This window comes from Streptomyces sp. SA15, from assembly GCF_002291145.1.
GTDB lineage: Bacteria > Actinomycetota > Actinomycetes > Streptomycetales > Streptomycetaceae > Streptomyces.
Genome location: NZ_NTGE01000128.1, coordinates 1 through 113,341, shown reverse-complemented (window position 1 = coordinate 113,341; position 113,341 = coordinate 1). Strand labels below are relative to the sequence as shown.

Here is a 113,341-nt window from a genome sequence, read left to right as displayed (position 1 = left end):
GCGACGGCGCGTACGGGCGGCGGGGGCCTCAGTGGCCTCGGAAGCCACCGGGGCCTCAGCGGCCTCGGCAACAGGCGCGTCGGTGTCGGCGGTCGCGGGCACGACTGCCTCGCCGGCCTCAGCGGCAACAGGCGCAGCGGCGGGCGCGGAGACGCGACGCGTGGCACGCCGACGCGTACGAGGCGGCGCGGCGTCTTCGGATGCGGCGTCCTCCGATGCGGTCTCCGTCTCCGCGACAGCGGCAGGGGCAGGAGCAGGGGCAGCCGGGGCACTCACGGCCACGACGGTCTCAGCGGCCTCAGCCGCAACAGGCGTGGCGACAGGCGCAGACACCCGACGGGTCGCACGCCGACGCGTACGACCGGCGGGCGCGGCCTCAGTAGCGGCCGGGGCCTCTTCCGCCCCTTCCACCTCGGCGCTCTCGACAGCCTCATCAGCAGCGACAGTCTCCTGTGCCTCTACCGTCTCGGCACTCTCGATGCCCTCGGCAGCCTTGTCGTCCTCGTCTGTGACAGGTTCGGTGACAAGTACCTCGGGCTCCGCGGCCGCTACGGCAGTGGCGACGGTCTCCGCCGGGGTCTCGGAGGATCCGGTCGGCGGACCCGCCGGCCGGGAAGCGGCACGGCGCCGACGACGCGGCGGCAGGGTGTCGCTGGGTGTGTTCGGTTCGGAGCCCATGGCGGACTCTGTGGGTTCGGTCGGTTCGAGCATGCGGGCGTTTCTCCCGTCAGGCTCCCGGGCGCCGCACCTGGTCCGGCGATGGTGCCGGTGACGTCCGCGGCTCGCGCTGTGCGCGGTGCCGCCGTCCGGGGCGCGGGCGCCGCACGGGAGCTCTCTGTGTCCTGTCTCGCCGGTTCCGTACGCCGAATGCGTACGGCCTGGCGAAAGTCTTCTGGTAGGTGCGCTGCCCGACCCAGGTGGCTCCCGAGTCCCAGGGCGGCGCTTACGACGTCCGTCCCTACGCGGAACCTTCCGGCACCAGCGCCGTCGCGGCGGCAGCATGAGCGGCCGTCGAGAGGGCCGCCGCTGCCTCGCGGTCGGGCGCGAGCGGGTCGGTCACCGTGCCGGTCTCTTCATCGAACAGCCCCTGCGCCAGCCTGGTCACCGCTGCGGGGACCGGCGGCGCCAGGTCGGCCACGGCGCGGAGACCGGACAGGACGTCGTCGGGTCGTACGGCAGGCGTCACGTGCCGAACCACCAGCCGCAGTATCGCACAGGGCTGGTCGGTCGGCCTATCAGCCTGGAAACCATGTGTTTCAAGGTGCGAGACCGCCGAGCGGGCGTCGAAGGTCCGGACGCCGTTCTTCATCTTGCGCCGGACCTCGACGGACTCGGCGGCATTGAACACCGCGACCGCGCGCTCGGCCTCCGCCGGGTCCACGCCGTCGAGCCGAAGCTCCCACACGGAAGCCGTCAGCCGGTCGGCGAGCCCCGAGGTCCGGGCCTCGACCGCGTCGATGACGTCGAGCCCGGCGGGCAGCGACTCGTCGAGCAGCACCCTGAGCTTCTCCGGGTCGCGCGTCTCGGTGAGTGCGATCTCCAGGTACTCCGCCTCACTGCCCGTGCCGGTGGGTGCGGCATTGGCGTACGACACCTTCGGATGCGGCGTGAACCCCGCCGAGTACGCCATCGGCACCTCGGCACGGCGCAGCGCACGCTCGAAGGCGCGCTGGAAGTCACGGTGGCTGGTGAACCGGAGGCGGCCGCGCTTGGTGTAGCGCAGTCGGATGCGCTGCACCGCGGGTGCGGGCGGCGGGCCTTCGGGCTGTCGCTTGCCCAGTGTCGTTCAGTCCTTCGTGAGAGCGGTCGTACTGGTACCAAGAGTACGTGTGTCGCGGCCTGTGGGTTCCCGCCGCTCCACCGCCCCCGCCTGTCGCGGCTCCCCGAACACCATCCGCCGGAAGTCGGCGCGCGCCTGCCGTGCCGACTCGCGGGCGGAGGCCAGGGCCTGCCGGGTGGCCCGACCCACGCTGCGGGCGGCCTCGGCGGCGGGCCGCAGCACCGCGTCGCGTACGACATGCCCGACCGGCGTCAGCACGCTCCGGTACGCCCATCGCACCGGCTCCACGAAGATCCACCGGAAGAACGTCCCGAGGAACCGTCCGACGGCGAGCGAGATGTGCCCGGCGATCCGCCAGGCGTGCCCCAGCGCCTCCCCGATCTCCCGCCCGACGACGGCGAGCACGCGCCCGACGGGCACGAGGACCCAGCGCCACAGGGCGAGGGCGGGCAGGACGAGCAGGATCCGGGCGATCCAGTACAGGGCGATCCCGAACCCGGTGACGACCATGCTCAGGACCCACACCAGGCCCTTCGCGCACCAGGCGATCGCGTGCCCGACAGGCGTGAGGATCCACTCGTACACCCATACGGCGGGGACGACGACGAGATACCGCACCAGCCAGGCCACGACGGCGTAGATGCCGACCCCCAGAGCGGCGAGCCCCGCACCCAGCCCTCCGAGCACCCACATGAAGGCGTGCCCCACAGGCGTCAGCACGCGCGCGTAGACCCACGCCACTACGGCCCCGATCCCCCGCCCGCACCACGCCAGCGCCGCCCCGATCCCCCGCCCGCACCACGCGAGGGCGCGCCCGACGGGCGTCAGCACATACCGGTACAGCCAGACGGACGGCACGACGACGAGCACATGCCCGAGCCACGCGAGCGCCTTGCCGAAGGGCACGAGGCCATACCGCCACAGCCCCACGAGCGGCCAGACGAACAGCACCCGCCCGAGCCACACCAGCGTCCACGCCAGCCCCCGGCCCACCGGCCGCAGCACGGCATCGCTCAGGAACCGCCCCGCGACGACGAGCGCGTCCCACACTATCCGCACCGGCACGACCAGCACGAGCACCACGATCCGCACGGGCAGACGCACAGCCACCACAAGACACCCCTCGGGCCCCTGTTGCGCCTGGTCGTGCTGCTGCGTCGGCGTCGGCGATGGCGACGGCGACGGCGATGGCGACGGCGATGGCGATGGCGACGGCTTCTCCAGATCCATACCGGCGTAGACGCCTCAGCCGCCCGTCCGGATCCAGTAAGTACCGCGGTTTCCCGCCGCACTCGTCCTCAGGTCGCGCACGCCGCCAGCAGCCCCGCGATCAGCGCCGTACGCGAAGGCACATGCTCCAGCCGCACATGCTCGTGCCGGGCATGCGCCCCGTCCCCCACCCCGCCCAGGCCGTCGAGGACGGGCCGGCCGAGGGCGGCGACGAAGTTGCCGTCGCTCGCTCCGCCGACGGCGGTCTCCCGGGCCGTGAAGCCGAGGTCGGCGGCGATCGACTGCGCCTGTTTGAACAGGAGTGCGGAGGCGGGGTTGGGCACCATCGGGGGGCGGGCCCAGCCGCCGGTGACCGTTGCCGTCACCCGGGGGTCGGAGGGCCGCAGCGCGGCGAGGGCGGTGTCGATGCGGTCCGCCTCGGCGGGCACGGCGATCCGTACGTCGATGCCGCAACGGGCGCGCCCCGCCACGACGTTGCGTCCCGTACCGCCACTGATCACTCCGACGTTGACCGTGGTGCCCAGCTCCGGCGAGCCCAACACGACGATGCGCGTAACGAGTTCCGCAAGGGCGTGCACGGCGCTCGCGCCCCGCTCCGGTTCGAGACCGGCGTGCGCCTCCACCCCCTCCACCGTCAGCTCGAAGATGCCGCCGCCCTTGCGGGACGTCTTCAGCGCCCCCTCGGGTCCGGCCGCCGCCTCGCACACCAGCGTGGCCGCCGCGTCCTCGCTCAGCCGCTCGACGTGCGGCTGGGACACCGGGCTGCCGATCTCCTCGTCACCGTTGAGGAACAGCCGTACCGCCGGACGCGGCAGGTCCAGGTCGCGCAGCAGGCGCAGCGCCCACACGGCCTGCATCAGGCCGCACTTCATGTCGAACACGCCCGGCCCGCTCACCCGGCCGTCCTCGGCGACGCGGAACGGCCACTCCGCGAGGGTGCCGGCCGGCCACACCGTGTCGTAGTGGCACAGCACCAGCACCGTCGCGGGCGAGGTGCCGCGGTACAGCAGTTCCAGCATGTCGCCGTGCAGGCCGCCGTCGTGGCGCCGCGCCTCGTCGGGCGGGCCGAGCCGTTCGTACGCCCACGTTTCGAGGGCGGCGAGACCGGCGTTCAGCAACTCCTTGTCGTCGCTGGGTGTTTCGTGTTCGACCAGCATCCGCAGGTCGTCGGTCATCTCGGGCAGGGCGGTGCGGGCCAGGGACTCGATGCGGCGCAGGGACACGGGCGGTTCTCCTCCTACGTACGGCGGCGGTGGTGGCGGCGGCTGCGGCTGCGACTGCGACTGCGGCTGCGGCTGCTGCTGCTGCGGTCAGCGGACGGGCACTCCCGGCCCCAGCGGGATGCCCAACGCCCACCAGGCGTAGAACAGCAGCGTCCAGGTCACCAGCATGGCCAGGCAGAGCGGCAGGGTCAGGGACAGCAGCGTGCCGATGCCGGCCGAGCGGCGGTAGCGCTGGACGACGCCCAGGGTCATGACGAAATAGGCGCTCATCGGGGTCGCCGCGTTGGTGCACGAGTCGGCGATCCGGTAGACCGCCTGCGTCACCTCCGGCGAGATGTCGAGGAGCATGAACATCGGCACGAACACCGGGCCGACCAGGGCCCATTGGGCGGAACCGCTGGTGACCAGCAGGTTGATCACCGTGCACACGACCAGGACGCCGAGAAAGGCCACGGGCCCGGTGATACCGGCCGACTCGAGCAGGTCGGCGCCCCGGATCGCCATGACCTCGCCGACGCCGGTCCACTTGAAGTACGCCAGGAACTGGGAGATGGCGAAGAACAGCACCAGGATCGGCGCCATCTCGCGCAGCCCCTTCGCCATGTGGTCGGGGATGTCCCGGGCGGTGCGCACGGTGCCGACGACCCGCCCGTACACGGCGCCGACGATCAGGAACGCCACCGCCAGGACGACCGCGATGCCGGTGAGCACGGGCGACTGCACGATGCTTCCGCCATCCCCCCGCAGCGGCGATCCGGAGGGGATCATCGCCGCCACGATCAGTGCGGCGTAGACGAGCAGCGCGAGGCCCGCGCGACGCAGCCCGCGCCGCTCGTCGTCGCGCAGGGTCAGCTCGTCGACGGTCCCACCGTCTTCCTTTGCCTGGTCTGCCTCGCCAGCCTCGCCGGCGTCGCCGACCTCGCTCGCCTCGCCTGCCTCATCCTCCTCCGGCATCGCCGCCACCCGCCGCGCGATGACCTTCTCGGTGACGACGGTGACGACGACGGCCAGGACCACCGAGGAGCCGATGGAGAAGAAGTAGTTGGACAGCGGGGTGACCACGTAATCCGGGTCGATGGTCTGCGCGGCGGCGGTGGTGAGCCCGGAGAGCACCGCGTCGGTCGGGGTGACCAGGGGGCTCGCGTCGTACCCGGCGGACACCGACACGAACGCCACCACCGCGCCCAGCATGGGGCTGCGCCCCACCGCCTTGAACGCCATGGCGCCGAGCGGCACGAGCACCACGTAGGCGGCGTCGGAGGCGACGTGCGCGACCATCGCGGAGAAGGCCAGCGTGAACGTCAGCCACTTCGCCGGAACGCGCGCGACGGCGGCGCGCAGCATCGCCGGAAGCAGACCGGCCCGGTCGGCGACGGACACACCCAGCATGACGACGAGAATCGTGCCGAGCGGCGGGAACGTGGCGTAGTTGGTGACCGCGTCGTCGATCATCATCCGCAGCCCCTCGCCCGAGACGAGGCTGTGGACGGTCACGGTCTTGTCGGTGGCCGGGTTCAGCGCGGAGGCCCCGGCGGCGGACAGCGCCCAGCTGGCGAGGGCGAGGACGACGCTGAGCACGCCGAACAGCCAGAAGGGGTGGGGCAGTTTGTTGCCCATGCGCTCGATGCGCACGAGCACGGCGAGCAGTCCGGAGAGCGGCTTCGGAGGCGGATTCGGGGACGACTTCGGAGAACGGGGAGTGGTGGCGGTCACCTCCCCATTGACGACCAACGTGACGGCATCATGCAAGTAAAAAGCTGATGTCGCTTGTATCGTTCGCGTGAATCGCCTGCTTGACGGATTCATTCCATGAAATGTCTGGGGGTGTCTACGGTGGAGGTGGCAGAGATGTACGACACGAAGGCACTGGACGACGACGATCTCGACCTCGTCGCCGCGCTCCAGCACGCCCCACGGGCGCCACTGAGCCTGCTGGCGGAGGTGCTGGGCGTCTCGGCGAGCACCGCGGGACGCCGGCTGACCCGGCTGGAGTCCGACCGGCTGCTGCGGGTGATCGGCCAGCTCGACTGGTCGGTGTCCGGCGAGGGCCACCCCTGGCACGTCTGGGTGACCGCGGAGCCCGGCCGGGCCACGGAGGTGGCCCGACGCCTCGCCGACCTGCCCGAGACGAGCCACGTCGCCGTCACCGCGGGCCAGGCGGACGTCTACTGCTCGGTCCAGCCGGCCCGCCGCGCCCACACCACGGAACTGCTGGCCCGGACCATCCCCGCCACCCCCGGCGTACGCTCCGCCCGCTCCGAACTGGTCCTCTCCGCCACCACCAAGTCGGACTCCTGGCGCCTGCCCCGCCTGGACGCGGACCAGGTACGCCGCCTCACCCAACACGCGGCCCAGGACGAACCCACGTCCGGCCCACCCCGCCACGGCACCCTCACCGACGACGAACTCCGCACCCTCCGCCTGCTCGCCGCCGACGGCCGCATGACCGCCGCCCAGGTCTCCCGGGAACTCGGCGTCGCCCAGTCCACCGCTTACCGCACCACCCAGTCGCTCCTCCAACGCGGCCTGGTCCGCCCCCGGGTGGAGATCGAACCCGGCCTGCTCGGTTACACCTTGGAGGTCGCGATCACCCTCACTGTCTCCCCGAGCGCGATGGCCGAGGTGGCCCGTTCCCTCGCCCGCCACCCCTCCGCACGCTACGTAACGACCACCGCAGGCACGTCCTGCGTCGTCCACCACGGCGTCTTCCGCGACGAGGACGGCCTCGCCGAGTTCCTCACCCGGGACCTGGCCGAGCTGCCCGGGGTGACGTCCTTCGACGTCCTGGTCGTACTGGACGCGCTACGACGGCACTGGCTGGACCGCGAGGACGGCCGCCTGGCCGCGCACGGCAAGACCGACACCGCGAACGGAGACGCATGACGACACGGGACAAAGCCATAGCCCGGGCGACCGCCTATTACGACTCCGGTGCCTTCCTGACCGACCTGCGCCGCCGGGTCGCCTACCCGACGGTGAGCCAACCGCCCACCGACACGGCGGCACTGCGCGCATACCTGGTGGACGAACTCGCCCCGGCCGTAACCCGCCTCGGAGCAACCGCCCGGATCATCGACAACCCCGTCCCCGAGGCAGGCCCCCTCCTCCTCGCCCACCGCCACGAGGCCGACGGCCTCCCCACCGTCCTCGTCTACGGCCACGCGGACGTCGTCCCCGGCCAGGACGACCGCTGGCGCACGGGCCTCTCCCCCTGGCACCTGGTCGTCGAGGGAGACCGCCTCTACGGCCGTGGCACGGCAGACAACAAGGGCCAGCACACGGTCAACCTGGCAGCCCTGGAACAGGTCCTGGCTGTCCGCGACGGCACCCTCGGCTTCAACCTGAAACTCCTCATCGAGACCGGCGAGGAGTCCGGCTCCCCCGGCCTGCACGAGTTCTGCCGCCGCTTCAAGGACGACCTCACCGCCGACCTCCTCATCGCCTCCGACGGCCCCCGCCTCGCCGCCCAACGCCCCACCCTGTTCCTCGGCTCCCGCGGCGCAGCCAACCTCCGCCTCCGCGTCCCCCTGCGCGACGGCGCCCACCACTCGGGCAACTGGGGCGGCGCGCTGCGCAACCCGGCGACGGTACTGGCGGCCGCCCTGGCCACCATGGTCGACGCCCGGGGCCGCATCCTGGTCGAGGGCCTACGACCACCCGCGATCCCCGCCCCGGTCAGGGCAGCCCTCACCGATCTGACGGTAGGCGGCGGCGAGGCCGACCCCCAGGTCGACACGGACTGGGGCGAACCGAACCTCACCCCCGCCGAACGGGTCTTCGCCTGGAACACCCTGGAGATCCTCACCCTCTCCGCAGGAGACCCGGCCAAGCCGGTCGGCGCGATCCCGGGCACGGCCCACGCCGACATCCAACTCCGCTTCGTAGTAGGCACGGACTGGCACCAACTGGAACACACAATCCGCACCCACCTCGACGCCCACGCCCTCCCCATGGTCGAGGTCGAACTCCTCCAGACCGTCCCCGCGACCCGCCTCAACCCCGACTCCCCCTGGGTCCACTGGGCCACGACCTCCCTCCACCGCACCACAGGCAAACCCCCGGCCATCCTCCCCAACCTGGGCGGCACCCTCCCCAACGACGCCTTCGCGGACATCCTCGCCCTCCCCACGCTCTGGATCCCCCACTCCCACCCGTCCTGCCGCCAACATGCCCCCGATGAGCACCTGTTGGGGTCGGTGGCTCGGGAGGGGCTGGGGATCATGGCGGGGCTGTTCTGGGATCTGGGGGAGCGGCTTCCCGAGGGCTGCGGGACCTCACGTCGGTCGTGACAGCCCTACTTCTTCCGGGCCTTGGCCGCGTTGCCGGCCCTGGGAAGCCTTCCCCAGTGCGAAGCGGCACCAGACCGGGAAACAGCGGGGGCGTCGAGTCCTCATCCGTGACTCCGATGAAGAGCCATTTCCGATACATGCGCTTCACCGGCGAACACCACCAGTCGAGGTCGAGGACCCGGCGGCCACGGCGGCGGAGGACTGAGAAGGGGGTTCAGACGCGGGGCAGATGACGGCTCACGAGGTCCCGCAGCCGCTCCGCGTCCTGCGGAGAGCGCAGCCCGCGCTTGGGCAGCACCTCCACGAGCAGGATGTTCGGGTCGCGGCTCAGCAGCACCACGTGGTCGCGGGTCTCGCGGTAACCGCGGAAGACTGACCAGCGCTGTACGAGCGTCGCGTGCGCGGTCTCGGTCGCGATCCCCGTCTCGCTCACGGACATGTGGTACTCGCCCTGCCAGGAGACTGTGCGCAGCGCGTGGTGGGCCTGAAGGTGCGGGATCGACCAGATCACGGCGGCGCAGAAGACGCCGGTGAGGAACGACTGCGCGGAGCTTTCCGGTGCGGTCACCACCAGCACGGCGCCGACCGCGAACAACCCCGTGAAGCCCCACCGGACCAGGTGGAGGCGCCGACGGCGCTCACGCACCCGAACTCCCGTGATGAAGTCGGCGCGCGTCGGCCGGTAGACCAGCTCGACCGTGTCCTGTCTTCCGTCCCGCCCCACGTCCACGACCATGAAACGGGATCGTACTGCCCGTGCCGGCTGCCGTGGCCAGCTACGTCCGTCAACGCTGGATCTCGGCGTTCGTCAGCAGGAGGAGAGTCCGCAGGAGCGTGGTCATGCGGCCGGCACTACGCATGAACCCAGTGGCGACCGGGCCACCCTTCGCTTTCCAGGGCTGACGGGGTGGCCCGGTCTCGGTATGTGGTTGTGAAGCGCGGCACCATGCCCCGGGCCAGGGGAGCCCGGTCGTTCCTCGTGCAAGAGGCCGCGCCTCGTTGGCCGGAGGGGTCAGGCTCCGACCGGTTCCGAGCCGCCGCCCACTCCCGATCGCGTGGGAGTAACGGTAGGCAACGGCTCGGAGATCATTGGCGCGGTCTGTAACCGTCCAGGTCGAAGCGACACCAGACCGTCTTGCCTCCGCCCTCTTCTGGCGTCCACCACACCGCCGCCGCCATCCGCTGCGTGATCATCAGCCCACGACCGCTGTCCGGTAGAACCGCCTCAGTCAACTCCCCCACCAACTCCGGGCAGAGGGCGTCCCCCATGGGAAGAAGCGGGGGTGTCGAGTCTTCGTCCTTGACGCCGATGAAGAACCACTTGGGATGCAGCTTGAAAGTCACGTCGATGCGCCGACGGCCACCGGGACGGGCCCCAAGGCGATCCGGCACCACGTGGTTCACCACATTCCCCACCAGCTCCGAGACGGCCAGCCGGGCGTCATACACCACTTCACCCGTGACGACGCCACGCAGGAACGCCGACGTCGAGTCGCGTGCGATGCGTGCCGCGTCGCCGCACTCGGCGAAGAGCGTCAGCGCCATGAAGTGCCCGTTGGCGGACGGATCCGGCACTGCGAACCAGTGGGCGTACGCCTCCAACTCTTCCGCCACGTATTCGGCTTTCCCCGCATTCATAACGTCCCCTCCTGAGCCTCCGACAGCTCTCATGTCGTCGTTTGCTTCACGCAGGCCAGTACACGGCGCAGGGAGCGCGAACGGGAGCGTTCACCAGGGGGTTCACGTGAACACCCGCAAGCTTCTGAGGGTTCGCCAATGAACCCCCCGGTTGATACTGCATGTGACAGGATGAACACTCGCCGTCATTCTCGGGTTGGCAGGGGAGCATGAACCGAGAGCCGAACGCGCAGTTGATCGCCGTCATCGATGAGGCGAGGGTCTCGAACAAGGGCCTTGCGAAGCGGATGAGGGATCTCGCCGCCCAGCGTGGTGTGAGCCTTGGAACGACGCACGTCTCCGTACAGCGATGGCGTGACGGCTCAGGCATCCAGCCCCAGACTGCGGCGATCATGGCCGACGCCCTCAGCTCGAAGTTGGGCCGTCGCATCACACCGGGTGATCTCGGTTTCTTCGACCTCACTCAATCGACCACACCGGAACGAGTCGGCTACCCGAGCACCGTCCCGGACGTCCTGTCCATGCTGGACGGGCTCGCCCAGGAGCGCGCCGAGGCCTCGGTTACCGATCGTCTGGTCGTCGCCGACGCCGAGCTATGTGCCGCTGTTCTGTCATGGATGATCGCGCGGCCCGACGGTCTCGAGGCAGACAGGCCCGTTCAGCAACGCGTCGGCATGCGCGACGTGCGGGCAATCAGAGACGCGGCGGCCACGTTCATGCAGCTCGACTTCAAGTACGGCGGGGGCCACGGCCATCGAGCCCTACGACACTACTTCCGCCATGAGGTCCTGCCGCTGCTCAGCGCCAGCTACAGCGAGAAGGTGGGCACCGCGCTGTTCAGCGCCGCCGCCGAGGTCTCCCAATTGCTGGCGTGGACGGCATACGACGCCGGGAACCACCCACTGGCCCACCGCTACCTGACCGCTACGCTGCGGCTGTCCCAGGTCATCGACGACCGCATGTTCGGCTCTCGGATTCTCGGCAACCTCAGCCACCAGGCCAACTACCTGGGGAACCACGCCCAAGCCATCCAGCTAGCCCGCGCCGCCGTCGAGGGCGCCAATGGCCGGGCCACCCCGCGCGCCTTGTCGAACTACTTGGCCATGGAGGCCCGCGCCCTGTCCAACGCAGGGGACGGAATCGCGGCAGCCCGCGCGATGACGGAGGCAGAGCGCCACTTCGAACGCGCCGACACAGGCGAAGACCCGACATGGCTCAGCTACTTCGACGAAGCGGAACTGATGGGCGAACTCTGCCACTGCTTCCGCGACCTCAAGATGCGCCGAGAGGCCGTCGCGCAGGCACAGCGCGCCGTAGTCAGCACCGACCCGAAGTACGCCCGCACCCTGGGATTCTGCCGAATGGTGCTCGCCCAAAGCCAACTACTGAACGGCGAGTTGGAAGCCGCCGTCACTACCGCGAGCCTCGCAGTCGATGGCGGCGACTCCCTACAGTCCAACCGCTTCCAGCGCTACGTGACCGACTTCCAGAACGAGGTCAGCATGCACGCAGCGAACCCTTCCGTGGTCGCCTTCAACGAGAAGGTCCACGACGCGCTCACCCGCCTCGACGAGGACGACGAGTAGCAGCTACCACGGCCGCCAGTTCCGAGGCGCATCATCGTTCCGCAGACCCGCGATACGCCGGCGGTACTCGGCCGCGGTTTCCGCATCCTCCTGCACGTTCTGCATGAGCCACGTCGTCATGCAGAACTCTTGGATGCCTCGCAGCGTCTCGTAGCCAGGCCAGTCGTACAGGTCACGCCCGTAGGCGGCCACGAAGTCGGCGTACTGTTCGTCGGTCTGCCAACCAAGGCTGTGGTGCTCGACAGCCGTGACCATGAGATCCCACTCATGGTGGTCGTAGCAGAAGGCCTCAAAGTCGATCAGGATCACGCGCCCCTGAGCGTCCACCATGAGGTTCTGCACGTGGGCGTCCCCGTGCACCGGCCCCTTGGTCGTCTCGAACCTCAACTCGGCGTACCTGTCCTCTAGTTCGCGCCAACGTTTCCGCAGAAAGACCTTGTCGTCGTCCGGGATGACGGCCCGGTCGAGCCGTAGCTGTTGCTTGTCGAAAGGATTGAACGAGGGCAGTGCAAGCCCCTCCGGCAGGGTCAGCGAGTGCAGATCACGCAGGACCCCGCCCAGCTCCCCGTAGGTCGCCTTGCGATCCTTTTCGACAATCAGATGCCAGAAGGTCACGGGGTGGCCGTCGATCAAGAACGGCTGCTCCAAGTCCTCGATAATGCGAGCGGCCGGGAACCCTTCCTCCGCCAGCCACCGCGATACGGCCACCTCGGTGCGGGCTTTGGACAGCCACTCTTCCCCGCGCGCCACGCGCACGATCACTGGCACGGAGGCGAGCCGAAACAGCGCGTTCTCCCCGAGACGGATCAGCTCTGCGCCTCTGTCATCGAGCCCCGCAGCCCTGCACGCAGCAGCCATCACCCGCGCAGCCCTCGCCGAAGTGAACCCCTCTTGCGTTCGAGCAGCGTCAACCGCCATGCCCGTACCAGCTCCCCATAGTCGCGCGCGATCAACCGGCGCACGTCTACGGGTGACCAACCCGACGTGCACCGGACACGACTCAGACCGTACCCACCGATCCGTACCGACAGCGAGGGATCAACCAGCCTGAGCCGGAACCGCCGCCTACCGACAGCGTCCCTGCGACGATGATCTGACTACATGGCGCGGGCTCAGCCGCAAGAGACAGGGGGCTACGGTGCAAGCACTGGAAACTATTTACGCCTACTGCGTACTTCTGGGCACCGTATTCGCCACCTATTTCATCATCCTAGATCTATGCTTTCTTGCGTTTCAGCGGCGCGGTTCGTCAAGAATATTTCGACGCAGACCAGGGAGGATCCTAAGCAAACTCCCCCGGATGAAACGGAAGGCCAAAGAAAGGCTGACCACTAAAGTCGATGCCGCCAAAAGCACACTGGAGAGAAATCAGGCCGTTGGGCAGCCTTCATGGAATCAAACTCAGGAAGCTGCACAGAGAGCATGGATCTCCACCAAAGCTCGCACACTATCCATTTCACCATTCCTGCCGTCAGTACTCTACTGCACCATTTCCGCTTTCCTAATATTTCTCCCCCGCTCGACGCTGCGACAGTTTGCAGTTGCCGTGATTGCCGCATATACGCAAATGATCTTAGTGGTACTACTGGACCAGATAGACAACATCGCCGCCAAGCGAAGCTTCGCCGTCGACTTTCTATATGCGAGCACGATCGAAGTACTTGCCGCAGCCAGGACTCACAGTGTGGCCCATACACCAGACTCAACTGCGAAGCTCATTGCAACGGTTGAAGATCTCGGAGACTGCATGCATCGATACGCGAGGCACGCATTTCCTGCCGCCCGCAGCACCGTTCGAAGTCGGCTGATAACTCAAGCGGCGGCGTCCCGCGAAACCCTATATGCGCGCCTCAACCTAGTCCTCACATCGCGCGAGAAGATTCCTGAGCTAACAAGCTTCGTCGCAACGGTCATTAATTCCATACAGCAACAAGAGCCGCTAAGCCTGCCACACGATGAGCTATTCACCGACCCCGTCACCGAGCCATCCGAATCAATTTGGCGACTGATTCTCGGTCACCTGATTTCGCTTATTTGTGGTGTTGGAATTTTGTTGGGGATCCAGATATCTGGCATCGGGTCAGAGTATGCAGTGATATTGGCGCCGATATTGCTGGCCTTGGTTGCGGCACCAAAAATTTGGCTACACAAGGGCGGCCCAGCAACAAGGCGAGCCGATCAAGAGGTTGAGAGCCATTCCACCGCTGAATCGATCACCAGCGAATGAACGCTTGAGAGGGCTATATAGCAACGCTTGCAGTTCCGGGCCGTCGCCACCCGGTTCGACAAGCTGGCCGCTCGCTACCGTGCCGGCGTGCTGATCGCGTCGCTGGCGCTGTGGCTGCGGGACACCACGGCCTGAGCCGACGGCCGAGCCCGCTACTTGACCAGGTGGAAGTCCGGATGCCGCAGCCAGGCGGCCAGGAACTCCACATCACCGACATACCGAAACCAGCGGCCACCGCCGCCCGTGTCGTAGGAGACCTCTGCGACCATCCCTGGCAGAGATGCCACCAGTGCCCTCGCCTCGGCGAGATCCGCCTCGTCGCGCGTCTGATCGCGCGGGGTAGGGTAGCCCAGGACGCCATCGAAATCGACCAGCGCGCCGAGACGGCGGGCCACAGCGAGGGCCAGGTGGCCTAGGAGCAGATGGTTCTCCCGCCCCGAGCAGCCGGCGCCGAGGACCAGCCCCTGCACCGGGGGCATCGAGAAGGCCCAGTAGTCCTCGTCCTCCGCCGGTATGCACTCGTCCTCCGACAGGAAGAAGCCGCCGGCGCCGACCGGATCAAAGTTCTGCAGCCCCAAGGGCGAAGCATCCCGCACCCAGAAGGCCAGATCGCCGTCGGCCTCGATCGGCTCGCAGAAGGTCTCCAACCACGGGGCCACTCCCGTCAGGATGTCCTCGAAGCCGCAAGGCTCGAAGAGCCATAGCCCAACTGCTGGTCCCGACATGGTGCCTCCAGAAACGCGTGGCCCGGCGCCACATGCGACCCGGTTCTACCAGGTCCTGGAGGCACACGTGATCGTTTATGAGACACGGCCTAGCCCGCGCGGACAGCCGACGGTCCTGAGCACCAAGCGCGCCCAGGACCGCAGCCACCTCGTCCTCACCGGCCTCCGCCAAGGCTTCAGCGATGCGCCTCAACGACTCGCTCACGTCAACCGGCATTTCAGCTGGTCGGAGCGGACTTCTTGACCGTCAGCGGCAGCAACTTCTTCCCCGTAGGCCCGACCTGAATGGTGGTGTCCATGGCAGGACACACCCCACAATCAAAGCAAGGCGTCCACCGGCAGTCCTCAACCTCCGTCTCGTCAAGGGCGTCCTGCCAGTCCTCCCACAGCCAGTCCTTGTCCAACCCCGAATCCAGGTGGTCCCACGGCAGGACCTCCTCGTACGTCCGCTCGCGCGTCGTGTACCAGTCGACGTCCACGCCAAAGGAGGCCAGGGCCTTGTCCGCGCAGGCCATCCACCGGTCGTACGAGAAGTGCTCGCGCCAGCCGTCGAAGCGGCCGCCGTCCTCGTAGACGGCACGGATGACGGCGCCCATCCGCCTGTCGCCCCGTGACAGCAGGCCCTCGACGATGCCCGGCTTGCCGTCGTGGTAGCGGAAGCCGATCGAGCGGCCGTACTTCTTGTCGCCGCGGATCTTGTCGCGGAGCTTTTCGAGGCGGGCGTCCGTTTCCTCCGCCGACAGCTGCGGGGCCCACTGGAACGGGGTGTGGGGCTTGGGGACGAAGCCGCCGATCGAGACCGTGCAGCGGATGTCGTTCGAGCCGGAGACCTCCCGGCCTTTCTGGATCACGCGCGTCGCCATGTCCGCGATCTGGAGGACGTCCTCGTCCGTCTCCGTCGGCAGGCCGCACATGAAGTACAGCTTCACCTGGCGCCAGCCGTTGCCGTACGCCGTCGCCACCGTCCGGATCAGGTCCTCTTCCGAGACCATCTTGTTGATGACCTTGCGCAGGCGCTCCGAGCCGCCCTCGGGCGCGAAGGTGAGGCCGGAGCGGCGGCCGTTGCGGGTCAGCTCGTTCGCCAGGTCGACGTTGAACGCGTCCACCCGCGTCGACGGCAGCGACAGGCCGATCTTGTCGTCCTCGTAGCGGTCCGCCAGGCCCTTCGCGATGTCACCGATCTCCGAGTGGTCCGCCGACGACAGCGACAGCAGGCCGACCTCCTCGAAGCCCGTCGCGTTCAGGCCCTTCTCCACCATGTCGCCGATGCCCGTGATGGAGCGTTCACGGACCGGGCGCGTGATCATGCCCGCCTGGCAGAAGCGGCAGCCGCGCGTGCAGCCTCGGAAGATCTCCACCGACATGCGCTCGTGGACCGTCTCGGCCAGCGGGACCAGGGGCTGCTTGGGGTACGGCCACTCGTCCAGGTCCATCACCGTGTGCTTGGACACGCGCCACGGGACGCCCGACTTGTTGGGGACCACGCGGGCGATACGGCCGTCGGGCAGGTACTCGACGTCGTAGAAGGCCGGGATGTACACCCCGCCCGTCTTCGCCAGGCGGAAGAGGACCTCCTCGCGGCCGCCCGGGCAGCCCTCCGCCTTCCACTCGCGGATGATCCGCGTCATGTCGAGCACGGCCTGCTCGCCGTCGCCGATGATCGCCGCGTCGATGAAGTCCGCGATCGGCTCGGGGTTGAAGGCCGCGTGGCCGCCGGCCAGCACGATCGGGTCGTCCAGCCCACGGTCCTTCGACTCCAGCGGGATGCCCGCCAGGTCCAGCGCCGTCAGCATGTTCGTGTAGCCGAGCTCCGTCGAGAACGACAGGCCCAGCACGTCGAAGGCCTTCACCGGCCGGTGGCTGTCCACCGTGAACTGCGGGACGCCGTGCTCCCGCATCAGCGCCTCCAGGTCCGGCCAGACGCTGTAGGTGCGCTCGGCGAGGACGCCCTCCTGCTCGTTCAGGACCTCGTAGAGGATCATGACGCCCTGGTTGGGCAGGCCGACCTCGTAGGCGTCCGGGTACATCAGCGCCCAGCGGACGTCGCACGACTCCCACGGTTTGACCGTGGAGTTGAGCTCTCCGCCGACGTACTGGATCGGCTTCTGCACGTGCGGGAGCAGAGCTTCGAGCTGCGGGAACACCGACGCAGCGACTTCGGCAGGCATCTCGCGAACCTTCGTGAGGTGGACTGAACGGACAGGGGTGACCATCTAGCGTAACGCGGCTGCGGACCTCCCCCCGTCCGCCCCTCAGACCTCCATCCCGCCCTTGATCGAGCCCCACGCCTCCGGCAGCGCCCCCTCCACCAGCTCCGCCCGCCGCTCCTCGTGCCCGTACAGCACCCCGTACGTGAAGGCGCTCTCCCCGGCCGCATGCGCCTGACCTGCGAGGTCGCGCAGGGCCTCGCGGGTCATCACGCTGTCCTGGTGGTCGCCGAGCAGGCCTTGCAGGGACTTCATCGACCTGACGAGATCGGCGGCGGGCTCCCCGAGGGCCCCGGTCGCGGCCTCCGCCGCGTACCGGGTCCGCTTGGCTTTCTTGCGTGCCTCGTGCAGCGCCAGGTCGCGGTCCTGGCTGGGCGGCAGTTCCACCGCCTGTTCGACGAGGACGGCCAGGGCCGCGAAGTCGCCCCGTACGGCCTTGCCGATCACCTTCGTCGGCTTCCCGCCGGCCGCCTCCAGCAGCGGCGGCTCGTCGACCAGCCCGTCCAACGCCGCCAGCAGCTCCAGATACCTCTTTCCGTCCAGTACGGCGATCAGGCGCCGGCGCGATCCTCCGCGCCGGGCATGCGACCAGGTGCGCAGCCGAGTGCGGACCGGGCCGGACAGGAGGGTGCGGGGCAGTTCGTCGAGGGCGGCGGTCAGGCGGTCGGTGAGCACCTCCTGGTCGCGGTCCACGCCCAGCTCCCCCGCGAGCCACTTCAGCTCCTCGCCGATCGGATCGGTGACGGCCCGGTCGAGGACCTTCCGGTACGAGCGGAAGGCGCTGCGCATCCGGCGGGTGGCGACGCGCATGCGGTGCACGGAGTCGTAGACGTCACGCCGTACGGCGGGGTCGAGCTCGACGATGGCGTCCCGCTGGGCGCGGATGTACGCGAGGACGTGGTCGCCGGCGGTCACGGGAGCCTGCGCAACCGGCGCCTGCGCGACCGGCGCCTTCTTCTTCCGCCGCTTCTTCTTCGGTGCCGTCTCCTCCAGCGCCCGCGCCAGCTTCGACGCCGACGCGGACGGCCGTACCCCCGCCTTACGGAACCGTTTCTCCACCTTGTCGAGGAAGGCCGGGTCGCCTCCGTCGGCCAACTCCACCTCGATCTCGGTCCACTGGGCCGAGCCGCCCTCCCCGTTCAGCCGCTCCGCCTGTACGGCGTCCACGCTGACCTCGGCGAGCAGCCGGCCCTCCGCGTCCACCAGGTCGCGCACATCGCGGTCGGAGCGGAGCCGGACCACGGGCGCCAGTTCGGCATCCCGGACGCGGGAGCGGACCAGGCCGGCCAGGGTGCGCGGCACCGTGTCGGAGAGGGGTGCCTGGATCTCGTCCCGTACGCCCGGGGCCACGGGGAACTTCAGATGCCAGCCGGCGTCCGATCCGCCGGTGCGGCGGCGCAGGGTGATCGAGGACGCGGCGAGGCGTTCGTCCGCGGTGTCGTAGTAGGTGGCGTCCAGATGCGCGACACCCTTGTCGACCACGGTCGCGACCCCGGCGACGCCGGTCAGGTCGGGCAGTCCGCTCTCGTCGGACTCGTACTTCCGCTCGATCTCACGCTTCGTGTCCGCCATGACCTGAATCTAGTGGGAGTCGCGGCGGGATGGCAGGGGCAACTGCGCATGAATCCCAGGGAAACCGGGAGGCAACCAAGGGAGGCAACCAGAAGTACCACTACGCCGACATGGGCCGCTGCACCCGGATCGACTGCAACAACCCCACCGCCACCCACACCGCGAACATCGAGGACCCGCCGTACGACACGAACGGCAGCGGAAGCCCCGTGACCGGCATGATGCCCAGCGTCATGCCGATGTTCTCGAAGGTCTGGAAGGCGAACCACGCCACGATCCCGGCGGCGACGATCGTGCCGTACAGCTCGGTCGTCTCGCGGGCGATGCGGCAGGCGCGCCACAGCACCACGCCCAGGAGAAGGATGATCAGGCCCGCGCCGACGAAGCCCAGCTCCTCCCCGGCGACGGTGAACACGAAGTCCGTCTGCTGTTCCGGGACGAACTGGCCGGTCGTCTGCGAGCCGTTGAACAGCCCGGCCCCGGTCAGTCCGCCCGAGCCGATCGCGATGCGCGCCTGGTTGGTGTTGTAGCCGACGCCCGCGGGGTCGAGGCTGGGGTTGGCGAAGGCCGCGAAGCGGGCGATCTGGTAGTCGTCCAGGATGTGCAGCTGCCACCCGGCGATCGCGCCGAGCGCGCCGGCGCCCAGCAGCCCGAACACCCAGCGGTTGGACGCGCCGGAGGCGAGCAGCACGCCCAGCACGATGATGACCATGACCATGACCGACCCGAGGTCGGGCATGAGCATCACGATCAGCATGGGGACGACGGCAAGTCCCAGCGCCTGCATGACCGTTCGGTGGTCGGGGTGCGGCCTGTCGCCCGCGTCGACCCGGGCCGCGAGCAGCATCGCCATGCCCAGGATGATCGTGACCTTCACGAACTCCGAGGGCTGGAGCGAGAAGCCGCCACCGATCTGGATCCACGAGTGGGCGCCGTTGACGGTGGAGCCGAGCGGGGTGAGCACCAGCAGGATCAGGAAGAGCGAGATGCCATACAGGATCGGTACGGCCGTGCGCAGGGTGCGGTGGCCGAGCCAGACCGTGCCGATCATCAGGGCGAACCCGATACCGGTGTTCAGGATGTGCCGGACCAGGAAGTAGTACGGATCGCCCTGGTTGAGCTCGGTGCGGTTGCGGGTCGCGGAGAAGACGAGCAGCGAGCCGATCCCGGAGAGCGCCAGCGCGGCCAGCATTATCGGCCAGTCCAGCCGGCGGGCGAGCGAGTCGCGGGCGAACAGGCGGGACCAGCCCGCGGGTCGGGGTCCGTATCCGGGGACCTGGAAGCTGTTGACTCCGGTCATGTGAGCATCCTCCGGCTACCCCTCTTGTGCGGCCGTCGCCGTGTGTTCCGGTTCCCGGTCGCGGGCGTCGACACGGTCGCCGCCTGCTGCTGTCCGTCCTGTTCGGCCGTGCCCTTCTGGCTGGCCCGCTGGTCCTTCGCCGGGTCCTTGGGCACCTTCGGGCTCTTGATCGTGCCGTCCGTCTGGACCTTCGGCAGGGCCGTCTCCGGGGTCGGCAGCAGCGCGTTCTTCGGGTCGATCGCGCCGTCGTCGGACACGCCGTACAGCGCGTCGTAGATGTTGCGCACCGCGGGACCCGAGGCACCGGAACCCGTACCACCCTGCGAGATCGTCATCACGACCGTGTAGTCCTTGGTGTACGTGGCGAACCACGACGTCGTCTGCTTGCCGTAGACCTCCGCGGTACCGGTCTTGGCGTGCATCGGGATCTTGTCCTGCGGCCAGCCGACCTGTGCGAACCGCCAGGCGGCGGTACCGCGGGTGGCCACCCCGGCGAGGGCGTCGTCCATCTCGGCCAGCGTCTGCCTGCTTATGGGCAGCTTGCCGTGCGCCTTGGGCTTGATCTCGGTGACGTTCTTGCCGTCGTTGCTGATGACCGCTTTGCCGACGGAGGGGTCGTAGAGGGTGCCGCCATTGGAGATGGCCCCGTAGATGGTGGCCATCTGGATGGGGGTGACGAGGGTGTCGCCCTGGCCGATGGAGTAGTTGACGGAGTCACCGGCGCGCATCCGGTTGCCTTCGAGGCAGTTCTCGTAGGCGATGCGCTCGGCGTAGCTGCCGTCCTTCTTGCCTGTCTTGCACCAGGCGTCCTTGTTGGCCTTCCAGTAGTCCAGCTTCCACTTGCGGTCGGGGATGCGGCCGGTGACCTCGTTGGGCAGGTCGATGCCGGTCTCGGCGCCGAGGCCGAACTGGTGGGCGGTCTTGTAGAACCAGTCGTTCGCGTTCTTCTTCGGCTTGGTGCCGCCGTCCCGCTTCCACTCCTCGTGGGAGAGCCGGTAGAAGACGGTGTCGCAGGAGACCTCCAGGGCGCGGCCGAGGCTGATCGGGCCGTACCCCTTGGACTCGAAGTTCTTGAAGACCTGGCCGCCGATCGAGTAGGAGCTGGAGCATTCGTAGGGGCCGTCGAAGGAGTAGCCCGCGTTGACCGCGGCGGCCGTCGGGACCACCTTGAAGATGGAGCCGGGTGCCGACTGGCCCTGGATCGCGCGGTTCAGCAGCGGGTAGTTGGAGTCCTTGCCGGTGAGCTTGGCGTAGTCCTTGGCGGAGATGCCGCCGACCCAGGCGTTCGGGTCGTACGCCGGGTTGGACGCCATGGCGACGACGCGGCCGGTCTTGGCCTCCATCACCACGACCGCGCCGGAGTCGGCCTTGTAGTTGGTGCCGGTGTTCCGGTCCATCTGCTTGCGGGCTTCCTTCATGGCCTCGTTCAGCTCGTACTCGGCGACGCGCTGCACGCGCGCGTCGATGCTGGTGACGAGGGTGGAGCCGGGCTGGGCGGGGTCGGCCTCGGCCTGGCCGATGACGCGGCCGAGGTTGTCGACCTCGTAGCGGGTGACGCCGGCCTTGCCGCGCAGCTCCTTGTCGTACTGGCGTTCAAGGCCGGAGCGGCCGACCTGGTCGGAGCGCAGGTAGGGCGAGTCGGTGTCCTGCGCCTTGGTGATCTCCTCGTCGGTGACCGGCGAGAGATAGCCGAGGACCTGGGCGGTGTTGGCCTCAGCGGGGCTCGGGTAGCGGCGCACGGCCTGGGGCTCGGCGGTGATGCCGGGGAAGTCCTCGGCGCGCTCGCGGATCTGCAGGGCCTGCTTGGGGGTGGCCTCGTCGGTGATGGGGATGGGCTGGTACGGCGAGCCGTTCCAACAGGGCTGCGGCGTCTTGGCGTCGCACAGCCGGACCTTCTCCTGGACCTCCTTGGGCGTCATGCCCAGCACGTCGGCCAGTTTGGCGAGGACGGCCTTGCCGTCGTCCTTCATCTTCAGCAGGTCGGTGCGGGAGGCGGAGACGACGAGGCGGGTCTCGTTGTCGGCGAGGGGCACTCCGCGCGCGTCCAGGATCGAGCCGCGTACTGCGGGCTGCACGACCTGCTGGACGTGGTTGCCGGAGGCCTGCTTGGCGTACTCGTCGCCCTCGCGGATCTGGAGGTACCACAGGCGCCCGCCGAGGGTGCCGAGCAGGGAGAGGACGAGGATCTGGATGACGATGAGCCGGATCTGGACCCGTGGGGTCCGGCCGGTCTCGGGGATGTTGGTCACTGCGGCTGCCTCCCCCTCTCAGTGCGTGTATGTGTCGTGCGTATGTGTCATATGTGTATGTGTCATATACGACGAAGCTGTGAGGCCTTGATGCCGTACGACGGCCAATTCCCCCGCTCTCACAGCCGCTTGACCCCCTTGATGCGGCCGGCGCGGGCCGTGCGGGCCCGGGCGGCCTTCACCTTCAGCCCGCCGAGGCCGCCTCTCTGGCCGCCGATCCGCAGGCCTGTGCCGCCGGAGAGCCAGCCCGAGGAGATGTCGGGCTTCTTCGCCGAGGAGGCGCTCTCGGCGAGTGGGTCGTTCTCCGCGCGCCGGGCCAGGGCCATGATCCCGGGGACGACGAACGGGGCGAGCAGCAGGTCGTACAGCGCGGCCGTGAACAGCAGGCTGGGCAGGCCGACATGGCGGGCGGCGGTGTCGCCGACGAGGGCGCCGACACCGGCGTACAGCAGGGTGGAGCCGATGGCGGTGGCGACCACGACGAGCATGGGGCCGGTAGCGGACTTCAGGCGCCCGTTCTCCGGTTTGATCAGGCCGGCGGCGTAGCCGATGACGCTGAGCACGAGGGCGTAGCGGCCGGCCGCGTGGTCGGCGGGCGGGGCGAGGTCGGCCAGCAGACCGGCGCCGAAGCCGACGAGGGCGCCGCCTACATGGCCGTAGACCATGGCGAGGCCGAGGACGGTGAGCAGCAGCAGGTCGGGGACGGCGCCGGGGAGGTGGAGGCGGGCGAGGACGCTCACCTGGAGGACCAGGGCGACGACGACCAGGGAGGTGGACAGCAGGATCCGGTTGACGCGCATGGGCTACAGCTCCTACTGCTCTTGCTCTGGCGGGATCTGGCCGTCGACCGGCATCTCGGCGGACGGGGTCACGGTCACCGTCACGGTCGGGGTGGGGGTCGGCCTGGGCTTGTCGGGCAGCACCGTGTCGCGCGGGTCCTGCTTCGGGGCCTCGACGACGACACCGACGACGTCCAGCTTGGTGAAGCTGACGTACGGCGTGACGTAGAGGGTGCGGGTGAGGTCGCCGCCGGAGGGGTCGACGCGGGAGACCACGCCGACGGGCACGCCGGGCACGAAGGGCTTGTCGGCCTGCGAGCCGAAGGTGACGAGGCGGTCGCCCTTGTTGATCTCGGCCTTGCCGTTGAGGAGTTCGACGCGCAGCGGGCGGTCGCCCTGCCCGGAGGCGAAGCCGAGTTCGTCGCTTGCCTCCATACGGGTGCCGACGGTGAAGTCGGGATCGTTGGCGAGCAGGACGGTGGCGATGTTGGGGCCGACGGTCGTCACGCGCCCGACGAGCCCGTCCCCGTTGAGGACGGTCATGTCGCGTTTGATGCCGTCGTTGGCGCCGACGTCGATGGTGACGGTCCAGGAGAAGCCCTGGGCCGCTCCTATCGCGATGACCTCGGCGCCCTTGATGCCGTACTGGCCTCTGCCCGAGATCTTCAGCATCTTGTCGAGCTGGGCGAGGCGGGAGCGGTTGCGGTCGTCGCTGCCCAGCTTCGCCTCGAGGGCCGCGTTCTCCTTCTCCAGCTCCGCGAGCCGGTCGTGGCGTTCGCCGGAGTCACGGATGGCGGATACGGCGTTGCCGACCGGGTCGACCGCGGCCGACATCCCGTCCTCGATCGGGCCGAAGACGGTGGCCGCGGCCTGGCGGGCACCGTCGACCGGTGAGTCCTCCCCGCCGCGGATGTCCACCGTGATCAGCGCGAACGCGACGGCGACCAGCAGCACCAGGAGCAGCCGGCTCTCTCGTGTGTCCCTCACGTGCGGCGGCCGTGCCCTTTCCTCGTAGGAGCTTCTTTTGTAGGAGCTTGTGTTGCGGGTTTTGTAGGACCTTGTGTTGCGGGAGCTTATTTCTCCATATCAACGATCCGCCGTACGAGAGGGGATCATCTCGTACGGCGGAATCGAAGAGTTACGTCATCTGCGCGGCTGGGCGTCCAGTACCTGCTGGAGCGCCTCGAACTCCTCGACGCACTTTCCGGAGCCGAGCGCCACGCTGTCCAGCGGGTCCTCGGCGATGTGGATCGGCATACCGGTCTCGCGGCGCAGCCGCTCGTCGAGGCCGCGCAGCAGCGCTCCGCCGCCGGTCAGAACGATTCCCCGGTCCATGATGTCGCCGGACAGCTCGGGCGGACACTTGTCGAGGGTGGTCTTGACGGCGTCGACGATGGCGTTGACGGGTTCCTCGATCGCCTTGCGGACTTCGGCGGCCGAGATGACGACGGTCTTGGGCAGCCCGGAGACGAGGTCCCGGCCGCGGATTTCGGTGTGCTCGTCAGCGTCGAGGTCGTACGCCGAACCGATCGTGATCTTGATCTGTTCGGCCGTCCGCTCACCCAGCAGGAGGGAGTACTCCTTCTTGATGTGCTGGATGATCGCGTTGTCCAGTTCGTCGCCCGCGACGCGGATGGACTGGGCGGTGACGATGCCGCCGAGGGAGATGACCGCGACCTCCGTGGTGCCGCCGCCGATGTCCACCACCATGTTGCCCGTGGCCTCGTGGACCGGCAGGCCGGAGCCGATGGCCGCGGCCATCGGCTCCTCGATGATGTGCACCTGACGGGCGCCGGCCTGGGACGACGCCTCGATGACGGCGCGGCGCTCGACGCCCGTGATGCCGGAGGGCACACAGACGACGACCCGCGGACGAGCCAGATACCGCCGCTTGTGGATCTTCAGGATGAAGTAGCGGAGCATCCGCTCGGTGATCTCGAAGTCGGCGATCACGCCGTCCTTCAGCGGACGTACGGCAACGATGTTGCCGGGCGTGCGCCCGATCATCTTCTTGGCTTCGGCGCCGACCGCGAGAATGCCACCGGTGTTGGTGTTGATCGCGACGACGGACGGCTCGTTGAGTACGATCCCGCGACCCCTGACGTACACCAGCGTGTTGGCGGTCCCGAGGTCGACAGCCATGTCACGGCCGATGAACGACATTGAGTTCCCCATCAGGATTCGTCTGGCCTTCCTGGGAGCTTTTGAGGGCATTTCAGGTCGGCGAAGTGGGTGCGGTGACGTGAAGGCTTCCATCGTAGACGCGCCTGCACGAACACTGCGCGAGGGTCTTCGCCATTGTCAGCATGTGATGTACCGCCTCGCTTGTGGAGACGTGCCATCGGGGGCACTCGTTCCCCCGATCGGCACGCATATGCCGAGGGACGGCCGACAACGTTCGGCCGTCCCTGGTCAGACGGAGGAGCGGTTTGACACCGCGTCAGAAAAATTCCCGAAACGCCCGTGGAACCAGGGCAGGCCGGCGGTCGCTCATAGTGCAAGGACCTCTAGGGGGTGTTTTGAAAGTCCTGTGCGGTGCCCGCGGTGTTCGGTGCGTGCCCTCGGCGTGCCGGACGAAGGCCCTCGTAGCGGAGCTACTTGGGTCTTTGGCCGGTGCGGCGAGGGTGCGTGCCGGGCGCCGTGGGTGCTGTGCGGGACTTTCAAAACACCCCCTAAGCGCGGCCGGGGAAGAAGATCTTCACCTCGCGCTCGGCGGACTCCTCGGAGTCGGAGGCGTGAATCAGGTTCTCGCGGACGATCACGCCGTAGTCACCGCGGATGGAGCCGGGCGCGGCGGCGATCGGGTCGGTGGGACCGGCGAGCGCGCGCACGCCCTCGATGACCCGCTCCCCCTCGACGATCAGCGCGACGACCGGGCCGGAGGCCATGAACTCGACCAGCGGCTCGTAGAAGGGCTTGCCCTTGTGCTCGCCGTAGTGCTGCTCCAGGGTCTCCTGGTCCAGGGTGCGCAGCTCCAGCGCGGTGATCTGCCAGCCGGCCTTGCGCTCGATACGGCTGATGATCTCGCCGGTCAGGCCACGACGGACGGCGTCGGGCTTGAGGAGGACGAGGGTGCGCTGGCTCACGACGGGCTCCTTGTGATCAAAGGGTGTGCGGGGTGATGAGGTTACCGGGCGTGTCCGGGCCCCTGTTACACAGCGTCAGACGTCAGAGGGAGTCACGCGGGATCGGGCGTCGAGGAGGCCGAGGACTCGGCCTGCGCCGCGAACCTCGCCTTCGCCTCGTCGATCTTCCGTCCGTAGTGCACCGACGCCCACCACAGGGCCGCGAAGACCGCCCCCAGGAAGAACATCGACGGGACGATGAGGCCTGAGGCGACCAGGGCGGCCTGGAGGGCCCAGCCGAGGGCGATGCCGCCGGGGCGGGTCACCATGCCGCACAGCAGCAGGCACAGGAACATGGCGATGCCGCTGACCGTCCACACCGTCGACATGGACAGGTCGGGGTCCTTCATCGCGACCAGCCCGGCGAACCCGATGATGAAGAACTCGCCGATCAGCGTCGAAGCACAGAGCGTACGCATGTCGAGTCTCAGCCCTTCCCCAGCAGCAGCCGGGCCTCGCCGACGGTGATGACGGAACCGGTGACCAGCACACCGCCGCCCGCGAACTCGCCTTCCTCCTCGGCCAGCGTGATCGCCTCCTCCAGGGCGTCCGGCAGCCGCGGCTCGACCTGCACGCGCTCCTCGCCGAACACCTCGACGGCGATGGCGGCGAGCTCGTCGGCGTCCATGGCGCGGTGACTGGAGTTCTGGGTGACGACGATCTCGGCGAAGATCGGCTCGAAGGCTTCGAGGAGTCCACGGACGTTCTTGTCCCCGCTGGCCCCGACCACGCCGATCAGCCGGCTGAAGTCGAAGGCCTCCCCGATGGCGTCGGCGGTGGCGCGGGCGCCGGCCGGGTTGTGGGCGGCGTCCAGGACGACGGTCGGGGACCGCCGTACGACTTCCAGCCGCCCCGGCGAGGACACGGCGGCGAAGGCCTTGCGGACGGTGTCGATGTCGAGCCGCTCGGGCCGCTGGGAGCCGACGCCGAAGAAGGCCTCTACGGCGGCGAGGGCGACGGCGGCGTTGTGCGCCTGGTAGGCGCCGTGCAGCGGGAGATACACCTCGCCGTACTCCCCGCCGAGCCCGCGCAGGGTGAGCAGCTGCCCGCCGACGGCGACCTGCCGGGCCACGACCCCGAACTCGAGCCCCTCCCGGGCCACGGTGGCGTCGACCTCCACGGCCTTCTTCAGCAGCACCTGGGCCGCGTCGACCGGCTGTTGGGCCAGGATGACGGTGGCGTCCTGCTTGATGATCCCGGCCTTCTCGGAGGCGATGGCGGCGGGGTTGTCGCCGAGCCGGTCGGTGTGGTCGAGGTCGATGGGGGTGACGACGGCGACGTCCCCGTCGATGACGTTGGTCGCGTCCCAGGAGCCCCCCATGCCGACCTCGACGACGGCGACGTCGACGGGCGCGTCGGCGAAGGCGGCGTACGCCATCCCCGTGAGCACCTCGAAGAAGGACAGCCGGTACTCCTGCTGGGCGTCGACCATCTCGACGTACGGCTCGATGTCCTGGTACGTCTCGACGAACCGCTCGGCGGAGATCGGCGCGCCGTCGAGGCTGATGCGCTCGGTGATCGACTGGACGTGCGGGGAGGTGTACCGGCCGGTGCGCAGCTCGAAGGCGCCGAGCAGGGCCTCGATCATCCGGGCGGTGGAGGTCTTGCCGTTCGTGCCCGTGATGTGGATGGAGGGGTACGACCGCTGCGGGTCCCCCAGCACGTCCATCAGCGCGGCGATACGGCTGACCGACGGCTCCAGCTTGGTCTCACCCCAGCGGGTGGCGAGTTCCGCCTCGACCTCCCGCAGCGCCTTGTCGACCTCGGGGTCCGCCGGGCGCCCGGGGACATCGGCCTGCGGCGGACCGCCCTGCGTGCGCAGGGTACGGCTGCCGGCCTCGATCACCGCGAGGTCGGGATCGCGGTCGGTCTCGGCCGCGATGATCTCCTCGAAGGAGTCGAGAGCGTCGGGCTGCTGACTGTCGTCGTGCGGGGGCTGCTCACTCACGAGGCCAGTCTACGGAGGGCGGGGGGTCGGCTGCGGCTCGGTGGGGGTCACGCTCCCTGGGGCGCCGCCCCCAGACCCCCGGGCCTATGCCCACCCACCACCCGACTCGGTCGGCCGAGAAGTGGCCCACGCGGCTGCGGGCAGCCGTCCCGCGTAGCCGCCGTAGCTGCGGGCAGTCGTGCCGCTAGGGCGGCTCCCGACCCACAGAGAGCGGCACCCCGTAGCGCCGGGCTGCGCCCACCCACCCCCGACCAGCACCGGCGCCCGGTGCCAAACAGCCCCGGGCGCCTTCACCACCGTACGAACGCTACGCAGCCGGCAACCGATCCAGCTGCGCTTCGATCCGAGCGATGTCCTCGCCCGCCTTCGCCAACCGCGTCCGAATCTTCTCCACCACATGATCCGGAGCCTTCGCCAGAAACGCCTCGTTCCCCAGCTTCGCGTTCGCCTGCGCCTTCTCCTTCTCCGCAGCGGCAAGGTCCTTGGCCAGCCGCTTCCGCTCCGCAGCGACGTCGATGACGCCCGAGAGGTCCAGCGCGACCTCGACCCCGGCCACCGGCAGAGTCGCCGTCGCAGCGAAGGACTCCCCCTCCGGCTGCAGCCGCAGCAGCTGCCGGATCGCAGCCTCGTGCGGGGCAAGCGCCGTACCGTCGAGAGACAGCCGCGCCGGAACCCGCTGCCCCGGCTGCAGCCCCTGATCCGCACGGAACCGGCGAACCTCCGTGATCACGGACTGGAGCGTCTCGATCTCCCTCTCGGCGCCCGCGTCCCGGAACCCGCTGTCCGACGGCCACTCCGCGATGACGAGCGACTCGCCACCCGTCAGCGTCGTCCACAGCGTCTCCGTGACGAACGGGACCACCGGATGCAGCAGCCGCAGCGTGACATCCAGGACTTCACCGAGGACCCGCTTGCTGACCTCCGCGGCCGAACCGCCGGCGGCGAACGTCGTCTTCGACAGCTCGACGTACCAGTCGAACACCTCGTCCCACGCGAAGTGGAACAGCGCGTCGGAGAGCTTCGCGAACTGGTAGTCCTCGTAGAACGCGTCGACCTCGGCGACAACGGAGTTGAGCCGGGACAGGATCCACCGATCGGTCGCCGACATCGCCGACGGCTCCGGCAGCGGCCCCTGAACCGTCGCGCCGTTCATCAGCGCGAAGCGCGTCGCGTTCCAGATCTTGTTGGCGAAGTTGCGGGAACCCTGGACCCAGTCCTCGCCGATCGGGACGTCGACACCGGGGTTCGCGCCACGGGCCAGCGTGAACCTCAGCGCATCCGACCCGTACTTGTCCATCCAGTCCAGCGGGTTGACCGCGTTGCCGAAGGACTTCGACATCTTCTTGCCGAACTGGTCGCGGACCATGCCGTGCAGGGCGATGGTGTGGAACGGCGGCGTGCCGTCCATCGCGTAAAGACCGAACATCATCATCCGGGCGACCCAGAAGAACAGGATGTCGTAACCGGTGACCAGGACGGAGTTCGGGTAGAACTTCGCGAGCGACTCGGTCTGTTCGGGCCAGCCGAGCGTCGAGAACGGCCACAGGCCGGAGGAGAACCAGGTGTCGAGGACGTCCGTGTCCTGACGCCAGCCCTGACCGCTCGGCGGCTCCTCGTCGGGTCCGACGCAGACGACCTCGCCCTCCGGGCCGTACCAGACCGGAATGCGGTGCCCCCACCACAACTGCCGTGAAATACACCAGTCGTGGAGGTTGTCGACCCAGTCGAAGTACCGCTTCTCCATCTCCTGCGGGTGGATCTTGACGCGCCCGTCCCGGACGGCGTCACCGGCCGCCTTGGCCAGCGGTCCGACCTTGACCCACCACTGCATGGACAGCCGCGGCTCGATCGTGGTCTTGCACCGCGAGCAGTGGCCGACGCTGTGGACGTACGGCCGCTTCTCCGCGACGATCCGCCCCTCGGCGCGCAGCGCGGCGACGATGGCCGAGCGGGCCTCCAGCCGGTCAAGGCCCTGGAAGGGGCCGTGGGCGGTGATCACGGCGTGCTCGTCCATGATCGTGATGGCTGGCAGGTCGTGCCGCTGGCCGATCTCGAAGTCGTTCGGGTCGTGGGCCGGGGTGACCTTGACGGCGCCCGTGCCGAACTCGGGGTCGACGTGCTCGTCGGCGACGACGGGGATGGAGCGGTCGGTCAGCGGCAGCCTGATCAGCTTGCCGATCAGGTGCTTGTACCGCTCGTCCTCGGGGTGAACGGCGACGGCCGTGTCACCGAGCATGGTCTCGGCACGGGTCGTGGCGACGACGATCGTCTCGTCCCCCTCGCCGTACTTCATGGAGACAAGCTCGCCGTCGTCGTCCTGGTACTCGACCTCGATGTCGGAGATGGCCGTCAGACAGCGCGGGCACCAGTTGATGATGCGCTCGGCGCGGTAGATCAGCTCTTCGTCGTAGAGCCGCTTGAAGATGGTCTGGACGGCCTGGGACAGCCCCTCGTCCATCGTGAAGCGCTCACGCGACCACGCGACGCCGTCGCCGAGGCGCCGCATCTGACCGCTGATCTGGCCGCCCGACTCGGCCTTCCACTGCCAGACACGCTCGACGAACGCCTCACGGCCGAGGTCGTGCCGGGACTTGCCCTCCTTGCCCAGCTCCCGCTCGACGACGTTCTGCGTGGCGATGCCGGCGTGGTCCATGCCGGGCTGCCACAGCGTCTCGTAGCCCTGCATCCGCTTGCGGCGGGTAAGGGCATCGATGAGCGTGTGCTCGAAGGCGTGCCCGAGGTGGAGCGAGCCGGTGACGTTCGGGGGCGGGATGACAATCGTGTACGGCGGCTTGTCGCTCTTCGCGTCCGCCTCGAAGTAACCCCGCTCCACCCAGCGCTCGTACAGCGGCCCCTCTACGTCGGCCGGCGCGTACTGGGTCGGCAGTTCGGTGTCGGGCGCTGGTGGCTGCTGCTGAGCGTTCTCGGTCACGGGCTCAGTTTAGGGGTGTCACCGGGCAGTCCCGAAACGCGTTTGTTCTGTAACGGACGGCCCCCCAACACCCTGTGTGCACAGGGGCTGCGCCAGGATGTCAGGAACACATAAGCATCTGGAGGGGAACCCAGAGATGAGCTACAACCAGCCGGGCCCGTACGGCGGGCAGCCTCAGCAGCCTGGACCGTACGGTCAGCAGCCGGGCCCCTACGGCCAGCCGCCGCAGGCTCCGCCCGCCCAGCCCGGCTACGGCTACCCCCAGCAAGCTCCCCCGGCCCCGCCGCAGCCCGGCTACGGCTACCCGCAGCAGCCCCCGCAGGGCGGCGTCCCGCCGCAGCAGCCGCCGTACGGTCAGCAGGCCCCGTACGGTCAGCAGCCGCCCTACGGCCAGGCGCCGTACGGCGTGCCGCAGCCGCCGGCCGCAGGGGGCGGCAAGAAGAAGACGGGCATCATCATCGGCGCCGTCGCCGTCGTGGCCGCGATAGGTGTGGGGGCGTACTTCGTGATCGGCGCCGGCGGGGGCGGCCTGGAGGACGACGGGGCGCACACGCTGTCGACACCGGCGAAGGCGCTCGGCGAGTACTACCGGGCCACCGAGGACGGCGCGAGCGTCGGTGACGATTCGGCCGCTGAGCTGGAGAAGAGCGGCGTCAAGAACGGCAAGAGCGTGTTCGGCTTCTACTCGACCATCGAGGGCTACGACCCCAGCGACCCGAGCACCGCGCCCAGCCCGGCCGAGGCAGCGACGTCCAAGAGCATCTCGTTCGTGGGCATCCACGGTGAGATCGCCGACCCGGAGAAGGCCCTGGACATCCTCTTCGCCAATGTCAAGAAGTCCACCGAGGAGGACTCCTCCGACAGCGGCAGCGGCGGCCAGGCCGAGTTCGTCGGCGAGCCCGAGGCGGTCGACCTCGACGGCGCGCTCATGAAGTGCCAGGCGGCCAAGGGCACGGACCAGAGGACCAAGCAGGAGAAGACCGACTGGTTCTGCGCGTGGGCCGACTACAGCACCTTGGCGATGGTGTCGCCGGGTGACGCGACGAAGGGCGTCACCAAGGACGTGGCCGCGGACATCACCACGAAGTTCCGCAAGGAGGCCCGCGTCAAGGCCTGACGCCGGACACTCAACGCCGAAGGGGCCCCGGTCGGTTGACCGGGGCCCCTTCGCTCACGCCTGTGACTGCCTACGCCGTCTTCTGCTCCCCCGGCCCCCGCCCCCGCGCCTCCCGCGGAATCAGCGTCGGGTTCACGTTCGAATGGACGACGTCCGCCGTGATGACGACGCGGGCCACGTCCTTGCGGGAGGGGACCTCGTACATCACGGACATGAGGACTTCCTCCATGATGGCGCGCAGGCCGCGCGCGCCGGTCTGGCGGAGGATGGCCTGGTCGGCGATGGCCTCCAGGGCCTCGCGCTCGAAGTCCAGCTCCACGCCGTCGAGTTCGAAGAGGCGCTGGTACTGCTTGACGAGCGCGTTGCGCGGCTCGACCAGGATCTGGAGGAGGGCCTCGCGGTCGAGGTTGTGGACCGAAGTGATGACGGGCAGGCGGCCGATGAACTCGGGGATCATGCCGAACTTGACCAGGTCCTCGGGCATGACGTCCTCGAACTGGTCCTTGGCCTCCAGCTCCCGCTTGGAGCGGATCGTCGCGCCGAAGCCGATGCCCTTCGCGCCTGCCCGGGACTCGATGATCTTCTCCAGGCCCGCGAAGGCACCGCCCACGATGAACAGAACGTTCGTCGTGTCGATCTGGATGAACTCCTGGTGGGGGTGTTTGCGCCCACCCTGCGGCGGCACCGAGGCGGTGGTGCCTTCCAGGATCTTCAGCAGGGCCTGCTGCACGCCCTCGCCGCTCACATCGCGTGTGATCGAGGGGTTTTCGCTCTTACGGGCGACCTTGTCGATCTCGTCGATGTAGATGATCCCGGTTTCGGCCTTCTTGACGTCGTAGTCCGCCGCCTGGATCAGCTTCAGCAGGATGTTCTCGACGTCCTCGCCGACGTAGCCCGCCTCCGTCAGCGCCGTCGCGTCGGCGATGGCGAACGGGACGTTGAGCATCCGGGCGAGGGTCTGCGCGAGGAGGGTCTTGCCGGAGCCCGTGGGGCCCAGCAGGAGGATGTTGGACTTCGCCAACTCGATGGCGTCCTCGCGGCTTTGACCGCCGCCGTTCTCACCGGCCTGGACTCGCTTGTAGTGGTTGTACACCGCGACGGAGAGGGCCTTCTTGGCCGCTTCCTGCCCGACTACGTATCCCTCGAGGAACTCGTAGATCTCGCGGGGCTTCGGGAGCTCCTCCCAGCGGACCTCGCTGGTTTCCGCGAGTTCTTCCTCGATGATCTCGTTGCAGAGATCGATGCACTCGTCGCAGATGTACACACCGGGCCCTGCGATGAGCTTCTTGACCTGCTTCTGGCTCTTGCCGCAGAACGAGCACTTGAGCAGATCGCCGCCGTCACCGATGCGTGCCACGGTGTGCTTCCCCTTCGCCTGGGAGACGCCTAGGTCCAGCGGCTCCTGGTGCTGCCTTATGTCCGACGGTACCTTGCCGAGCCCCCCGTTCGGGCCCCCCTTGGCACGGTTCACTTTCTCGTGCACTTTGTCGTGCACAGCGCCGAACCGTGCCAAGGAGCGGCAGACGATACAGGCCCGCGTCAGCGAACCTCAGCGTTGTTCATCTTCCGGGTGGAGATGATCTGGTCGATCAGGCCGTACGACAGCGCGTCCTCGGCCGTGAGGATCTTGTCGCGCTCGATGTCCTCGCGGATCTTCTCGATCGGCGTGGTGGAGTGCTTGGCCAGCATCTCCTCCAGCTGTGCACGCATGCGAAGGATCTCGTTCGCGGCGATCTCCAGGTCGGAGACCTGGCCGCGGCCGGTCTCGCTGTACGGCTGGTGGATCAGGATGCGGGCGTTCGGCAGCGCCATGCGCTTGCCGGGCGAGCCGGCCGCGAGCAGGACGGCCGCGGCGGAGGCCGCCTGGCCCATGCAGACCGTCTGGATGTCCGGCTTCACGAACTGCATCGTGTCGTAGATGGCCGTGAGCGCGGTGAAGGAGCCGCCCGGGCTGTTGATGTAGACCGAGATGTCCCGGTCGGGGTCCATCGACTCCAGGCACAGCAGCTGCGCCATGACGTCGTTGGCGGAGGCGTCGTCGATCTGCACGCCGAGGAAGATCACGCGCTCCTCGAAGAGCTTCGCGTACGGGTCGTACTCGCGGATGCCCTGCGAGGTGCGCTCGACGAAGCGGGGGATCACATAGCGGGACTCCGCGACGGGACCCGTGTACTCGGCGCTCGTGCGGTCGTACAGGCCGCTGCCGGGGAAGTCGTTCACTGTCTGTCTCCTAGGGGCTGAGGCGGTCGGCTGGGGGCTGTGCGGGGGCCTCAGGCCCCGGTGCCGCCGCCGCCCGGCATGCCGGCGGCCGTGGGCACGACGTCGTCGATGAGGCCGTAGTCCTTGGCCTCGAGGGCGTCGAACCAGCGGTCGCGGTCCGAGTCACGGGTGATCTGCTCGATGGTCTGACCCGTGTGCTGGGCCGTGAGCTCGGCCATGCGCTTCTTCGTGTGCAGCAGCCGCTCGGCGTGGATCTTGATGTCGGAGGCCGAGCCGGCCAGGCCCGCGGAGGGCTGGTGGATCAGGATCTCGGCGTTCGGCAGCGCGAAGCGCTTGCCCGGCGTGCCCGCGCTGAGCAGGAACTGTCCCATCGAGGCGGCGAGGCCCATGGCGATGGTCACCACGTCGTTCTTGATGTACTGCATGGTGTCGTAGATCGCCATGCCGGCCGTGATCGAGCCGCCGGGGCTGTTGATGTACAGGAAGATGTCCTTGTCCGGATCGGCGGCAAGGAGCAGCAGCTGCGCGGTGATCTTGTTGGCAATGTCGTCGTCGACCGGCTGGCCGAGGAAGATGATCCGCTCGTTGAGCAGCCGGTTGTAGACCTGGTCGCCGAGGCCACCACCGATGGAAGGCTCGCCGGCGGCGGAGGGCATCAGATTCGTCACGTATCCACCTGCTCGTCTTACGACGGCGTCCGGGCCGTCTTACGTTTCCCTGCGGGGCTGGAGCCGTTCGGGGACTCCACTGCCCTCGTATTCATGGACCCTAACGCGCGGGTCCCTTCGGGGAATCCCGCAGCGGGGGGTGTTCGCTGTCAGCGCAGGTTGCTTGGATCCCGGCGTTGGTGGCGCCGTCGCGGGGCTTCGCCCCGGGTCCCGACGCGTGTCGCCGTGGGCCCCTCGGAGGTGGGCGGCCGCAGGCCCGTGGGGGCTGGTCGCGCCCACGCGGCGGAGCCGCACATCGATACAGCCCCGCGCCCCAAGGACGGCGGCCTGAGGGATCCCCGCCGTATGCCAGGAGGGCCCTGGGGCGTGATGCTCCCCCAGGGCCCTCTGTACGGCATACAAGGCGCCGTGGGCGTCAGCCCTCGGTCTTCTCGGGCTTCTCGTCGGCCTCGGCGTCGGTGGCGTCCGCCTCCGTCGCCTCCGCGGCGATCTCCGCGGCCGTCTCCGTCTCGTCCTCGTCGTCCAGGTCGATGATCTCGCCGTTGGTGTCCTTGACCGTGGCCTTCTCGACCACGACGGCCAGGGCCTTGCCGCGGGCGACCTCGCCGACCAGGAGCGGGACCTGGCCGCCCTCGACGACCGCCTGGGCGAACTGGTCGGGGGACATGCCGGAGGAGGCCGCGCGCCGCATGAGGTGCTCGGTGAGCTCCTCCTGGTTGACGTTGAGCTTCTCCTGCTTGACGAGCTCGTCGAGCACGAACTGGGTCTTGATGCCCTTGACCGCGGCCTCGCGGGTCTCGTTCTCGAACTCCTCGACGGTCTTGCCCTGGATCTCCAGGTACTTCTCGAGGTCGAGGCCCATCTGGCCGAGCTGGTGGTGCTCGAGGTTGTGCTTGCGGGTGTTGATCTCGTCCTCGAGCAGCTTCTCGGGGACCGGGACCTCGACCAGCTCGAGCAGCTTCTCCAGGACGCGCTCCTGGGCCTGCGTGGCCTGGTCGTACTGCTTCATGTTCTCCAGGCGCTTGCGGCTGTCCGCCCGGAGCTCCTCGAGGGTGTCGAACTCGGAGGCGAGCTGCGCGAAGTCGTCGTCCAGCTCGGGCAGTTCGCGCGCGGCGACCTGGGTGACCTTGACGGTGACCTCGGCCTCCTGGCCGGCCGCCGAGCCGCCCTTGAGCTCGGAGGTGAAGGTGGCCTCGCCACCCGCCTCCAGGCCCTTCACGGCGTCGTCGATGCCTTCCAGCAGCTCGCCGGAGCCGATCGTGTAGGAGACGCCGCTGGCGACGCCGTCCTCCAGGACCTCGCCGCCGACCTTGGCCTCCAGGTCGATCGTCACGACGTCGCCGTCCTCGGCGGCGCGCTCGACCGGATTGGTGGAGGCGAAGCGCTCACGGAGCTGCTCGACCGACTTCTCGATGTCCTCCTCGGTGACCTCGACCGCGTCGACCTCGACCTCGATGCCGGAGTAGTCCGGGATCTCGAGGGCCGGGCGGACGTCGACCTCGGCGGTGAAGTTCAGCGTCTCGCCGTCCTTCAGCTCGGTGATGTCGACCTCGGGCTGGCCCAGGACGTCGATCTCGGCCTCGTTGACCGCTTCGGTGTAGAACTTCGGAAGCGCGTCGTTGACCGCCTCCTCCAGAACCGCACCGCGGCCGAACCGCTGGTCGATGATCCGGGCCGGGATCTTGCCCTTGCGGAAGCCCTTCACCGTGACCTGCTGGTTGATCTTCTTGTACGCCGCGTCGAGGCTGTCCTTGAGCTCCTCGAAGGGCACCTCGACAGTGAGCCGAACCCGAGTCGGGTTCAGGGTCTCCACGGCGCTCTTCACGGTTCGGTCTCCTTGTGGCTGACTTCTTGGGTTCTGCCGGAGCCAGAATGGTCCGGCGGATTCGCCGCCCGGAGACTTCACACGAGAGACACACGGGCGTGCAGCTTGCATAGTAACGGCAGCGGCGACACGCCCCAAAGGCGATCACAGGACGCGATCGCCCGAGGTGACCGCGCGGGTGGCCGGTAACGGCCGGTGATGGCCGGTCGCCGACCGGTCGGCGACCGGTCACTGGTCGGTCAGCGATCGGTCGCCGACCGGTCGGTGGTCGGGGTGGCGGGATTTGAACCCACGGCCTTCCGCTCCCAAAGCGGACGCGCTACCAAGCTGCGCCACACCCCGTCTGGTGCGACACGTAGGGTACATGCCCGCAGGCAGTGGGGCCGCCGCATTTCACGAGCGCGCGTGCGGGCGGCGGCTCGGGCGGAAACGGGTGTGCGGCGAAGGGGCACGACCCGCTACGATGCCTCCAGTGCCGCGGTCACCCGACCTGCGGCGCGTGCTCTGCGGGCGTAGCTCAATGGTAGAGCCCTAGTCTTCCAAACTAGCTACGCGGGTTCGATTCCCGTCGCCCGCTCCAACCAGGCCTCCGGCCCGGTCCTTCAGGGATCAGGCCGGGGGCCTTTGTGACGTCGCGGTGACCTTCCAGGCTGTCCGTGGCGTACAAGACGTACGTGACGTACGTGACGTACGGGGTTCTGGGGCGGCGGACCATGGGCGCGCGCCTAGAACTGGATCGAGTTGATGGTCTCCGCCAGGGAGTTCAGGAACCGTTGTATGTCGTCGGCCATGCCGGTCGAGGCGAGGAAGAAGCCGAAGAGCACGGCGACCACGGCGGGGCCGCCCTTGATGGAGCCTCCTCTGATCAACACCACCAAGACGATCCCCAACAGCAGCACCACTGACAGCGAAATGGCCACAACTGATCACACCCTCGGTCGGTCCGCTCTCCCGGCCCGGGGATGCAACCCCGCGCACCCCCGCCAGAACCATCGTGCCACCAACAGGGCCCGCATATGCGGCGCGTGACCCAACGTTGGCCAGAGCCGGACCCGAGTCTGCGCGCGCACCCGCGCGCGCGGGGCCTTCACTACAGCACCCGCACAGCAATTCGACAGGGCACCCGCATAGGGAAGCACCGGAGATACGCAGGGAATTCGGCCGGATCGTTTCCGTGTCCACACACCGTGTTCGCAGCCAATTCGAATTGCGGTCACAGACACACCGATGACTGGCCTTATGCACCATTTAGTCGGGATGAATCGCGACAAGAAGGACACGTATGTGTCGAGGACAGTGATATCAACTCCCGGGAAAACACGGGTAGTCGAAGCGATTAACCAGGAATGACGTGGAGGGTTTTACGAATACCCACAGCCGAGGCTAGGGTGCCTCAGATGTTCCACGCCGCCTCGCTGCGACCGCATGGCCAGAACCGCGCGCCACTCCCCCCGGCACAGTCGCCGGCGGACGGAGTGCCGAGTCCGCGCTCGCCGGAGAAACAGCAGAATCAGCAGAAGCAACAGCCCGCCAAGCCGTCCGGCAAACAGCGCGACGCGTTCTTCGACAACGCCAAGTACCTGGCGATCGTGCTGGTGGCGGTCGCCCACTCCTGGGAGCCGATCAAGAGCGACAGCCGGATCCTCGAGGGCGTGTACATGGTGGTGTACGCGTTCCACATGCCGGCGTTCATCATCATCTCCGGCTTCTTCTCGCGCAGTTTCGACATGCGTGCCGACCGGCTGCAGCGCCTGATCACCGGCGTCGCCGTGCCGTACATCCTCTTCGAGACCGCCTACCCGCTGTTCAAGCGCTTCGCCGACGACGCGCCGGAGCAGGACATCAGCCTGCTGGATCCCTGGTACCTGACCTGGTTCCTGGTCGCGCTGTTCATCTGGCGGCTGACCACCCCGATCTGGAAGCTGGTGCGGTGGCCGCTGCCGCTGGCGCTGTCCATCGCCATGCTGGCGTCCGTCACGCCGAACATCGGCGACGACCTGGACCTCCAGCGGGTGCTGCAGTTCCTGCCGTTCTTCGTGCTCGGCCTGTGCATGAAGCCGGAGCACTTCCGGCTGGTGCGCCGCCGTTCGGTGCGGATCCTGGCGGTGCCGGGGTTCGCGGCCGCGCTGGCCGTCGGCTGGTGGGCGGTGCCGCGCATGAACACGGCGTGGTTCTACCACCGTGACGCCGCGCAGGAGTTGGGCACGCCGTGGTGGACCGGACCGGTCATGGTGCTCGCCCTGTTCGGCTGTTCGCTGCTGCTGACCGCCTGCTTCTTCGCCTGGGTGCCGGGCCGGACGATGTGGTTCACGGCGCTCGGCGCGGGCACGCTCTACGGCTACCTGCTGCACGGCTTCCTGGTGAAGGGCGGCGACTACTGGGGCTGGTTCGACCACGCCTGGCTGCACCGCCCGCTCGGCGAGATCTTCGTCAGCGTCCTCGCGGCCGTCGCCGTCACCCTGCTGTGCACCTCTCCGGTGCGGCGGCTCTTCCGGTTCGCGATGGAGCCGAAGATGGAGTGGGCCTTCAAGCGGGACGCGGCCGACCTGGCCCGCGGGCGCGAGAAGCGCGAGCAGACCCCTGTACGCGAGAAGGTCAACGCCTAGCCGTCGCGACCGATCGACCGATCGACCGCCCCCGCACCGGCCTGACCGGGCGGGGGCGCTGTCATTCCTCCAGCCTGTCGCCGCGCAGGGCCGCGCGGGCCGGGAGGGTGGCGGCCGTCAGGGCCAGGACGACGATCGTGCCGGCGAAAGCGCCGTGGACCAGCGGGGATATGTAACGATCCGGCCGTCGGCCACGAACAGGACGCGGTCCGCCCAGGCGGCGGCCGTCGGGTCGTGGGTGACCTCCCCCACGCTCGAACAACCTCGCGCGGGGGCACCCCCATCGACGGTGGCGCCCTGCGTGCCCACGGCCTGTCGGAGCAGGGCGAGGATCTCGGCGGCCGTGGTCGTGTCCAGGGCGCCCGTCGGCTCGTCCGCGAAGACGACGTCGGGGCGGGTGACCAGAGCACGGGCGATCACGACACTCCCCCAGTGCCTTAAGGGCCTGGGGGGACCCCCAGCTGCTGGCCGCCGGAGAGCTGACCGGAGGTGGGGGCGGACCATGAGGACGGCCGCCCAGAAGATCTGGGGAAAACCCCACCCGGTTGTGCGGCTTTCCCCCTGTCGGCGCCGGAATCCGTCAGGCTCAACTGCCCTTCAGATGCCTCATCAGACGCTCGAAGTCCTGCCAGCCCGACAGGTCCGACGGGTCGCCAGGAAGGGGGTAGTACAGCGCCGGGCGGGTCTTCGGGCCCAGTTCCCGCGGAGCCTCGGCGAGCGGAGTGTTCCGGGCCCGGTCACCTGGCATCTCGCGGACCTCCTCGGAGCCCAGGACGAACGCGTACGGCACGCCGGGGCCTTCGAAGCGCGGCGGCACGGACAGGTCCCGGCGGGCGCGGCGGATCTGGACCAGCATGGACTGCAGGTCGTGCTGCGTGGCGAGGGCCTCCGCCGCGGCGATGACGGCGTCCGTCGGCATCTGCTCGCCCGGGCCGTAGCCGAAGGCCAGCGTCACGTCCTCCTCCACGCCGCCCTTGGTGCGGGTGATGCGGACGGTCGCGAGGCCCGGGCGCTCCGGGCTGCCGACGGCCACCAGCCAGGTCGGCTCGGGCGCCCGCTCGTACGCCACGTCGGTCAACTGCCGCAAGGACCAGGGGAGGTTGGCGGGTTCCTCGGTGCCCCAGCCGGCCGGCGGCTCACCGGTGATCTCCTGCCATACGGCTTCCAGGGCGCCGCCGAGGACGAGCCGTTCGTCGGCCGGGTGGATGGTGCGGAAGGAGATCGCCAGCTGGCGTTCGCCCGTGTCGCCCTTTTCGGCGAAGCCCTCGCCGAAGGAGGCGGCGACCGGCGTGCGCGGGTCCTCAGGGGTGGCCTCCGGCGACTCGACGGTCACGAAGAGGCCGTTGCTCCACTGCAGGACCGCTCCGGACAGGCCGTCGTAGTAGCCGTCCCGTTCGTCCTGCACCACCCAGCGCGAGGGCCAGCCGGGCAGGCTGTTGCGGACCGCCGGGGAGAGGCGGGTGCCCGCGGGGGTGACGATCTGCAGGCCGAGGCCGGCGTTCGCGGCGGCGCGGAACGCGTCCGAGAGCCAGGCGGTCATCGCGACCACCGGGCGGTCCTGGATGATGACGGCGACCTTGTCGGTGAGCACGTCCACGGCCGGCTGGGCGGCGGCCGGTACCGGCGCCACGCTCATCCCGTCCGTCTTGACCACGGCCAGCGACCACGCGGCCCCGGGCGGCCAGGCGGTCCCGCCGACCAGCGTGCCGATGCGCGCGGCGAAGGTCCCGGCGAGTTCCTCGGCCTCCTTGACGCCGGTGGTGGCGCGGGCCTCGGTCCACCAGTACGGCACCTCGGGCTCACGCGCCCCGAGCAGCCGCTCGGCCTCGCCCCGGACCTGCACGAGCAGCGGCGCCTCCACGGAGACGAGCGGGCGGCCCTGCTCGTCGCAGAGCTGCACCACCGCGCCCTCTCCCTCGACGCCCACCATCCTGTCGGGGCCGCCGGAGAGCAGACCCGCGAGCACGCTCAACGGGTCGGGCATCTGCTTCGTGAGGGCGATGACGTCCTTCGTCATGGATTCACCTGTGTCCCCGTGTAGACGGTCTGGATCAGCCGGTTCGGTTGGCCCCTGCGGACCAACACCCCACGGCCGGGCGGCTGCTGGCTCGCGTACACGCCGGGGAAGAGCTGACCTTCGCTCCGGTCACCCGCCATCACCAGCGCCGAGGCGCCGGACTCGCGCAGCCCCTGCATCAGCGGCTCGTACAGGCCGCGGGAGGCGCCCGCGACCCGGCGGGTCAGGACGAAGTGCAGGCCGATGTCGACGGCCGAGGGGATGTACGGCACGAAGGGCGCGAGCGGCTGCTGGCCGGCGGTGGTGAGGACGTCGTAGTCGTCGACGAGGATCACGATCCGCGGGCCGGAGAAGCTGCCCGGCTCCAGGTCCTCGCCGCCCGCGCTCTCGTCGGGCAGCCGCTTCTCCAGTTCGGTGGCGATGCCGGCGGCGAGGCCGGCGCACAGCTTGGCGTTGTAGGCGTAGCCGCCCCGGTACTCCTCCGGGATGACGCCGCGCAGGCCGCGGCGCGGGTCGAAGACCCCGAAGACCAGTTCGTTGTCGCCGTAGCGCTCGATCAGGCCCTGGGCGACGACCTTGAGCAGGTTGGTCTTGCCGCACTCGCTGTCGCCCATGATCAGCAGGTGCTGGTCGTGTTCGAACAGGTCGATCAGGACGGGGGCCAGCTGCGTCTGGTCCAGGCCGATCGGCACCCGGCGCGGCTCGGACGCCGGGCCGGGCAGTTGCTGTGCCTCCAGGACGTGCGGCAGTACACGGACCGGCTGGGCGACCTCGCCGGTCCAGGTGGCGCGGATCGAGCGGGCGGTGTGCTCCAGGACCGCGCCGAGGTCGCTGGTGTCGGCGAGGCCGTCGGTGCGGGGCAGGGCGACCTGCGCGAAGAGCTTGCCGTCGGTGAGGATGCGGCCCTTCTCCTCGGGCGAGAGGGTCTCGGCCAGCTTGCGGTCGATGCTGGACTCGCTCGGATCGTTCAGGCGCAGCTCGACGCGGGTGCCGAACTGGGACTGGGTGGCGATGCGCACGTCGTTCCAGCGGAGCATGCCGGCGACGACGTGGATGCCGTAGCCGCTGCCGCGCTTGAGGATGTCGACGACCGAGTCGTCGAGGTCCTCGAAGTCGTCGCGCAGGGCGCCGAATCCGTCGATGAGCAGCACGATCTCGGTGGAGGCCAGCTCGGGCACGCGGCCCGCGGCGCGCAGAGTACGCAGTTGTTCCAGGGAGTCGATGGTGTGGATGCGGAAAAGCTCCTCCCTCTGGTCGAGCATGGCGCGTACGGAGTCGATGGTGCGGGCGGCGCGCTCGCGGTCGGCGCGGCCGGCGACCCCGCCGACGTGCGGCAGACCGGAGAGGGCCTGCAGGCCGCCACCGACGAGGTCGAGGCCGTAGACGCCGACCTCCTGCGGGGTGTGGGTCAGGGCCAGGGAGAGGGCCAGGGAGCGCAGCAGGGTGGTCTTGCCGGACTGCGGGCCGCCGATGATGGCGGCGTGGCCGCCGGCGAGCGTGAGGTCCAGGTACCACTGGCCCTGCCACTGCTTGGTCGGGTCGTCGAGGAGGCCGAGCGGCACCTGGAGCGGGCCCCGCCGCTTGGCGAGCTGCATGCCGCGCGGGCCGATCTCCACGGGACCGGCGACCCTGTCGAGGGGGACCCCGGCGGGCAGCGGGGGCAGCCAGATCTGGCGCACCGAGTGGGCGCCGGCCCTCTGGAGCTGGTCGATGATCACGCCCATCTCGGTGGGCCCGGTCTCCCGGCGCCGCATCTGCGGCTCCTCGGCGCCCGAACTCTCGTCCTGGCCCAGGGTGTTGTAGGCCTCGTACTCCAGGGCCAGCGGCCCGGTGTCCTCGGTGTCGCGCTGCACGGGGCCGCGGTAGGCGCCGGAGACGTAGCTGGCCTTGAACCGCTCGTAGTGGCTGGTGTCGACCTTGAGGTAGCCGAAGCCGGGCAGCGGGGGCAGGTGGAAGGCGTCCGTGGTGTCCAGGACCGTACGGGACTCGTCGGGCGAGAAGGTGCGCAGACCCAGCCGGTACGACAGGTAGGTGTCCAGGCCCTTGAGCTTGCCGCCCTCGATGCGCTGGCTGGACAGCAGCAGGTGGACGCCGATGGAGCGGCCGATGCGGCCGATGGACAGGAACAGGTCGATGAAGTCCGGCTTGGCGGTGAGCAGTTCGCCGAACTCGTCGATCACCACGAAGAGGTGCGGCAGCGGCTCCAGGTCGGGGCGCCGCTCGGCGCGCAGCGCGGCGTAGTGGCCGATGTCGGCTACGTTGCCCGCGTCCTTGAGGACCTGCTGGCGGCGCTTGACCTCGCCGGCGAGGGAGGCGTGGACGCGCTCGACGAGGCCGGCCTGGTTCTCCAGGTTGGTGATGACGCCGGCGACGTGCGGAAGGTCCGCGAAGGGGGCGAAGGTGGCGCCGCCCTTGTAGTCGACGAGGACCATGGCCAGGTCCTCCGGTGGGTGCGTGGCGACCAGGGCGAGGACGAGGGTGCGCAGCAGCTCGGACTTGCCGGAGCCGGTGGCGCCGACGCACAGGCCGTGCGGGCCCATGCCCAGTTCGGAGGACTCCTTCAGGTCGAGGAGCACGGGCTCCTTGGAGTCGCTGACGCCGATCGGCACGCGCAGGAAGGCCCGTTCGCCGCGCGGCGCCCACAGCCGGTTCAGGTCGAGGCCGGCCACGTCGTCGATGCCGAGCAGTTCGGCGAAGTCGACCGGGCCGGTGAGCGGCGCGTCGACCATCGACTCGGCGGACAGCCTGAGCGGGGCGAGCATCCGGGCGAAGCCCTCGGCGAAGGGGATGCCGATCTCGTCGACGGTGCCATGGGCGCTGATCGGCTCCGGCATGCGCATGTCCTCGATGACGACGCGCTCGCCGTCGACGGTGATGCGCACGCCGACGCTGCCGGGCTCCTGGACCCGCTGGTCGAGCAGGTGCAGGACGGTGACGCCCATGTCGCGCAGGCCGACCGCGTCGTCGGGGCGCGGCAGGTCGACGGCGTCGTCGCCATGTGCGTCGGCGACGACGAGCAGCCGGGAGGTCATGGCGAGGGCATCCTTGCCGGACAGACCGCGGCGCACCTCGGCGGCGTAGGAGGCGCGGCGGCGCAGCTCGGGGCCGATCTGCCGGGCCAGTTGGGGCAGTGAGGGCGCGATCCGGCGGGCGGCGACGGGGCCGTCGAACTGCTCGGTGTCGAGCAGGTGCGGCAGCCACTTCGCCCATTCCCAGTCGGCGATCCGGTCGCCGGGCGCGGCGAGCGCCATGGCCACGTCGTCGGGCGCGTGGGTGGCGGCCGCCTGCGCGATCAGCGCGCGGGCGACCCGGAGGGTGTCCTCACGTTCGCCGATGACGGTGATGTTGCCGACCCGGTCGAGCGGGACGGTGAGCGGGAGTTCGGTGCCGCTGCTGAAGCGGGACACCAGCGCGGAGGCCTCGTTCAGCATGAACTCGTCGGGCGGGGTGAGCACGGAGGATCCGGGCGGGGCCACCTTCAGGTCGCGCACCGGCATCTCGCCGGTGCCGACGCGGACCCGCAGGAAGTCGGCGTCGAGCCGGCGCCGCTCCCACAGCCGGGCGGGGTCGCGCACGATGTCGTACAGCGCGTCCGGCGGCGGGTTGAGCACCTGGGTGCTCTCGCGCCGCTCCTTCTCCTCGTTCGACAGCTCCTCCCGCAGGTCCTCCAGGTAGGCGAGGTAGGCCTCGCGCTGGGTGCGGCGGGTGCGCTGGGCCTTGCCGCGCTGGGAGAAGACCATGACGAGCGAGCCGATGATGGTGACGACGAGGATGATCGCGCCCAGCCCCGCGAACTGGCTGTTGCGTACGACCGTCATCATCACGACGGACGACATGACACCGGCGACGGGCAGCAGCGAGGTCGCTATGGAGCCCGTCTTGCCGTCGGGCAGGTTGGGTGGCGCCTCGATGGTGCGCGGCTCGGGAGAGGCCGGGGGCCGGGTCGTCCGGGCCGGCCGGTGGATCAGTCGGGTGCTCATCGTCCTTCTAGCCTTTGTCCTCGAGGTCCTTCGAGATGCTTCGAGATCCCTTCGAGATCCTTCGAGATCCCTTCGTGCTCGGGAGGGTTCAGCGGCGCTTCTGGGAGAGCTGGAAGGCCTCCGCGGCCAGGCGGGTCGCGGCCTCCCGGGTGTCCCGCGCGAGCAGGTCGGTGCGGATGATGCCGCCGGCCGCCAGATGGCGGTCGTAGGGCAGGATCCGCACGCTCGCGCCGGTCTCCCTCAGCTGCTCGGCGGCCTTGTCGAGGTCGATGCCGGTGTGCGGCACGGTCTCGGTGAGCACGACGACGGTCGTGGTGGTGATGTCCCGGGGCAGACCGCGCATCCACTCCAGGACCGCGTGCGTGCTGGCGATGCCCTCGATCGTCGCGGGCACGGTGAGGATGCGGGCCTGGGCGGCGGACAGCGCGGTACGGGCGACCTCGGCGGGCAGCGTCTCGCAGTCGACGACGGTCACGCCGAAGTAGCGGCGCGACGACACCATGATCCGCTCGTAGCCCTTGGTGTCGAGCATGGCGCCGACCTGGCCCTGGCTGCCGGGCAACAGCCAGGCGTTGTCGGGCAGTTGGACGAGATAGCCGGTGACGTCGAGCAGCGTCATCTGCGGTTCGACGACCTCGGCGAGGTCGCCGGTGGTCCAGCGCGTGCTCTCCGCGCCGAGCCGCACCGGCAGCGAGCCGAGCGCCGGATCGGCCTCGACGACGAGGACCGGGTCCTGGCGGTAGTGGGCGTAGGTGGTGCCGAGCAGGGCGGCGACCGTCGTCTTGCCCGAGCCGCCACGGATGGAGGTCACCGCGATCTGCCGGCCCGTGGTGACCGGCTGCTGCAGTATCTCGGCGGTCGCGGTGGTCTCGGCGACCTCACGCGCGGCCGAGGAGGACACGGTACGGCGTACGGCGCGCAGGGCTCGGGCGGTGAACGGCTCCCCGCGCCGGGGAGCCCGGGCGGAGGAGACGAGCTTCTTGTCGACCACGGGGCGGGTCTCGCGGGTGGCGCGGGACGACCGGGCGCGCGGGGCGGGGGTCCGCTCGGCGTACTGCTGGGGCTGGGGGCCGGGGGTCTGTTGGGGCTGGGGGTGGGGTTGGCCGGCGTAGGGCTGCTGCGGCTGGGCGGGGGTGGCCTGCGGCTGGGCGTAGGGCTGTTGTGCGTAGGCCTGTTGTGCGTAGGCCTGGTCGGGGTACGGCGGCTGGCCCTGGGCGGGGTGGGGCTGCTGGGGCTGCTGTTGGGGCTGCTGCGGGTGGGCGGGGTACTGGCCGCCGTACGCCTGCTGCTGGGCCGCGGCCTGGTCGCCGTGTGCCTGCTGCTGGTACTGCGGGTCGGAGGGCATCGGCTGCTGATTCTGCTGCGGGTAGCCGTACGCAGGTGCCTGGCCCTGCGCTTGACCCTGCGCCCCCTGCTGCGGTGGCTGCGGTTGGGGCGCCTGCTGTTCCCCCTGCTGGGGCACCTGTGGTGGCCGGCCGCCCTGTTGCGCGGCACGCTGTTGGGGCGTGCCGCCCCTCAGGTCGCGCAGCACGTCGTTCTGCCAGTTGTCCCCGCTCGGCATGTCGCCCTTCTCTCCTGCCACGCCCCCGTCTCGTCGTCCCGTGGGAGCGACAGCACGTCGGCGTCTGGTCTTCGAAGCCTCAGAACTTGTTGAGCAGCTGCCCGTAGATGCCGAACACCCCGATGGCGAGCGGGAACAGCCCGATCACGCCGAGGGACTCGATCAGATCGGCGAACCGCCGCAGCCGCACCCGGACGTGTTCCGGCGGCTCGATCCCGAGGACCAGCAGCGGCAGCAGTGCCGCGGCGCCCAGCAGGACGAGGGCTCCGGCGCCCCCGGTGTGGTCCAGCCACAGCACCGCGAGGCGTACGACGAGCAGCGCGGCCGCCCCGAACAGCGCCACGACCTCGGCGACCAGCGGGAAGGCCCGCGCCCGGGACAGCAGTACGACGGCGGTGAGCGAGGCGAGGGTCACCGTCCAGGCGGTCGGTTCCTTCGCGGTGGTCAGCAGCCAGCCGCCGGCGGCGGCCGACGCGGCGGTGACCACGGTGGCCAGGGCGAGTCCGCGGTGGGTGGCGGCGAGGGCGTTGGCGACCTGATGCCGGCTCACCGACGTGCCCGTGGACCGCTTGTCGTCGAGCGCGGTGAGCCCCGAGGCCATCAGCGCGAACCGGGGCAGCAGCCCGAGCAGGATGACGGAGACCACGGCCATCACGGCGCCGATCCGGTCCGCCCGGTCCTGTACGGCGGCGACGACCTCCCACACGAGGGCCACGCCGACGATCGCCCCGGCCCCGATGAGTCCGCCGCGGCCGAGCGGCGAGCAGTAGGCGAGCAGCACGAGGGTGAGCACCAGCGCGGCGGCGATTCCGGCCAACCGGGCCGTCCCGCCCCAGTCGTAGGCGTCGGCGGCGGTCCAGGCGGTGAGCAGGCCGAGCACGCCGGAGGCGAGCAGCAGCGCGGTGGCCAGGCCCTGGTTGCCCTCGCCAATCTTCGCCATGAGCGCACCGGCGATCATGAACAGAACGGTGACGGCGGCGAGTCCGGTGGTGACGGACTCCAGCGCGAACTCCTGCCGGGCCAGTACGGCCGCGGCCACGGCGAACACGACGGTGGCCACACCGGCGCTGACCCGGCGCGCGGCCGGACGCCAGCGCCAGCTCCGCAGGTCGAGGTCGTCGGCGACCTGGTCGGTGACGTCGTGCACGACGGGCGCAGGCGGAGCGGCATGTGCACGCACGAGGCGCAACACAGCTCCGTCGGGGACCTCCGACGACGACAGCGTGGCGTCATGCGGCAGCGCCGAGCCGTCGGACGTGATCAGCTGGCGGGTGGTCGGCCGGGTGGCGGCCCGGTCGTCCAGCAACCGCAGTATGTCGGGGAGCAGTTGGCCGATCGGAGTGTCCGACGGCAGCACGAGGTCGGCGCGTCGCCGCTCGCCGATCAGGGTGACCCGGCTCAGCTGGGTCCGAGACATCGTTGGGGTGCTCACCACTCACCGGAACCTATCATCGCGTCATTTCGGCCACGGGCGTGCGCTGACGTGATCACGCCGACCATGCACACCGTGTTCACCGCTTCTCCGTGTTCACTGGGAAGGACTCGCCGTCGGGTTGTACAGCTGTTCCTGCTGCTGTTGCTGCTTCTCCTCCTCGGCCTTCTGCTTGTCCAAGGTGGACTGGAGGAAGGACCAGCCGATGCATCCGGCGCACAGTACGGCCGCGATCGCGATGCCCGCGAACATCTTGCCGAACCGCTCGTCCGCCGTCCGCCGACCGCGCTGCGCGCCGAACAGCAGCGCGTCGCGCATCCGGCGCCGGCGCACCGCCACCGACTCCAGCAGCTGGCTGTCGTAGTCCCGTGCCATTCAAGTCGTCCTGTGCGTGTGGGGTCAGTTGGGATCGGTCGGGTCCGTCGGGGGCCGTCCGGGTCCGTCGGGGACCGTGGGGGTCAATCGCCCGAGGCGAGGCCGAGATGCTGCCGCATGGCGGCGTATTTCTGCTTCAGCCGTCGGGCGGTGTGCTCGTCGAGTACGGCCAGGCGGTCGGGGTCGGCGTTGTGCGCGAGATCGGCCGCCTTGACCAGCCGGGCGCCGGGGGTGGCCAGGATCCGGCGCGCGTACGCCTCCTGCTCCTCGCCCGGCCGCTTGGTCATGGCCCGCACGACGTCCTTGGTGCGCTGCGGCAGCGCGGCCGTTTCCAGCCACTCCTCGCTGAGCACCCCGTCCTCCACGGCGTCGTGCAGCCACGCGGCGGCGATGAGCTCGTCTCCCCCGCCCCGGGCGCGCACGCCCTCGGCGACGGCCGACAGATGCTCGGCGTACGGCCGTCCGGCCTTGTCGGTCTGCCCGGCGTGCGCGGCACGGGCGACGGCCTCGACCTCGGCCGGACTCATCTCCTGTGGCTGGTCCTGTGGCTGGTTCTGCGGCATGTCCTGCGGCATGCGGAATCCCCCTGACTTCGCTTCCGCAACATAAGTCATGGACGCGCCACCCGTACAGCCGGGTTGCGACAGCCTCTCCTCTTCATCACACGCCTCCCGACAACCCCGTCACGATCATGAAAAGCACCCACAGCACCGGGATGAGCGCGACGTAGGCGCGGGGCCGCCGGTGGATGGGGACGCCGGGGTCGTAGCGCGGGCCGAGCGTGCCCGGCCCGGGGGCCGGGAGCTTCTTCACCTTGCGCACGGCGAGGAGGTTCCGTACCAGCGTCAACGGCGCGAAGACGAAGAGGGAGAACGGGCTCCACCAGCCCACGCAGAGCGTGTGGGTGGTCAGGACGCGGTACACGGCCAGTCCGCAGGTCATGCACATGGGGCCGTCCATCTTCTTGAACCCGAAGAAGATGATCAGCCCTCGATGGGCTCGGAAGGTGACGTCGGCGGCGGGGGAACCTCCACAGAACTTGCACATGGAGGGGGTGGGGTCGGGGGTGTCCTGGAGGGCCCTCGGCTGGGGGGTGGGAGCGGTGGAGGGCTGCTCGGCGGGAGGGTCGGCGTCGGGCGCGGGCTGGTCGGCGTCAGGACCGGCGTACCAGGCGCGGAGCGAGTTGGCTATGGCGTCCAGGAGGCCGCTCTTCAGGGCCTTGTCGATCGTCCCGTCGGAGAATTTCTCCCCGCGCACGACTGTGGTCGCGGCGCGTACGGCGTCGGCGGGCCGCAGCCGTCCGTCCGGCGGCACTTGGAGCAGCGGACCGTCCACCCACCGGTGCTCGGGGGTTACGGCGCCGACGCCGACCAGGGCGCTGACAGCCCGGCGCAGCGGCTGGCTGTAGAGGGGGAACGGCACGTGGATGGCGCCGCTCGGCGACTTCTGCCCCCCGCCCCACTTCACGTCGCGGTCCTCGTCCGTGAGCGCGTCGAAGGCGTCGGCGAGTTCCTGCCATGCCTCCGCGTTGTCACGGTCGAGTTGGGCGAGCAGGCGCCGGTCGTCGGCCGGGGTGACGGTGCCGGCGAGTTCCTCGATCGCTGCGGCATCGGGGGCCTCGGTGACAGGCCCGACGCCGGGTTCGCGGCTGAGGAGGTTGAGGACGCCGAGGGGCGTAAGGCCGCGTTCGTGGGCCTCGCGGACCCTGCCGTACCACTCCATCCCCGCGTCGTAGGCGCTGCTGCTGCTCGCCTTCCGGTTGATCCACTCGACGTCGGTGGCATCGCCCCAGGCGTATCCGATGACTTCGCCGTCGGGGGCGGTGACGGTGATGTAGTGCAGGGGACTGGACATGCTGTTCAGGCCTCGGGGGCCGGTTCCTCCACGGGTACTCGGGTGATCAGCGGTTCGCTAATCGTCCTGGGCGAGAGCCTTGACCACACCGGCGTTCGGGGCGTCGGTGAGGGAGTCCGGCAGGGCCCGGCCGCGATTGCCCTCCGGATTGGACAGCATCTCCGCGAGGGCCTGGGACGGCAGGATGCCCCGCCCCTTGGCCTCCTCCAGCCGCACGTGCCAGTGACCACCCTCGGCGAGGGCCCGGCCCCCGGCCGCCTTGCGTGGTACCCACGCGGCGGCGTCGTCCTCGTCACCGGCCCACACATACCCGAGGACCCCACCGCCCTCCTTGTCGACCACCGTGAAGTACCGCACCGGCTTGTCGCTCCGAGTCTGGTAACGCGGCGGGCCCGGCGACACCTGGCGGAGAAACATGTCGTCGTCGAAGCGCCGGTTGACCGGCCGTTCGCTGCCCCCCGTGGCGAGGTCCTCGACCGCGGCAGTGTTCGGAGCGTCGGCAAGGGAGCCCGGCAGGGGGCGTCCCCTGCCACCCGGCTCCGGGTCGGCCAAGAACTCGGCGAGGGCCTGGGACGGTCGGATGCCCCGTGCCTTGGCCTCACGGAACCGACTGATCCAGGAGATGCCCTCGTTCACGCCCCGGGATCCGGCGGCTTGCCGGGGTTCATATGCAACGGCCTCATCCTCGTCACCGGCCCACACGTACCCGAGGACCCCACCGCCCTCCTTGTCGACCACCGTGAAGTACTGCACCGGCTTGTCGGTCCAGTCTCGGTAGCGCGGCGGCCCGCCCGGCTTCTCCCTGAACCACATGTCCTCGGCGAAGCGCGGGTTGACCGGCCGTTCGCTAGTCACCTTTGGCGAGGGCCTCGACCGCTGCGGCGTTCGGGGCGTCGGCGAGGGAGCCTGGGAGGGGGAGACCCTTGCCGGCAGTCTCCGGGTTGCCGTAAAGCTCGGCGAGGGCCTGGGACGGCAGAAGGCCCCGCTGCTTGGCATCGCGCAGGCGACGGATCCAGAAGCCGCCTTCGTTCGCTGCACGGGGGCCGCCAGCCTGCCGCGCTTCCCACGCGGCGGCGTCGCCCTCGTCGCTGGCCCATACATAACCGAGGACCGCGCCATCTTGCTTGTCGACCACCGTGAAGTAACCCACCGGCTTGTCGGTGTAGTTTCGGTATCGCGGCGGACCCGACACGAGGTTGAAGTGCACGTCATCGTTGAAGCGCGGGTTGATCGGTCGTTCATCGCTCATGGCGTCCACATTCCTCTGGCTTGGGATGATCTGCAACGAAAGGCTAGGGCTTCGGCCTCGGCAGAATCTCCCCGTATACGTGCCACTTGCCCATCGTGTCCTGGAAGACGCGCGTCACCTTGTACTCGGAGCCCTTGGCGAGGAGCAGCTCGCGTTCTCCGGGGTGCTTGGAGAGGTGGTCGATCCAGAGGGCGGGGGTGTCCTTCGCCACCCGCAAGTGCATCCACACGGGCTTGGAGTCGAAGGGGGGCGGCGGTGTCTTGCCGAGTGCCGTGGAGGTGTACGCCTTGTCGTCGAACACACCGCCCTCCATATCCAGCGGTGACTTCAGCGGCTGGCCGTCGATCCTGATGTGGTCAACCCCGGTGCCGCGCACGACCATGACGTCCTCGGGCACAGGGCGGGTGTCCATGACCTTGTCCATCTCGTCGATGGTGTGCATGAGCGAGGGGTCCAGGTCGTCGCCGAAGCGCAAGTGGCTGTTGATCAGGTCGTACTCGTTGCCGCTGTACGTCCTCAGCGCCTCCCGCGACTCGGGGGACAAGTCGTCCAGGAAGTCGTTCCAGTACGCGTTGCCGTACGCCAGCCCCGCTTCGTTGCTGACGCTGGGCGCGGGGTTCGTGCCGCGTGCCAGTTCAGCCGTGGCCACCGCGTGCTTCTCCGCGTCGGTGGCCAGGTTGTCGAAGTCGTCCGCCGACATGTGCGGCTGGTACTCGAACGGCTCCCCGGCCCCACTGCCCGGCACATCCGCGCCCTGATGGCCCGGAGCAACCGGAGCATCGGAGCCGTGGTGCGCGGCGGCGTCCCCGACGCCCGCGTGGTCACCGGCGTGCCCGGCATCGTCCGCGTGATGACCGACACCGTCGTCACCGTGTCCGGCCCCGTGCGAGGCGTCGTCGGCATGACCGACGCCCGGAGCGCCGTGCCCCGGTCCGTGCGGGGCATCCGGGGTATGGCCGCCGGTGCCGGGAACGTCGTGACCGCCGGGGTGCGGCGCAGTGGTCGGGACGTCGTGCGCGGCGCTGGCCGCCGGGGTCTGGTGATACCACGGGGTCGCGCCCCCAGGATGGGCAGCACCCCCGGGAACATTCGAACCACCGGTGTGCGGCGTCGGCGCCGGAGCGTCGTGCGGGGCAGCGGCTGGAGTCTGATCGTACGAGGACGGCGACGGTGCGTGATCGTACGCGGACGGCGACGGCGCGTGGCCGTACGGTGCCCCCGACGGAGTCTGAGCGTACGGGTTCACACCCGGGGTCTGATCGTACGCGGACGGCGACGGCGCGTGATCGTACGGGGACCCCGACGGTGCCTGCCCGTACGAACTCTGCGACGGCGCGTGGTCGTACGAGCCCGGCGACGGCGTCGAGTCGAAGGCACCGCCCGGCGTGTGACTCGCGGCGGCAGCCGGCGTCGGGGTGCTGTAGTGCCCGGGGTTGGGCGCGTTGTAGTGCCCGGCGTTGTCGACCGAGTGCGCGGCCCCGTCGGTGCCCGCGTGTGCCGCCGCATACGACGGAGTGGGGGCACCCTGGACAGTCCAGTGGGCCGGCAGCGTCGGCGTGGTCCCGGCTCCGTGCGGGACCGTCGGGCCGGCATCGTGGGGAACCGGCGTCGTATCAATGGTGCCGTTGGGCGCGACGAGGTTGCCGTTCGGGTCCATCAGGCGACCGTCGGGCAGGCTGACGGCGCCGTCGGGGAGGGTGGGGATGTCGATGTTGCCGACGCCCTTGAGCCCCTTGGCGATGTCGCCGATCTTCGACAGACCGGCGCCCGCGCCCTTGGCAACGTAGGTCATCGGGTCGATGATGTGACCCGCCTTGCCCGCCACGGACAAGGCCTTCGCCACCGCGCCCGCCTTGCCCGCGCCCGCCACACCGGCACCCGCACCACCGGTGAACACGGTCGTCACCACGTTGAAGGTGACCGCGCCGGCAGCACGCGCGGGGTTCTTGCCCCACTGATCCCACGCCACCAGCGCCTTGCCCGTCTCCTTCATCGCCGTACGCGAATCACGGATCCAGGCAGGGAGTTTGTCGTCCGGCAGAGCCCAGAACGCCACCTGCGCGCCCGGCATCATGCTCAGGGTCAGACCGGTGGCCAACTGCGCCAGGCCCTTCCAGGCCTGACCCATCGCGTCCCAGCCACCGAAGCCCACCAGCATGCCGAGACCCTTGATGGTGCCCCAGATGCCGTCGACGATCAGGCCGTCCCAGACGAACGACTTCACCCAGTGGCCGACCTCGTACCACTTGTGCTTCTCCTCCACCGGGTCACCCCAGGGAAGCTTCGCGTTCTTCATGTCCTCGGCGTTGAACCCGTACTGGTCCTTACGCTCCGAACCATCCCCCGCCACCATCTGCGTCCCGCCCCACAGAGCGGTGATCTTGTTGTGGCAGGTCCGCTCCGCAGCCCAGAACGCCGCCACCGTCGCGGTGATGTCATCCCGGATCTGATTGTGCTCGTCGACCTTGTCGCCGTCGTACTCCCACTCGTCGTCATCCTTCACGGAATCGACGAACGTCACGGCCTTGGCCTTGAGCTCTTTCAACTTGTCGACGAGCGGCCGGATCTCGGTGGCATACGACGACAACGCACCGGAAACGGTCTCCAGATCGGTGGCGAAGTCGTCCGCGCGCTCCTTGACCGGCTTGGTGGTGGCGAACAACTGCTCCGCCTCCGGCGCCGTGTAATACGCCGACAGGCCCTGGAACTGCGCATGCACATCCTCGCCGGTCTTGCGAACATGACCGGCGTCCTTCTTCAGGTCCGCGTAGTCGATCTCCAGCTGCGGCAAGTTCCCGGTGTACTGCGGAATCTGCTCCGGCTTGATCACCTCTTGCCCACCCCCGGCATATCAAGCTTCGGCGCCGACAGCGTATTGCGCTGAGCCTCCGCCGCCATCTCCTGATCGCCGTTCAAATACGCCGTCGTGGCATCCACCGCACCCTGCAACGACTTACCCGCCCGAGCCGCCACGAACTGCAGATCCTTCGACGCCCGCTCCGCATACTGCGACAAGGCAAGGGCCACAAGACCACCCGCGGCCTTCTCGCCGCCCTCGCCGCCACCGCCACCCTCGGCGGAAACCGTGCCCGCGCTCGTCGCCGCCGAGGTCAAGTGCTCCCCGAACGCCTTCGCATACTTCTCCATGTTCGACGCCGTCTCACCCGTCGTCTTCAGAACATGCGAAATACCCTGCGGCTTCAAATCCCAGCCGGGCACCGAAACCCCCGTTACCTAACTTCCGAAACCGAAACAAACAGCCCTGGAGAGCCGGAGAACGACCAAACACACAGCCCCAGGACGGATGATCACGGCAGACGTCGAACCGGACCGACCGTCAGCCGATGTTGTCGACCGCGGCCTTCGCTCGCTGAATCGTCGACTGCGCCGTACCGTCGTTCTTCTCCAGCGTCGACTTCAGCAGGCCGATGATGTTCTTCACTTCCTGCGAAGCGTTGTTCCACCGCTGTTCCTTGCCGTGGTACTCATCCGCCACGCCATCCGCCGTGAAGTCCGCCATCGCAGCCTTCACCTGACGGTCACGGTTACCGATCACCTCTTCCAGACGGCCGATCACCACCTGGATGTTGGACTGAGCATCCGCCGACGCACCCGTGTCGTACGACCGACGATCCGAACCCGCACCAGCCATCACACACCACTCCTCGAAAAAACCAGCAGACAGAACAAAACCGACGAAACCGGAACCTCAACTCGGCCCCGGCGAGCGCGACTCAGCGGATCACCGGCTCAGCGGATCACCGGATCAGCGGATCACCGGATCAGCGGATCACCGGATCAGCGGAACCGAGCCGCATCGAAGTTGGCGGCGCCCATCTGCTGCCGCGCGTTGTCACCCTGCTCCTGGTCACCCGAGCTGAACGCGGAGTCCATCCCCGACTGACCGCCGAGGATCGCCGACAGCGACCCGTTCAGATCCGAAGTGATCCTGTCGGCCTGCGCCTTGAACTGGTCGAACATCACGCGACCCGAACCGTTGAACTTGCCCTCCAGCGGCTGCGCCGCCTGCACCAACTGCCGGATCAGCGTGCCGAGGTCGTCGCTCGACCCCCGCGAATCACGCTGCAGCGTGGACAGTGTCTGCGCACCCATGTCGAACTTCACGATGCCTCCCCCGTCGGGCTCCTACGGCGGCCGACCCCGGCCCACCTCATCCATTCCCAATCATCTCTATCAACTCGCCAGTTGCCTGTGCAATCAAGGTCCCCGGCACTCACAGAAGCACCACAACTCGGACCGGAGTCCGTTACTCGCGGCGAGAACAAATCAGGCGCTCACCCAGTGATTGGCAGATCTGTTCCACCGGCACAGCCACATGACCTGGGGTTTTCCCTCGCGGGGGTGGAACAGATCTGCCAATCACCCCTCGATCCCATCAACGCCGGCCCAAAGGCTCCAACCCCATGGGGGCCCGCTCGCCAAGCCTCAGACAGCGTCGTCGCACCAGTCGATGAGCTGAATGCGGCTCAAGAGGGCCAGCCCGAACAGGATGAGGCCGGTGAGGAAGTCGGCGGCGAGGACGACAAGGGCGGCCCGGCCGCGAGAGTACGCGGCAGCACGTCAGGCGTTCGGCTCGTAGTCGTCGAGCTCGGCGCGCAGCGACGGCGCTCCGGCGAGCATCCCGGCGCGGTCGACGGGGCTGCGCAGGAGGTTCATGAAGCTGGACAGGGGGGCGTGTTGGGGGCGGGCGTCGTAGTCGATGCCTTCTTCGTCCCGGTAGTTGTTGATCCTGTCGAACGGGACGATCACATACGGTCGCTCGGACCACGGGTGGGTGTCGGCCGGGTCGGGGTCCATGCGCCACTGGGTGCCGCGGAGCCGGTTGTGGACTTCGCCGAGGTACCAGCAGGCAACCTGTGCCAGGGGTGTGTGTTCGCCGGCAAGCAGGTCATCCACGCTGGTGAAGTGTTCGCGGATGCGGGCTTCGAGCCGGTCGAGGGAGCGTTCGGAGAAGTCCCAGCCACCGCCGTGCCGCCTCTCCCACTCCTCGAAGCGGCCTTGTTGCTCGGCCAGCCACGCCGTCAGGCGCGGGTTGTCGGCGTGCGCCTTGTCGATGCGCTCGGCGATCGCGTGCTCGTCTTCTTCACCCCAGGTTTCATCGCTCACGGCAGCCAAGCCTAACCCCCGACCTGACGACAACGACCACATATCTGCACGGAGTTGACACATGACACACGCTCAAAACCGCGTTGCGGCAGCGAAGTGGAGCCCTAGTGTGGTGGGCCTTGTGCGACGCCATACGACCATCGGGGGCCCGGCGCCGCACAGGACACAAGACGGAACCCGTGGGGCTCCCGGGAAACGCACACACTCGTGAACCCATCCATACTCACACGCCCGTGGCGCGGGCTGAGACGCGGCGTGATCGCGATCGCCTGCGCCACCGTCATGGCCGTCACCGGCCTGCCCTCCCTCGACACCGCCGAGGCCGCGCCGAAGCCGCCGCGCCCGAAGCCCGGCAAGCGGTGTGACGAGATGTACGGGGTCAAGGACGTTCCCACCGGCCGCCTGCCGCAGGGGGACGCCTCCCGCGCGGTGGACCAGTGGGACACCTACGACTACACCAACCCCGGTCTCCAGTTCGACGGCCTCAACCCCACCAAGGCCGAGTTGAACGCCGCGGGCACCGACTACAAGAAGTACGACCACAGCGACCCGCGCCGCATCTACGCCCGGTTCAACGCGCAGAAGCGGTGGACGAACTTCAGTGACTATCTGACGAAGGTCTACATCCCGAACCAGGGCTTCGACGCGCGCGGCAAGGCGTTCATGGCCAAGGTCGTGCGGGAGATGGGTCTGACGGGGCCGGACTGGATCTGTGAGAAGGAGTTCTACTTCACCGACCCCGACACCGGCGAACGTCACCTGCGCCGCCTGGACGCCTACAACAAGCGCACCCGGGACATCGTCGAGGTCAAGTCCAACGGCAGCCCCGACGGCCGCGAGAAGCCCGCAGACCGGGCCTGGGCCAAGAACCGCGGATGGCGCTCCTACAACTACACCTACGTGTTCGCCGAGAACCAGACGCGCGACGCGAAGAACTTCATGAAGGAGATGAAGGACACCGCGGGCAAGGATGCGCTCGGCCGTGACCGGGTCCGCGCCTACAACTACCAGTCCCACCACAACGGCGTTCCGCCGAAGGGCACCGAGAACGGCCCGTACCGCGCGAACAGTACGACGATGTCACCCGGCAACGGCACCTCCACCGGGTCCCGCGGCTCCGGCAACCAGGTGATCAAGCAGTCCCCGCCGAACCCGCAGACCCTCAAGGAGCAGCTTGACCGCCTGGGCAAGACCGGGCAGCGCTCGCTGATGAACCGCGGCCTCGGGGGCATCGACTTCACCAGCCTCGACCTGCGGTACATCGGCAAGGGCAAGAGCGGTAAGGGCCTGGACTACGCGTTCTCCGCCAAGTCGGTGGAGGATGAGTACGCGGCCGGGTGGGGCGGTCAGGAGAAGGGCAACCTGATCTCCGACGCGTTCTTCACCTGGCTCGCCCTCGACCCGTCCACGTTCTGGGTCAACCTGAATCCGGACGAGCCGAACCGCATCATCGACGCCAAGCTCGGCAAGACCGACGCCGGCCGGGTGCTCCTGGAAGCCGACCTTGAGCTGAAGCACGACATCTTCAAGGCCATGGACCCCGAAACCGACGCGGGCCGCAACTTCATGAACGCGCTGCCCAAGCGCAACGGTTTTCCCTGCTGGGCCGGTTTCCGCTACTGGATCGAGCCGGAGACCGCCGTCGTGCGCGAGCAGGACGGCGGCATTCACATCCTCGACACCCCGCTGAAGCTGTCGACGGTGCCGCAGGAGACCAACACGCAGCCGCCCGGCGGGGAGGGCTGCGATCTCTCCGAGGCGGAGAAGCAGCAGTCCGACCGCGTTCTCGACCGCTACATCACCCCCCTGGTCGAGGAGAAGGTCAACAACGGCGACTACTACGGCGACCTGCGCCGCGTCTACACCGCCCGCATCGCCGCCGAATGGGTTCGGCAGAACGCCGCCGACATGCCCGCCGACTACCGCAAGATCATCAACAGCGACGACGTGAAGCGCTGGCCGCTGCGCGCCCCCCACCAGGAGTGGACCGGCAAGCAGGTCTGGGACCGCTACTACAAGGCGTTCACCGAGGGCACCTTCAAGTACGAGTGGTCCAACGGCGAGGACGTCTACGTCTACACCGTGGGCGGGGTCGACTTCTCCAAGCAGCCCAAGCGCAACATGAACACGCTGCGCTTCCGCACCGAGCAGCGGTACAAGCCCCGCACGGTCGGCTTCGCGGTCGACACGATCGCGGACGACCCGCACAAGGAGGGCTACTTGATGTTCGGCGGCAACAGCGCCGGACGCTCCGAGGGCGGCACCCCCACCCCCACGCCGACCCCGACGCCGACGCCGACGCCGACCGGTACGGGGAAGCCGGATCCGACGCCGACGCCGACGGATCCGGGGCCGACGAACAGCCCCTCTCTCCCCGCCACCACTCCGCCTGGGCCGAAGGACCCTGACGGCGACCTCGCCGACACCGGCAGCAACACCCCGGTCGGCCTGATCGCAGGCATCGCCGCCGCCGCGGTAGCGGCCGGTGGCGCACTCGTCTGGTGGCGTCGCCGCCGGGCGAACGCCGAGAGCTGACCCGCGCAGCACCGGCAGAACAGCAGAGGGGCCCTTCCCGAGACCTCGGGAAGGGCCCCTCTCGCATGCCCGGGGTCGGCACGATCCGCACCGACGGGGCGAGGACGGCCGCGAAACTGCGACAACGGGGAGACGCAGGTCACATTCGCCCATGTCACAGGATGCCGGGCTACCCCGTCTCAGGGGTGTAGCCACTGACGACCACAGAGGAGCACACGATGGACGCGCGACTGAACTACTTCGCCAGCCCGACCGCCGGCAAGGCCCTCAAGTACTTCATGTCGGCGGGCAAGGCGCTCAAGGACTCGCCCCTGCCGACCGCCACGCAGGAGTTGGTGGCGCTTCGCGTGAGTCAGATCAACGGCTGCGCCGCCTGCATCGACATGCACACCAAGGATGCCGCCGCTGCCGGTGAGACCTCGGTGCGGCTGAACCTGGTCGTGGCATGGCGGGAGGCCACGGTCTTCACCGATGCCGAGCGTGCCGCGCTTCAGCTGGCGGAGGAGGGGACCCGGGTCGCGGATGCGGCCGGTGGGGTCAGCGACGCGGTGTGGGCGTACGCCGCCAAGCACTACGACGAGGAGCAGCTCACCGCCCTGGTGCTTCTGGTCTCCTTCATGAACACGGTGAACCGGCTGAACATCATCACCCAGCAGCCGGCCGGCAACTACGAGCCCGGGCAGTTCCACTGAACGGCATCAGCAACTGGCCCGGGGTCGGGCTGCGGGCTCCGGGGCCCCCGGGCTCGGCGGCGGAACTCTGACCTCAGGGGGAGGGATTTCGGCGTGAGCAAGTCGAGGAGTTCGAGGAGCTGCGGCCGCTGCTGTTCACGCCTTGCCCACCCCCGGCATATCAAGCTTCGGCGCGGACAGCGTGTTGCGCTGAGCCTCCGCCGCCATCTCCTGATCGCCGTTCAAATACGCCGTCGTGGCATCCGCCGCACCCTGCAACGACTTACCCGCCCGAGCCGCCACGAACTGCAGATCCTTCGACGCCCGCTCCGCATACTGCGACAAGGCAAGGGCCACCAAACCACCCGCGGCCTTCTCGCCGCCCTCGCCGCCACCGCCACCCTCGGCGGAAACCGTGCCCGCGCTCGTCGCCGCCGACGTCAAGTGCTCCCCGAACGCCTTCGCATACTTCTCCATGTTCGACGCCGTCTCACCCGTCGTCTTCAGAACATGCGAAATACCCTGCGGTTTCAGATCCCAGCCCGGCACGACAGCCCCCGAATCCCCGAAATTCCCACAGTCCTACAGCCCTACACAGCCCTAAAGCCCTACAGACAGACCTGGGGCCCTCATATAGAGAACCCCACGGCCGTACGCCCTGCCCTACACCACACTCAGCCGATGTTGTCGACCGCGGCCTTCGCCCGCTGGATCGTCGACTGCGCCGTACCGTCGTTCTTCTCCAGCGTCGACTTCAGCAGGCCGATGATGTTCTTCACTTCCTGCGAGGCGTTGTTCCACCGCTGTTCCTTGCCGTGGTACTCGTCCGCCACGCCATCCGCCGTGAAGTCCGCCATCGCCGCCTTGACCTGACGGTCACGGTTCGCGATCACCTCTTCCAGACGGCCGATCACCACCTGGATGTTGGACTGGGCGTCCGCCGACGCGCCCGTGTCGTACGAGCGACGGTCCGCTCCCGCACCCGCCATCACACACCACTCCCCGAGAGTTGAAAGAAAGTCCGCACAGACGGAGCTCCAGGCACAGACGGAGCTCCAGAAGGAAGCTCCGCAGAAGGAGGCTCAGCGCCCGCCGAAGCGCGCCGCGTCGAAGTTGGCGGCGCTCATCTGCTGCCGCGCGTTGTCGCCCTGCTCCTGGTCACCCGAGCTGAACGCGGAGTCCATGCCCGACTGACCGCCGAGGATGGCCGACAGGGACCCGTTCAGATCCGAAGTGATCCTGTCGGCCTGCGCCTTGAACTGGTCGAACATCACGCGGCCCGAACCGTTGAACTTGCCCTCCAGCGGCTGTGCCGCCTGCACCAACTGCCGGATCAGCGTGCCGAGGTCGTCGCTCGATCCCCGCGAATCACGCTGCAGCGTGGACAGTGTCTGCGCACCCATGTCGAACTTCATGCACGCCTCCCCGTCAGGTCCCCACCATCACATCGTGTGCATTACATCTCTACCAACCTCACGATTGCTCATGCAATCGAGAACCAGGGGTAGTTACAGAGGTCGCACAAACCCATGACCAAACCATGGGAGCGTACGTGGACAAACGATGCGAAATATGTATCAGCGGGCGGACATCGCCGCCGTCGGTCCCTCCCGGCAGATCAGCAGCAGCGCCCGGTCGTCGTTGACGTCCTTCGCCACCGCCTCGATCAGGTGCCAGGCGGCTCCGTGGAAGCCGCCGGCGACGTAGCGGTCGGCCTCGCCGGTGAGGCGGTCTATGCCCTCGACGATGTCCCGGTCGGAGGTTTCCACCAGACCGTCCGTGAACAGCATCAACACGTCCCCGGGGCGCAGCGAGCCCTTCACGGGGTCGAACTGCGCGCCGTCGTACACGCCGAGGAGCGGGCCTTCCGCCGTCTTCTCCTCCCAACGGCCGCTGCCCGCGCTGAGCTGGAGCCCCGGCGGGTGCCCGGCGGAGTACAGCTCGTAGTCGCCCGAGTCCAGGTCCAGGACCAGGTGGATGGAGGTCGCGAAGCCCTCGTCCCAGTCCTGGCGCAGCAGATAACCGTTGGCCGCGGGCAGGAAGGCGTGCGGGGGGAGCGAGCCGAGCAGGCCGCCGAAGGCGCCCGACAGCAGCAGTGCGCGCGAGCCCGCGTCCATGCCCTTGCCGGACACGTCCGTGAGGACGACCTCCAGCGTGCGGCCGCCGTTCGTGCGGGCCGCGACCACGAAGTCGCCCGAGAACGACTGGCCGCCCGCCGGGCGCAGCGCCATCTCCCGGTGCCAGCCGCGCGGGAGCTGCGGCAGCTTGCTCTGCACCCGGATGCGTTCGCGCAGGTCGAAGAGCATCGTGCCGCCGCGCCGCCAGGGCACGCCGACCCGGCTGCGGAACTGGGCGATCAGCAGGCCGAAGAAGCCGCAGGCGGCGACCACGAGCACGACGCCGGGGGTGACGCGGGACGGGCCTTCCGTGTACGGCCCCAGCTGCACCGACTCCACGATCAACGCCGTCGCCGCCGCCGCGTACAGGCCCAGCAGGCTCGCCGGGCGCAGCAGCAGGCCGCCCGCGACGATCGGCAGGACCAGCGCGGCCGGTGAGCACCACACCGAGTTCGCCAGGGTGGTGGCCGCGATCAGCGGGACGGTCAGGAGCAGGCCGGCGAGCGCGACCCAGTCCGATCCGTCGCCCCGGAAGTAGTCGACGGCGCTTCGGCGCAGGCCGACGCGGGCCCGGTGCCACTGCATCTTCAACCGGGCCGTGAACGTCTCGGCTTCCGCGCGCCGCTCTCGTCCTGCTGCCATTAGTTCGGGACCCTATCCATCGGACCAGCTGCTTGGCACGGGAGGTCCCACTTGTCCCCCGTCCGAGGTTCAACTTCACAGTGAACTTCACAGGAAGCCACCGTGCCGCCATCACGTCGAAATTCCCTGGCCCGTCCCGCGATGCCCTGATAGGCATGGGCCATGGGGACTGACATCGGTACTGACTTGCGAGTGCTGCGGGCGGACGACTGGGATCAGTGGTACGACAATCTGATCCGCGCCTTCGGTGGGGTCTCAGAGCCGTCCGAGGAGCGGGAGCTGTGGAACGCGCTGACGGAGACGGACCGTTCGATCGGCGCGTGGGACGGGGACGTCGTCGTGGGGACGGCGGGGGCGTTCAGCTTCCGGCTGACCGTACCGGGCGGGGCCTCGGTGCCGGCCGCGGGCGTGACCATGGTCAGCGTGGCCGCCACGCATCGGCGGCGCGGGGTGCTGACGTCCATGATGCGGCGGCAGTTGGACGACGTGCGCTCCTGGGGCGAGCCGCTGGCCGTGCTCACGGCCTCCGAGCCGGCGATCTACGGCCGGTTCGGTTACGGGGCGGCCACCTTTCAGATCCAGTCCGAGATCGACACCAACCGCGTCAGCCTGTCGGTGCCGGACGGCACCGATGACGTACGGCTGCGGTACGCGGCGCCCGCCGACGTCCTCGACGCCTGCGAGGCGGTGTACGCGCGGCTGGTACCGCTGCGGCCGGGAATGCTGGCCCGGATGCCCGGCTGGGAGCGGCTGGGGCTGCTCGACCCGGAGAAGGAGCGGGACGGAGCGTCGCCGTTGCAGTGCGTCGTCGCCGAGCGGGGTGGTGAGACGGTCGGGTACGCGCGGTTCCGGGTGAAGCCGGAGTGGGAACTGGCCGGGGCCAAGGGGGCGGTGATCCTCCAGGACCTGACCGCGCTGGACCCGGTGGCGCGCGCGGCACTGTGGCGCTTCCTGTTCGGGATCGACCTGACGTCGACGCTGGTCACCGGGGGGCGGCCGGTCGACGACGACTGGCAGTACCTGGTGTCGGACGTCCGGCGGTGCCTGCCGCGCGTGCGGGACTCCTTGTACGTGCGGCTGGTCGATGTCGGGGCTGCGCTGGAGGCGCGGACGTATCAGGCGCCGGTGGACGTGGTGTTCGAGGTCGAGGACGACTTCTGTCCCTGGAACACGGGGCGTTGGCGGCTGACGGGGGACGCGAAGGGGGCGTCATGTGCTCGTACGACAGATGCGGCTGACCTTGCTTTGTCCGTACGGGAGTTGGGGGCGGCGTATCTCGGGGGCGTGAGCCTGGCTTCGCTGGGTGCGGCCGGGCGGGTGCGGGAGATGCGGCAGGGGACGTTGGCGGAGGCGGCGGTGGGGTTCGAGTCGGTGGTTTCGCCCTGGCTGCCGCACGGGTTCTAGGCGCGCGGGTTCTGGTCGCGCTGGTTCTGGGGCGACGTCAGTTTTTCTGGCAGGTCGGGCACCAGAAGAGGTTGCGGGCGGCGAGATCGGCGGTGCGGATCTCGCCGCCACAGATGTGGCAGGGCTGGTTGGCCCTGCGGTAGACGTAGACCTCGCCGCCGTGGTCGTCGACGCGGGGCGGGCGGGCCATCGCCTCCGGGGTGTGTTCCGGGCGGACGGTGTCGATGCGGTTGTTCTTGACGCCCTCGTGCATGAGCTCGACGAGGTCGGTCCAGATCGCGTCCCACTCGGTGGGGGTGATGTCCTTGCCGGCGCGGTACGGGTCGATGCGGTGCCGGAAGAGGACCTCGGCGCGGTAGACGTTGCCGACGCCGGCGACGATCTTCTGGTCCATGAGCAGGGCGGCGATCGTCGTACGGCTGCGGGAGATCCGTTGGTACGCGGCGTGCGGGTCGGCGTCCTCGCGCAGGGGGTCGGGGCCCAGGCGGTCGTGTATCGCGTGCTTCTCGGGGGGCGTGATCAGGGCGCAGGTCGTGGGGCCGCGGAGATCGACGTACGACGTGCTGTGCGCGAGTCGGAGCCGGACGGTGTCCGTGGGCGGGGGCGCGGGGGCGTCTCCGAAGGTGACCTTGCCGAAGAGGCCGAGGTGGATGTGGACCCAGTCGCTGTCGCGGAAGCCCAGGAAGAGGTGCTTGCCGTGGGCTTCGGTGTGGGTGAGTTCCGTGCCGGTGAGGAGGGCGGTGGCGTCGGTGAACTTGCCCTGGGGGCTGGTCACCTGCGGTGCGGTGCCTTTGAAGGCGGCGGCGTAGTCCTTGGCCAGCCGGTGAATGGTGTGCCCTTCCGGCACGGTGCGGTTCCTTTCGTCGCCGTTCGCCTTTTGCCCACCCGCCCGCCCTGCTCGTCGGTTGTCGAGATGCGGGCCTCGAACAGACTCTGGGGCCCCACCCCAGACCCCGGCGGGGACTGCGTCCCCTGCACGGTCGTTCAGGCCGGGGGGTCTGGGGGCAACCAGCCCCAGGGACGGTGGGCTCCGAGACCGCGGCCGCTACCGCTGGGGGTGGTGGGGCGGGATCGGCGGCAGGTCGCCCGTCGTTTCGTAGTCGGCCAGCATGTCTATGCGGCGGATGTGGCGTTCGTCACCAGAGAACGGGGTGTTGAGGAAGGTCTCGACGAACTTCGTCGCCTCCTCCTGCGTGTGCATGCGCGCGCCCACCGCGACGACGTTGGCGTTGTTGTGCTGGCGGCCCAGCGACGCCGTCTCCTCGCTCCAGGCCAGCGCGGCACGGACGCCCTTCACCTTGTTCGCCGCGATCTGCTCGCCGTTGCCGGAGCCGCCGATCACGATGCCGAGGGCTTCGGGGTCCGCCGCCGTCTTCTCGGCCGCGCGGAGGCAGAACGGGGGGTAGTCGTCCTGGGCGTCGTAGATGTGGGGGCCGCAGTCGACCGGGTCGTGGCCCGCCGCCTTGAGCCAGTCGACGAGGTGGTTCTTGAGTTCGAAGCCCGCATGGTCGGAGCCGAGATACACGCGCATGGGACGAGTGTGACACGGCTGTTTCGGCGCGGCAGCCTCGGGGGCTGACCAAGAAAACTGTGAGCAACACTACAGAACCTCAGGAAAAGCTCAAGTAACGATCCGGAATCAAAGGTTCAAGAATTCCTTTACCTCCGATTCACTGGACCGATTCGTACGCCCCCGTCCACCGCTCGTACGGGGACAGTTCAACCGGCGCAAAGGAATTCCGTCCCATGACCTCGCAGCCGACCCTCCCCAAGGCCGATCACGGCCCCCAGCCCCCCGGCGAACCCGGCGGCGGCCTCCAGGCAGGACTCAAGAACCGTCATCTTTCGATGATCGCCATCGGTGGTGTCATCGGCGCCGGCCTGTTCGTGGGGTCCAGCTCCGGTATCGCCACCGCCGGGCCCGGCATCCTCCTGTCGTACGCCCTCGTCGGCACGCTCGTGGTGCTGGTGATGCGGATGCTCGGTGAGATGTCCGCCGCCAATCCGACGTCCGGATCATTCTCCGCGCACGCCGACCGGGCGCTCGGGCCGTGGGCCGGGTTCTCCATCGGCTGGCTGTACTGGTTCTTCTGGGTGGTCGTGCTGGCGGTCGAGGCGACCGCCGGGGCGAAGATCCTGGAGGGGTGGATACCCGCCGTTCCCCAGTGGGGGTGGGCGCTGATCGTGATGGTGGTGCTGACCGCCACCAACCTCGTCTCCGTCGGCTCCTACGGGGAGTTCGAGTTCTGGTTCGCCGGGATCAAGGTCGTGGCGATCGGTGCGTTCATCGTCGTGGGCGGCCTCGCCGTGTTCGGGGTGCTGCCCGGCGTCGACAGCGATCAGGCGGGCCTGGCCAACCTCACCGACCACGGCGGCTTCCTGCCCAACGGGCCCGGGGCCATCCTCACCGGTGTACTGCTCGTCGTCTTCTCCTTCATGGGGAGCGAGATCGCGACCCTGGCGGCCGGTGAGTCCGAGGACCCGCAGCGGGCCGTCAGCAAGTCCACCAACAGCATCATCTGGCGTATCGCCGTGTTCTACCTGGGATCGATCTTCGTGGTCGTGACCCTGCTGCCGTGGGACGCCAAGTCCATCCAGGACGACGGTTCGTACGTCGCCGCCCTCGACTCCCTCGGTATCGCGCACGCCGGTCAGATCATGAACTTCATCGTGCTGACGTCCGTGCTGTCCTGCCTCAACTCCGGTCTGTACACGGCCTCTCGGATGGCGTTCTCGCTCGGCGAGCGCGGGGACGCGCCGAAGGCGTTCGCGCGGACCACCAGCCGGGGTGTGCCCCTCGCGGCGATCATCGCCTCCGTGGTGTTCGGGTTCGTCGCCGTCTTCTTCAACTACAAGTTCCCGGACTCCGTCTTCCTCTTCCTGGTCAACTCCAGTGGTGCGGTCGCCCTGTTCGTCTGGCTGGTGATCTGCTTCTCACAGCTGCGCATGCGGAAGATCATCCAGGCCGAGGCGCCGGAGAAGCTGGTCGTGAGGATGTGGCTGTACCCGTACCTGACCTGGGCCACGGCCGCGCTGATCGTGTTCGTGCTCGGCTACATGCTCACGGACACGGAGCACGACGGGCGGGACACGGTGTTGCTGTCGCTGCTCGTGGCGGCGGTGGTGCTGGCCATCGCCTTCGTCAAGGACAAGGTTCGGGGCACGGCCCGGGGCGAGGTCCAGGGCGAGAACGAGGACAAGGACAAGGACAAGGACAAGGACGAGGTCTCGGTCGGCTGATCAGCGCGGGATGAGACGACGGAGGGCCCGTGGTGCGTGTGTGCGCCGCGGGCCCTCCGTCGTCCTCTGTCGTCCTCTGTCGTCCTCCGCCGTCCTCCGCCGCCCTCCGCCGTCCTCCGTCGTCCTCCGTCGTCCTCCGTCGTCTCCGGCCTGCCGTCACAGCACCGTGAAGCTGTCCTTGACCTTGTCGTACGTCTTGAGGGCCTGCGCTTCGATGTCCGGCTGGTACCAGGTGTTGATCTGGTACGACTTGCCGTTCGCGTTGAAGCCGAGGAGCCGGGCGTGCCAGGGAACGCCCTCCAGCGTGAACGTGTACTCCCAGACGACCGCGGGGTGGCCGCGGAACGTCGTCTCCTCCAGGCGGATCTTCCGGTAGTCCTGGCCCTGGTGGGCGTTCTGTTCCGAGGTCCGCCAGGTCTCCATCAAGTCGCCGCGGGCGAGGGAGGACTTGGCCGCCAGCTCCTGTTTGCCGTCGGGGGCCGTGTAGTGCACCTCCGCGCCCGTCTTCACGTCCCGCCGCCAGCCGTCGGGCGTCACCCACGCGAACCCCCCGGCCTCACGGCGCGCGCCCGGCGGCAGGCTCTGCGGCCTGGACGTGCCCTCGACCGTGGGCGACGGGCTGTCGCTCGGGGTGCCGGACGGGGGCTGCGACGACACGGAGGACGAGGGTGAGGAACCCGCCCAGGTGTCGTCCGGCGATCCGGAGGTCGCCGCGAGGACGATCGCGACGACGGCACCGGCGGTGACCACGCCCACGGCGGCGATGAGGCCGGTACGGCGGTGGGTGCGGTGGGGGGTGACGGCTGGGAGGGCGGGGCCGGGCAGTTCGCCTGGTGGCATGGGGAGAGGGCGGGGGGTGAGAGCAGGGTCGGGGTCAGGGGTGGATCCGGGGCCGGGTGTCGGCGCCGGGTGGCTCTCGGTCTCCGCCTCCGCACGGGTGAGCGAGACGCCAGCAGCGATACCGGGGGCGGCAACTGCACCCGCACCCGCGCCTGTCCCATGGGATACGGCCCCTCGAGGTGCGGCTCCCACGGAGTTGCCGGACGGGGTCTGGGAACGGGTGTCCGAGCGCCTCTCGGAAGCTGCTTCCGTGGAGGCGTTGGGAGTTGGCGCGATCAGAGGCGCGGACGAGGTGAGGTGCGGTGTCGCGGAGGACACGGGCTGCGCGGAGTGATCGGGGAGCGTAGGTATGCCGTCCGCGGGGGCGTGCGGTATCGCGTCACGGATGGGCTCGGCCTCAGGTTCGGACTCGCATCCGGCCTCGGACTCGGGCTCAGCTCCGGGCTTGGCCCCAGACACGCGCTCAGCTCCGGACCCGACCTCGGCCCCGGACCCGACCTCGGCCCCGGACTCGACCTCAGACCCGGACTCGATCTCAGACCCGGACTCGACCTCAGACCCCGCCTCAGGCTCGGGCTCCCGCTCGGCACGGGGCTCCACCCCAGCCATCAGCGCAGGCTGCCCGGTGTCGCGCACCCTCCCCAGGAACCGGGTCTCACGGGAGCCCCGGGCGGGTGGGTCAGGTGACTCGTGCGGTGCCACGGGGAGGGAAGGCTTCGGGTCGTCGACGCCCGGCGCCTCAGGCAAAGCCACCCCCACAGGACGCTCACCCACCGAAGGCGCCCCCTCCGAGCGCTCGCCCTCCGAAGCCCCTCCCTGCGGAGCCCCCTCCACTGGTTCCACCGGCACCACTGGCACCACCGGCACAGTCGGCGTAGGCACCGGATACGCAATCGACCGCAGCGAGGCCTCCAAGCCCTCCAAGCCAGGCCGGACCGAAGGATCCTTCTCCAGCAGCGTCGCCAGGATGTCCCGCAACGGCCCCGCCTTGGCGGGGAGTTCGGGCTCCTCGTAGAGGACCGCGTGCAGGGTCGCCAGCGTGGTCTCGCGGGAGAACGGTGAGCGGCCGCCCAGCGCCGCGCAGAGCGTCGCGCCGAGGGACCACACGTCGGACGGCGGGCCCTGGGGGCGGCCGGAGACGCGTTCGGGGGCCATGTAGTCGGGCGAGCCGACCAGCATCCCGACCATGGTGAGCGCCTTGGCGTCCTGGATAGCGGCGATGCCGAAGTCGGTGAGGACGACCCGTCGTACGCCGCTCTCCCAGCCCTCCACCAGGACGTTCCCGGGTTTGATGTCCCGGTGCAGGACACCCCGCGCATGCACCTGCCGCAGCGCCTCCACCAGGCCCAGTCCGAGCAGTGCCGCCTCGCGCGGGCCCAGCGGGCCCTGCTCCGTCAGGATCCGTTCCAGGGAGCGGCCGGCGACCAACTCCATGACGATCCACAGGCGTTCGCCCTCGTCCACGACGTCGTACACCCGCACGACGTTGGGGTGGTCGATCCGGGCCGTGGCCCTCGCCTCGCGCAGGGTGCGTTCGCGGCGGGTGCGGGCGTCCTCGGCGTCGAGGCCGTCTATGCGCATCTCCTTGACCGCGACCTGCCGATCGAGTATTTCGTCGGCGGCTCGCCACACCCGCCCCATTCCCCCCTGACCGATACTTTCGACCAATCGATAGCGCCCCGCCACCAGTACCCCGGGAACTCCACCACTGCTCGCATTCCCCGGCAATCCGCTGCACCCCCTCAATTCCTTCCGGACCTTCCTGACTGAAACACAATGGTCACACTTCGCGCCGTACCAGCATAGTGCGGAGAAATCTTGTGGTACCTCTTCAAGTACTGCGAATTCAGGCGCAGCCAAGGGGGACGAACATGAGTTCTCGTCGCATGACGACCATCGCGGGGTCGCTGGTCACGGCATCTTTCTCGGCGGTCATGGTGCTTTCCGCCACCGCCGCCGCGGAGGACCAGGGACCTGGGAGCAGCAAGGGGGGAAAGGCCGTTGACGCGGCACCGGCGGGAGTGAAGCTGACCACGCTGCTGCCCGAAAAGATCTCGGTGGACAACAGCTCGCAAGAAACGGAAATCACCGCCACGGCGAAGAACGAGGGAACCAAGGACAGCGGCCAGATCCGGCTGTGGGTCGTCGGTTTCGACGGCCTCACGGTCAAGAACGTTCAAGGCTGCTCTCCGATTGACGAAAAGAATCTGCCGGAGGGCTCGAACAGCGGTTTCAGCTGCCCCATCGACAATCTCGCGGCCGGCCAGTCGAAGTCGTACGCCGTCGACGCGACGTTCGACCGGAGCAAGACCGGAAAGATCTGTCTGCCGGTGCAGACCAGCGACGGCAAGAAGACGTTCTGGCAGCAGGGTCCGGTTCCGTTCGGTACGACGAACCCGTCGCCGAACGCGCCTGCCACCCCGCTGCTGCTCGGCACCGACAACAAGCCGGTGGCGCCGGGCGGCGACGAACTGCCCAAGACCGGCATCGAGCGTGACGTCCTGCCGCTGGGCGCGGCCGGCGCGGCGCTGATGGCGGCGGGCGTGGCCGGGCTGTGGTGGTCTCAGCGGCGGCCGGCACGGCAGCAGGAGAGCTGACGCCACGACGTCACCGGACAAGCTGGAACCCGGAACCGGACCGAGACCCGGCCCCAGACCCGGCCCCAGACCCGGACCCGGACCCGAACCCGGACGGACCGGAACCCGGACCCGGACCCGGACCCGGACCCGGAGACATAACCTGACGGCACCTGTCAGGTTATGCCTCCACCATCAGCCGTATGAACTCCCTTGCCAAGACCACAGGCGGCACCACTGACCTGCACGTTCTCCGTCCCGGCGACCCCGCCTACGACGACGAACTCGCCGGTTTCCAGACCGGGTTCACCCAGCGTCCGGCCATCATCGCCGCCGCCTCCTCGACCGACGACGTGATCGCCGCCGTGCGCTACGCGGCCCACCGCAACCTGCCGATCGGCGTCCAGGCCACCGGGCACGGCCTGCCCGGTGCGTCGGAGGGCGGCGTGCTCATCACCACGAAGCGCATGGACGGCGTGCACATCGATCCGCAGGCCCGCACGGTCCGCGTCCAAGCAGGCGTGCGCTGGAGCCAGGTCGTGGCCGCCGCCGAGCCGTACGGGCTCGCGCCCCTCAACGGTTCCGCGCCCGGCGTCGGCGCCGTGTCGTACACGCTCGGCGGCGGACTCGGCATCCTGGCGCGGAAGTTCGGCTACGCGGCCGACCACGTACGCGCCCTCGACGTCGTCACCGCCGACGGTCGGCCGCGGCACGTCACCCGGGAGTCCGACCCGGAGCTGTACTGGGCGCTGCTCGGCGGCGGCCACACCTTCGGCGTCGTCACCGGGCTGGAGATCGGCCTCGTCCCCGTACGCACGCTCTACGGCGGCTCGCTCGCGTTCGACGGACGCGAGGTCGATCCGGCGGTCGTGCTGCGGGCGTACGAGGAGTGGACCCGGTCCGTGCCCGACGGGCTGACCTCGTCCTTCGCCACCGTACCGTATCCGGATATTCCGGCGTTGCCGCCGCGGCTGCGCGGGCGGTACGTCGTCTCCGTGCGCGTCGCCCACACCGGCGCCGACGGCGAGCGACTCGTCGCCCCCTTGCGAGGGATCGGGCCGGTGCTCGCCGACTCGCTGCGCGAGATGCCGTACGCCGAGAGCCACACCATCCACAGCGACCCGGACTTCCCGCACACCTACTACGGCGACAGCGCGGTGCTGAGTGAGCTGGACATGGAGAAGGCCGCCGAGTTGCTCGTCCGTACCGGGCCGGACCCGGTCGACGACACCATGTGCGTCGTACAGATCAACCATCTCGGGGGAGCGCTGTCGCGGCCCGCGCCGAACTCCGTGCCGTACCGCGAAGGGCGTTTCCTGGTGCGGTTGTTGGCCATGGGCGGGCGTGCCGAGGCCCGTCGGCTGCTGGATCCGGCCTTCGCGCTGCTCGCGCCCGTCACCATCGGCCGTGCGCTCAACTTCGCGTTCGGGGCGGGCGACCGGACCGAGGGGCTGTACGACGCCGGAACGCGTGAGAGGCTCGCCGGGCTGAAGTCGCAGTACGACCCTGCGAACCTCTTCCGCAGAAACTACGGCGTCAGCGCTTGACCAGCTTCCAGGCAGTGGGCAGCACGCCCATCGCCAGGGCCGCCTTCAGTGCGTCGCCGATCAGGAACGGGGTGAGGCCGGCCGCGATCGCGGCGGAGGCGGACATGCCGGTGGCGAGGGCCAGGTACGGGACGCCGATGGCGTAGATGATCGCCTCGCCCAGCAGCATCGTGCCCGCCATCCGCAGCATCGAGCGGTCGGCGCCGCGGCGGGCCAGGGCGCCCACGACGACGGACGCGAGCAGCATGCCGAGGATGTAGCCGAAGGACGGCATCGCCGCACCGGAGGCCCCGCCCGCGAACCACGGCACGCCCGCCACACCCGCCAGTGCGTAGAGGGCGAGGGAGAGGAAACCGCGGCGGGCGCCGAGGGTGGTACCGACGAGCAGCGCGGCGAAGGTCTGACCGGTCACCGGCACCGGGGAGCCCGGCACGGGCACCGAGAGCTGGGCGGCGAGGCCGGTGAGAGCGGCACCGCCGATCACGAGCGCGACGTCCCGGACACGGGAGGCGGGGAGCAGGTCGGCGAGGACCTGCCCGGGGCGGGCGGGGGCGACGGCAGCGGTGCTCATGAGGACTCCGCGGAGAGTGTGGGCAGGTTGGGACACGGCGACGCTATCCCAGCCCGTGTCGCCCCCTCACCGTCAGCGCTCGACAAAGGGAGGAGCACGAGCATGGTGGGCTCCACACAAAGGGTGGCGGTTACACCAAGTACGGCGTGACAACAGTCACTGAGGCAGGGACGTTTCGCTCACGCGCCTGCCGCGAGCGCCGACTGTGGGGACTGACCAAAGCAGCGATCTTTGCCCACCTGGTTGCCCACCCTCTCGCCTGCCCTGTTGCCCGCAGCCTCATTGTTGTTGCTAGCCTGCACTTGCAAGCTCTTTGCAATAAGAGGTTCGGAGGAGAACCCGCCATGCCCGTCTACACGCTGCCTGAACTGCCCTACGACTACTCCGCGCTCGCCCCCGTGATCAGCCCGGAGATCATCGAGCTGCACCACGACAAGCACCACGCGGCCTACGTGAAGGGCGCCAACGACACGCTGGAGCAGCTCGCGGAGGCGCGGGACAAGGAGCTGTGGGGGTCGATCAACGGGCTGGAGAAGAACCTGGCGTTCCATCTGTCCGGGCACATCCTGCACAGCGTCTACTGGCACAACATGACCGGTGACGGCGGCGGTGAGCCGTTGGAGGCGGACGGGGTGGGCGAGCTCGCGGACGCGATCGCCGAGTCCTTCGGGTCCTTCGCGAACTTCAAGGCGCAGCTGTCCAAGGCCGCCGCGACCACGCAGGGCTCGGGCTGGGGCGTGCTGGCGTACGAGCCGCTGAGCGGGCGGCTGATCGTCGAACAGGTCTACGACCACCAGGGCAACGTCGGCCAGGGCGCGACGCCGATCCTGGTCTTCGACGCCTGGGAGCACGCCTTCTACCTGCAGTACCGGAACCAGAAGGTGGACTTCATCGAGGCGATGTGGCAGGTCGTCAACTGGCAGGACGTCGCCCGGCGTTACGAGGCCGCCAAGTCCCGTGCGGATGTGCTGCTGCTCGCGCCCTGAGCGCCCTGAGCACTCCGCGGAACGTCCTGCCTCGTGATCGTCTTCTCACCCTTCACGTCGGCGGGCGGAAAGAAGGAGGCCCCCGCGAGGACGTGACTCGCGGGGGCTCTCCCGTGTGCGGGGACGGTCGGGCGGTCAGGGCTTGCGGGCCAGGCCCCCGTGCTGGCCGATCGGGTCGGGGTCGGGGACGTCCGGGCGCCACAGGGGTACCGACACCACTCCCGGGTCCACCAGCTCCAGGCCCTCGAAGTAGGCCGCGATCTGGTCGACCGGGCGCAGGAAGTAGGGGACCGCGCCGCTCTCGTTGTAGGTGTCCTGGGCCTGTTCGTAGTCCGGGTCGGTGCCGCGGGAGCCGTCGTTGACGGAGAGGTGGCTGCCGGAGGGGAGGCCCTCCAGGAGGCGGCGGACGAGCTCGCGGGCCTGGTCGTGGTCGGCGACGTGGCCGAGGATGCCGCTGAGGATCAGGGCGGTGGGGCGGGCCGGGTCGAGGGTCCTGGCGGCGGCCTCGAGGATGCGCTCGGGCTCGAAGAGGCTGAGGTCCTCGTACGCCGTCGCGCCCTCGGGGGTGGACGTGAGCAGGGTGCGGGCGTGGGCCAGGACCAGCGGGTCGTTGTCGACGTAGACGATCTTCGACTCGGGGGCGAGGCGCTGGGCGACCTCGTGGGTGTTGTCGACGGTGGGCAGGCCGCTGCCGACGTCCAGGAACTGGCGGATTCCGGCCTCCTGCACCAGGTACCGGATGCTGCGGCGGAGGAAGGCGCGGCTGCTGCGGGCGATGGTGGAAATGCCGGGGAAGACGGCGGTGTAGGCGTCACCGGCCAACTCGTCCGCGGGGTAGTTGTCCTTGCCGCCCAGCCAGTAGTTCCAGATGCGGGCCGAGTGCGGTACCGAGGTGTCGATCTCCGTCATGCGCCCCATGGTGCTACGGCAGGTCCGGCTCGCACGGCACATTGAGTGAGAGAAGCGCGGTGGAACCGTCCGTGTTCATGCGGAGTTCGCTGATCGCCGCGTTGCGCAACCGCGGGAGCACTCTGCGGTACTCGGCCGGCGGGATCGACAGCAGGGTGCACAGCACCAGGCGGAGCAGGGAGTTGTGGGCGACCACGAGGACGCGTTCGCCGGGGTGGGCGGCCGCGATGCGGCGCAGGGCGGCGGATCCGCGGGCGGCGGCGGCCGTGGGGTCCTCGGCGCCGGGGAAGGGGTGGGCGACCGGGTCCGCGCGGAAGGCGTCCGCCGCCGTCGGGTCCTCGGCCGCGAACTCCGCGAGCGTACGGCCCTCCACCACCCCGAAGTCACATTCCCGCAGGTCGGGTTCGCGGTGCGGGGTGAGGTCGAGGGCGCGGCAGGCGGGCTCGGCGGTGGCGACGGCGCGGGAGAGCGGCGAGGTCCACACCGCGTCGACGGGGTGGGCGGCGGCCCAGCGGCCGAGGGCCTCGGCCTGGGCGCGGCCGGTGTCGGTGAGGGGCACGTCGCTGATGCCGGCGTAACGGTTCTCGGCGTGCCAGATCGTCTGTCCGTGCCGGGCCAGGAGGAGGGTCGTGCTCGGCGTACTCGGCGTGCTCATCGGGCTCGTCGTGTTCATCGGGCTCGTCGTACTCATCGGGCTCGTCGTGCTCATGAACCCGCAGTATCCCGGTCCAGGCGGGCGCGTGCATGCGCCGCGACCGGGGCCGGGAGCCAGCCGCGGGCCGTCAGTTCGTCGAGGAGGCGGGCGTACGGCTCGGCGAAGGCGGCCGTGCGGCCGGGGCGGGGTTCGAGGACGGTACGGGTGCGGACCATGCGTTCGGCGACGTCCGCGAGGTGGAGGTGGCGGGGCGTCTCCGTTCCGTACGCCGCCAGCACGGCCATGCCCAGGGCCGGTTCGGTCTGCTGCGGTACGCGGGCCGGGCGGCCGAGGATGTCGGCGCGCAGCTGGTTCCAGTACCTGCTGCGGGCGGCGCCGCCGGTGAAGGTGAGCGGGCCGTCGAGCGGGGCGCCCAGGTGGTGCAGGTAGTCCAGGCACAGGCGTTCCGTGTAGGCGACGCCCTGGAGCAGCCCGGCCCACAGGTCGGCGTCGCCGGCGGGCTCGCCGAGGAGCAGGGCGGTGGCGTCCGGCGCCAGGAACGGGAACCGCTCCCCCGGTGACACCAGCGGATAGGCGACCACGCCGGACGGCTCGAACGCGGCCGCCCTGCGGTCCATGGCCTCCGGGTCCGCTCTCCCGAAGGCCGCCGTGAGCACACCCGCGCCGACGCTGGAGGCTCCGCCGGGCAGCCAAGTGCCGTCCGGCGCACGGTGGTTGTAGACCACGCCGGTGGGATCGCGGACGGGCGTCGAGGAGGCGCCCTTGAGGACGAGGGTGGTGCCGAGCACCGAGTTCCAGGCGCCGTGCCGGAGGGCTCCCGAGGCGATCTGGGCCGCGCAGCCGTCGGTCATCCCGGCGATCACGGGCGTGCCGACGGGGATTCCGGTGGCCTCGGCGGCGGTCGGGCAGACCTCGCCGAGGCGGGTGCCGGGCGGTACGACGTCGGGCAACAGGCCGTCGAGGAGCCCGAGTTCGGCCGACATGGCGTACGGCCACGCCTTGCTCTCCAGGTCGTAGCCGGTCTTGAGGGCGTGGCTGGAGTCGGCGGGCGGGACCTCGCCGGTGAGGCGCGCGACGATCACGTCGGGCTGGTGGGTGATCCGTCCCCGCGCATAGGTCTTCCCCTGCCCGTAGGTCTGCCCCCGCCCGTAGGTCTGCCCCCGCCCGTAGGTCTGCCCCTGCCCGTAGGTCTCGATGAGCCACAGTGCCTTCGGCAACGCCCACGTGTCCTGCGCCGACAGCCCCGCCGCCCGGACCCGCGCCGCCTCCCCCGCCGCGCGCCCGTCGTCGTACATCAGCGCCGGGCTCACCGGACGCCCCGAGCCGTCCGTCAGCAGCACCGTCCCGGACGTCCCGCACACCGCGAGCCCGCCGATCCGTACGCCGGGCAGCCGGGCGAGCGCCGACCGGGACGCCGTACACACCGCCTCCCACCACTCCCCCGGATCCTGCTCGTGCCGCACCCCCTCGCGGCGCCCGGTCAGCGGGGCCGAGCCGCCGCCGAGGACCGTGCCGTCCCCGGCGACCACCAGCGCCCGGACGCTCTGCGTGCCCAGGTCGATCCCCAGCCACGCCACACCGCCGTCGCCATCGTCCGCCATCCGGACCTCCCTGCAATTTTCGGCGCATCGCGACCCAGCCTGTGAACTTCTCACTCTCCTTCGATATTGACCCGAGATTTTCGCTTGCGCGAGGGATTGACGCGCAAGTTCCGCCGTTCCACTCTCTGTTGGGATGAACAGCGGCGACAGCGCACCCCAGGGACCGGCCGCCCGGCAGGCCGCCATGGCCGAGCAGGTGCTGGCCGACGGTTCGGCGACCGCGGCGGAACTCGCCGAGCGCTTCGGGGTGAGCCTGATGACCATCCACCGGGACCTCGACGAGCTCGAGCGGCAGGGCGTCGTACGGAAGTTCAGGGGCGGGGTGACCGCGCAGCCGTCCGGGGTGTTCGAGTCGAACGTGCAGTACCGGCTGAAGACGATGCGGGCGGAGAAGGCCGCCGTCGCCGACCGCGCGCTGAAGCACATCGAGCCCGGCATGGCGGTCATGCTCGACGACTCCACCTCCGCCCTGGAAATAGCGCGCAGGCTCCGGCTCGGCGAGGTCACCCCACTCACGGTCGTCACCAACTTCCTGGAGGCGATCAACCTGCTCTCCGACCAGCGGGGCATCCACCTGATGGCCCTCGGCGGCGACTACGACCCGCTGCATTCCTCGTTCCTCGGGGTGTCCTGCGTGGACGCGGTGCGGTCGCTGCGGGTGGACGTCTGCTTCGCCTCGACGTCCGCTGTGAACGGGGGGTACGCCTACCACCAGGAGCAGCACATCGTGTCCGTGAAGCGGGCGATGCTCGACTCGGCCGCCCGCAACATCCTGCTCATCGACCACACGAAGCTGGCCCGGGCCGCCCTGCACCGGGTCGCCCCGCTGTCCCGCTTCGACCTGGTCCTGGTCGACGACGGGGCGTCGGCGGACGCCCTGCGTGACCTCGACGAGCACAAGGTCCGTTACGAGGTGTGCCCGACGGTGGGCGCCGATGACCGCGCTGGAGCTACGTGACGGGAGACTCCCTGCGATGACCGAACCTGTACGTGTGGTGGCCGCCGGCGACCACTTCGTCCTGCCGAGGCTGATCGCCCGGGAGGTCACCCATGAGGTGGGCGAACAGCCCGTGGACGTACGCGAAGTGACCCTCGGCTGGCCCCTGGAACCCTTCGGCCCGGTGGCCGAGGTCGAGGAGGCCGGCGACGCCGAGGACGAGCTGATCGAGGCGCTGGCCGGTGCGCAGGTCCTGGTCACCCAGATGGGTCCGGTCACCGAACGGGTGCTGGACGCCTGTCCGGACCTGCGGCTGGTCGTCGTCTGCCGGGGCGGCCCGGTCAACGTCAACCTCGACGCGGCGAAGGCGCACGACGTCCGGGTGTGCTTCGCGCCCGGCCGCAACGCCGCCGCCACCGCCGAGTTCACCGTGGGCCTGCTGCTGGCGGCCCTGCGCCGCATCCCCCAGGCCCACGACCTGCTGGCCCGGCGGGGCAGTTGGGAGGGCGCCGCCTACTACACGTACGAGCACAGCGGCCTGGAGCTGGAGGACCTGCCCGTCGGACTGATCGGCTACGGAGCCGTCGGCAGCCGGGTCGCCCGCGTGCTGTGTGCCTTCGGCGCGCAGGTGATGGTGTACGACCCCTATGTGCGCGGCGAGATCCACGGCCTGCGCGTGTCCTCGCTGGACACCCTGCTCACCCGCTCCCGCGTGATCACCCTGCACGCCCGCCTCACCGAGGAGACCCGCGGCCTGATCGGCGCCCGTGAGCTGGCGCTGCTGCCGTCCGGCGCGGTGGTGGTGAACGTGGCCCGCGGCCCGCTGCTGGACGAGGAGGCGCTGTGCGACGCGTTGGAGAGCGGGCGGGTGTCGGCGGCGGCGCTGGACACGTTCGAGCGGGAGCCGCTGCCGGCGGACTCACGGCTGCTGGGCCTCCACGAGCGGGTGGTGCTCACCCCGCACCTGGGCGGGGCGAGCCGCGCGGTGGCGGAGAAGGCGGCACGGATCGCGGCGGAGGAGGTGGGGCGCTGGGTGCGGGGGGAGCCGTTGGCGCATTGCTTGGGGTGAGGGCGCAGGAGGTGCGGGGCCTGTGTTCGGGCCCTGGGTTCGAGGCCTGGTTTCGAGGCCTGGTTTCGAGGCCTGGGTTCGGGCCCTGGGTTCGGGCCCTGGGTTCGGGGCCTGGGGTCCGGGCCTGGGTGCGGGCCCTGGAGTCCGGGCCTGGGTGCGGGCCCTGGAGTCCGGGGCATGGGTGCGGGCCCTGGAGTCCGGGCATGGGTGCGGGCCCTGGAGTCCGGGCCTGGGTGCGGGCCCTGGAGTCCGGGCATGGGTGCGGGCCCTGGAGTCCGGGCCTGGGTGCGGGCCCTGGAGTCCGGGCCTGGGTGCGGGCCCTGGAGTCCGGGCATGGGTGCGGGCCCTGGAGTCCGGGCCTGGGTGCGGGCCCTGGAGTCCGGGCCTGGGTGCGGGCCCTGGAGTCCGGGCCTGGGTGCGGGCCCTGGAGTCCGGGCCTGGGTGCGGGCCCTGGAGTCCGGGCCTGGGTGCGGGCCCTGGAGTCCGGGCCCTGGGATTCGAGGCCTCGGGTCCGGGCCCTGGGTGCGGGCCCACCAACACGCACTGTCCCAACGCGTCGGCCGCGAGGGAGCCGAAGGGGCGCGCCGGTGTCGAGAGACCGAACGCGCGGAGGCGCGAAGCGCTGAGCACGATCGGTCTCTCGACACCGGCTGAGGCGCCCCGTAGGCGACCGAGCAATCAAAAGGAGCGCGCGCATGTACGTCGGTATCGATGTGGGCACGTCCATGGTCAAGGCGGCTGCCTTCGACGGCACGGGCCGTGAACTGGCCGTCGAGTCCCGGCATGTGGGCCTCGATCTGCACGGCGGGGTCGTCGAGCAGGACATGGAGGAGGTGTACGGGGCGGTCGTCGCCGTCCTGGAAGAAGTGATCACCCGCGTGCCGGAACCGGTCGAGCTGGCCGGGCTGACCGGCCAGGGCGACGGGGTCTGGCTGGTCGACGAGGAGGGCCGCCCGGTGCGGGCCGCGGCCTCCTGGATGGACGGCCGGGCGCACGAGCTGCTCGACCAGTGGCTGGCGGACGGCACCTTCGAGACGGTGTTCCGGCGCACGGGCGGCGCGATGTTCCCGGGCTGCCCGGGGCCGCTGCTGGCCTGGCTGGACCGTCATGAGCCCGAGTCCCTGGATGCCGCGCGGGCCGCCGTCTACTGCAAGGACATGGTCTTCCAGCGGCTGACGGGGGCGGCACGGGCGACGACGGACGTGTCGGACGCCTCGATGCCGTTCCTCGACCCGCGCTCGCGGACGTACGACAACGGGGTCGTGGAGCTGCTGGGCCTGACCCACCGGCGCGGACTGCTCGCCCCGGTCAGCGACCCGATCGCGACCGGCGAGACGCGGGGCGAGGGCCTGCCGTCCGCCATCCGGATCGCGAACGGGCCGTACGACCTCCCCGCCTGTGCACTGGGCGCCGGAGTCACCGCCCCCGGCGACGGCCTGCTCATCGTCGGCACCTGCCTGGCCGCCCTGGTCGCGACCACCGACCTGGACCTGACCGGGGAACCGGCCGGCCTGTACATCTCCACCGACCGCCCCGGCCACCGGCTGCGCGCCATGCCCGCGATGGTCGGTACGGCCGCGCTGGACTGGGTGCTGTCGACGACGGGCGTGCGCCACGAGGAGGTGGACGGGCTGCTGGCGTCGACCCCGCCCGGCGCGCACGGGGTGCGGGTCCTGCCGTACTTCGCGCCCTCCGGCGAGCGCGCCCCCTTCGTCGAGCCGCGCCTTCGCGCCGAACTCTCCGGTGTCTCCCTGGAGTCGACCCGCGCGGATCTGGTGCGAGCGGTGTGCGAGGGCATCGGCTACGCGGCCCGGCACTGCCTGGAGGCGGCCGGCCTGACGGGCTCGCTGGCCGTCTGCGGCGGCGGCACCCGCAGCCCCGCCTGGATGCGGCTGCTGGCCGACGTCCTGGGCCGGCCACTGCGGGTGGTCGAGGGCGAGGTGGGCGCGCGGGGTGCGGTGCTGGCGGCGGCCGAGCGGTACGGCGTCGCGCTGGACACGGCCGCGTGGACCCGTCCGACGGCGATCGTCGAGCCGGATCCGGGCCGGGCCGCGTACTACGCGAAGGGATACGAGGAGCACCTGACCCGGCTGACAGAGGCACGCAGCCGGGCGCGTACGTGAACAGCCCTACATCGGAGGATGTCCGACACGTCAGCGGATCGAACGATTTCGGGGACACGTTCCAGGAGTAGGCGCTGTACTACCGCTGGGGAGTCGACGCGGCGGCGACCGGCTCCCCGGACCTGGCGGTGACTGCGAGGAGGGCTTGATGGCGACGACGCGCACACTGGACTGCCCGAACTGCCGCGGCATGCAGGAGTTCCGGCTTCTCAACGACGAGGAGAAGGCCGCGATCCGTGCGCAGAAGGGGGACCGCCACCACGTGGACAACCTCTGGCGCTGCACCGCCAAGGGCTGTCTGACGTACTACCGCCATCTGAACAAGGGCGACCGCGACCTCCTCCCCGAGAGGTTCCGCGAGGAGGAGGGCGCCGCCGCCGAGTGAGACCTACAGGTTGCCGGTGAGACCTACAGGTTGCTGAAGTCCGGCCCCTTCGTCCGCGTGCGCTTGATCTCGTAGAAGCCGGGGACCGAGGCCACGGCGAGGGTGCCGTCCCAGAGGCGGGCGGCCTCCTCGCCCTTGGGGGCGGGGGTGACGACCGGGCCGAAGAAGGCGATCTGCTCGCCGTCGGAGCCGGGCACGGCGATGACCGGGGTGCCGACGTCCTGGCCGACCTTGTCGATGCCCTCCTTGTGGGAGGCGCGCAGCTCGGCGTCGAACTCGAAGTCCTCCTGGTCGGCGTACTCGATCAGCTCGGCGGGCAGGCCGGCGTCGTCGAGCGCGGCGGCTATGGCCTCGACGGTCGGGCCCTCGCCGCGGTTGTGGAAGCGGGTGCCGAGGGCGGTGTAGAGGGGGCCGAGGACGTCGGCGCCGTGCTTCTGCCAGGCGGCGGTCGCCACCCGTACCGGCTTCCAGGCGTGGGTGGCGAGCATCTCCCGGTACTCCTCGGGCAGCTCGTCGATCTTGTCCTCGTTCAGCACGGCGAGGCTCATGATGTGCCAGCGCACCTCGATGTCGCGGACCTTCTCCACCTCCAGGACCCACCGGGAGGTCATCCAGGCCCAGGGGCACAGCGGGTCGAACCAGAAGTCGACGGGGGTCTTGGCGGAGGTGTTCGGGGTCTCGGACATGGGTCTCCTCGAAAAAGGTTGAGTTTCACCAGGCAACACCAACGCCCGCACGACCCATTCCCGCCTGCCCGGTGTCAGGGCCACATGGGAGGATCGGCCCTGTCCACATGCTGAACACCACCCGAGGGAGTACCGCCCGTGCCCGGTGAGAACCTGTCCCGCGACGAGGCCCGGGAGCGGGCCGCACTGCTGTCCGTCGACGGCTACGACGCGTCCCTCGACCTGCGCTCGGCGGTCGACGACGGCGGCTCGGACGGGGCGCGGACCTTCCGGTCCGTGACCACGATCCGCTTCCGCTGCGCCGAGCCGGGCGCGACCAGCTTCGCGGACCTGATCGCACCGAGCGTCACCGCCGTCTCCCTCAACGGCCACGACCTCGACCCCGGCGAGGTCTTCGACGGCTCCCGGATCGTCCTGGAGGACCTCGCCGCCGACAACGAGCTCGTCGTCGACGCCCAGTGCGCCTACTCCCGCACCGGCGAGGGCATGCACCGCTTCGTCGACCCGGAGGACGGCGAGGTGTACCTGTACACGCAGTACGAGCCGGCCGACTCCCGGCGTGTGTTCGCGAACTTCGAGCAGCCGGACCTCAAGGCGCCGTTCCGCTTCGAGGTGCGGGCGCCGGAGGGCTGGACGGTGTGGAGCAACGGCGTCGGGGAACTGGCGGACGGCGTCTGGCGTTTCGGGGAGACGAAGCCGATCTCGACGTACATCACGTGCGTGGTGGCGGGGCCGTACCACTACGTGACGGACACGTACTCCCGCGATCTGGGCGACGGTACGACCCTCGACATCCCCCTCGGCGCCCTGTGCCGCAAGGGCCTCGCGCCCTACTTCGACTCCGACGACGTGTTCCTGGTGACCAAGCAGGGCCTGGACTTCTTCCACGAGCACTTCGACTACCCGTACCCCTTCGGGAAGTACGACCAGGCGTTCGTGCCGGAGTACAACCTGGGCGCGATGGAGAACCCGGGTCTGGTGACCTTCCGGGAGGAGTTCATCTTCCGGGGCAAGGTCACGCAGGCGTCGTACGAGGGCCGGGCGAACGTCGTCCTGCACGAGATGGCGCACATGTGGTTCGGCGACCTGGTCACCATGGAGTGGTGGGACGACCTGTGGCTGAAGGAGTCCTTCGCCGACTTCATGGGCGCCTTCGCGCTGGTCGGCGCGACCCGCTTCAAGGACGGCTGGATCACCTTCGCCAACCGCCGCAAGGCCTGGGCGTACCGCGCCGACCAGCTCCCCTCCACCCACCCGATCACGGCGGACATCCGTGACCTCCAGGACGCCAAGCTGAACTTCGACGGCATCACGTACGCCAAGGGCGCCAGCGTCCTGAAGCAGCTGGTGGCGTACGTCGGCCAGGACGCGTTCCTGGAGGGCGCGCGGCGCTACTTCAAGCGGCACGCGTACGGCAACACGCGCCTCGGCGACCTGCTGTCGGTGCTGGAGGAGACCAGCGGGCGGGACATGGGCGTGTGGGCGCGTTCCTGGCTCCAGACAGCCGGCGTGAACGCGTTGACTCCGCAGGTGCTGTTGAGCCCGGAGGGCCGGGTGGACGAGCTGGCGGTGGTGCAGGAGGCCGCCGAGTCGCATCCCGAGGTGCGGCCGCACCGGGTGGCGGTGGGGTTGTACCGGCGAGCCGATGGCGGTGCCCTGGAGCGGTACGCGCGAGCCGAGGTGGATGTCGAAGGCGCGCGTACGGTCGTGGCGGAGCCGGCCGGTGCTCAGGCTCCCGAGCTGGTGCTGGTCAACGACGACGACCTGACGTACTGCAAGATCCGCTTCGACGCGACCTCGCTGGAGACGCTGAAGGACGGGCTGGGCGACCTCACCGACCCCCTGGCCCGCGCCCTGTGCTGGTCGGCGCTGTGGAACATGACGCGGGACGCGCTGCTGCCCGCGCGGGACTTCGTGGACCTGGTGCTGCGGTTCGCGGGGCGGGAGTCGCAGATCGGCGTGCTGCAGATGCTGCACACGTGGGCCGAGTCGGCGCTGGTGAACTACGCGGCTCCCGAGTGGCGCGAGCGGGGCGGCGCACTGCTCTCCGAATGCGCCGAGCGCGAGCTGTTCCGCGCCGAGCCGGGCAGCGAGCACCAGCTGGCGTGGGCGCGGTTCTACGCCCGGACGGCCAAGGACCCGGGCGGCTTCGAGACGCTGCGGGGTCTGCTGGACGGCACGTCGGCCATCGAGGGGCTGGAGGTCGACCAGGAGCTGCGGTGGGCGTTCCTGGAGCCGCTGGTTGTGCACGGGTTCGCCGACGAGAAGGCGCTGGACGCGGAACTGGCCCGGGACGACACCGCGTCCGGCAAGCGCCACCAGGTCCGCTGCCTCGCCGCCCGCCCGTCGGCCGCGGTCAAGGCGCAGGCCTGGGCGCAGGTGGTGGAGTCGGACGCGCTGTCCAACGCCCTGGTCGAGGCGACCATCGCGGGCTTCGACCGGCCCTCGCAGCGGGAGCTGCTCGCGCCGTACGCGGAGAAGTACTTCGCGGCGATCGAGCGGGTGTGGTCGCAGCGGTCGATCCAGATCGCGATGCACATCGTCTCGGGCCTGTTCCCGTCGCTCCAGCAGTCGCAGAAGACGCTGGACGCGACGGACGCGTGGCTCGCGGCGCACGAGGACGCGGCCCCGGCGCTGCGGAGGCTGGTGCTGGAGGCGCGGGACGATCTGGCGCGGGCGCTGCGGGGGCAGGCGTGTGACGCGAGGGCGGCCGGGTGAGGTCACGCTGCGACCTGAGGCCGCGCTCTGACCCGAGGCCGCGCTCTGACCCGAGGCCGAGCTTTGGCCTGAGATCCGGCGTCCGGTAGCCGTTACGGAATTCAGGCAATCAGTGCCGTAACCCCTGGTCCCCACCCGAACGGACCAGGGGTTTTCCGCACCTACTCGGCATCCGAACATGCGTCCTTTAGTGCTGGCTTGTCCGGCTTTGTCGACGGACGTGTAACAGCGGTTCAGATCCGGATCAACCGCGGGAATCTCCGGGTCATGAACCACAACACCCCACTCCCCCCGCTCTCCCCCCGCCCCCTCCGCCACCTCTCCGAGGGGCACCGCGGCATCGTCACGGCCGCACAGCTGCGCGCGCACGGCGTCACGCCCGCCGAGACGAACGAGCAGTGCCGCCCCGGCGGCCCCTGGCAGCAGATCCTCCCCGGCGTGTTCCTCCTCCACCCCGGCCCGCCGACCAGCGAGGAGCGACTGCACGCGGTGCTGATGTACGCGGCACGGCAGCAGACCACCTCGGTCCCGGCCCAGCCCGGCGCGGAGGAACCGCACCGGCCGGTGTACACGGAGGCGGTGATCACGGGCCTGACGGCGCTCACGCTGCACGGCTTCTCCTCGGCTCCCCCGCTGACGTCCCTGGACACGATCGACGTCCTGGTCCCCCGCCTGCGCCGGCTGCGCTCGACGGGCTGCGCCCGCATCGTCCGTACGGCCGCCCTGCCGGCCCCGCAGCAGATCACCGGCGTCCCGGTCGCCCCGGTGCCGCGCGCCCTGGCCGACGCGGTGGCCGAACTGGCGGACGCGGGCGCCGTACGCCGCCTGCTGACGGAGGCCGTACGCGGCGGCCACTGCGAACCGTCCGCCGTCGTACGGGAGTTGAACCGCGCGAAGCTGCTGAGCCGGCCGCATGTCGTGGACGCGGTGGACTCCCTGCTGGCCGAGGGCCGGGCGATCGCGGAGGACGGTCTGTACCGGATGGTCCGGGAGTACGGCCTGCCGGACCCGGTCTGGAACGTGGATCTGAGGCTCCCGGGCGGCCCCCACCTGGGCGGCCTGGACGCGTACTGGCCCGAGCAGGCGGTGGCGGTGGAACTGGACACACGCGCACCGCGCCACGGCCACCGACAGGAGGACGACGCCCTGTGGTCCGAATACGCCCGCAAGCGCGAGCACTTGGAGCGGCTGGGCATCACGGTCGTCCACCTCACGCCGAAGAAGCTGCGGGAGGCGCTGGAACAGCAGGCGACGGTGGTCCGTACGGCACTGATGGCGTCCGACGACCGCGAACCGGCCGCGTATGTCGTGGTGCTGCCCCGGTGACAACCGTGGAACGGCCGCGTGTGCGTGTGGTACTGCCCCGGTATTGACTGCTCCCCTCCCTGGAGGGAAGGGATCCCTGGCTCAGGCCGCCTCCTGGAGCGGCGCTCCGGGAGGTCTTACGCCCTCGACACCAGCCGGGTTCAGACCAGCCCGGAGAAGCATCACGCGGGCGGAGTTCTTGTCCCTGGGGGATAGGACTCCGCACGCGGTGCAGGTGTAGGTACGTTCCGACAGCGGCAGTGCGTGCTTGGTTCTCGCTCCGCACGACGCGCAGTCCATGGTGGTGTGCGCGGGGTGCACAAGGCGGACGTCCCGCCCGTGCTTGCGGCTCATCTCCAGCAGAGCCCTCTTGGTGGCGCCGATGGCGGCATCAGCCGCCTTGCGCGCCATGGTGGTCCCGGCGAGGAACTTCGGCCGGAAGTCCTCCACCGCGATGGCGTCGTGGTCGCGCACGACGTGCTTGGCCCACTTGCGGCCGGTGTCCTGCCGCTGCCGGGCGATCTTCTGGTAGGTCTTCGCGCGCAGCCTCTTCGCCTCACGATAGCCATTCGACGCTGCTCGCCCCTTGGCGGGCTTTCTGCGGGCCATCATCCGGTCGTAGCGGGTCAGCTTTGCCTTGGCCTTTTCGCCGTGCTGAGGGTGGGGGAGGTCATGGGCATCCGACGTAGTGGTTGCGGTCTCCTTCACTCCCCAGTCGATCCCGATCACGCGGCCGGTCTCCGGCAGCGGCTGGACTTCGGCGGGAACGACGAACGATGCGTACCAGTGGCCGACGCTGTCGCGATACACGCGCACGCTGGACGGTTCGGCTGGCAGGTCCCGCGACCACACCACGGTCAGGACGATGTTCCCGGCCAGGTGCAGGCGACCGTCCTTCAACCGGAAGCCGCGCCGCGTGTAGTTCAGCGTCGGTTCCGCATCGTTCTTCTTCCTGTACGTGGGCATCCCGGCAAAGCGCGGTGGGGCGGGACAGACCCGGCGCGGTGCGCGGAGGTTGACGCGCGCCGCGTCGGTCGGGCGGGTTTCAGCCCTTCTTGAGGACCAGCTCCGTGTTGCGGTCCTGGGAGTCGCCCGCCAGGTCCGTCCGCGCGCCCGGCGCGTTGAAGGACAGCTCGCGGTAGAGGGCCGCGAGGCCGGTCTGGGAGAGGTCGGCGAAGTCCGTGCGGTGCGGGGCCGAGGACTCGACGCAGGTGGTGAAGAGCGAGAGGGTGCCGTCCTTGTTGTCCACCAGCTCGATGACGCGGGCGAGTTGGGGGAAGTCGACGTGGGAGGCGGTGGAGATCTCCCAGAAGGAGCGGCCGTCGGGGGCGGAGTGCGGGGTGATGTCGTTGCGGTGGATGTGGCCGTTCACCCAGGCGAGCACGTTGGCGTGGCTGGCGAGCAGGGCGATGACCTCCTGGCCGTTGTGGCGGCGCTCGCCGGGGCGGGCCGGGTCGGGGTTGGTGTTCTCCATCGTCTTGCTGGTGTGGTGGCTGAAGACGATGGCGTACGAGTCCTTGTTGTCCCGCAGCGTCTTGTCCAGCCACTTCAACTGGGCTGTGCCGATCGAGCCGTTGTAGTGGCCGCCGGGGTCGGTGGTGTCGAGGCTGATGCCGATGACGTCGTCGGCGATGCGGAAGCTGTAGTACTGGGTGCCCGTGTCGAGGTTCGCGGTGGAGTAGCCGTGGCCGACCGGGCCGAGACCGCGGTGGGCCGGGTCCAGGTGGGCCTTGAGGTAGTCGGCGGCGGTGTAGGGGGCGCGCCGCTCGTCCGGCGTGACCGAGCGCATGTCCCGGGTGTGCGCCTTGAGCAGGTCCCGGAAGGCGGTCCCCTTCGGGTCCTTGTCGTTCTTGATGGTGTCCTGGAGCTTCTTCGCCTCGGACGCGGGCAGGCTCATCAGTTTCTTGCCGCCGACCGCGTACTCGGCGAGCCAGGAGTCGCCGAGGCCGTAGCAGCCCAGCGGCATGGAGTCGTGGTTGCCGACCGTGGAGTACCAGGGCAGGTTGAGGCCGGGGCTGTTCAACTCCCGTACCGCGGCGGCCAGGAAGCCCTCCAGGTGCGGGAAGCCGAGCTGCTTGTCGGCGTCGCGGACCGTGGTGTCGGGCTGCCAGTACTGCTTGAGACCGCTGTTCTGGACGCCCTCGTAGCGGCGCGGGTCCCCGGTGTTGGGGCTGATGCGGCCACCGCTCATGACCGTCAGGAACCACTCCAGCTCGGACTTGGCATTGTTGTCCGTGTTGTCGCCGGTGGTCATGGCGAAGTGGAGCGGGGCACCGGTGACGGGCGCGCCGCGCAGCGCGTTGACCCGCTCGACGAGCGAGATCGCGCCGTGCACGGTCAGCGCCTCGTGCGGCCGCCAGGCGTGGACGTCGGTGGAGCGCAGGTACTCAAGACGCATCGGGTGCTGGGCGTCGATGATGTGCATGTCGGTGAGCTGCACGAAGGCCGCGAGGGCGGTACGGCGGCCGGCCCGGCCGGTCTTCGGCGCGGCCAGCTCGCTGCGGACCCTGCGGTTCCAGCCGGGGCCGTCGCCGAGGCGGCGGTAGCCGGAGCTCGTGCGGGGGGCGGCGACACCGGCGAGCGTGGTGCCACGCGTGTACGGCACGAGGGGCGCGGCCGGCGCCTGGCGGGACTGTGCCACGGGTGCCCCGGCCCGGCGGGCGCCCGTGTCCGTGGTGGCGGCCCGGCTGTCGGTGGGCCGCAGGGCGTAGCCGACGCCGGCGGAGACGGACACCGCCGCGGTGGCGGCGAGGACGGTACGGCGGTGGACACCCAGCGCGGAGCTGGCGACAGAGCGTGTGCGCGACATGGCGCGGTCTCCCCGAGTGCGAACGCGTCGGCAGTGGTCGCGGGCGATCGCTGTCGCGAACTTCCCGCTCGCTCTGGATCGTTGGCAGTGGGGATGACCTGCGCGTGAACGAGACGGCAACGCGCAACGCCGATCACCGTACGTCGATCTTGGACTACCCTGCGCGCCCATGACCCGCTCCCGGGCGGCCGGGGAGCGGTCACTCCGTGTTCATCTTCCCGGGTAGAGGAGCAGTTCCCCGGTCGTTCCCCGGTCGGTTCGGAAGGCGTTACTCGTCCACGAGTGCAACCCGCCCCGACGCCGGCCGCTCGCGCCACAGCCTGAGTCCGATGTCCACCATCCGGACGCGGTTCAGGGCGGGTACGGCGTCGAGTTCGTGCCAGGCGGCCATGTCCGTGGAGCCGCCGATCTCGTAGCGGAGTTCGCCGCCGGTGACCCGGGCCTCGTAGACGAGCTGTACGGCGTGATGGTCGACGGCGTGGCCGAAGCGGCGGGGGAAGGTGTGGCGGCGGGAGTTGACGCCGAGCAGACCGGTGACCTCGATGCGGTACCCGGTCTCCTCCTCCACCTCCCGCAGGACGGTGTCATGCGGGTCCTCGCCGTGCTCCATTCCGCCGCCGGGCAGCACCCACTCGGGCGGGCCGCCGTCGAGTGCCGGGGACCGGGAGAGCAGGAGCTGTCCGTCGCGCACACAAATGGCGTAGGCCGCCACCCTCAACCTCCGTCGCACGCGAGGACATTACCCGGCCGGCTCCGGATTGGCAGGCGAGTATTCGGGCGCCGACCAGCGCAACGGCACCGCCGCCTGAGTCTCGACAGCCTCGGTGTGCGTGAAGCGCACCCGGCGTTCCCCGTCCGCGTCGAACTCCGTCCGTGCCTCGCCGGTGAGCTGCAGGACCGTGCCCGTCGTCCAGTCGAGGAAGAGCAGGCCCGCGCGCGGGTCCGTCGCCAGGTTGCTGTCGCCCGCACGAACCCGGGCGGGCCGGTCACCACCGTCGACCACACCCTGCCCGTCTCCGGGTCGGCGGCACCGAGCACCAGGAAGGGCTGGAGCTCCAGGAAGGCCGCGGCCACCGGCTTGATGCCGGTGACTTGCCCCTTTCGGGGCTCATCTCCCCAAAGGGCATGGGGGGTTTTCCCCATGCCCACATTTCGATTCGGTCAACTCTCCCTAAACATCCTTCCCATGGGTAAAGCTGTGCGATCGTCCGGGACCGCGTTCCGGACGATCGCGACCGAGGCCGATCGGCCCTGGTCGCCCACCGCTCGTTCCTTTACCTACAAGGGATGCCGATGACCCTCACCCCCCAGCGGGAACCGATACCGGGCGCGAGACGCGTGGCCCGGATAGCCGTGGCCGCCGGACTGGTGGCCGCTCTCTCCGCGGCCGGGCCGATACCCCTGGCCTTCGCCGCGGACGAAACGCCCGTCGCCGCCGATCCGAGCGTGAAGTCCGGCCAGGACAAGCTCGGTTCCGACGACGCCGAAGCCCTCGCCGAGGCCAAGGCCGACGGCGACAAGAGCGTCACGATGATGGTCGCGACCGCGCCGGGGCAGACCGAGAAGGTCGCCGAGCAGCTCGACTCGGTCCAGGGCGGCCTGGTCGGCCGTACCTACGACAAGCTCGGCTACGTCCGCGCGACGGTCCCCACCGGCAAGGCGGACTCGGCCATCGCCGCCGCCGCCAAGCTGACCTCCGTGCACGGCATCGACCTGCGGCAGGAGATCCTGCTGGACGACCCGACGCCGAGCGCGGACGCCGCCAAGGGCGCCACGGCCAAGGGCACGGCCGCCTACCCGGCGCCGAACAAGAAGACCCCCGCCGAGAACCCGTACAACCCGGCCTTCGAGACGGGCGCCGTCGACTTCGTGGAGGACCACCCGAAGGCCGACGGCCGCGGGGTCACCATCGGCGTCCTCGACTCGGGTGTGGACCTCGCCCACCCGGCGATGCAGAAGACGACCACCGGAGAGCGGAAGATCGTCGACTGGGTGACGTCGACCGACCCGGTCTCCGACGGCGACGGCTCGTGGCTGCAGATGTCCACCTCGGCGGCCGGTCCGGCGTTCTCCGCGACCCCCCGCGGCGGCGCCACCGAGACGTTCACCGTTCCGGCCGGCTCGTACAAGTTCAACTACTTCTACGAGTCCGCGACCGCCGCCGGCGACCAGCTCGGCGACGTCAACCGCGACGGTGACAAGACCGACGTCTGGGGCGTGCTGTACGACGCCGCGGCCGGCACGGTGCGCGTCGACCTCGACGACGACCACGACTTCGGTGACGAGCAGCCGATGAAGCCGTACAAGGACGGCTACCAGATCGGCTACTTCGGCACCGACAACCCGGCGACCGAGGTCGCCGAGCGCATCCCGTTCGTCGTCGAGATCCGCAAGGACGTCGTCTACAACGCCGCCGGCGCCAAGGCCGACTACGCCAGCATCGGCATGATCTCCAGCGAGCACGGCACGCACGTGGCCGGCATCACCGCCGCGAACGGCCTGTTCGGCGGCAAGATGAACGGTGCCGCGCCGGGCGCGAAGATCGTCTCGTCCCGTGCCTGCGAGTTCGGTCCCGGATGCACCAACGTGGCGCTCACCGAGGGCATGATCGACCTGGTCGTCAACCGCGGTGTCGACATCGTCAACATGTCGATCGGCGGCCTGCCCGCGCTGAACGACGGCAACAACGCGCGCGCCGAGCTGTACACGCGTCTGATCGACACCTACGGCGTCCAGCTGGTGGTCTCGGCCGGCAACTCCGGCCCCGGCGCCAACACGATCGGCGACCCGGCCCTGGCCGACAAGGTCATCTCGGTCGGCGCGTCCATCTCCAAGCAGACCTGGGCCGCCAACTACGGCTCGGTGGTGCAGAAGTCGTACGCGATGATGCCGTTCTCCTCGCGCGGTCCGCGTGAGGACGGCGGGTTCACGCCCACCCTGGTCGCCCCGGGTGCCGCCATCAACACCATCCAGACCTGGCTGCCGGGCGCTCCGGTCGCCGAGGCGGGCTACACCCTGCCGGCCGGTTACGGCATGCTCCAGGGCACCTCGATGGCGTCCCCGCAGGCCGCGGGCGCGTCCGCGCTGCTGCTGAGCGCCGCCAAGGCGAAGAAGATCGACCTTGCCCCGGCGACCCTGCGCACCGCGCTGACCTCCACCGCCGACCACATCAGTGGTGTGCAGGCGTACGAGGAGGGGGCCGGCCTCATCAACATCGAGGACGCCTGGGACTCGATCCTGGACGGCGCCACCGCGCACACCTACGCGGTGAAGGCTCCGGTCGACACCGCGATCGACCAGTTCCTGAAGACCCCGGGCTTCGGCACGGGTCTGTACGACCGTGAGGGCGGCCTCAAGGCAGGTCAGAAGAAGACGTACGACGTCACGATCACCCGTACGTCCGGCGCCGACAAGGCGATCCGCCACGAGCTGCACTTCGAGAACAACGCGGCGAGCACCTTCAGGATCGTCGGCTCGGACGAGGTGAACCTGCCGCTGAACCAGCCGGTGACCGTCAAGGTCCAGGCCGCGCCGAAGTCCGCCGGTCTCAAGAGCGCGATCCTGGAGGTCGACGACCCGAAGACCGAGGGCATCGACCGGCAGGTCCTGACGACGGTCGTGGTCTCTACGCCGCTGAACTACACCCACTCGGCGTCGACTTCGGTGCAGCGCAACAGCACACAGTCATACTTCGTGACCGTGCCCGAGGGCGCCAAGACCCTCGAGGTCGCGATCGGCGGGCTGGAGGGCAAGAGCCAGACCCGGTTCATCGCCATCCACCCGTACGGCGTTCCGGTCGACTCGACCTCGACGATCAACTGCTACCCGAACTACACCAACCCGGCCAGCGCCCCCTGCCGCCCCGACGTGCGTTCGTACGCCGACCCGGTGCCGGGTGTCTGGGAGATCGAGGTCGAATCGCGCCGTACGTCGCCGCTGCTCGACAACCCGTACAAGCTGGACGTCGCCGTCCTCGGTGCGGTCTTCGACCCGGAGACCGTGACCGTGCCCGAGGCCAAGGTCGGCACCCCGGCCACCGCCTCCTGGAAGGTGACGAACAACTTCGCCGCCATCGACGGCAAGCTGGCCGGCGGCCCGCTCGGCTCGGCCAAGACGGCGCGTCCGACCATCGCGGAGGACGAGACCCAGACCACCACGGTCGCGGTGCCCGAGGGCGCCGAGTCCCTGGACGTCACCATCGGCAACGTCTCCGACCCGGCCGCCGACCTCGACCTCGTCGTCTTCGACGCGGCGGGCAAGGAAGTCGGCAGCTCCGCCGACGGCGACTCGGAGGAGTCCGTGTCCGTGGCCGACCCGGCCGCCGGCACGTACACCATCGTGGTCATCGGTTACGCGGTCCCGGCCGGTTCCACCGCGTACGACTACCAGGACGTGTTCTTCTCCGCCGCCCTCGGCAGCGTCACCGTCGACGACTCGACGCCGGTGAAGCTCGCCACGGGCGCCTCCGCGACGGTCTCCGGCAGCGTCACCGCCGCCGCGGCCGCCCCGGAGGGCCGTGAGTTCTTCGGCCAGGTCCAGCTGCTCAACGCCCGCGGCACGGTCGCGGGCACCGGCAGTGTGAAGATCGAGAAGGTCACGCCGTAGTGCTCGGGTTGATGTAAGCCGACAGGAAGAAGGGGCGGGTGTCCTTCCGGACACCCGCCCCTTCTTCCTTTCCGCGTTTCCTATTCGGACGCCCGGATGCCTCCGATGTTGACGTCCTCACACACCTGCTCGATGAACTCGCCCACCTTGTAACTGGATCGGCGGGCGGACTCCTCGCGATCCGGTTCGGGATGCTCGTACCAGGCGAGCAGCCGGTCGAAGTCCTCGGCGATGCCGCCCGGCAGGCCCTCGTCGAGGTCCTCGATGACGTGCATCCGCTTGTGCGGGGTGAGTTCCTCGCTCTTCTGCAGGTCCAGCGCGGCCGCCGTACGGCAGAACGCCCTGCTCTTGGCCGAGTCCTTGAACTCGTCCAAAGGTGACCGAATGTGCAATAACCCTTTCACGTCCAACAGGGCCGAGACACCGGCTTGTTGTGGTCTGGCCTCATTCGCCGGGGCACTCCAGCCCCACCGCGCCCGGGAGCGCCTTCTCGATCCACTGCCGGCCCCACTCCAGGGCGTCGCGTGCCTGCCCGGGGGCGTCCTCGGAGGGAACGGGGTCGTCGGCCCGGTAGGTCTCGGGGCCCTCCGCGGGGAGCCGGGAGACCACGACCAGCATCCGCGCACCGGCCCGGTAGTACCCCTTCGCTCCTTCGGAGGTGAAGGTCAGCTGCGGCTTCCCGCTCTCCGGCTTGTAGTAGCGGTCCACATCCAGGACAACCCTGAACTCCTCGCCCTCGTCCAGGGGTTCGACTCGGGCCACCGTGCCCTCGGCGACCACCGAGGAGCAGGCGATGATCCCCTCGTCGGTGAGCCGGGCCTCGGCAGCGCTGTCCTCCGCATCGCCGCTGTGGGCCACGGAGTACATCACGCCGGTGCCGATCAGCGCGACGGCAACCGACGCCGCCAGCGCGAACAGACCCCGCCTCCGCCAGGACGCCCTCGCGCGCCTCGGCGGCCCGGAGGCCGCGTGCCGGGCCAACCCGCCCCCGATCCATTGCAGTTGCTCGCGCACCCGGCCCATGTCCCGTTCCGCGGCCGCGTACCGGTCGGCGGCGAGGCCATCCTCCGAAGGCGAGGGTTCATCCAGGAGGACCGCCATCAGCTGCTCGTCCGGCTGCTCGTCCTTCTCCACCCTCACGCCACCCCTTCTTCCACCTGAAGCCGCTCCCGCAGGAGTCTGGCCGCCGCGTACAGCCTGCTCTTGACCGTTCCCACCGGGATGCCGAGATGTTCGGCGATCTGCGGCACCGACAGATCCGCGTAGTAGCGCAGGACCAGCGCCTGCCGCTGTGCGGTCGGCAGGGCGTCGAGTCCTTCGGCGACCGCCATCGCCACGAGGCGGTTCTCGGGACCGCCCTGGACCTGGTCGTCCGACGGACTCAGCAGGGTGAGACGCTCGCTGACGCGCTCCTGGCGATGCCTGGCGCGGTGCCAGTCCACCGCGATGTTCGACGCCACCACCGCGGCCCACGCCCCGCGTCGCGCGGGGGTTCCGCGCCGCGCGCCCGACGCTCCAGCAGACGCAGCCGCACCTGCTGCAGGCCGTCCTGAAGATCGTCCTGCGGAACCCCGCCGAGGGCCAGTACGGCACGGACCCGGTCGGCCTGCGCCGCGTCGAGCGGGTCCGCCGTGTTCCGGGATCTCCTGATCGGGACCCGCGTTCTCCCCCCTGATCGCTTGATTCCCTGCATCGTGTTGCTCCTATGACGCCGGAGCAACAAGAAACGTTCGATCAGGCCGCCCGGCCCGCTCCCGGCCGGGCCCCTCACTCAGTTTCGCAGTCCAGGGTGCGGGCCTCGGGCAGCGCCTTGGTGATCCACCGCCTCTCGCGGGCGATGTCCTCCTCCCCGGTGGTCCAGATGTCCGGGGTCGCCGCGTCACGGGGAATGCCGATCAGTGCGTGGTCGCCCTCGCCCAGCCTCGGGTGGGCGTCCTTCGCCATCAGGAAGGTGACCTCGTCCTTGCCCTTGTCCGGCTTGTAGTAGCGCTCCACCTCGAGGGTGATCCGGTCCTGGACGGCCCCGGGGAGCGGCTCCACCTCCGTGACCGTGCCCTCGACGACCAGGCGGGCGCAGGCGAGGTAGCCGGCGGAGCCGCGCCCGGCCGCCTCCTCCTTCGCGCCGCCGTCCGCGGCGCTCTGCGTGCCGGCCCCCGAGTCGCTCCCACTCATCCCGCCCTGCGCCACCAGCCAGCCCATGCCGACGACCAACGCGGCGGCGCAGGCGGCGGCGAGGGTGCCCAGGGCGAGGGCCAGGGGACGGCGGTTCCGGGGGGCGCGGGCGGAGCGGCGGGTACGGTTCCGTGACGCCGCGGCCGGTGCCGGTGCAGGCTCCGCCGCTCGCTCCCCGCCCGCCAGCGTGTCCCCGATCAGCGTGAGCTGCTCGCGCAGCAGTGCCACGTCGGCCGCGGCCGAGCGATGTTCCGCCATGAACTCCGGGTCGCCCTGGACCCGGTCGGGCAGGGCTTCGTCCAGGATGGCGGCCAGCAGCGCGTCTGCGGCCGGACCGCCTTCGTACTCGGCCACGTCTCACACCACCTCGTCCTCGTGCAGCCGCGCCCTCAGGGCCCGTACCGCCGTGTGCAGCCGGCTCTTCACCGTGCCCTCGGGGATGCCGAGTTCCTCGGCGATCCCGCGCACCGGGAGGTCGGCGTAGAAACGCAGGACGAGGACCTGGCGCTGGGCGTCGGGCAGTTCGTCCAGGCCCTGGGCGACGGCGAGGGAGAGCACGCTGGTGTCCTCGCCGGAGGGGTGCTCCAACTGGCGCAGGGAGGCCAGGCGTTCGCCGACACGCTCCTGGCGGCGCTTGGCCCGGTGCCAGTCCATCGCCAGGTTGGAGGCGACGACCGCCGCCCACGCGGACACGTCGCGCGGTGCCTCGTCCCCCCGCGCCGCGCGCTCCAGCAATCGCAGGCGGACCTGCTGCACCCCGTCCGGCAGGTCCGCCTGCGGCACGCCACCGAGCGCGAGCACCGCTCGCACCCGGCGTTCCTGAGCCGCGTCCAGCGGGTCGTCGAGTACGTCCCCCTGGGCGCGGCGGGCCTTTCTGCGCAGCACCGACACCCCTCCCCTCACCGCGTTTCCTCTACGACGCCGCAGCGCGCGGAAACGTTCGGCGGAACCGTGGGAATTTCGTTCAGAGGCGTACGTCACACCGCCGCGGGAGGCAGCACAGCTTGCGGCGCGGAGCGGCCGTAGGGCGAATTCCTGCAGCTCAGGGGTGGTGTGGGCAGAAGTTCCGTAACCGTCGGCCGACCTGGTGTGTCCCAGTTCTCGGGCATGGCGACCAAAGAATTGGACAGGTGGGCCCATGTCGGCCGCATCATGGACAAGCCTCGGCCAGGCAACACGCACGTAAAGACAGACAGAGGGAGTCGCCGTGAGGGTCGGAATCGTCGGAGCCACCGGTCAGGTCGGCACGGTCATGCGCAGGATTCTCACGGAGCGCGACTTCCCCGTGACCGAGCTGCGCCTGCTCGCCTCCGCCCGCTCGGCGGGGACCGTCCTGGACGGCGTGACGGTGGAGGACGCCTCGACGGCCGACTACAGCGGCCTGGACATCGTGCTGTTCTCCGCGGGCGGCGCGACCTCGAAGGCGCTGGCCGAGAAGGTCGCCTCGCAGGGTGCGGTAGTGATCGACAACTCGTCGGCGTGGCGCCGGGACCCGGACGTACCGCTCGTGGTCTCCGAGGTGAACCCGCACGCGATCGCCACCCGCCCCAAGGGCATCATCGCCAACCCGAACTGCACGACGATGGCCGCGATGCCGGTCCTGAAGCCGCTGCACGCGGAGGCGGGGCTTCAGGCCCTGGTCGTCGCCACCTACCAGGCGGTCTCCGGCTCCGGCCTGGCCGGCGTGGACGAGCTGTTCGAGCAGGTCAAGAAGGTCGGCGAGGACGCGCCGAAGCTGACGCACGACGGCTCGGCGGCTCAGTTCCCGGCGCCGAACAAGTACGTGGCCCCGATCGCGTACAACGTCCTCCCCCTGGCCGGCTCGATCGTGGACGACGGTCTGAACGAGACCGACGAGGAGCAGAAGCTCCGCCACGAGTCCCGCAAGATCCTGGAGATCCCCGAGCTGAAGGTCTCCGGCACCTGCGTCCGCGTCCCCGTCTTCACCGGCCACTCCCTCCAGGTCAACGCCCGGTTCGCGCGTCCGATCAGCGTGGAGCGCGCGAAGGAGCTGCTGGGCGGTGCCCCCGGTGTCGCCGTCACCGACGTCCCGACCCCGCTGCAGGCGGCCGGCCAGGACCCGTCGTACGTCGGCCGCATCCGCAGCGACGAGACGGTGGACAACGGTCTCGCCTTCTTCGTCTCCAACGACAACCTCCGCAAGGGCGCCGCGCTGAACGCGGTGCAGATCGCGGAGCTGGTGGCGGCGGAGCTGAAGGGCTAGTAACGCAACGGCTGAAGGGGGGCCCACCGGTCACCGGTGGGCCCCCCTTCGTGTGCTCAGAGCGCCTCGTGTGCTCAGAGCGCCAGATGCCGTCGCAGCGCGGCGTCGATCTCGGTCATGCGTTGCCTAGGCACCGAACCGATCGGCCGCAGCAGCCGCTCCGGGGCGAGCGCACGCACTTGCTCGCACTGCACCTTGGAGTCCTTCGGGAGACCGCACTCCTCGGAGGGGAGCAGCACCTGGAACGGGTAGACGCGAGACGTATTGGTCGTCAAGGGCACCAGCGTGACCACACCTCGCCCGGTCCGCTCCACCGCCGCGTTGGCACCGTCGTTCGAGACGATGACCGCCGGCCGCGCCTTGTTCGCCTCACTGCCGCGCGTCGGCTCGTAGTCGACCAAGTAGATGTCACCGCGCCTCATCGGTCAGCCCGTCCCCCGAGAACTGGTCCCAGAAGCCCGCGTCCTCGCTCTCGTCCCACTCGGCGAAGGCCTCGGTGTACTGCTGCTCCAGCTGCGCTTGCCGCAACAGTTCGATGGCGGCGTGTATCACGGCGGACCGGGACTCGGCGTCCGTGCGCGAGGCGTACTCATCGACGAAGGCGACATCCTCCTGGGGCAGGCTCACACTGATCTTCATACCCTCAAGGGTAGCAGGGTATGACCATCCTGCCTACTCCCAGTGCTACCCATCGGCTTCAGTCCCGCCGCACCTCATAGAGGAAGCACCCGTACTCCACGGCCCGCACCTGCACCAGCGCCACCTCCGGATCCGCGAAGGCCTCCGCGAACGCCTCCTCGAAGGCCGCGTCGACACCCTCGGGGCGCTCCACCAGACGCCCGCCCAGGATGCGCCCCTCGGCGGAGTACCGGCGGACCATGCGGTGGGCGTTGGTGAAAGGCAGGCCGGTGCCGTCCGGGCCCTCGCAGTCCTCCGCGTGGATGAACACCGGCCCCTGCTCGTCGTACGCCCCCGGATCGACCCCCGCCCCCGCCGCCCAGCGGCGCAACGGTGCGTACGAAACCAGGGCAATCCGCTCCCCCGGCACGCTCCGGCGCAGACAGCACCGCAGCGGCGCGCCGCCCTCCTCATCGGTCACGGGAACCATCTGCCGTCCCCCGTCGTCAGCAGAGCGCAACTCTTTCAGGGCCGTCGGGGAGACGGGTCGTGCGGTGTACGTCGTCATGGCGTCACGTTCGCGCGCATCCGCCCTGCCCACCGGCGGGAAACGGACATCGCTTTCCCTGTGCGTCCCGTGGAAGGATGGCCGAACCGACACATAACGAGGAGATGACCGCGTGCCTGGCACAAACCTGACTCGCGAAGAGGCGCAGCAGCGGGCGACGCTGCTCACCGTTGACTCGTACGAGATCGATCTCGACCTCTCCGGCGCGCAGGAGGGCGGTACCTACCGGTCCGTGACCACGGTGCGCTTCGATGTCGACAGCAATGGCGACGAGACCAGCACCGCGTCCTTCATCGACCTGGTGGCCCCGACCGTCCACGAGGTGACCCTCAACGGCGACCAGCTCGACCCGGCCGAGGTCTTCGAGGACTCCCGGATCGCGCTGAACGGGCTGCTGGAGGGGCGCAACATCCTCCGGGTCGTCGCCGACTGCGCGTACACCAACACCGGGGAGGGGCTCCACCGGTTCGTCGACCCCGTCGACAACCAGGCCTATCTCTACACCCAGTTCGAGGTCCCGGACGCCCGAAGGGTCTTCGCCAGCTTCGAGCAGCCGGACCTCAAGGCCACCTTCCAGTTCACCGTGAAGGCTCCCGACGGCTGGACGGTCATCTCCAACTCGCCGACCCCGGAGCCCAAGGACAGCGTCTGGGAGTTCGAGCCGACGCCGCGCATCTCGACGTACATCACGGCGCTGATCGTGGGCCCGTACCACTCGGTGCACAGCGTGTACGAGAAGAACGGCCAGTCCGTCCCACTCGGCATCTACTGCCGCCCGTCGCTCGCCGAGCACCTCGACTCGGACGCGATCTTCGAGGTGACCCGGCAGGGCTTCGACTGGTTCCAGGAGAAGTTCGACTACGCGTACCCGTTCAAGAAGTACGACCAGTTGTTCGTGCCGGAGTTCAACGCGGGCGCGATGGAGAACGCCGGTGCCGTGACCATCCGGGACCAGTACGTGTTCCGGTCGAAGGTGACGGACGCGGCGTACGAGACGCGCGCCGAGACCATCCTGCACGAGCTGGCCCACATGTGGTTCGGCGACCTGGTCACCATGGAGTGGTGGAACGACCTGTGGCTGAACGAGTCGTTCGCCACCTACACCTCCATCGCCTGCCAGGCGTACGCGCCGGAGAGCCGGTGGCCGCACTCGTGGACCTCCTTCGCCAACCAGATGAAGACGTGGGCCTACCGCCAGGACCAGCTGCCGTCCACGCACCCGATCATGGCCGAGATCCGCGACCTGGACGACGTGCTGGTCAACTTCGACGGCATCACGTACGCGAAGGGCGCCTCCGTACTGAAGCAGCTCGTCGCGTACGTCGGCATGGACGAGTTCTTCAAGGGCGTCCAGGCCTACTTCAAGCGCCACGCCTACGGCAACACCCGTCTCTCCGACCTCCTCGGCGCCCTGGAGGAGACCTCCGGGCGTGATCTGAAGGCCTGGTCGAAGGCGTGGCTGGAGACGGCCGGCATCAACATCCTGCGCCCCGAGATCGAGACGGACGCGAACGGCGTCATCACCTCCTTCGCCATCCGTCAGGAGGCCCCGTCGCTGCCCACCGGCGCCAAGGGAGAGCCCACCCTCCGCCCGCACCGCATCGCCGTGGGCCTGTACGAGCTCGACGACGACAGCGGCAAGCTGGTGCGTGACGAACGCGTCGAGCTGGACGTCGACGGCGAGCTGACGGCCGTACCGCAGCTGGTCGGCAAGCGTCGTCCGGCGGTGGTGCTGCTGAACGACGACGACCTGTCGTACGCGAAGGTCCGCCTCGACGAGCAGTCGCTGGCCTTCGTCACGGAGCACCTGGGCGACTTCGAGGCCTCCCTCCCCCGGGCCCTGTGCTGGGCGTCGGCGTGGGACATGACCCGGGACGCGGAGCTCGCCACCCGCGACTACCTCTCCCTCGTCCTGTCCGGCATCGGCAAGGAGTCCGACATCGGGTTGGTGCAGTCGCTGCAGCGCCAGGTGAAGATGGCGATCGAGCTGTACGCCGACCCGGCCGCCCGCGAGGCCCTGCTGACCCGCTGGACGGACGCCACGCTGGCCCACCTGCGCTCGGCCGCCGCGGGCAGCGACCACCAGCTGGCGTGGGCGCGCGCGTTCGCGGCGACCGCCCGTACGCCGGAGCAGCTGGACCTCCTGGAGGCGCTCCTGGACGGCTCCCAGACGATCGAGGGCCTGGTCGTCGACACGGAGCTGCGCTGGGCGCTGGTGCAGCGGCTGGCCGCGGTGGGCCGCTTCGACGAGGCGGAGATCGCGGGCGAGTACGAGCGCGACAAGACGGCCGCCGGGGAACGGCACGCCGCCACCGCCCGGGCCGCCCGCCCGACGCAGAGCGCCAAGGCGGAGGCGTGGGCGTCGGTCATCGAGTCCGACAAGCTCCCGAACGCCGTCCAGGAGGCGGTCATCTCCGGCTTCGTCCAGACGGGCCAGCGCGAGCTTCTGGCTCCCTACACGGACAAGTACTTCGAGGTGGTCAAGGACATCTGGGAGTCCCGCTCGCACGAGATGGCCCAGCAGATCGCGGTCGGCCTCTACCCGTCCATCCAGGTCTCCGAGGAGACCCTGCGCAAGACGGACGAGTGGCTGGCCTCCGCCGAGCCCAACGCGGCCCTGCGGCGGCTCGTCTCCGAGTCGCGGGCGGGCGTGGAGCGTGCGCTGAAGGCGCAGGCGGCGGACGCGGCGGCCGGGGAGTAGTCGCGCACGCCTTGGTCTGCCTGTCGAGGGGGCGCCCGGTGGTGAACACCGGGCGCCCTCTGCGTTGGGGGACGCGGGGCGGGCGCCGGCTTGTTCGCCACACCCCGGGTGGCGGGCCACCGCCCCGCGGCGCCCCGCGGCGCGGGGCGGACAACGGAGCATTTCGGGGCCGCCGCGCGCTCACTCACACGATGGACTTGTCGCATCCTCGTCATCCCGCGCGGGCAGTGCCTGAGTGCAAGCCCTGGCGGCCGGAAAGGGGGTGCTTGACATGAACCAGGAGACGCGCACCGAGGAGGTCTACGAGCCTCCGGTGCTGGCGGAAGTCGGTGACTTCGCCGACGAGACCATGGGGCCGTTCGGTCCTCTGCCGGAGGGCAACTACTTCAGGCGGTTGCTCTGAGGCCCTGGTCCCCAGTGCCCGCGGCAGGCGCCCCGGTGGCGCCTGCCGCGGGCCGGCCGGGACGTACGTCGGCCGTGGGGGAACGAGAGCGGAGGTGGCTTGCGGACGTGGTGGTCCCTGTGACGAGCACAGCCTGTGGCGGGCGCTGGTTCGTGGCCCTGCCGGACCGCGACGCGGCGCTCGCGGCCGCCGCGCGGCTCGCGTCGTACGCCTGCCGCACCCTGACGCACGCCTCCGGGCGTCCGTGGCTGCTCGGCTGCTGGCCGGACGACGAGGCGGTGACGGCCCAGGCCGGCACGGCGCGGCTGGCCGCGATCGGCCGCACCTCCCTCACCCCGCACGACCTGGTCGCGCGCGGTCCCGGGGTCACCGGCGCCGCCGGGAGCTTCCACCTGCTGGCGTCCGTCGACGGCGAGGTGTATGCCCGGGGCACCGCCACCGGGGTCCGGCGGCTGTGCACCGCCGACGCCGACGGCGTGACCTTCGCCGCCGACCGGGCCCACACGCTCGCCTGGCTGACCGGCGCCGATCCGGATCCCGCCCGGCTGGCCGCCCGCCTGCTCCTGCCCGACCCACCGTTCCCCATCGAGACGTCGGCGATGTGGCGAGGCGTGCGGGCCGTGCAACCCGGGCACGCGCTGCGGCTGGGCCGCGACGGAAGCGTCCGCACCGAACGCTGGTGGCGGCCGCCGCCGTCCGATCTGCCCCTGGAACAGGCCGCGACGCTGCTGCGGGACGCGCTGCGCGCCGCCGTCGCCGTACGGGTCCGGCCGGGCGACGTCTGGGGCGCGGACCTGTCCGGCGGCATGGACTCCACGTCCGCGTGCTTCCTGGCCCACGAGGCGGGCGCCGACCTGGTCGCCGTCACCCTCGAGTGGTCGGCGGCCGGCAACGAGGACGCCCGCCACGCCCGCGAGGCGGCCAGGCACCTGCCGGGCATCACCCACTTCGTCCTCCCGTCGTCCGAGCTCCCGGGCCACTTCTCCGGCCTCGGCGAACGGCACCCGCCCGGCGACGAACCCAGCGTCCTCCTGCGCGACCGAGCCCAGCAGAGCGAGCTGGCCGGGCTGTTGCGGGACCACGGCGTCCGGGGACGGCTGTCCGGCCACGGCGGCGACCACGTCGTCACCCCGCTGCCCGCGTACCTGCACCCGCTGCTGCGCCGCCGGCCCCTCACCGGCCTGGCGCACCTGGCCGCCCACCGGGCCCGGTCGAGATGGCCGCTGGTCGCGACCCTCCGGCAACTGGTCTCGCGCCCATCACTCGCCGCGTGGATCAGGGAACAGGCCGACGCGCTCGGACCGCTCCGACGCGGGGAACCGCCGATGTGCGGCTGGGGCTTCCCCGTGGCGCTGCCGCCGTGGGCCACCGGCCGGGCGCGCGACCTGGCCGCCGGGCTGCTGCGCGAGGCCGCCGACCGGGACGGCGTACCGCTCGGCCCGGACCGGGGCACCCACGCGTGGGTCCACCTGGCCCGCCTCGCCGGATCCACCGCCACCCACCTCTCCGCCTGGGGGGCGGTGGACGGCCTGCCGGTGGAGACGCCGTTCTGCGACGACGCCGTCCTCGACGCCTGCCTCCGCGTCCGGCCCGAGGACGCCGGCCACCCCGCCGTCTACAAGCCGCTGCTGGCCGCCGCCATGCGCGGCATCGTCCCCGAGGCCATCCTCACCCGCACCACCAAGGACCACTGCGGCGACGAGTGGTACGCGGGCCTGGCCACCCAGCGGCGCACTCTGGCCGCCTGGACCGCGGACTCCCGCCTGGCCGCCGCCGGCCTCGCCGACCCGGCCGCGCTGCGCCGTGCCGTGCTCGCGCCCGGGCTGCTCAACGGTGGTGTCTGCGAGCTGGAGCCGACCCTCGGCATCGAGGAGTGGCTGCGCGACCTCGAGGCCCGCCCGCACCCCCACCACCTGAAGGAACACCCTCATGAACCCGCCCCTGCGGCTACGCCGTGACGTCACCGCCTGCGACACCGAAGGCGGCATGGTCCTGCTCGACGAACGCGCCGGGCGCTACTGGCAGCTCAACGGCACCGGCGCCCGCGTACTGCGCAGCCTGCTGGAGGGCGCCGAGCCCGAGCAGGTCGTCGACGACCTCGCCGCCGCGAAGGACGTCTCCCGCGACCAGGTCGCCGCCGACGTCCAGGCGCTGCTGAGCGGGCTCGCCTCCGCCGAACTCACCGAACGTGACGCCCAGGACGGGAAGGTCCGGAGGTTCGGGAGGCGGAAGCGATGAGCCAGGTCCTGGACACCCGGGGTGACCGGCCGCCGCTGCGGCGTCGCGTCCCCGCCCGTGCGGCCGTCGTCGCCGCCCGGCTGCTGTCCCGGCTGCCGCCCCGCCGCATCCGCCTCGTCCTCACCCTGCTGCGCCACGGCGCCGCCCCCGCCGCCTACGAGCAGGCGCTCGCCGCCCGGCAGGACGTCACGGCCACGTCCACACTGTGCTCGGGCCGACACTGCCTGCAACGCTCCCTCGCCACCGCGCTGTTGTGCCGCCTGCGCGGAGTGTGGCCCACGTGGTGCACGGGCGTGCGCACCCTGCCGTTCTCCGCCCACGCCTGGGTGGAAGCGGACGGCCGTGCCGTCGGGGAGCCGGCCGACACGGCCGCCTACCGCCGCGTCATCACTGTGCCGCCGCGCGACACCGGAGACAGCCGGGCCGCATCTCTTCGAAACCGAGGTGACGCGGGTTGAAACCGAGTTGACGCCGGATCGGCCCGCGTCGCCGCCAGACCTGCCGGGCCCCGCGGGACGACGGCGGGCGGCGTCACCAGCCGACGCCGGAAGGCCTGCCGGTCGGGCGGCCCGCCGTCGTGCTGGGCAGGCGAGGTGACGAAGCCGCCGGACCGCTGAACGGTTCGCCGGCCGTACGCGGCCGGAGCTGCCCCGCGACCGTCGCCCCGAACGCCAGCGCCATCCCCGCCAGCTGCACCGGGGTCAACGTCTGCCCGAGCGCCGCCCAGCCGACCACCGCGGCGGTGAGCGGCGACAGCGGGCTGAGGAAAGTGACCTGTGTCGCGGTGAGCCGGCCGATACCGCGGAACCACAGCCAGTACGACACCGCCGTGTTCGCCAGCGCCAGGTAGAGGTATCCGCCGATCGCCCGGCCGTCCAGCGCGGGCGGCGCGCCCTCGGCCAGGAGGGCGAGCGGGGCGATGAGCAGGCCGCCGATGGTGAGCTGCCAGGCGGTGAGCGCGAGGGGGCCGACGCCGTCGGGGCGGCCCCACCGCTTGGTGAGCACGGTGCCGGCGGACATCGAGGCGGTCGAGGCGAGGGCCGCCAGCACCCCGACCGGGTCGAGCGCCCCGGCCGCCTGCAGGACGACCAGACTGACGCCGAACGCGGCCACCGCCCCGGTGATCAGGCTTCGGGCCGTCGGCCGCTGCCCCAGCAGCAGCGCCGACAGACCCACCACGAACAGCGGTCCGACCGACGAGACGACCGCCGCCATCCCGCCCGGCATCCGGTACGCGGAGAGGAACAGCAGCGGGAAGAAGGCGCCGATGTTCAGCGCTCCGAGCACGGCCGCCTTCCCCCACCAGGCGCCACGCGGCAGTACCCGGGCGAGGGCCAGCAGGACCAGTCCGGCGGGCAGGGCGCGCATGAGGCCGGTGAACAGGGGGCGGTCGGCCGGGAGGAATTCGGTCGTGACGGCGTATGTGGTGCCCCAGGAGATGGGGGCGAGGGCGGTGAGCAGGACGGCGGCGGGCCGTTTCATGACCGGCACCCTTCTGGAAGATAGCTTGGCGGGAAGTAGCTTAGCTCTAAGCAACTTGCAGTCAAGCCACTTTCTTGCGGGTGATCGGAATGGAGCGGATACTCACCGCATGAGCGCAGAGCACAAGGACCCCGTCGACGCGATCATCGGGCAGTGGGCGGCCGTGCGACCGGACCTCGACACGAGGGCCATGGAGGTCTTCGGGCGGATCTACCGCCTCTCACGCACGATGGGCGACCGCACCGAGAAGGCGTACGCGAACCTCGGGATCGCACGCGGCGAGTTCGACGTGCTGGCCACCCTGCGCCGCTCCGGCGAGCCGTACACCCTCTCGCCCCGCCAGCTGTCGGCGACGCTCATGCTCACCAGCGGCGGGATGACCGGCCGCCTGGACAAACTGGAACGGGCCGGCCTGCTGCGCCGCTCCCCCGACCCGCACGACCGCCGGGGCCTGCAGGTGACCCTGACCGAACAGGGACTGGAACTGGTCGACCGCGCGGTCGGCGCGGGCCTCGCCGTCCAGACTCAGGCCCTGTCCGCCCTCGACGCCGAACAGGCCGACCACCTGGCCGACCTGCTGCGGGAACTGCTGCTCGCGACGGAGAAGTGAAGGAGCCGGCGCAGGCCTCCCGTCATCCGACGTGCGCGGCCAGGGCCGCCTCGGTCGCGGCCGGATCGGCGCCGTCGGCCGCCCAGGCCACGTATCCGTCGGGGCGCACCAGCACGGTCGTACGGCGGTCGCTCGCCCAGCGCTCCACGGCCAGCCGGCCCTTGCGGGCGGCACCCTGTCCGCCGGCCTGTCCACCGCCCCGTCCGTCGTACGACTCGGAGGCCCCTGAGGCCTTCGGGATGATCAGCACGAACCGTCCGCCGCGCAGGGCCTGGTAGAGGCGGCCGTTCTCCAGCGCCACGTCCGGGACGCGGGTGCCGGTGAGGCGGTGGGCACCTCGGGGAGCGGCGTACCGGTAGCCGATGCCGGTGATCTGGCCGACCATCCTGCGGCGGGCCGGGGGGACGCTGTTGAGCACGGTGGTCAGCGCGGCCCGCAGCGCCAGCGTCCAGGGGTGCTTGGCCATGGCGAGCCGGACCAGGCCACCGCTGCTGCGCAGGACGGACCTGCCGACCGGGTGGCGTTCACCCTGGTAGGTGTCGAGGAGTTCCGGGCCCGCGTGGCCGTGGACGACCTGGGCGAGCTTCCAGCCGAGGTTCGCCGCGTCCTGCAGGCCCGTGTTCATACCCTGGCCGCCGGCCGGGGTGTGGACGTGGGCTGCGTCCCCGGCGAGGAAGACCCGGCCCACGCGGTACGCGGGCGCCTGGCGCTCGTCGCTGTGGAAGCGGGACATCCAGCGGGCGTCGTGCATCCCGAAGTCGCGGCCGAGGGCGAGACGGGTGATCTCCTTGATCTCCGCGAGATCGAGGGGCTCGCTGTCGGGGACGTTGCGGCCCCGGTGCCAGCCGATGACCCGGTAGTAGCCGTCCCCGAAGGGCGCGAGGAAGGCGAAGGCGTCGCCGACGGCGTTGACGGTGAGCAAGGTCGCGGGCTTCTCGGCCAGCTTCACGTCCGCGAGGACGACGGAACGGATGACGGAGTGGCCGGGGAAGGGCAGCCCGACCGCGTTCCTGACGGCACTGCGCATGCCGTCGGTGCCGACGACGTACGCCGCCCGCAGTTCGTCGGGCTTGCCGCCGGGGCCACGGACCTCGACGGTGACGCCGTCCGCGTCCTGGGCCAGTCCGGTCACCTCGGTCTCGTACCGGAACCGCACCCCCGCCTCGACCGCCCGCCGCTCCAGGACCTTCTCGACCTCGTACTGCGGAATGACGAGCAGGTGGTTGAAACGGGAGGGGAGCGTGTCGAGCTCGACGGTGAGCCGGGTGAAGAGGCGGAGCCGGTCGAGGGGGCGGCCGGCCGCCTCCAGATCGTCGGCGAGACCTCGGGCGTCGAGTTGTTCGAGGGTGCGGGCGTGCAGGACGAAGGCACGGGAGAGGTTGCTGATCTTGTGCGGGCGTTTTTCGAGGAGGACGACGGGGACGCCGGCGGTGGCGAGGTCGCCGGCCAGGAGGAGGCCGGTGGGGCCGGAGCCGACGACGATCACGGGGTTTGCGGTGCCGGCGGTGTTGGTGGTGTCGATGGTGCCATTGGTGCCGCTCATGAGGGCCTCCTTGAATGCCAACACTCGTTGGTCAACACCTGTGGGTCAACGCTCGTTGGCAAACGTAGAGCGACCTCAGCAAACCTGTCAACACTTGTTGGCCTACACATGTTGGCCTACGATCGTTGGCATGACTGACAGCACCTCCCCGCCGCAGGCGAGACGCTCGGACTCGACCCGCAACGCGATCCTCACCGCCGCCCGCGAACGTTTCGCCGCCGACGGCTACGAGCGGGCCACCATCCGCGCCATCGCCAAGGACGCGAGCATCGATCCGTCGATGGTGATGCGCTACTACGGCAACAAGGAGGGGCTGTTCGCGGCGGCCGTCGCCGTCGACCTGCGCATGCCCGACCTGGGGTCACTGTCGAGGGAGGACGTCGGCCGGGTGCTGGTGAAGCACTTCCTCGGGATGTGGGAGCAGAACGAGGTGCTCACCGCCCTGCTCCGGGTCGGCGCGACCAATCAGGCCGGGGCCGAGCGCATGCAGGGCATCTTCCGGGACCAGTTGGTGCCGGTCACCCGCCAGGTGTGCCCCGATCCCGAACAGGTCCCGGCACGGGCGGCGCTGGCGGCGAGCCAGTTGCTGGGGCTGGCGCTCACGCGATACGTGCTGCGGTTTCCGCCGGCCGTGGCGCTGCACCCCACGGAGATCGTGGCATGGCTGGCGCCCACGGTGCAGCGGTATCTGACCGCGCCCAGCCCCTGAACCTGGGACGGGAAAACACACTGAGGGCGCCGGCCTCGCCCACGCACGGCGGATGCGCGTACGTACGGCGGGCTCGGGCCTGTCCGGCGGATCAGGTCGCAGGAAATCGGCGGCGCCCCATTAACGCAGGTGAGCGGGGTCTGGTGCGTCCAGCTGCAAGGCGGAGGAGGGCGTCGACGCGGAGCGTCGGCAACCGACGACAACGCGGCAGATGGGCGTGCCAGACCCCGCGTCTGCGGCATGATCCGCCGGACAGGCCCTCGGCGCCCTCGGTGAAGAAGTGGGCGTCAGGCCTTCGACTCGGCCTTGTTCCTGGTCTTGATGTTGCGGGTGGTCACCCGGTGTGCCTCGTGCGACCTGTCGAGGACCATCACCAGGCCCGCGATGACCGCGAACAGGGCGAGCGGGGCCACGACGAAGAGGCCCAGCGTCTCGATGACGCTCAGGCCCGAACCGGGGTCGTCGCCGTCGTCGCGGGTCAGCGCGAGCGCGGGGGACGACATGAGCAGCATCATCAGCGTCGTACCGGCCGCCAGGGTGCCGGCGCGCAGGGCGTTCTTCTTGTCCACGCCCCAAAAGTAGCGAACGCCGATCGGCCACGCGCGTCCGGGGTGCCGTATGAGGTGGCCCGGGGTTGCCGCACCGGCTGCCCCCGGGCTCACGACGACCCCCGCAGCACCTCCACCAGCGCATGCAGCCTCGCCGCCCCCGCCAGTTCCTCCAGCGTCACCGGCCTGCCCTCCGCGTCGGCGATCGGCAACCGCCAGTTCGGGTACTGGTTCCACGTCCCCGGCAGGTTCTGCGGGCGGCGGTCGCCGATGGTGTCGGGGAGCCAGACGCCGACCATGCGGGCCGGGGTGCGCAGCAGATAGCGGTGGACGGCCTGGATCTCGGCCTCCTCCGAGGACGTGTCGGCGCCGCCGCCCGTGCCCCGCAGCAGACCGAGCCGGGTCAGCAGGCCCAGCCACTCCCCCGTGTCCGCCGCGGCCTGAGCCCGTTCCTCCTCCAGAGGGCGCGTCAACAGGCCGAGGCTGTCGCGGAGTTCGACGTGTTCGCCGGTGAGGCGGGCTGCGGTGGGCGGCAGGTCGTGGGTGGTGGCGGTGGCGAGGCAGTCGGCGCGCCAGCGGTCCGGGGGCAGGGGACGGCCGTCGCCCTCCCAGTCGCGCTCGAACCACAGCACCGACGTTCCGAGCACCCCGCGCTCACGCAGCGTCTCGCGCACGCCGGGCTCCACCGTGCCCAGGTCCTCGCCGATCACCACCGCGCCGGCCCGCGAGGCCTCCAGTACCAGTACGGCGAGCATGGCCTCGGCGTCGTAGCGGACGTACGTGCCCTCGGTGGGCGCCTCGCCCTGCGGGACCCACCACAGGCGGAACAGGCCCATGACGTGGTCGATGCGCAGGGCGCCCGCGTAGCGGAAGAGGGCGCGCAGCAGGTGGCGGAAGGGTGCGTAACCGGACTCGGCGAGCCGGTCCGGTCTCCAGGGCGGCAGGCCCCAGTCCTGGCCGCGGGCGTTGAAGGCGTCCGGGGGCGCGCCCACGGACATTCCGGCCGCGAAGTACTCCTGCTGCGCCCAGGCGTCGGCGCCCCCGGGGTGCACCCCCACCGCCAGGTCGTGCACGACCCCCACCGGCATGCCCGCCTCGCGCGCGGCGCGCTGGGCGGCGGTGAGCTGGGTGTCGGTGAGCCAGGCGAGGCGGGACCAGAAGTCGACCCGGTCCATCAGCTCGGAGCGGGCGCGGGCGGTCTCGGGGGAGCGGGGGTCGCGCAGGCCGGCCGGCCACCGCTGCCAGTCGGAGCCGTGCACCTCGGCGAGCGCGCACCAGGTGGCGTGGTCCTCCAGCGCCTCGCCCTGCTCGGCGAGGTAGTCGCAGTAGGCGGCACGCCGGCCCGGCCCGAGCGGCACCTCCCGTACCAGCTCCAGCGCCTCCCGCTTGAGCTCCCACACGGCGTCCCGGTCGATCAGCGCGCCCTTCTCCAGCACCGACGCGCGCAACCGGTCGGCCCGCTCCCGGAGTGCCCCCGTGCGCTCGCGGTCCCCGGCATGGACGTATTCGGGGATGTCCTCGATCCGCAGGTACACGGGGTCGGGAAAGCGCCGCGAGGAGGGCCGGTAGGGCGAGGGGTCCGTGGGCGTGCCGGGGACGGCCGCGTGCAGCGGGTTGACCTGGACGAATCCGGCGCCGAGCGCGCGGCCCGCCCAGGAGGTCAGTTCGGCGAGGTCACCGAGGTCGCCCATGCCCCAGGAACGCCGTGAGAGGAGGGAGTAGAGCTGGACGAGGAGTCCGTACGAGCGTCCGGGCGGCGTGGGCAGCCGGGCCGGGGCGACGATCAAGTGGGCGTCGGTGGTGCGGCCGTCGGGTGCGGTGGCCGTCAACCGGTGGACGCCGGGCGGGAGTTGGTCGGCGGCGGAGCGGGTCTCGCCCTGTTCGGTCGTGATGCGCAGGCGGGTGCCGGCCGGGAGTGCGTCGAGAGCGGCGGACGTACCGCCGCTCCAGCACACCACCGTCGGCGGCAGCAGCCGCTCGCGCAGCTCGCGCTCGCGGGCGGCGAGCGCGGCGCGCACGGCCCCGGGGGTTCCGGTGTCCACGCCGAGGGCGGCCAGGGCCCGGGTGACGGCGGTGGCGGAGGCCGTGACCGTGCGGTCCGGGGCCGGGCTGTAGGAGGTGGCGACGCCACGCAGCTCGGCGAGCCGTGAGAGGTCCTCGGCGGGAAGCTCGGCCGGCCGGGGTGCGGTCATCTACGTCTCCGCGAGGGCATCGGACTCGCTGGTCAGCGGGGCGGCGTCGGCAAGCGGGGGCTCGCTGGTGAGGGGCTCGGCGTCGGGCAGGGGCGGTTCGCTGGTGAGGGGCGCCTCGGCGCAGGCCCCCTCCGCGCTGAACACGCACACGTGGAGATCGGACGCGGCGGACGGTCCCGCCTCGGGATAGGCGGACGGTCCCGCCTGGAAGTAGGCGGACGGCTCCGCCTCGGGTTTGGAGTGGGCCGAAAGCAGAAGGTGTGCCACGGGGGCCTCCTTGTCGAGTACGACGTGCGGATACCGCAGCCCTACCCAGCGGTCGCGGCGACAGACGCACAGAGGGAAAGAACGTGCGTCTAGTCACATTCTCTTCCGGTTCTCTTCCGGCTCTTACGGTTGTGCGCCGCTTCTCTTCCGGCGCGGTATGGCTTCTCTTCCTGCGCGGTACGGCTTCCTTCCTGCGCGATACGGCGAACCGGTCGCCTCCGGCCCGTCGATAGACGGGTTGTGAGACTGTTCCGCCCCATGGGGGGCCACCGGAAGAAGGACGAGGGGGACTCGGACGCGGCGCTGCTGCGCGCGATCGCGGCCGGGGACTCGGCGGCGATGGCCGCGCTGTACGACCGGCACGCGGGCTGGCTGCACGCACGGCTGACCCGGCGCTGCGCCGACGCCGAGGTCGTGCGGGAAGTGCTCCAGGACACGTTCGTCACGGTGTGGCGGTCGGCGCACGGGCATCGCGGCGAGGAGGCCGGCGGCTGGCTGTGGACCATCGCCGCGCGCCGCCTGGTCGACGCGCGGCGGGCGAACGAGCGGGCGGCACGGCTGGAGACGACCCCGATGAACTCGCCGACGGACGAGGCGCGGGCGGAGTACGGACGGTCCCGGTACGCCTCGGCCGCCGCCACGCCGTCCGCGGAGGAGCGGGTGCTGGCGGGGCTGGAGTACGGCGACGTGGGCACCGCCCTCGACCGGATCTCGCCCGAGCTGCGCGAGGTGCTGCGCGCCACGGTCGTCGACGGGCTGACCACCCGCGAGGCCGCCCGGCTGCTCGGCATCCCCGAGGGCACCGTCAAGTCCCGCGCGCTGCGCGCCCGCGCCGAACTGCGCGCCGCCCTCGCCCAGTTGAACCCGTCGCCGATGGGAGGCCCGGCATGACCGGCTGGCACGCGTCCGACGACCTCGTCACCCGCTACGGCGACGGCTCCCTGCCGGAACCCGACGCCTGGTCGCTGGAGAAACACCTGGAGACGTGCGGCGGGTGCGCGGCCCGGGTCTCGCGGGCGGTGCGGGAGACGGCGGCGGGGGTGGTGCTGGCGGAGGTGCGGGAGGCGGTGCTGAGTGTGCCGCGGACGGCACCGGCGACGGCGACGGCGCCCGCGTCTCCGGCACCGGCACCGGCACCGGCACCGGCACCGGAGAAAACCCCGGTTCCCTCCGTCCGTCCCCGGCTCGCCCGCGTGCTGTGGGCCGCCGGGCCCGCCGTACGCGGGGCCTGGCTCCCGGCCGTGCTGCTGGTGGCGTTCGGCGCGGTCGCCCTCGCGTACGGGGCCGACTTCGC

At 70.1% G+C, this 113,341-nt stretch carries 94 protein-coding genes, 2 tRNA genes and 5 pseudogenes; 32 read left to right on the top strand and 69 right to left on the bottom strand.

The window, feature by feature from the left end; genetic code table 11:
* Positions 1–958 precede the first annotated feature (958 nt).
* The 4 genes from CLM62_RS30320 to CLM62_RS30305 form a co-directional block, all read right to left on the bottom strand.
* Positions 959–1,738, bottom strand: coding sequence for a TIGR03936 family radical SAM-associated protein (locus CLM62_RS30320; RefSeq protein ID WP_095753087.1), 780 nt, complete (start codon positions 1,736–1,738; stop codon positions 959–961).
* 48 nt (positions 1,739–1,786) lie between these two features.
* Positions 1,787–3,010, bottom strand: coding sequence for a hypothetical protein (locus tag CLM62_RS30315; RefSeq protein WP_257004182.1), 1,224 nt, complete (start codon positions 3,008–3,010; stop codon positions 1,787–1,789).
* A gap of 68 nt (positions 3,011–3,078) precedes the next feature.
* Positions 3,079–4,233 (bottom strand): M20 family metallopeptidase, encoded by a 1,155-nt coding sequence (locus tag CLM62_RS30310; protein ID WP_095753085.1) that lies wholly within the window; start codon positions 4,231–4,233, stop codon positions 3,079–3,081.
* A gap of 87 nt (positions 4,234–4,320) precedes the next feature.
* Complete coding sequence (locus CLM62_RS30305; protein WP_257004181.1) at positions 4,321–5,946, bottom strand: AbgT family transporter; 1,626 nt, start codon at positions 5,944–5,946, stop codon at positions 4,321–4,323.
* A 135-nt stretch (positions 5,947–6,081) separates the two neighbouring features.
* Here CLM62_RS30305 and CLM62_RS30300 point away from each other — a divergent pair, with 135 nt between their 5' ends.
* Both CLM62_RS30300 and CLM62_RS30295 read left to right on the top strand, forming a co-directional pair.
* Positions 6,082–7,116, top strand: coding sequence for an Lrp/AsnC family transcriptional regulator (locus CLM62_RS30300; RefSeq protein ID WP_095753097.1), 1,035 nt, complete (start codon positions 6,082–6,084; stop codon positions 7,114–7,116).
* Positions 7,113–8,522: a M20 family metallopeptidase gene (locus CLM62_RS30295; protein WP_095753083.1), complete on the top strand. Its 1,410-nt coding sequence runs from the start codon at positions 7,113–7,115 to the stop codon at positions 8,520–8,522. The genes CLM62_RS30300 and CLM62_RS30295 overlap by 4 nt, the downstream gene beginning before the upstream one ends.
* A 214-nt stretch (positions 8,523–8,736) precedes the next feature.
* Here CLM62_RS30295 and CLM62_RS30290 read toward each other — a convergent pair whose 3' ends face one another.
* Both CLM62_RS30290 and CLM62_RS30285 read right to left on the bottom strand, forming a co-directional pair.
* A complete protein-coding gene (locus CLM62_RS30290) occupies positions 8,737–9,258 on the bottom strand; it encodes a YcxB family protein (protein WP_095753082.1) in 522 nt (173 codons plus the stop codon).
* A gap of 350 nt (positions 9,259–9,608) precedes the next feature.
* The gene (locus tag CLM62_RS30285) at positions 9,609–10,160 is read right to left on the bottom strand and encodes an ATP-binding protein (protein ID WP_095753081.1); all 552 of its coding nucleotides are present in this window, start codon (positions 10,158–10,160) and stop codon (positions 9,609–9,611) included.
* Between the two features lie 209 nt (positions 10,161–10,369).
* On the opposite strand from CLM62_RS30285, the gene CLM62_RS30280 reads away from it, so the two are divergent.
* On the top strand, positions 10,370–11,746 hold the full coding sequence (locus CLM62_RS30280; protein ID WP_095753080.1) for a sporulation protein: 1,377 nt from the start codon (positions 10,370–10,372) through the stop codon (positions 11,744–11,746).
* 3 nt (positions 11,747–11,749) lie between these two features.
* On the opposite strand, the gene CLM62_RS30275 is transcribed toward CLM62_RS30280, so the two are convergent.
* Entirely contained in the window at positions 11,750–12,664 is a 915-nt protein-coding gene (locus CLM62_RS30275) for a phosphotransferase enzyme family protein (RefSeq protein ID WP_095753079.1), read from the bottom strand.
* Between the two features lie 382 nt (positions 12,665–13,046).
* Between CLM62_RS30275 and CLM62_RS49465 the strand changes: the two genes are divergently transcribed.
* Together CLM62_RS49465 and CLM62_RS52035 are read left to right on the top strand one after the other, a co-directional pair.
* Positions 13,047–13,973 carry a hypothetical protein gene (locus CLM62_RS49465; RefSeq protein WP_143659174.1) on the top strand — a complete coding sequence of 309 codons (927 nt, stop codon included), beginning with the start codon at positions 13,047–13,049 and terminating at the stop codon, positions 13,971–13,973.
* A 30-nt stretch (positions 13,974–14,003) separates the two neighbouring features.
* Positions 14,004–14,108: pseudogene (locus CLM62_RS52035) on the top strand (IS5/IS1182 family transposase); the annotation flags it as partial.
* A 17-nt stretch (positions 14,109–14,125) separates the two neighbouring features.
* On the opposite strand, the gene CLM62_RS30265 reads toward CLM62_RS52035, so the two are convergent.
* From CLM62_RS30265 to CLM62_RS30205, 12 genes are all read right to left on the bottom strand, one after another.
* Positions 14,126–14,698, bottom strand: coding sequence for a DUF6368 family protein (locus tag CLM62_RS30265; protein ID WP_095753078.1), 573 nt, complete (start codon positions 14,696–14,698; stop codon positions 14,126–14,128).
* 218 nt (positions 14,699–14,916) lie between these two features.
* Positions 14,917–16,866, bottom strand: coding sequence for a TIGR03960 family B12-binding radical SAM protein (locus tag CLM62_RS30260; RefSeq protein WP_095753077.1), 1,950 nt, complete (start codon positions 16,864–16,866; stop codon positions 14,917–14,919).
* Positions 16,867–16,950: 84 nt separating this feature from the next.
* Positions 16,951–18,477: a CYTH and CHAD domain-containing protein gene (locus CLM62_RS30255; protein ID WP_095753076.1), complete on the bottom strand. Its 1,527-nt coding sequence runs from the start codon at positions 18,475–18,477 to the stop codon at positions 16,951–16,953.
* 100 nt (positions 18,478–18,577) lie between these two features.
* Entirely contained in the window at positions 18,578–19,777 is a 1,200-nt protein-coding gene (gene rodA / locus CLM62_RS30250; protein ID WP_095753075.1) for a rod shape-determining protein RodA, read from the bottom strand.
* Positions 19,774–22,026, bottom strand: a complete 2,253-nt coding sequence (gene mrdA / locus CLM62_RS30245; RefSeq protein WP_095753074.1) for a penicillin-binding protein 2 — start codon at positions 22,024–22,026, stop codon at positions 19,774–19,776. Before mrdA ends, rodA begins: the two co-directional genes overlap by 4 nt.
* Positions 22,027–22,145: 119 nt before the next feature.
* The gene (gene mreD / locus CLM62_RS30240) at positions 22,146–22,826 is read right to left on the bottom strand and encodes a rod shape-determining protein MreD (protein WP_095753073.1); all 681 of its coding nucleotides are present in this window, start codon (positions 22,824–22,826) and stop codon (positions 22,146–22,148) included.
* Between the two features lie 12 nt (positions 22,827–22,838).
* A complete protein-coding gene (mreC, locus tag CLM62_RS30235) occupies positions 22,839–23,792 on the bottom strand; it encodes a rod shape-determining protein MreC (RefSeq protein WP_095753072.1) in 954 nt (317 codons plus the stop codon).
* Between the two features lie 156 nt (positions 23,793–23,948).
* Positions 23,949–24,968: a rod shape-determining protein gene (locus CLM62_RS30230; protein ID WP_004931372.1), complete on the bottom strand. Its 1,020-nt coding sequence runs from the start codon at positions 24,966–24,968 to the stop codon at positions 23,949–23,951.
* A 509-nt stretch (positions 24,969–25,477) separates the two neighbouring features.
* Positions 25,478–25,891, bottom strand: coding sequence for a nucleoside-diphosphate kinase (gene ndk / locus CLM62_RS30220; RefSeq protein WP_095753071.1), 414 nt, complete (start codon positions 25,889–25,891; stop codon positions 25,478–25,480).
* Positions 25,892–25,983: 92 nt separating this feature from the next.
* Positions 25,984–26,349: a DUF4233 domain-containing protein gene (locus tag CLM62_RS30215; RefSeq protein ID WP_095753070.1), complete on the bottom strand. Its 366-nt coding sequence runs from the start codon at positions 26,347–26,349 to the stop codon at positions 25,984–25,986.
* An 8-nt stretch (positions 26,350–26,357) separates the two neighbouring features.
* Entirely contained in the window at positions 26,358–27,878 is a 1,521-nt protein-coding gene (locus CLM62_RS30210) for a folylpolyglutamate synthase/dihydrofolate synthase family protein (RefSeq protein ID WP_095753069.1), read from the bottom strand.
* Positions 27,879–28,185: 307 nt separating this feature from the next.
* On the bottom strand, positions 28,186–30,810 hold the full coding sequence (locus CLM62_RS30205) for a valine--tRNA ligase (protein ID WP_095753068.1): 2,625 nt from the start codon (positions 30,808–30,810) through the stop codon (positions 28,186–28,188).
* A 136-nt stretch (positions 30,811–30,946) separates the two neighbouring features.
* On the opposite strand from CLM62_RS30205, the gene CLM62_RS30200 reads away from it, so the two are divergent.
* Complete coding sequence (locus tag CLM62_RS30200) at positions 30,947–31,927, top strand: hypothetical protein (RefSeq protein ID WP_095753067.1); 981 nt, start codon at positions 30,947–30,949, stop codon at positions 31,925–31,927.
* A gap of 70 nt (positions 31,928–31,997) precedes the next feature.
* Here the strand turns inward: CLM62_RS30200 and clpX are convergent, their stop codons facing one another.
* The 5 genes from clpX to CLM62_RS30175 all read right to left on the bottom strand — a co-directional run bounded on the left by clpX (position 31,998) and on the right by CLM62_RS30175 (position 36,982).
* Entirely contained in the window at positions 31,998–33,284 is a 1,287-nt protein-coding gene (gene clpX / locus CLM62_RS30195; protein ID WP_095753096.1) for an ATP-dependent Clp protease ATP-binding subunit ClpX, read from the bottom strand.
* 182 nt (positions 33,285–33,466) lie between these two features.
* Positions 33,467–34,147: an ATP-dependent Clp protease proteolytic subunit gene (locus CLM62_RS30190; RefSeq protein ID WP_095753066.1), complete on the bottom strand. Its 681-nt coding sequence runs from the start codon at positions 34,145–34,147 to the stop codon at positions 33,467–33,469.
* 50 nt (positions 34,148–34,197) lie between these two features.
* The gene (locus tag CLM62_RS30185; RefSeq protein WP_095753095.1) at positions 34,198–34,803 is read right to left on the bottom strand and encodes an ATP-dependent Clp protease proteolytic subunit; all 606 of its coding nucleotides are present in this window, start codon (positions 34,801–34,803) and stop codon (positions 34,198–34,200) included.
* 427 nt (positions 34,804–35,230) lie between these two features.
* A complete protein-coding gene (tig, locus tag CLM62_RS30180; protein ID WP_095753065.1) occupies positions 35,231–36,640 on the bottom strand; it encodes a trigger factor in 1,410 nt (469 codons plus the stop codon).
* A gap of 265 nt (positions 36,641–36,905) precedes the next feature.
* Positions 36,906–36,982, bottom strand: a tRNA-Pro gene (locus tag CLM62_RS30175).
* A gap of 164 nt (positions 36,983–37,146) precedes the next feature.
* On the opposite strand from CLM62_RS30175, the gene CLM62_RS30170 reads away from it, so the two are divergent.
* A tRNA-Gly gene (locus tag CLM62_RS30170) sits at positions 37,147–37,220 on the top strand.
* Between the two features lie 145 nt (positions 37,221–37,365).
* Here CLM62_RS30170 and CLM62_RS30165 read toward each other — a convergent pair.
* Positions 37,366–37,560, bottom strand: a complete 195-nt coding sequence (locus CLM62_RS30165) for a hypothetical protein (RefSeq protein ID WP_095753064.1) — start codon at positions 37,558–37,560, stop codon at positions 37,366–37,368.
* Positions 37,561–38,037: 477 nt separating this feature from the next.
* Between CLM62_RS30165 and CLM62_RS30160 the strand changes: the two genes are divergently transcribed.
* Positions 38,038–39,246, top strand: a complete 1,209-nt coding sequence (locus CLM62_RS30160; RefSeq protein ID WP_095753063.1) for an acyltransferase family protein — start codon at positions 38,038–38,040, stop codon at positions 39,244–39,246.
* A 117-nt stretch (positions 39,247–39,363) separates the two neighbouring features.
* On the opposite strand, the pseudogene CLM62_RS30155 reads toward CLM62_RS30160, so the two are convergent.
* The 15 genes and pseudogenes from CLM62_RS30155 to CLM62_RS30080 form a co-directional block, all read right to left on the bottom strand.
* Positions 39,364–39,669, bottom strand: a pseudogene (locus CLM62_RS30155) (hypothetical protein); the annotation flags it as partial.
* Between the two features lie 163 nt (positions 39,670–39,832).
* A complete protein-coding gene (locus tag CLM62_RS30150) occupies positions 39,833–41,263 on the bottom strand; it encodes a DUF6177 family protein (protein ID WP_095753062.1) in 1,431 nt (476 codons plus the stop codon).
* Positions 41,260–45,243: a type VII secretion protein EccCa gene (gene eccCa, locus CLM62_RS30145; RefSeq protein ID WP_095753061.1), complete on the bottom strand. Its 3,984-nt coding sequence runs from the start codon at positions 45,241–45,243 to the stop codon at positions 41,260–41,262. Before eccCa ends, CLM62_RS30150 begins: the two co-directional genes overlap by 4 nt.
* Before the next feature lie 88 nt (positions 45,244–45,331).
* Complete coding sequence (locus CLM62_RS52760) at positions 45,332–46,825, bottom strand: hypothetical protein (RefSeq protein WP_306457943.1); 1,494 nt, start codon at positions 46,823–46,825, stop codon at positions 45,332–45,334.
* Positions 46,826–46,883: 58 nt separating this feature from the next.
* Positions 46,884–48,221, bottom strand: coding sequence for a type VII secretion integral membrane protein EccD (eccD, locus tag CLM62_RS30135; RefSeq protein WP_095753060.1), 1,338 nt, complete (start codon positions 48,219–48,221; stop codon positions 46,884–46,886).
* A 111-nt stretch (positions 48,222–48,332) separates the two neighbouring features.
* A complete protein-coding gene (locus CLM62_RS30130) occupies positions 48,333–48,611 on the bottom strand; it encodes a hypothetical protein (protein ID WP_095753059.1) in 279 nt (92 codons plus the stop codon).
* An 83-nt stretch (positions 48,612–48,694) separates the two neighbouring features.
* The gene (locus CLM62_RS30125) at positions 48,695–49,186 is read right to left on the bottom strand and encodes an HD domain-containing protein (RefSeq protein WP_095753058.1); all 492 of its coding nucleotides are present in this window, start codon (positions 49,184–49,186) and stop codon (positions 48,695–48,697) included.
* 85 nt (positions 49,187–49,271) lie between these two features.
* Positions 49,272–50,465: a DUF6508 domain-containing protein gene (locus tag CLM62_RS30120; protein ID WP_095753057.1), complete on the bottom strand. Its 1,194-nt coding sequence runs from the start codon at positions 50,463–50,465 to the stop codon at positions 49,272–49,274.
* Positions 50,466–50,522: 57 nt separating this feature from the next.
* Positions 50,523–51,320, bottom strand: coding sequence for a hypothetical protein (locus CLM62_RS52025; RefSeq protein ID WP_257004180.1), 798 nt, complete (start codon positions 51,318–51,320; stop codon positions 50,523–50,525).
* Complete coding sequence (locus tag CLM62_RS30105) at positions 51,313–51,714, bottom strand: hypothetical protein (RefSeq protein ID WP_257004179.1); 402 nt, start codon at positions 51,712–51,714, stop codon at positions 51,313–51,315. Before CLM62_RS30105 ends, CLM62_RS52025 begins: the two co-directional genes overlap by 8 nt.
* A 43-nt stretch (positions 51,715–51,757) precedes the next feature.
* The gene (locus tag CLM62_RS30100; RefSeq protein ID WP_095753055.1) at positions 51,758–54,544 is read right to left on the bottom strand and encodes an ADP-ribosyltransferase; all 2,787 of its coding nucleotides are present in this window, start codon (positions 54,542–54,544) and stop codon (positions 51,758–51,760) included.
* The gene (locus CLM62_RS30095) at positions 54,541–54,933 is read right to left on the bottom strand and encodes a DUF6507 family protein (protein ID WP_095753054.1); all 393 of its coding nucleotides are present in this window, start codon (positions 54,931–54,933) and stop codon (positions 54,541–54,543) included. The genes CLM62_RS30100 and CLM62_RS30095 overlap by 4 nt, the downstream gene beginning before the upstream one ends.
* 118 nt (positions 54,934–55,051) lie before the next feature.
* Positions 55,052–55,366 (bottom strand): pore-forming ESAT-6 family protein, encoded by a 315-nt coding sequence (locus tag CLM62_RS30090; RefSeq protein WP_095753053.1) that lies wholly within the window; start codon positions 55,364–55,366, stop codon positions 55,052–55,054.
* Between the two features lie 146 nt (positions 55,367–55,512).
* Positions 55,513–55,839, bottom strand: coding sequence for a hypothetical protein (locus CLM62_RS30085; RefSeq protein WP_095753052.1), 327 nt, complete (start codon positions 55,837–55,839; stop codon positions 55,513–55,515).
* Positions 55,840–56,295: 456 nt separating this feature from the next.
* A complete protein-coding gene (locus tag CLM62_RS30080; protein WP_257004178.1) occupies positions 56,296–56,841 on the bottom strand; it encodes a hypothetical protein in 546 nt (181 codons plus the stop codon).
* Between the two features lie 255 nt (positions 56,842–57,096).
* On the opposite strand from CLM62_RS30080, the gene CLM62_RS30075 reads away from it, so the two are divergent.
* On the top strand, positions 57,097–59,376 hold the full coding sequence (locus CLM62_RS30075) for an LPXTG cell wall anchor domain-containing protein (protein ID WP_095753051.1): 2,280 nt from the start codon (positions 57,097–57,099) through the stop codon (positions 59,374–59,376).
* Positions 59,377–59,594: 218 nt separating this feature from the next.
* Entirely contained in the window at positions 59,595–60,068 is a 474-nt protein-coding gene (locus CLM62_RS30070) for a carboxymuconolactone decarboxylase family protein (protein WP_095753050.1), read from the top strand.
* Between the two features lie 135 nt (positions 60,069–60,203).
* Here the strand turns inward: CLM62_RS30070 and CLM62_RS30065 are convergent, their stop codons facing one another.
* The 4 genes from CLM62_RS30065 to CLM62_RS30050 all read right to left on the bottom strand — a co-directional run bounded on the left by CLM62_RS30065 (position 60,204) and on the right by CLM62_RS30050 (position 62,806).
* Complete coding sequence (locus CLM62_RS30065; RefSeq protein ID WP_095753049.1) at positions 60,204–60,596, bottom strand: DUF6507 family protein; 393 nt, start codon at positions 60,594–60,596, stop codon at positions 60,204–60,206.
* Positions 60,597–60,721: 125 nt separating this feature from the next.
* Complete coding sequence (locus CLM62_RS30060) at positions 60,722–61,036, bottom strand: pore-forming ESAT-6 family protein (RefSeq protein WP_095753048.1); 315 nt, start codon at positions 61,034–61,036, stop codon at positions 60,722–60,724.
* A gap of 93 nt (positions 61,037–61,129) precedes the next feature.
* Complete coding sequence (locus tag CLM62_RS30055; RefSeq protein WP_095753047.1) at positions 61,130–61,462, bottom strand: hypothetical protein; 333 nt, start codon at positions 61,460–61,462, stop codon at positions 61,130–61,132.
* A gap of 162 nt (positions 61,463–61,624) precedes the next feature.
* The gene (locus tag CLM62_RS30050; RefSeq protein ID WP_095753046.1) at positions 61,625–62,806 is read right to left on the bottom strand and encodes a PP2C family protein-serine/threonine phosphatase; all 1,182 of its coding nucleotides are present in this window, start codon (positions 62,804–62,806) and stop codon (positions 61,625–61,627) included.
* Positions 62,807–62,968: 162 nt separating this feature from the next.
* On the opposite strand from CLM62_RS30050, the gene CLM62_RS30040 reads away from it, so the two are divergent.
* Positions 62,969–64,210: a GNAT family N-acetyltransferase gene (locus CLM62_RS30040; protein ID WP_179382279.1), complete on the top strand. Its 1,242-nt coding sequence runs from the start codon at positions 62,969–62,971 to the stop codon at positions 64,208–64,210.
* Between the two features lie 37 nt (positions 64,211–64,247).
* Here the strand turns inward: CLM62_RS30040 and CLM62_RS30035 are convergent, their stop codons facing one another.
* Together CLM62_RS30035 and CLM62_RS30030 are read right to left on the bottom strand one after the other, a co-directional pair.
* Complete coding sequence (locus tag CLM62_RS30035; RefSeq protein WP_095753044.1) at positions 64,248–65,057, bottom strand: Fpg/Nei family DNA glycosylase; 810 nt, start codon at positions 65,055–65,057, stop codon at positions 64,248–64,250.
* Positions 65,058–65,255: 198 nt separating this feature from the next.
* Complete coding sequence (locus CLM62_RS30030; protein ID WP_095753043.1) at positions 65,256–65,741, bottom strand: ribose-5-phosphate isomerase; 486 nt, start codon at positions 65,739–65,741, stop codon at positions 65,256–65,258.
* Between the two features lie 215 nt (positions 65,742–65,956).
* Here CLM62_RS30030 and CLM62_RS30025 point away from each other — a divergent pair, with 215 nt between their 5' ends.
* A complete protein-coding gene (locus CLM62_RS30025; protein ID WP_095753042.1) occupies positions 65,957–67,450 on the top strand; it encodes an amino acid permease in 1,494 nt (497 codons plus the stop codon).
* Positions 67,451–67,606: 156 nt separating this feature from the next.
* Here CLM62_RS30025 and CLM62_RS30020 read toward each other — a convergent pair whose 3' ends face one another.
* Complete coding sequence (locus CLM62_RS30020) at positions 67,607–69,931, bottom strand: serine/threonine protein kinase (RefSeq protein ID WP_257004177.1); 2,325 nt, start codon at positions 69,929–69,931, stop codon at positions 67,607–67,609.
* Between the two features lie 230 nt (positions 69,932–70,161).
* On the opposite strand from CLM62_RS30020, the gene CLM62_RS30015 reads away from it, so the two are divergent.
* Together CLM62_RS30015 and CLM62_RS30010 are read left to right on the top strand one after the other, a co-directional pair.
* Positions 70,162–70,887 (top strand): LPXTG cell wall anchor domain-containing protein, encoded by a 726-nt coding sequence (locus tag CLM62_RS30015; RefSeq protein ID WP_095753041.1) that lies wholly within the window; start codon positions 70,162–70,164, stop codon positions 70,885–70,887.
* A 182-nt stretch (positions 70,888–71,069) separates the two neighbouring features.
* Positions 71,070–72,413, top strand: coding sequence for an FAD-binding oxidoreductase (locus tag CLM62_RS30010; RefSeq protein ID WP_095753040.1), 1,344 nt, complete (start codon positions 71,070–71,072; stop codon positions 72,411–72,413).
* Here the strand turns inward: CLM62_RS30010 and CLM62_RS30005 are convergent.
* A complete protein-coding gene (locus CLM62_RS30005) occupies positions 72,403–72,984 on the bottom strand; it encodes a biotin transporter BioY (protein ID WP_095753039.1) in 582 nt (193 codons plus the stop codon). The genes CLM62_RS30010 and CLM62_RS30005 overlap by 11 nt on opposite strands.
* A gap of 344 nt (positions 72,985–73,328) precedes the next feature.
* Between CLM62_RS30005 and CLM62_RS30000 the strand changes: the two genes are divergently transcribed.
* Entirely contained in the window at positions 73,329–73,970 is a 642-nt protein-coding gene (locus CLM62_RS30000; RefSeq protein ID WP_095753038.1) for a superoxide dismutase, read from the top strand.
* 135 nt (positions 73,971–74,105) lie between these two features.
* Here CLM62_RS30000 and CLM62_RS29995 read toward each other — a convergent pair whose 3' ends face one another.
* Genes CLM62_RS29995 through CLM62_RS29985 form a run of 3 tightly spaced genes read right to left on the bottom strand, consistent with a single transcriptional unit; the run spans position 74,106 to position 77,135 of the window.
* On the bottom strand, positions 74,106–74,879 hold the full coding sequence (locus CLM62_RS29995) for an SAM-dependent methyltransferase (RefSeq protein ID WP_095753037.1): 774 nt from the start codon (positions 74,877–74,879) through the stop codon (positions 74,106–74,108).
* A gap of 13 nt (positions 74,880–74,892) precedes the next feature.
* Entirely contained in the window at positions 74,893–75,534 is a 642-nt protein-coding gene (locus CLM62_RS29990; RefSeq protein WP_095753090.1) for a histidine phosphatase family protein, read from the bottom strand.
* 50 nt (positions 75,535–75,584) lie between these two features.
* Entirely contained in the window at positions 75,585–77,135 is a 1,551-nt protein-coding gene (locus CLM62_RS29985) for an FGGY-family carbohydrate kinase (RefSeq protein WP_095753036.1), read from the bottom strand.
* Between the two features lie 133 nt (positions 77,136–77,268).
* Here CLM62_RS29985 and CLM62_RS29980 point away from each other — a divergent pair, with 133 nt between their 5' ends.
* The 4 genes from CLM62_RS29980 to CLM62_RS29960 all read left to right on the top strand — a co-directional run bounded on the left by CLM62_RS29980 (position 77,269) and on the right by CLM62_RS29960 (position 81,649).
* Positions 77,269–78,093 carry a DeoR/GlpR family DNA-binding transcription regulator gene (locus CLM62_RS29980; RefSeq protein WP_095753035.1) on the top strand — a complete coding sequence of 275 codons (825 nt, stop codon included), beginning with the start codon at positions 77,269–77,271 and terminating at the stop codon, positions 78,091–78,093.
* 16 nt (positions 78,094–78,109) lie between these two features.
* Complete coding sequence (locus CLM62_RS29975) at positions 78,110–79,141, top strand: 2-hydroxyacid dehydrogenase (protein ID WP_095753034.1); 1,032 nt, start codon at positions 78,110–78,112, stop codon at positions 79,139–79,141.
* Between the two features lie 695 nt (positions 79,142–79,836).
* Complete coding sequence (locus tag CLM62_RS29965) at positions 79,837–81,264, top strand: FGGY-family carbohydrate kinase (RefSeq protein WP_095753032.1); 1,428 nt, start codon at positions 79,837–79,839, stop codon at positions 81,262–81,264.
* A gap of 148 nt (positions 81,265–81,412) precedes the next feature.
* Positions 81,413–81,649 (top strand): hypothetical protein, encoded by a 237-nt coding sequence (locus CLM62_RS29960; RefSeq protein ID WP_095753031.1) that lies wholly within the window; start codon positions 81,413–81,415, stop codon positions 81,647–81,649.
* Positions 81,650–81,672: 23 nt separating this feature from the next.
* Here the strand turns inward: CLM62_RS29960 and CLM62_RS29955 are convergent, their stop codons facing one another.
* The gene (locus CLM62_RS29955) at positions 81,673–82,335 is read right to left on the bottom strand and encodes a DsbA family protein (RefSeq protein ID WP_095753030.1); all 663 of its coding nucleotides are present in this window, start codon (positions 82,333–82,335) and stop codon (positions 81,673–81,675) included.
* 138 nt (positions 82,336–82,473) lie between these two features.
* Between CLM62_RS29955 and pepN (CLM62_RS29950) the strand changes: the two genes are divergently transcribed.
* Positions 82,474–85,053 (top strand): aminopeptidase N, encoded by a 2,580-nt coding sequence (gene pepN, locus CLM62_RS29950; RefSeq protein WP_095753029.1) that lies wholly within the window; start codon positions 82,474–82,476, stop codon positions 85,051–85,053.
* Positions 85,054–85,320: 267 nt separating this feature from the next.
* Positions 85,321–86,379, top strand: coding sequence for a hypothetical protein (locus CLM62_RS29945; RefSeq protein WP_095753028.1), 1,059 nt, complete (start codon positions 85,321–85,323; stop codon positions 86,377–86,379).
* 81 nt (positions 86,380–86,460) lie between these two features.
* On the opposite strand, the pseudogene CLM62_RS29940 reads toward CLM62_RS29945, so the two are convergent.
* From CLM62_RS29940 to CLM62_RS52020, 4 genes and pseudogenes are all read right to left on the bottom strand, one after another.
* Positions 86,461–87,336: pseudogene (locus tag CLM62_RS29940) on the bottom strand (RNA-guided endonuclease InsQ/TnpB family protein); the annotation flags it as partial.
* A gap of 67 nt (positions 87,337–87,403) precedes the next feature.
* Positions 87,404–89,167 carry a TIGR03767 family metallophosphoesterase gene (locus CLM62_RS29935; protein ID WP_095753027.1) on the bottom strand — a complete coding sequence of 588 codons (1,764 nt, stop codon included), beginning with the start codon at positions 89,165–89,167 and terminating at the stop codon, positions 87,404–87,406.
* Between the two features lie 268 nt (positions 89,168–89,435).
* On the bottom strand, positions 89,436–89,897 hold the full coding sequence (locus tag CLM62_RS29930) for an NUDIX hydrolase (protein WP_095753026.1): 462 nt from the start codon (positions 89,895–89,897) through the stop codon (positions 89,436–89,438).
* 9 nt (positions 89,898–89,906) lie between these two features.
* Positions 89,907–90,122: pseudogene (locus CLM62_RS52020) on the bottom strand (pyridoxamine 5'-phosphate oxidase family protein); the annotation flags it as partial.
* Positions 90,123–90,460: 338 nt separating this feature from the next.
* On the opposite strand from CLM62_RS52020, the gene CLM62_RS29920 reads away from it, so the two are divergent.
* Complete coding sequence (locus CLM62_RS29920) at positions 90,461–93,772, top strand: S8 family serine peptidase (RefSeq protein ID WP_095753025.1); 3,312 nt, start codon at positions 90,461–90,463, stop codon at positions 93,770–93,772.
* Positions 93,773–93,852: 80 nt separating this feature from the next.
* On the opposite strand, the gene CLM62_RS29915 is transcribed toward CLM62_RS29920, so the two are convergent.
* The 5 genes and pseudogenes from CLM62_RS29915 to CLM62_RS29895 all read right to left on the bottom strand — a co-directional run bounded on the left by CLM62_RS29915 (position 93,853) and on the right by CLM62_RS29895 (position 96,835).
* The gene (locus tag CLM62_RS29915) at positions 93,853–94,146 is read right to left on the bottom strand and encodes a hypothetical protein (RefSeq protein WP_095753024.1); all 294 of its coding nucleotides are present in this window, start codon (positions 94,144–94,146) and stop codon (positions 93,853–93,855) included.
* Positions 94,147–94,216: 70 nt separating this feature from the next.
* A complete protein-coding gene (locus tag CLM62_RS29910) occupies positions 94,217–94,912 on the bottom strand; it encodes a hypothetical protein (protein ID WP_143659173.1) in 696 nt (231 codons plus the stop codon).
* Positions 94,909–95,465 (bottom strand): annotated as a pseudogene (locus tag CLM62_RS29905) (RNA polymerase sigma factor). The gene CLM62_RS29910 and the pseudogene CLM62_RS29905 overlap by 4 nt, the downstream one beginning before the upstream one ends.
* 74 nt (positions 95,466–95,539) lie before the next feature.
* Positions 95,540–96,298, bottom strand: coding sequence for a hypothetical protein (locus CLM62_RS29900; protein ID WP_095753022.1), 759 nt, complete (start codon positions 96,296–96,298; stop codon positions 95,540–95,542).
* A gap of 3 nt (positions 96,299–96,301) precedes the next feature.
* On the bottom strand, positions 96,302–96,835 hold the full coding sequence (locus CLM62_RS29895) for a sigma-70 family RNA polymerase sigma factor (protein ID WP_179382280.1): 534 nt from the start codon (positions 96,833–96,835) through the stop codon (positions 96,302–96,304).
* Between the two features lie 316 nt (positions 96,836–97,151).
* Here CLM62_RS29895 and CLM62_RS29890 point away from each other — a divergent pair, with 316 nt between their 5' ends.
* On the top strand, positions 97,152–98,168 hold the full coding sequence (locus CLM62_RS29890) for an aspartate-semialdehyde dehydrogenase (protein WP_095753021.1): 1,017 nt from the start codon (positions 97,152–97,154) through the stop codon (positions 98,166–98,168).
* Positions 98,169–98,242: 74 nt separating this feature from the next.
* On the opposite strand, the gene CLM62_RS29885 is transcribed toward CLM62_RS29890, so the two are convergent.
* From CLM62_RS29885 to CLM62_RS29875, 3 genes are read right to left on the bottom strand one after another with little or no spacing between them, the layout of a single operon-like run.
* The gene (locus CLM62_RS29885) at positions 98,243–98,590 is read right to left on the bottom strand and encodes a type II toxin-antitoxin system PemK/MazF family toxin (protein ID WP_095753020.1); all 348 of its coding nucleotides are present in this window, start codon (positions 98,588–98,590) and stop codon (positions 98,243–98,245) included.
* Positions 98,577–98,807, bottom strand: a complete 231-nt coding sequence (locus CLM62_RS29880) for a ribbon-helix-helix domain-containing protein (protein ID WP_095753019.1) — start codon at positions 98,805–98,807, stop codon at positions 98,577–98,579. The genes CLM62_RS29885 and CLM62_RS29880 overlap by 14 nt, the downstream gene beginning before the upstream one ends.
* 58 nt (positions 98,808–98,865) lie before the next feature.
* Entirely contained in the window at positions 98,866–99,354 is a 489-nt protein-coding gene (locus tag CLM62_RS29875) for a DUF1203 domain-containing protein (protein WP_095753088.1), read from the bottom strand.
* Between the two features lie 112 nt (positions 99,355–99,466).
* Between CLM62_RS29875 and pepN (CLM62_RS29870) the strand changes: the two genes are divergently transcribed.
* The 5 genes from pepN (CLM62_RS29870) (at position 99,467) to CLM62_RS29855 (ending at position 105,154) form a co-directional block, all read left to right on the top strand.
* The gene (gene pepN, locus CLM62_RS29870) at positions 99,467–102,055 is read left to right on the top strand and encodes an aminopeptidase N (RefSeq protein ID WP_095753018.1); all 2,589 of its coding nucleotides are present in this window, start codon (positions 99,467–99,469) and stop codon (positions 102,053–102,055) included.
* A gap of 271 nt (positions 102,056–102,326) precedes the next feature.
* Positions 102,327–102,458 (top strand): lasso RiPP family leader peptide-containing protein, encoded by a 132-nt coding sequence (locus CLM62_RS48970; RefSeq protein ID WP_107483834.1) that lies wholly within the window; start codon positions 102,327–102,329, stop codon positions 102,456–102,458.
* Between the two features lie 119 nt (positions 102,459–102,577).
* Positions 102,578–104,416: an asparagine synthase-related protein gene (locus CLM62_RS29865; RefSeq protein ID WP_143659172.1), complete on the top strand. Its 1,839-nt coding sequence runs from the start codon at positions 102,578–102,580 to the stop codon at positions 104,414–104,416.
* Positions 104,388–104,696 carry a lasso peptide biosynthesis PqqD family chaperone gene (locus CLM62_RS29860; RefSeq protein ID WP_095753016.1) on the top strand — a complete coding sequence of 103 codons (309 nt, stop codon included), beginning with the start codon at positions 104,388–104,390 and terminating at the stop codon, positions 104,694–104,696. Before CLM62_RS29865 ends, CLM62_RS29860 begins: the two co-directional genes overlap by 29 nt.
* Positions 104,693–105,154, top strand: coding sequence for a lasso peptide biosynthesis B2 protein (locus CLM62_RS29855; RefSeq protein ID WP_095753015.1), 462 nt, complete (start codon positions 104,693–104,695; stop codon positions 105,152–105,154). Before CLM62_RS29860 ends, CLM62_RS29855 begins: the two co-directional genes overlap by 4 nt.
* A gap of 73 nt (positions 105,155–105,227) precedes the next feature.
* Here CLM62_RS29855 and CLM62_RS29850 read toward each other — a convergent pair whose 3' ends face one another.
* Positions 105,228–106,178 (bottom strand): EamA family transporter, encoded by a 951-nt coding sequence (locus tag CLM62_RS29850; protein WP_257004176.1) that lies wholly within the window; start codon positions 106,176–106,178, stop codon positions 105,228–105,230.
* A gap of 109 nt (positions 106,179–106,287) precedes the next feature.
* On the opposite strand from CLM62_RS29850, the gene CLM62_RS29845 reads away from it, so the two are divergent.
* The gene (locus CLM62_RS29845; RefSeq protein ID WP_095753014.1) at positions 106,288–106,788 is read left to right on the top strand and encodes a MarR family winged helix-turn-helix transcriptional regulator; all 501 of its coding nucleotides are present in this window, start codon (positions 106,288–106,290) and stop codon (positions 106,786–106,788) included.
* Between the two features lie 22 nt (positions 106,789–106,810).
* Here CLM62_RS29845 and CLM62_RS29840 read toward each other — a convergent pair whose 3' ends face one another.
* The gene (locus CLM62_RS29840; RefSeq protein ID WP_095753013.1) at positions 106,811–108,331 is read right to left on the bottom strand and encodes an FAD-dependent monooxygenase; all 1,521 of its coding nucleotides are present in this window, start codon (positions 108,329–108,331) and stop codon (positions 106,811–106,813) included.
* 130 nt (positions 108,332–108,461) lie between these two features.
* On the opposite strand from CLM62_RS29840, the gene CLM62_RS29835 reads away from it, so the two are divergent.
* A complete protein-coding gene (locus tag CLM62_RS29835; RefSeq protein WP_095753012.1) occupies positions 108,462–109,040 on the top strand; it encodes a TetR family transcriptional regulator in 579 nt (192 codons plus the stop codon).
* Positions 109,041–109,327: 287 nt separating this feature from the next.
* On the opposite strand, the gene CLM62_RS29830 is transcribed toward CLM62_RS29835, so the two are convergent.
* From CLM62_RS29830 to CLM62_RS29820, 3 genes are all read right to left on the bottom strand, one after another.
* Positions 109,328–109,609, bottom strand: coding sequence for a hypothetical protein (locus CLM62_RS29830; RefSeq protein ID WP_095753011.1), 282 nt, complete (start codon positions 109,607–109,609; stop codon positions 109,328–109,330).
* An 89-nt stretch (positions 109,610–109,698) separates the two neighbouring features.
* Complete coding sequence (gene malQ, locus CLM62_RS29825; RefSeq protein ID WP_095753010.1) at positions 109,699–111,780, bottom strand: 4-alpha-glucanotransferase; 2,082 nt, start codon at positions 111,778–111,780, stop codon at positions 109,699–109,701.
* Positions 111,781–112,047, bottom strand: coding sequence for a hypothetical protein (locus CLM62_RS29820; RefSeq protein ID WP_095753009.1), 267 nt, complete (start codon positions 112,045–112,047; stop codon positions 111,781–111,783). It abuts the gene before it with no gap.
* Positions 112,048–112,305: 258 nt separating this feature from the next.
* On the opposite strand from CLM62_RS29820, the gene CLM62_RS29815 reads away from it, so the two are divergent.
* Positions 112,306–112,938 (top strand): RNA polymerase sigma factor, encoded by a 633-nt coding sequence (locus tag CLM62_RS29815; RefSeq protein WP_095753008.1) that lies wholly within the window; start codon positions 112,306–112,308, stop codon positions 112,936–112,938.
* Positions 112,935–113,341 (top strand): zf-HC2 domain-containing protein (locus tag CLM62_RS29810; protein WP_143659171.1); only part of this gene is annotated, 407 nt, incomplete at its 3' end. The genes CLM62_RS29815 and CLM62_RS29810, both read left to right, overlap by 4 nt.

Bases quoted from the DNA above. Each gene is read 5' to 3' on its own strand.
- CLM62_RS30230 (WP_004931372.1), bottom strand. From the start codon at position 24,968: ATGTCGTTCATCGGCCGTGACATGGCTGTCGACCTCGGGACCGCCAAC.
- CLM62_RS30050 (WP_095753046.1), bottom strand. From the start codon at position 62,806: ATGGCAGCAGGACGAGAGCGGCGCGCGGAAGCCGAGACGTTCACGGCC.
- CLM62_RS29920 (WP_095753025.1), top strand. From the start codon at position 90,461: ATGACCCTCACCCCCCAGCGGGAACCGATACCGGGCGCGAGACGCGTG.
- CLM62_RS30200 (WP_095753067.1), top strand. From the start codon at position 30,947: ATGAGCTACAACCAGCCGGGCCCGTACGGCGGGCAGCCTCAGCAGCCT.
- CLM62_RS29960 (WP_095753031.1), top strand. From the start codon at position 81,413: ATGGCGACGACGCGCACACTGGACTGCCCGAACTGCCGCGGCATGCAG.
- CLM62_RS30055 (WP_095753047.1), bottom strand. From the start codon at position 61,462: ATGAAGTTCGACATGGGTGCGCAGACACTGTCCACGCTGCAGCGTGAT.
- CLM62_RS29845 (WP_095753014.1), top strand. From the start codon at position 106,288: ATGAGCGCAGAGCACAAGGACCCCGTCGACGCGATCATCGGGCAGTGG.
- CLM62_RS29875 (WP_095753088.1), bottom strand. From the start codon at position 99,354: ATGACGACGTACACCGCACGACCCGTCTCCCCGACGGCCCTGAAAGAG.
- CLM62_RS30000 (WP_095753038.1), top strand. From the start codon at position 73,329: ATGCCCGTCTACACGCTGCCTGAACTGCCCTACGACTACTCCGCGCTC.
- CLM62_RS48970 (WP_107483834.1), top strand. From the start codon at position 102,327: ATGAACCAGGAGACGCGCACCGAGGAGGTCTACGAGCCTCCGGTGCTG.
- CLM62_RS29945 (WP_095753028.1), top strand. From the start codon at position 85,321: ATGAACCACAACACCCCACTCCCCCCGCTCTCCCCCCGCCCCCTCCGC.
- CLM62_RS29835 (WP_095753012.1), top strand. From the start codon at position 108,462: ATGACTGACAGCACCTCCCCGCCGCAGGCGAGACGCTCGGACTCGACC.
- CLM62_RS29975 (WP_095753034.1), top strand. From the start codon at position 78,110: ATGACCGAACCTGTACGTGTGGTGGCCGCCGGCGACCACTTCGTCCTG.
- CLM62_RS30125 (WP_095753058.1), bottom strand. From the start codon at position 49,186: ATGCCGCAGGACATGCCGCAGAACCAGCCACAGGACCAGCCACAGGAG.
- CLM62_RS30300 (WP_095753097.1), top strand. From the start codon at position 6,082: ATGTACGACACGAAGGCACTGGACGACGACGATCTCGACCTCGTCGCC.
- CLM62_RS30260 (WP_095753077.1), bottom strand. From the start codon at position 16,866: ATGCCTGCCGAAGTCGCTGCGTCGGTGTTCCCGCAGCTCGAAGCTCTG.
- CLM62_RS30265 (WP_095753078.1), bottom strand. From the start codon at position 14,698: ATGTCGGGACCAGCAGTTGGGCTATGGCTCTTCGAGCCTTGCGGCTTC.
- CLM62_RS30285 (WP_095753081.1), bottom strand. From the start codon at position 10,160: ATGAATGCGGGGAAAGCCGAATACGTGGCGGAAGAGTTGGAGGCGTAC.
- CLM62_RS30020 (WP_257004177.1), bottom strand. From the start codon at position 69,931: ATGGGGCGGGTGTGGCGAGCCGCCGACGAAATACTCGATCGGCAGGTC.
- CLM62_RS29990 (WP_095753090.1), bottom strand. From the start codon at position 75,534: ATGAGCACGCCGAGTACGCCGAGCACGACCCTCCTCCTGGCCCGGCAC.
- malQ (WP_095753010.1), bottom strand. From the start codon at position 111,780: ATGACCGCACCCCGGCCGGCCGAGCTTCCCGCCGAGGACCTCTCACGG.
- CLM62_RS29935 (WP_095753027.1), bottom strand. From the start codon at position 89,167: ATGTCGCGCACACGCTCTGTCGCCAGCTCCGCGCTGGGTGTCCACCGC.
- CLM62_RS29965 (WP_095753032.1), top strand. From the start codon at position 79,837: ATGTACGTCGGTATCGATGTGGGCACGTCCATGGTCAAGGCGGCTGCC.
- CLM62_RS29955 (WP_095753030.1), bottom strand. From the start codon at position 82,335: ATGTCCGAGACCCCGAACACCTCCGCCAAGACCCCCGTCGACTTCTGG.
- CLM62_RS30025 (WP_095753042.1), top strand. From the start codon at position 65,957: ATGACCTCGCAGCCGACCCTCCCCAAGGCCGATCACGGCCCCCAGCCC.
- eccCa (WP_095753061.1), bottom strand. From the start codon at position 45,243: ATGAGCACCCGACTGATCCACCGGCCGGCCCGGACGACCCGGCCCCCG.
- CLM62_RS29995 (WP_095753037.1), bottom strand. From the start codon at position 74,879: ATGACGGAGATCGACACCTCGGTACCGCACTCGGCCCGCATCTGGAAC.
- CLM62_RS30120 (WP_095753057.1), bottom strand. From the start codon at position 50,465: ATGTCCAGTCCCCTGCACTACATCACCGTCACCGCCCCCGACGGCGAA.
- CLM62_RS30295 (WP_095753083.1), top strand. From the start codon at position 7,113: ATGACGACACGGGACAAAGCCATAGCCCGGGCGACCGCCTATTACGAC.
- CLM62_RS29985 (WP_095753036.1), bottom strand. From the start codon at position 77,135: ATGGCGGACGATGGCGACGGCGGTGTGGCGTGGCTGGGGATCGACCTG.
- CLM62_RS29860 (WP_095753016.1), top strand. From the start codon at position 104,388: ATGAACCCGCCCCTGCGGCTACGCCGTGACGTCACCGCCTGCGACACC.
- CLM62_RS30275 (WP_095753079.1), bottom strand. From the start codon at position 12,664: ATGGCGGTTGACGCTGCTCGAACGCAAGAGGGGTTCACTTCGGCGAGG.
- CLM62_RS30105 (WP_257004179.1), bottom strand. From the start codon at position 51,714: ATGAGCGATGAACGACCGATCAACCCGCGCTTCAACGATGACGTGCAC.
- CLM62_RS30015 (WP_095753041.1), top strand. From the start codon at position 70,162: ATGAGTTCTCGTCGCATGACGACCATCGCGGGGTCGCTGGTCACGGCA.
- CLM62_RS30070 (WP_095753050.1), top strand. From the start codon at position 59,595: ATGGACGCGCGACTGAACTACTTCGCCAGCCCGACCGCCGGCAAGGCC.
- CLM62_RS30255 (WP_095753076.1), bottom strand. From the start codon at position 18,477: ATGGCGGACACGAAGCGTGAGATCGAGCGGAAGTACGAGTCCGACGAG.
- CLM62_RS30060 (WP_095753048.1), bottom strand. From the start codon at position 61,036: ATGGCGGGTGCGGGAGCGGACCGTCGCTCGTACGACACGGGCGCGTCG.
- CLM62_RS29980 (WP_095753035.1), top strand. From the start codon at position 77,269: ATGAACAGCGGCGACAGCGCACCCCAGGGACCGGCCGCCCGGCAGGCC.
- CLM62_RS29840 (WP_095753013.1), bottom strand. From the start codon at position 108,331: ATGAGCGGCACCAATGGCACCATCGACACCACCAACACCGCCGGCACC.
- mreD (WP_095753073.1), bottom strand. From the start codon at position 22,826: ATGCGCGTCAACCGGATCCTGCTGTCCACCTCCCTGGTCGTCGTCGCC.
- CLM62_RS30010 (WP_095753040.1), top strand. From the start codon at position 71,070: ATGAACTCCCTTGCCAAGACCACAGGCGGCACCACTGACCTGCACGTT.
- CLM62_RS30160 (WP_095753063.1), top strand. From the start codon at position 38,038: ATGTTCCACGCCGCCTCGCTGCGACCGCATGGCCAGAACCGCGCGCCA.
- CLM62_RS30030 (WP_095753043.1), bottom strand. From the start codon at position 65,741: ATGCGCGTGTATCTCGGCTCCGACCATGCGGGCTTCGAACTCAAGAAC.
- CLM62_RS29815 (WP_095753008.1), top strand. From the start codon at position 112,306: ATGGGGGGCCACCGGAAGAAGGACGAGGGGGACTCGGACGCGGCGCTG.
- CLM62_RS30040 (WP_179382279.1), top strand. From the start codon at position 62,969: ATGGGGACTGACATCGGTACTGACTTGCGAGTGCTGCGGGCGGACGAC.
- CLM62_RS30150 (WP_095753062.1), bottom strand. From the start codon at position 41,263: ATGACGAAGGACGTCATCGCCCTCACGAAGCAGATGCCCGACCCGTTG.
- CLM62_RS30185 (WP_095753095.1), bottom strand. From the start codon at position 34,803: ATGCCCTCCGCCGCCGGCGAGCCTTCCATCGGTGGTGGCCTCGGCGAC.
- CLM62_RS30130 (WP_095753059.1), bottom strand. From the start codon at position 48,611: ATGGCACGGGACTACGACAGCCAGCTGCTGGAGTCGGTGGCGGTGCGC.
- rodA (WP_095753075.1), bottom strand. From the start codon at position 19,777: ATGACCGGAGTCAACAGCTTCCAGGTCCCCGGATACGGACCCCGACCC.
- CLM62_RS29855 (WP_095753015.1), top strand. From the start codon at position 104,693: ATGAGCCAGGTCCTGGACACCCGGGGTGACCGGCCGCCGCTGCGGCGT.
- eccD (WP_095753060.1), bottom strand. From the start codon at position 48,221: ATGTCTCGGACCCAGCTGAGCCGGGTCACCCTGATCGGCGAGCGGCGA.
- CLM62_RS49465 (WP_143659174.1), top strand. From the start codon at position 13,047: ATGAAACGGAAGGCCAAAGAAAGGCTGACCACTAAAGTCGATGCCGCC.
- CLM62_RS30315 (WP_257004182.1), bottom strand. From the start codon at position 3,010: ATGGATCTGGAGAAGCCGTCGCCATCGCCATCGCCGTCGCCATCGCCG.
- CLM62_RS30090 (WP_095753053.1), bottom strand. From the start codon at position 55,366: ATGGCTGGTGCGGGTTCGGATCGTCGGTCGTACGACACGGGTGCGTCG.
- CLM62_RS29850 (WP_257004176.1), bottom strand. From the start codon at position 106,178: ATGAAACGGCCCGCCGCCGTCCTGCTCACCGCCCTCGCCCCCATCTCC.
- CLM62_RS30290 (WP_095753082.1), bottom strand. From the start codon at position 9,258: ATGGTCGTGGACGTGGGGCGGGACGGAAGACAGGACACGGTCGAGCTG.
- CLM62_RS30215 (WP_095753070.1), bottom strand. From the start codon at position 26,349: ATGCGTACGCTCTGTGCTTCGACGCTGATCGGCGAGTTCTTCATCATC.
- CLM62_RS30005 (WP_095753039.1), bottom strand. From the start codon at position 72,984: ATGAGCACCGCTGCCGTCGCCCCCGCCCGCCCCGGGCAGGTCCTCGCC.
- CLM62_RS29885 (WP_095753020.1), bottom strand. From the start codon at position 98,590: ATGAGGCGCGGTGACATCTACTTGGTCGACTACGAGCCGACGCGCGGC.
- CLM62_RS29880 (WP_095753019.1), bottom strand. From the start codon at position 98,807: ATGAAGATCAGTGTGAGCCTGCCCCAGGAGGATGTCGCCTTCGTCGAT.
- CLM62_RS30280 (WP_095753080.1), top strand. From the start codon at position 10,370: ATGAACCGAGAGCCGAACGCGCAGTTGATCGCCGTCATCGATGAGGCG.